Genomic DNA, 115343 nt, shown 5'->3' on the forward strand with positions numbered 1-115343 from the left:
GCGCGAGCGTGTTCGACGGCGGCAACAACAACACCGTCGTCGCCATCGACGGCAGCGCCAGCGTGTTCGACGGCGGCAACAACAACACCGTCGTCGCCATCGACGGCGGCGCGAGCGTGTTCGACGGCGGCAACAACAACACCGTCGTCGCCAACAACGGCGGCGCGAGCGTGTTCGACGGCGGCAACAACAACACCGTCGTCGCCATCGACGGCAGCGCCAGCGTGTTCGACGGCGGCAGGGGCAACACCGTCGTCGCGATCGACGGCGGCGCCAGCGTGTTCGACGGCGACGACAACACCGCCATCGCCATCTCCAACAGCAGCGCGACCGCAACAGGTGACGCCAACACCGCCACGGCGCTCTTCGACAGCGACGCCACAGCAACCGGAGAGGGCGCAACAGCCATCGCACGCTGGGCGTGCTCCGCTTCGGCGCTGGCCGACTTCAGCTTCGACCTGTGCGGTCTCTTCCAGCCGTAGCCATCCCGGGGGACCCGACGTAAGCATTCATCAGGGTCCCAGGCCGCAGACCAGGCGCATCTAGCCGGGCCGTCGGAGCCGGGCGGCGGGATCCTGACGGTAGAAGTCGACCAACAGCCCGTACAGGTCAGCCGAGTCCGTCGCCATCTCCACGGGACGGCAGAAGAACGTCTCCGTCGCCACCGCGAACAGTTCCCCGGCGTTGTGCCCCGCGTAGGACCGCAGCGCGGACGTTCCCTCCCGGGCGGCGTCGAGCTCAGCGGCCACCACCGACTCCCACCGTGCACGGTCCGCGTCGGGCACCGGTGGCGTGCCGTCGAGCACCGAGTCGATCAGGTCGATCTTGTGGGCGAACTCGTGGATGACCACGTTGCGGCCCGCCTCGGGGCGCGCCGCGTTGGCCCGGGCCTGGTTCCAGGCGACCACGACGGGACCGTGGGTCCGGGTGTGACCGGCGACCGGACGCCCGGCGGCCGAGACCACCCCCGGGGCCGGACCGGTCTGGGGGCCCGTCGACCGCATCGGCCGGGGATGCACGAGGATCGTGTCCACCAGGCGGAACGCGCCCGGGTCGATCTCGAGGATCATCAGCGCTGCCTGGGTCGCCACGACGGTGCAGACCTCGTCGCTCAACGCGAAGCCGCGCGCCGCCTCCCAGCGCTTCTCGGAGAGCAGAAGGTCCGCCCGCTCACCGAGGCGTTCGCGCTCGTCGTCCTCGAGCCATCCCCACCACCCCACCCCGGCAGCTGCGATCTCCCGCCAGTCATCAGGCAGACCCAGCCGGGGCCGGGACCAGGGCCAGCGCACTCAGGCGTTCTTCCCGAGGGTCGTCGCCGGGCTCGGCGTGGCGCCGGGCAGGTTGCGGCGCCGCTCGAACAGTTCCTCCGCCGCGGCCTGCGCGTTCGCGGCGACCTCGGCGACGTCCACCGAGACGACCTCGCCGTCCGCTACGAGGCGGCGCCCCTTGACCCAGACGTCGCTCACGTCGCGGCTCGACGCGGAGAAGACGAGGTGCGCGGGGATGTTGAAGTCGGCACCGTGGAACACCGGCACGAAGTGGATGGCACCGAGATCCACCGCGACGACATCCGCGTCCTTGCCGACCTCGAGCGAACCGGTCACGTCGTCGAGCCCGAGGGCCTTCGCCCCGGACAGGGTGGCCATGTCCAGGATGTCCCACGGATCCCCGACGGTCGGGTCCAGCGTCGAGACCTTCTGGAGCAGCGACGCGAACTTCATCTCCTCCAACATGTCGAGGTTGTTGTTCTCCTTCTCGCCGTCGGTGCCGAGCCCGACGGTCATCCCCTGCTCGCGGTAGAAGCCGATCCGCGCCGGACCCGACGACAGCTTCATGTTCGAACACGGACAGTGGCTCACCGCCGTACCGGTCTGCACCATCAGCTGGACCTCACGGTCGTCGAACCACACGCCGTGGGCGACCACGGTCTGGTCGCCGAGGATGCCCCGGTTGTAGAACTCCTCGATCGGGCGCCGACCGAACTGGCGCAGACACTCCTGCACCTCCCAGATGGACTCCGAGGAGTGCGTGTGGATGCCGGTGCCGAACTCCTCCGCGAGCGCGGCCGCCTCGCGGAACATGTCGGCCGAGCAGTACATGATGTGCTCGAGCCCCACCCAGGTGCGGACCCGACCGTCCGCGGCGCTGAGATGGGTCTCGAGAAGCCGGCGGTTGGTCTCCATCGTCTCGAAGTAATCGTAGAGGTCCGCTGTGTAGGGGGCCAGTGTCGCCCTGATGCCGATCTGTTCGGCGGCACGGGCCGAGCCCTCCATGAACCGCCACATGTCGAGAACCGACGTCGTGCCTCCCCGCAGACCCTCCGTGTAGGCCATCCACGACGCCGCCTCGGCGATCTCGGGCGTCAAGGCGCGGTGGGCGGGGTCCACGTGGTTCTCCAACCACTCCCACAGGGCCAGTGACTCGGCGGTGCCCCTCAAGAGCCCGGAGTGGAGGTGGCAGTTGTGGAAGCCGGGCAGGAGGACATGACCGGTCATGTCGATCGTGTCCGCGTGCGGAGCCGCCTCGTGACGGTCGACGTCGTCGACGGCCCCCACCGCGGTGATCGTGCCGTCGACGATCAGCACCGAACCGGGGTCGAAGACGGCCTTCGAGCCCTCCATCGGCAGCACGGTGGCGTTGCGCAGCAGCGTGGTCGTCATCGGTTCTCTCATCTCTGGTCGGTCTGCACCGTCGGCGGAAGCGACCCTAGTCAGGGTCGGTGACCCCCACGACGGGCACGAGTTGCATGGTCGGCGTGTCCACCACGCCCTTGTCGGTCATCCCGACAAGGGGGATGTTCGGCAGGCACAGGAAGTTCAGCGCATACACCGGCCGGTAGGTGACCGAGCACCCGAGTCGCTCCACCAGCGCCTTCTCCACCGCGACGAGGTCGGACGCGACCGCCGCGAGGGGACGGTCCGACAGAAGTCCCGCGATCGGCAGCGCCAACAGGGCGACCACCTCACCCCCTGAGACGACGACGTAGCCGCCGCCGACAGCGGCGACGGTGTCCGCGGCGAGGGCCATGTCGGCGGGAGAGTCGCCCACGACGACGATGTTGTGGCTGTCGTGGTTGACGGTCGACGCGAACGCGCCACCCGAGATGCCGAGCCCGCCGACGAATCCGACCGCGGTACCGGCCCCTCCCGAGTGCCTCTCGACGACGGCGATGCGGGCCACGTCGCCGTCTGGTTGGACGACACCGTCGACGACGGGCAGCGCCACGGTCCGGCGGGTCTTGGGGCCGCCGAAGTAGACGACCTCGGCGGGCACCTCCGAAGCGCCGTCGAGGGTCGCCGGGAGCCGGGTGACCAGCGTGGCCGGGTCGACCGGCCCCGGCAGACGGATCGACTCCCGGGCGGCGACGGGCTGGTCGAATGGCGGCGGCTCGGCGCACAGCTGACCGTCGCGGGCGACGACCGCACCGTGGCGCACCACCGTCGAGACCGAGAACGAGGCGAGGTCGTCGAGCACCACGAGATCAGCGAGTAGGCCCGGGCTGACCGAACCCCGGTCACGGTCGATGCGCATGAGCTCGGCCGGGTTCAGGCTCGCCATCGCGATCGCGCGCGCCGGTGCCACACCGGCCTCGATCGCCAGACGGACGCGGTGATCCAGATGCCCCTCGGCCGCGAGGATGTTCGGGTGGATGTCGTCGGTGCACAGACACAGGCGCCGGGTGTCGACACCGAGGCGCTCGATCGTCGCGAACAGCTCCGGCCACTCCTCGGCCGGAAGGCGGTCGATCCGCGGCGTGAGCAGGACCCGCAGACCGCGGCGCAACTGCTCGATCACCTCCGCGGGGCTCTCCGCCACATGGGTGTCCTCGAGACCCGCTGCCACGCAGGCATCGAGGACGGCGTCGGTGAACCCGGGCAGCTGCCCCCCGACGGTGCGGCCGAGCGCGACGGCCCCCTCGATACGAGCGAGCGTCGAGGCGTCGGCGTCGAGGATAAGCGCCGGGTTGATGTCACCGCCGAGGGCGACGGCGTCGGGGCGCGTCAACAGGTCGGTGATGACCGCGTCGTCGAGGTCGTGGCCCGACGTCTCGAGGTGCGGAGGCATCGCCGGCACGCGGCCCGGAACCCGCAGCAACAGGCTGAGGGGCAGACCGGCCGCCTCGGCGACGAACGCCTCGATCCCTGCGATGCCGCACACGTTGGCGATCTCGTGGGGGTCCTCACACAGCGTGAGCACCCCCCTCGGGACGATCGCCCTTGCCAGTTCCGTGACCGTGAGGTTCGAGCTCTCGACATGCACGTGGGGGTCGACCAGACCGGGGGCCACGAACAGGCCCGCACAGTCGATCACCTCGGTGTCGGCTGTGATCAGGTGCGAGCCCGCAGGTCCCGTCGCCGCGATCCGGTCACCGGCGACCACGACATCCCCGGCGACGAGCTCGCCGGTGACGACGTTCACGATCGTTCCCCCGGCGAGAACCAGTTCGGCGGGCTCGAGACCCTGGGCCACACGTACGAGTCGGGCTCTGTCGACCATGGCAGGCACGCTACCGCGCCCGGTGTTTCGGACTCGTGAAAACCGGCGCGTCGACGTCGACGGACCCGGCCCGCATCGGTCGGGCGCCTCAGACGTCGGGTCTGTAGTTGACCCCGAGCGACTTCGGCATCCGAGCCCGCCGGGCACCGATGACGAGGATCACCAGGGCGACGAAGAAGGGGATGGCGCTGAGAGCCTCCGTCGGCACGTCGTCGGACACGACGTTGCGCAGGTTCGTGCCGAACGCCTCGAAGAACCCGAAGGCGAACGAACCGAGCGCCGCACCCCAGGCGGACCAGCTCGCCATGATGATCACGATCAGAGCGATGAACCCGCGCCGCGCCGTGATGTTCGGCTCGAAGACGCCGACGAGCCCCACCGAAATCGCGGCGCCGCCGAGACCCGCGAAGAACCCGGAGATCAACGTCGCGATCGACCGGACCCGCACGACATCCACGCCGCGTGCCGCAGACGCGTCCGGATCCTCACCGACGCCGCGGACCTTCAGGCCGAACGTCGTGCGCTGCGCGAGCCACCACACGAACGGTACGCAGGCGATGGCGAGCCACGTGATCCAACTGTTCGTCAACAGGCCGTCGCCGAAGAACCAGATGTCGGAGATCCCGGGGATGTCGATCGTGTCCAGACGGCCGACCTGACGGCGGGCCGCGCCGACATCGTTGGTGAGACGGAAGATGTAGCCGGTCAGGCCGACCCCGAGGATCGTGATGCCGAACCCGACGACCACCTGGTTCGCGTCGAGACGAAGGCTGAGCACGACCATCACCAGAGCCAGGCCGAGTCCGGCGAGACCGCCGACGAGGAACCCGACGAGCACGCTCGTCTCCACCGCGGTGTAGAGAGCGGTGAGCGCCCCGACGATCATGTAGCCCTCGATGCCGATATTGAGGACACCGGCCCGCTGGGAGAGCGTCTCGCCGAGAGACGCGAAGACCAGGGGCGTCGCGAGCCGTAGACCACCCGAGAAGGTCGCCGTCCAGAATGCGAGCGTCATGAGGCGGTCCATCTACCCCTCCCCGCCGGCGGCCACGGGTGGATTCCCCCGGATCAGCGGCATCGTGCGGACCGCGCGCCGCAGCAGGCGGGCGATCTGGGGCGCGTAGCGCACCGAGAAGCCCAACAGGATCAGCGCCTGGATGACATCGGAGAGGGTGGCGGGGATCCCCTCGCTGGACTGCATCGACAGGCCACCGGCCTGAAGTCCGCCGAACAGCAACGCCGCGGCGGCGATGCCCGCCGGTCGGGCACCGCCGAGGAAAGCTACGACGAGCCCGAAGAAGCCGAGGTCCTCGGCGATGTCCACGTAGACCCGGTCCAACAGGCCCGCGGCCTGGATCCAGCCGACGACACCGGCGGCCGCTCCCGATATGAGCAGGGAGTTGACGATCACGCGGTTCGGCGAGACGCCGAGTGAGCCGGCAAGTCGCGGGTTCTCACCGAACAGGTCGTAGCGGAAACCGGGGACCGACCGGATCCAGAGCGCGAACACGATGCCGATCGCGAGGGCCACGATGACGCCGGCGTGGAAACGGGTCCCCTCGACGACCAGACCGAGCCGCGCGCTGTCGGGGAACGCGTCCGACTTGGGCGTGATCGCGGCGTCCTCCTTGAGCGGTCCGTTGAGCAGGTACTCGATCAGCAGGGCGGCGAACTCGGTGAACAGCAGGGTGGAGAGGATCTCGTTCACGCGCAGGTGGGCCCGCAACAGAGCCGGGATCAGCACCCAGATGGCACCGAAGAACGCACCGCCCGCGGCCACGACCGGGATCGCGACGGGCGCCGGCGCGCCCTCGAGAAGTTGTGCCGTGACGAGCGCTCCGATCGCCCCGGCGATGACCTGACCCTGAGCCCCGAGACTGATGAGTCCGGCGCGCAGGGCCACGGCCGCCCCGTAACCGACAATCGCCAGTGGCGCAGCCCGGGCGAGGGTCTCACCGATGGCGAACTTCGAGCCGAGCGAACCGTCGATGATGGCGCCGTAGGCGGCGAACGGGTTCTCCCCCGAGATGACGAGGATGATCCCGCCGATGACCAGGGCGCCGAGGATCGCACCGAGGCTCGCGGTGAGACCGACCGTGACGCGTTCGGCGACGGACTCCGCCTGTACGACCGGTACGACGTCGTCGGTGGCCGTGTCCGCGGGGTCGTTCACGGGACCGTCTCCGTCGCCGGATCCCCGAGCGGCGCGAGGCCCGACATCGCCGCACCCAGGCGAGCAGCCTCCATCTCCTCGACGGCGAACCGGTCAGTGACGGCGCCGGCGTTGAGGACGATCACCCGGTGTGCCAGCTCCCGGACCTCGTCGAGGTCCGCCGAGATGATCACGACGGCACCGCCCTGCTCCGCGACGGCGAAGCAACGGTCCCTCATCGTCTTCGCGGCCTGCGGGTCGAGCCCCTTGGTCGGGCCCGCCGCGACGAGGACGGCGGGGGCCCGCTCGAGCTCGCGAGCGGCCATGAGCTTCTGTTGATTTCCCCCTGAGAGCGAACCGGCGAGGGCGGCGGGCTCGGGAGGCCGGACGTAGAAGCGCTTCGCGAGTTCCACCGCGTGGCGGGCGATGGGACGCGGCAGGCGGATCATCAGCTTCTGGAACTGCGAATCGCGCGAGCGCCGCGCCGTCGCGTTGTCCGCGAGGGTGAAGCCGTGCGCCAACCCGGTGGCCCGGTCCTCGTGGAGATGGGACACCCCCGCCCCGATCGCGCGGCGCGCCGATCCGGTGACGTCGAGCCCGTCGACGGTGACCGTTCCGGTCGTGGGCTTCTCCTGTCCGGTCAGCACGGACGCGAGCGCCTCCTGGCCGTTGCCGGCCACACCGACCACGCCGACGATCTCGCCGCCGCACACCTCGAAGGACACGTCATCGAGACCGACCGCGTGCTCATAGGAGATGGAGAGGCCCTCCGCCCGCATCCGGACGTCGCCGAGGGTCGGTCGGGGTCGCTCGACCTCGAGGAGCCTGATGTCGCCGACCATCAACTCGGCGACCTGATGCAGATCGGCATTCCGCACGTCCTCGCCCGCGACGATCACCTCTCCCTGGCGCAGCACCGTCAGGCGATCGGCGAGCTCGACGAGCTCCGGTAGCCGGTGTGAGATGTAGATGATGGGCGTGCCCTCGTCGCGCAGGCGACGGCAGAGCCGGATGAGCGAGTCGACCTCGCGTGGACCCAGCGCCGAGCTCGGCTCGTCGAGGATCAGCAGCCTGGCACCCCACGCGACACCGATGAGGATCTCGACCTGTTGGCGCACGGCGAGCGGCAGATCGTCGATCAACTTGTCGCCGGTCGCCGACACTCCCAGCGACAGGCCGAGCTCGTCGCTCATCTTCTCGATCTCGGCCCGGGCCGAGCGGGCGTCGAAGACGAAGGCGGCGCCGGGGCGGCCGAGCTGGAGGTTCTCGGCGACGGTGAGACCCCGGACCAACGACAGCTGCTGGCGGACGTGGGCGACACCGGCTGCCGCACCCTCGGATCTGCTCGTCGGTGCGTAGGGCTCGCCGAACAGCGTCATCGTGCCGCTGTCGGGGGGCAGCGAACCGGCGACGATCTTGGCGAGGGTGGACTTCCCGGCCCCGTTCTCGCCCACGAGAGCGTGGATCTCACCATGGCGCAGCGTGAAGTCGACCTCGGTTAGCGCCCGGATCGCGCCGAACCGACGGGAGATCCCCGACGCCTGCAGCGCCACGGAACCCCCGCCGGTCGACGTGTTCACGCTTCTGGTACCGGGTTCGGCGGGACCGGACCCGACATGGACTCGTTCACCGTTGCGTGGCCGGTCAGCCGCCGGCCGGGAACGGGATCTCGAACTCGCCGTTCTGCACCGATGCGACGAAGTCGTCGAGGATCGTCTGGAGCTCCGAGAGTGGCACCGCTGTCTCGACCGTCGCGTTCGGGTTGATCTCGGTGAGCACCACCTGGTCGTTGAACACACCCGACGGGTAGAACTCGTTGCCGAACTCGCCGCTGCGGACCAGGTCGAACCACCCGAGGTAGAGCTGGTCGAGGACCATGACCGTCGCCGACAGGAACGTGTCCGGCGAGGCGTCGATCTGCGAGCCGAATCCGGTCGAGATCGGGATACCAGCGGCGGCGGCGGACTGGGCCGCACCGATGCAGATCCCGTCGCCGGAGCAGTAGATGTAGTCGGCGCCCTGGTCGATCAGGCTCTGGGCCACCTCGGCCGCGGCCTGAACGTCGACGAACGAACCGGAGAAGCCCTCCAGGAACTCGACGTCGGGCCTGACCGACAGCACGGCCTCCTCGAACGCGCGGTGCATGGTCTTCACGAAGTCGAACTCGGGACCACCGACGATCCCGATGGTGTCGCCGACGAGAGCGTTGGCGGCGACGATCCCGTTCGGGTAGGCGATGTCCTGGACGTTGTAGAGCCAGTCCACGAGGTTGTCGGCCGTGACGGCACCCTCGACCAGCACCCCACCGGACATGGCGAACTCGACATCGGGGAACTCGGCGTAGAGCTGCTGGATGGGATCCACGTACTCGATCCCGTGGCCGATGATCAGGTCGTAACCCTGGCTGGCGAAGTTGCGCAACGCCGGCAGCGAGTCGGTCGGCTCGATGATCTCCTCGAGCACCTCGTACTCGATGTTCCCGTCGGCTTCGGCCGCGGCGACCAGACCCTCGTAGCCGGACTGGCTGAAGGAGTTGTCGTTGCGCACGCCCGGCAACAACAGGGCCACCCGCAACGTGTCACCGTCGGATCCACCGTCATCTGCGGAAGCACCGTCGTCCTCCCCGGCACCGTCATCGGACACCGCGCCGTCATCGGACGCCGCGCCGTCATCGGACGCCGCGCCGTCGTCGGCGGCGGTGTCGTCGTCATCGTCTCCACAGGCGGCGGCGACCATCGCCAGCGCCAGCAGAACGGCCAACAACTTCCACAACATGGTTCGCTTCACAGGAACCTCCCTCTCGTGTCCCGGGCGCACGTTAGAGCGGCGACAACTCTCGTGAGCGGGTCCCGGGCGGTGTTCACATTCGCGTAACACTTGCGGTGCGCCGCCGCAGAGTCTGTCAGATGGCGGTCAGACTGCGCATCAGACGACTATCGACACCAGCTTCGGCTCTGTGAACGCGTCCATCCCGTCGTGACCACCCTCGCGGCCGAGCCCGGACTCCTTGAATCCCCCGAAGGGTGCGGTCGGTGAGGCCGGCATCGGGTCGTTGCACCCCACCATCCCGTACTCGAGGCCCTCGGACACCCGCATCGCCGTGCCGAGGTCCTGCGTGTAGAAGTACGCCGCGAGCCCGTAGGGGCTGTTGTTCGCCCGTTCGATCACCTCCGCCTCGTCACGGAAGGTGAGCACAGGCGCGACGGGACCGAACGTCTCCTCGCTCGCCACCAGCATCTCGTCGGTCACACCGGTCAGGACCGTCGGCGGGAAGAACCAGCCGTCGTCGAAGCCCACACCGGTCACCCGCTCGCCGCCGGCGGTCACCGTCGCGCCCTTGGCCACGGCGTCCGCGACGTGTGCGCTCACCTTGTCGTAGCCACGTTCGTCGATGAGCGGTCCGATGTCTACCCCGTCGACCTCCCCGCGCCCCACGGTCAGCGCGCCGACCGCCGACGCGAGCTTCTCGGCGAACGCGTCGGCCACGCCCTCCTGGACGAACACGCGGTTCGCACACAGACAACTCTGACCGTTGACCTGGAACTTGCTCATGAGAAGGCCGGCGACGGCGGCGTCGAGGTCAGCGTCGTCGAACACGATGAACGGGGCCTGGCCACCGAGCTCCAGTGACACCCGCGCGAGGTGGTGGGCCGAACGCTCGACGAGGAACTTGCCGACCTCGGTCGATCCCGTGAAGGTGATCTTGCGGACACGCTCGTCGTCGAGGAGTGCGTCGGTGAGCGTCTCGGGTCGCTCGGAGGTCACGAGGTTCACGACCCCCGCCGGGAGATCCGCCGCGTGGATCGCGTCGAACAGGGCCGCCGGAGACAGCGGCGTCTGCTCGGCCGGCTTGACGACCATCGTGCATCCGGCAGCCAGAGCAGGAGCGAGCTTGCGGGCGATCATCGCGAGCGGGAAGTTCCACGGCGTGATCGCCACCGCCACACCCAGCGGGCGACGGTGGACCATCAGACGCTTGCCCGGAACGTGCGTCGGGACGATCTCCCCGTATGACCGGCGGGCCTCCTCCGCGAACCAGTCCAGCCACTGGGTGGCGTAGCGCACCTCGAAGAGCGCCTGACCGCGCGGCTTCCCCTGTTCGGCGACGATCAGATCGGCGATGCGGTCGATGTCGTCGAGGAGCGCAGCCGTGATGCGGCGCAACGCGCCGGCACGTTCGACAGCGGGCAACGCGGCCCAGCCCCCGAACGCGTCGTGGGCGGCGGCCACCGCCCGGGTGGCGAGACCCGGATCAGCGTCTGCCGCCGTCCCGACGATCGTCCCGTCGGCTGGGTTCGTCACCGCGAAGGTGCGATCGGCCTCCACCCATTCACCGCCGACGTAACAGCGCGCTTCGGCCACGTTTGCCTCCCAGATCGTGTGTGGACGCAGCGACCTTACCGAGACACACCCAACGCGGCGCGGGCCTCGGCCGCGACGGTCTTCTCATCGATGGTCGTGCAGTGACCACCACGGACGACGACGGCACCGTCGACGACGACGAGCTCCGCCCGATCCGACAATCCGGTGAGGACGAGACCCGCAACGGGGTCGTGGACGCCGACGCGGTCGACCGAGTGCATGTCCCAGGCCGAGATGTCGGCGGCCTGGCCCGGTGCGAGACGACCGAGGGCCTCGCGGTTGAGGCACTCGGCCGATCCGCGCGTCGCGATACGCAGCAGCTCCGCAACCCTGGGCCAACGCCAGGACTCTTCGATCCCCATGCGGTGCGCCAGTGCGGCCAGGCGCAGATCGCCGAGCTGGTTGCAGCCGTCGTTGGAGGCCGATCCGGTCGTCCCGAAGCCGACCTTGCACCCGGCGTCGAGATACTCACGTAGCGGCGCGAGGCCCCAACCCATCCGCAGGTCGGGCGCGATGAGATGGACGATGCCGACCCCGGCCGCGGCGAACTCGGGGATCTCCTCGTGGGGAGGATCGACCATGTGAGCCAGCCAGACCCGTTCGTGGTGCCACCCGTTGTCGAGGAGGATCCGCCACGGTGTCGTGTCGTAGCGGTCCCGACAGAACTCGGTGTCGACGTGCTCGTAGAGGTGGGTGTGCAGCCCGACGCCGGGGTTGACCGCGGCGAGCTTCGCGAGCTCCCGGAACAGCTCCGGCTTGTCGACGTGGACACCGCAGGGAGCGAGGTCGATGCGGATACGGGCGAGCGGATCGGAGTCGTGATACCCGTCGATCAACTCGACGCTGTGGCGCAGGACCTCGTCCATCGTCTGGCAGGCGTCGTCGGGCGCCGCTCCGCCGTCGCGACGACCGAGCGTCATCGTCCCTCTCCCGGCGTGGAGGCGGATTCCCACCTCGCGAGCTGCCTCGATCATCGCCTCGATGTAGGGAAGAGTCACCCCTCCGGGGAAGACGTAGTGCTGGTCGGCAACCGTCGTCACGCCGCCGAGCAGGGACTCGACCATGCCCGCGCGCGCCAGGGCCGCCACCGTCTCGGGGGTGTAGCGCCCGTTGCGCCACCAGCTCAGGGTGCGCTCGTGCAGTCCCCGCAGCCACGGGATGATCTCGGCACGTTCGAACTCGCGCATCGAGCGCATCCCCACCTGGTACAGGTGCTGGTGGGCGTTCACGAGTCCCGGGGTCACGATGAGGCCGGTCGCGTCGACCACCTCCGCTCCGGGCGGCGCGGCGATGTCACGCCCGATGGCGGCGACGGTGCGGCCCTCGACGAGAAGGTCCACGTCCCGGAGTTCCCCGTAGTGGTCGTCGAAGGTGACCAAGTGGCTGATGTTGCGCAAGAGCAGCACGACACAAGTGTGGCAGCGGCCCGGCGTGACCACCAGCGCCGAGTTGCGGGCGCGCGTCGGCCGACACCCGGAGGCCGGATGGCGTGGTTGGTCGCGCCGACGCGCTCGGCGATAGGTTCGGCATCCGATGAAGCCGCCCGCCTTCGACTACCACGACCCGGCGACGCTCGACGAGGTGCTCGCGCTGCTCGCCGAGGCCGGCGACGAGGCGGCCATCATCGCCGGGGGTCAGAGCCTCGTACCGCTCATGAACCTGCGCCTCGCCCGCCCCGAGGTCGTCATCGACCCCCGGCGGGTGGGCGACCTCCGCAGCGTCGAGAGCGACGCCACGGGAATGTCGATCGGCGCGATGGTCACGGCCGCGACGCTCGAACGGGCCAGCGGGACAGTGCCAGGCACGGCGGCCGCGCTCGCTCACCTTGCCCACCCCCAGATCCGCAACCGGACGACCGTCGGAGGATCCATCGCCCACGCCGATCCGGCCGCTGAACTCCCCGCACTACTCGCCGCCACGGACGGAACCGTCACCGTCGCCTCGGCCGGGCGCGGCACGCGCGTGGTCGACGCGGCGGACTTCCTCCAGGGCCCGTTCTGGACCGCACGAGAGCCCGACGAGATGGTCACGTCGGTGCGGTTCGGCCGCTTCGACGGAGAGATCACGGTCGCGGAACTCGCACCCAGACCCGGCGATTTCGCCACCGTCGGCGTCGTCGTGGGACTGCGCGTCGACAACGGCCAGGTCGGCGCGGCGCGGATCGTCGCCTTCGGTGTCGGCGGGACGCCGGTGCGAATGAGCGAGGTCGAGGCCTCCCTCGTCGGCTCCGCCGCTGACGCTGCAGGCTTCGCCGCCGCCGGTGACGCGGTGAGGGCCGGACTCGACCCCACCGGCGACGCGCACGCGAGCGCCGACTACCGCCGCCACGTCGCCGGGACGCTCGTCACACGTGCACTGCTCGAACTCGCCGGAGTGGCCCGATGACCCGACGCGCTGTCACCTTCGAGGTCAACGGGGAGGCCGTGACGGTCGACGTCGAGCCTCGCATGCTGTTGTCCGACGTGTTGCGCCACGAGGTCGCGATCACCGGCACCCACGTCGGTTGCGAACAGGGATCGTGCGGCGCCTGCACCGTGATCGTCGACGGGAACCCCGTCAGGTCGTGCCTGATGCTCGCCCCCCAGGCCGAGGGCACCGTGATCGAGACCATCGAGAGCGTCGCCGACGGCGACGAGATGGACCCGGTACAGCAGGCGCTGCACGCCGAGCACGGCCTCCAGTGTGGGTTCTGCACGCCGGGGATCGTGATGTCGCTGGTCGCAGCCCGCCGCGCCGGGAGCGACGCTGCGGCCGCGTGCGACGAGGTGCTCGGTGGCCACCTGTGCCGCTGCACCGGCTACGTGAACATCCGCCGCGCCGTCCACCGGGCGTGGGAGGACCTGCCCCGCGAACACGACCCCACGGTGGGGCGATCTGCCCAAGGCGGCGGGAGCCTGCCCGTCGAAGGCGGCGAGGCATCATGAGCCCACTGGTCGGTCAGCGGGTCGGGCGGGTCAACGACGCGAAGGCCCTGCGCGGGCGGGGCCGGTACATCGACGACCTCCACCTCGCCGAGGCCCACGCCGCCATCGTCCGCAGCCCCGTGGCGCACGGGGTGATCCGCGGAATCGACGTCCCCGACGACCTCCCCACCGGCGTCGCAGTGCTCGGCCCGCAGGAACTGAACGCCGCCGCTCCGGGGCGGTTCCCGGTCCTGTGGTGGCTCGGCGACCAGACCCAGCACCACACCGAGCTCATCGGCGACCGTGTCCGCTACGTCGGACAGCCAGTCGGGATCGTGGTCGCCGCGAGCCGCTATGAGGCCGAGGACGTCGTCGACCGGATCGAGGTGACCGTCGACGAACTCGACGTCGTCATCGACCCGGTCGCCGCACTCGAGCCGGGCGCGCCGCTGCTCTATCCCGACCTCGGCACCAACGTGTTGTGCACCGTCGAGACCGGCGACGACGCGGCCCACACCGACGCAGTGTTCGCCACAGCCGACAGGACCCTGTCGACGACGCTGCGCATCGGCCGAGTCAACGGGCTGCCGATGGAAACCCGCGGCATCGTGGCCGAACCGCTGCCCGACGGCCGCCTCGTCGTCCACGTCTCCACCCAGGCCGCCCACGCCGTGCGCGACGGGATCTGCGAGGTGTTCGAGATCCCCCAGCACATGGTGCGCGTGGTCACACCCGACGTCGGCGGCGGATTCGGCCTGAAGGACCACCTCTACGAGGACGAGGCGATGGTCATAGCCGCGGCCCGCAGCCTCGGGCGTTCGGTCAGCTGGACCGAGGACCGCCTCGAGTCACTGACGGTGACCACCCACGCCCGCGACGAGATCCACGACATCGACGTCGCCTTCGACGACGACGGCACGCTACGTGGCCTGCGGGTCTCGTCGGTGCGCAACGCCGGCGGCCGCTTCGCCGTCTTCGGCGGCGGACCGCTGTTCACCGCCCTCGGTGTTCTGCCGGGCCCGTACCGCTGGGAGGCGGTGCGCGGCGTCGGGCGGGTCGTCGCGACCAACACGATGTCCACCGGCGCGTACCGCGGGTTCGGCCAGACCCAGGCGGTGGCCATCCGCGAACGCGCCGTCGAACTCGTCGCCCGCGAGCTCGGAGTCCATCCGGCAGATCTTCGGGCGCAGAACATGATCACCGCCGGCCAGCTTCCCTACGAGGTCCGCACCCACCTCGTCTACGACAACGGCGACTACCCCGAGGCGCTCCGCCGGGCACGCGCCATGATCGAAGACGCCCCGACACCTCCCGACGACGGCCGTAGGCGCGGGACCGGTTGGGCGAGCTACGTCCAGCTGGCCGGCGTCGGGCCGTCCGTCATCAACGAGATGATCGGGGTCCGCATCGGTGGGTTCGAATCCGCCGAGATCCGCATGGACCCCGACGGTTCCGTTCGGATCTTCAGCGGCGTGTCGCCCCACGGCCAGGGGCACGAGACCACCTTCGCCCAGCTCGTGGCCGACGAGCTCGGCGTGGAGATGGACGCCGTGACCCTCGTCACCGGCGATACCGACTCGGCGCCCTACTCCGCATACGGAACGGCGGCTTCCCGCTCGATCGCCGTCGGTGGCGGTGCCGCGGTGTCGGCGAGCCGCGAGCTCGCCGACAAGCTCCGGCGGATCGCAGCCGAACACCTCGAAGCGAACCCGGCCGACATCGAACTGGGCGGCGGTACGGCCACCGTCGTCGGGTCGCAGGTCTCGGTACCCATCGCGGAACTCGCCAGACTCGCGTGGCGTGGTCTGGGCCTGCCCGACGGCGACGTCCCCGGCCTGACCGCGGCGCACTCCTACGACCCGGCGAGCGCCACGTTCTCCTACGCCACCCACGCCTGTCGGGTCGCCGTCGACCCCGACACCGGGGCCGTGGAGGTCGAGGACTACGTCGTCGTTCAGGACTGCGGCACGATGGTCAACCCGACGATCGTCGAGGGCCAGATCGTCGGCGGTATCGCCCAGGGCCTCGGCGCCGCGCTGATGGAGAGAGTCTCCTACGACGAACACGGCCAGCCGACGGCCGCGACGCTGCTCGACTATCACACCCCCGTGTCGGCCTCGATGCCCGACGTGCGTATTGACCACCTGGAGATCCCGTCGCCGTACACCCCGGGCGGCATGAAGGGCATGGGCGAAGGCGGCACGAACGGCGCCTACTCGTGCGTCCTCAACGCCGTGTACGACGCGGTGCCCGAGCTCGGCGCCCGCCGCATCGAATCGCCGCTGACGGCACCGGTGATCTGGGAGGCGCTGCAGGGCGCCTACGCCCACAGGCGCGACGAACCCTCCTAGCGACGGTTCGTCCAGCGCGGCGGACGCTTCTCGGCGTAGGCGCGGTGGAACTCGCCGAAATCCTCGCCGCCCATGACCAGCGCCTGCAGGGTCGCCTCGTGTTCGAGCGCCGCGGTCAGGTCCATGTCCAGCTCGCTGGTGATCGCCCGCTTCGTCGCCGCATACGCGAAGGTGGGACCCTCGACCAGACGCTTCGCGAGCTCGGCGGTCGCCGCAGTCAGAGCATCCGGCTCGACGACACTGTTGGCGAGACCGAGACGGTCCAGGTCCGCCGGTGACAGCGGCTCACCCAGCATCAGGATCTCGGTGGTGCGGGCGAGCCCGACCATCCGGGACAGCAGGTAGATCGCACCCATGTCAGCGCCGGCTATCCCGAGTTTCGTGAACGGGAAGTGCAACGAGCCCTCGGTGGAGACGATCCGGAAGTCCGCCGCGAGGGCGAGCATCGCGCCGCCCCCGACGGCCAGGCCGTTGACGGCTGCGATGATCGGCAACTCGCACCGACGCATGTTGCCGACGACGTCGCTGGACATCCGCGTGAAATCGAGCACCTTGCGGGGATCGGCTTCGAGCAACTCCGCGATGATGTCGCGCACGTCGCCGCCGCTGCAGAACGCCCGGCCTTCGCCAGTGAGAACGATCACGTCGGCGACCCCGGCGTGGGGAAGCTCGGCGAAGATGTCCCGCAGGTCCGCATAGCTGTCGAGGGTGAGGGCGTTGAGCGCCTCGGTCCTGTCGAGTCGGATCGTCGCGACCCGGTCGGTGACCTCGAAGTCGAAGTGCCGCCACTCGTCGGTGAAACCCGGTGATCCCCTGAAGCCCACGCCCACCCTCCCCTTCCGGTCGGAACCCGATGGTGGCACCACGTCCCCGGGTGGTGCGATTCGACCCGTCCCGACGGCCCGTCGGTCAGGCGTCGAGATCGAGGGTTGCGGCGAAAGCCTCGAGTGCGCTTCTCGAGGCCTGTTCTCCACGATCCGCCATCGACGCGACCGCATCGAAGTCCAGGAGTCCGCAGTCCTCGAGGGGAAGGTGGACGTAGAGATCGGCGTGGCCTTCTCTGACGAGCCGGTCCCGGTTCTGAACAGACGCCATGAGCGTCGAACGCACGAGGATCCCCGGCAGTGTCGGCGGCGCATCGTGGCCACGTCGCCTGTCGAGGCGATCCCACAGTGCCCGCCACCCTGACAACGACAGCCCGAAGCCGACGTCCAGCGACGGTGCGTCGGTGGGTGACACGTCGATCGCGAGGACGGTCCCGGACGGATTCCGTCGACGCATCTCGTCGAGAGGGAGGTTGTTGAGCAGGCCGCCGTCCACGAGGAGTTCGTCGCCGAAGGGAACCGGCGGCAGGACGCCGGGGATGGCGGTGGATGCCCGCACGGCCACGGCGAGGTTCCCCGAATCGTGGATCACCTCGGTCGCGTGGGTGAGGCTCGACGAGACACAGAAGTACGGGATCCACAGGTCCTCGATCCCCGTGTCGCCCAGCGCGGACTCGAACGCCTCGGCAACCCGCCGTCCGCGCAGCACAGCGACGAGCGGCAACGTGTAGTCGAAGAGGTTCTCGAACCTCTGCACCGCGACGGCCTCCCAGCCGCGCGCGTCGTAGCCGAGCGCGGGCCCGGTACCCATCACCGCACCCATCGACGTCCCCGCGACCATGTCCACCGGGATAGCCATTTCCTCGCAGAGCCTCAGCACACCCAGGTGAGCGAAGCCCCTCGCTCCGCCGCCCGACAGCACGAGGCTGACGCCGCGGCCCGTCACGAGCCGGGCGACCCGCGCGATGTCACCGGAGTGGTCACGCCGCATGTGGAGGTGGGCGACGCCGGGTCGCCGATCCAGCCACCTCGTCGTACCGCGCGGCAAGGCGGTGCTCGGGTCGTGGACCAGCACGAGAGTCGTCGGAACGTGATGGTGATCCGCGAGGAACTCGAGCACCGACCTCTCCACCCCGTCCGGTGTCGGGTCCGCCGCCGCATCGGCGACCACCAGGACGTGGTCCGCCGCGCGGACGGCCCGGCGCGTCCACGGCGACCAGGTGCGGTCGGCGACGAGCACGATGAACCGACGCGTCTCCTCGAGTTCCCCCAGCCAGTAGTCCAGGCGCAGCGCCCCCACGCCGTGGTCTGGCGACTGGGAGATCGCGTCGCGGCCGAGGTGCCTGTCGACCTCCGCCGAATCGAGGATTGCGCTTCGATCGGGCCCCAGGGCCTCGAAGAGTTGCCGCGCCGCGCCATCGACGTCGACGTCGGGACCCGCCCCGACCACGACGATGGCCTGACGTGTCGCCGCCGGCTCACCGCCGGAGCGCACACGCCGCAGGACGGTCCTGGCCACCTCCATGACGACCTTGGGCGAGCGTTCCATCACCAGCGCGAAAGCCGCCCGGTCGAGTCGCACGAGGTGGCTGTCGCGGACCGCGTACACGCTGGCCGACCGCGGCGTGTCGTCGAGAAGGCCCATCTCACCGACCATCTCGCCCCGACCGATCTCGCCGAGTACGACCTCGTCCCCACCTGTGCCGACCGCGGCGTGGAGTCTGCCCGACACGACGAACCAGGCGGCATCGGATTCGTCGCCCTCGGCGAACAGCGTCTGCCCGGCGGGGATGTTCACCCACTCCATGAGCGACTCGGCGAGCTCGAGCGTGTCGGGATCGGCGCTACCGAACAGGCGACTCACGTGATGTCGCAACTGGGTGTGGCGGAGTCGCTCTGTGGCGATCTCGGCCAGCCGACCGATGAGAACCCCGTCATCGGCCGCCGTCCCGTCGAGCGCGGATGCGGGGATCGCCACCACGGTCACGGACCCGAGGGCGCGCACCGTCGTGGCGCGTGTGTCCCCCGTGAGGACACCGATCTCACCGAGGAGACCGGGGGCGGAGACCTCTGCGAGCTTCTGGTCAGCGAGGCCGTCGAAGCCGAGGAGCACCTCCACCGTCCCGGACGTCAAGACGAGGAGTTCATCGGAGACCGCCCCCTGGGCGAGCACCGTCGCGCCCGCTGGCAGACGCCGTACCCGGGAGGCGGCTGCGAGCGCTTCGAGCGCGTCCTCATCCAGGTCGTCGAAGGGCTCGACAGCCCGCAGGTCCCCGACGTCCACATCCCCCATCTCCCACTGATCGTGCCACAGCCGGGTGCCTCCGGCCGGTCCGGCGTGGCCCCGCCCCATCGGCGACGATGGGGACATGGAGCCCGACCCGACCGACAGCGGTCCCGCCCACACGCCCGCGCGGACGACGGCGCCGGGCTTCCGTGTCCCGATGCTGGCGACTCTCGCGGAGCCCGGTGACGTCGGCGACGGATGGGTCGTCGAGCGCAAGTTCGACGGCATCCGCCTCGTCGTGGTGCGCGACGGCGACGACGTCGCACTGTGGACCCGCAACCACAACCGCCGCGACGGGTCGTTCCCGGACCTGGTCGCCGCGCTGCGTGAGCAGCCGGTCGACCGCTTCGTCGCCGACGGCGAGGTGGTCGCGTTCGAAGACGGGCGCGACAGCTTCGCCGCGCTGCACGGCGGTGGCGCCGTGTTGTTCCTTTTCGATCTGATGCACCTCGACGGTCACGACCTGGACGACGTGCCGCTGGTCGACCGCCGGCGCCTGCTCGAACAGGCGGTCGTCTTCGATGCGAAGATCCGGTTCAGCCCGAGCCTCGACGGCGATGCGACGGCGCTGTTGACCGAGGCGTGCGCGCAGGGCTGGGAGGGCCTCGTCGCGAAGCGGGCAGGGGGCCGCTACGTGCACGGCCGCAGCCGCGACTGGCTGAAGCTGAAGTGCGTACGGCGCCAGGAGATGGTCATCGGCGGCTTCACCGACCCGAAGGGTTCACGAACCGGCCTGGGGGCGCTCCTCGTCGGCCACCACGACGGTGGAGACCTCGTCTATGCGGGGAGGGTCGGGACGGGTTTCGACGAGTCCACGCTCGTCTCGCTCATCGAACTTCTCGAAGCGCGGCGGCGGGAGAACCCGCCCTTCACGCGGGGCATGGACAAGGGTGGTCCGCCGAAAAAGGCAAGCCACTGGGTCAACCCTGATCTCGTGTGCGAAATCGGATTCGCGGAGTGGACGCCCGACGGAAAGCTGCGCCACCCGCGGTTCCTGGGTCTTCGGGACGACAAGGACGCATCCGCCGTCGTCCGTGAGGACGACGTCGTAGCTCAGGCGGCGGACGTCTTCCCCGACGAACCGGAGACCGCCCGGTAGATCAACAGGACGATCACGGCGCCGATCACCGAGCCGATGAAGCCCGATGCCTGGACCGCGCCGTCGTCGATGTCGGCACCGAAGACGGCGTAGCCGACGAAACCGCCGGTGAAGCTCCCGACGATCCCCAACAACCAGGTGCCGAGAAGCCCCATGGGGTCCGGGCCGGGGACCAGGAGACGGGCGAGGCCGCCGACGACGAGGCCGGCGAGTGCGAGGACGATGATGAAGACGATCACTGGGAACTCCTTTTCGTTCTGCGGTCATCGTTCCCATCGGTGCCGTGGGACAAACAGCCCGGACGCGACGGCGCCCCGGCCGGAATCCCGACCGGGGCGCCGTCTGACCTCCGGGGAGGAACGGTCCTTGATGCCGCCTCAGGCGACCGTGGCGGTCCAGGAGAACTGGTTCGCCTCCTGGCCCTGCTCGTAGTAGACGCCCTCGATGGTCGTGTCGGAGGTGATGACCCCCTCGTAGGTACCCCGGCGGAATCCGAGACGCTCGGGAGCGTCGTCGACGAAGACCACGGTGCCGTCCGAGTTGACCTGGCCGACGAGGGTGAACTGGCCGGTCTCGGGCCACTCGCTGACGCCCTCGATCGTGCCGTCCGGGTTGATCTGGAAGGCGAAGCTGTGGGAGGCGACCGGGTCGTTGACCGAGCCGGCCAACACGATCGCCTCTGCGGCACCACCGGTCATCGGATCGCCCCCGCTGGAACCACCGGCCGGCGGCGCAGCCACAACCGGGAGCTCGAAGCCCTGGATCGCGTTGTCGTCGAAGAGCGACATCAGGCCGTGGACGTGACGGACGTGGACACCGAAGTTGTTCGCCGCCTGAGCCTGCCGGTCGACGATCTGCTCGCCGGTCTGCTGGTCGATCGCGAACACCAGCCGCACGGTCCCCGCGTTGTTCACGGCCACCACCGAGTCACACAGGACGATCGCGGAACCCGAGGTGCCCGGCGTCGTCGGTGCCTGATGCTGGATGACGTCGACGTTCGTCACGTCGACGACCTCGTCCTGTCCGTGGGCCCGGAGAGCCGAGATGCGTCCGGTCAGCGACGTCGCCTGAGGGATGGTCAGCCCCGGGACGGAGGTGATGAAGTCGTCGACGTCACCGGGGAACCCGGACAGGAGGATCTCGTCGCCTGCCGCGATCGCCACGTTCTCGGGGGCCAGCGTCAGGACGCTCGGAAGTACTTCCTTCGTGGTGATCAGTGCGACGTCGGGACTTCCGAACGGATCGCCGGTGTAATCGGGATGCACGATCGCCCGCAGGAGCTCGACGACGTCGCCGGTTCCCGCCTGAACGGCGACTGCCCGGCTGTACTGGATTCCACTCTGCGCAGCTCCCTCGAAGCCTTCGGCGACGTGGGCATTGGTGACGAGGACGCGGTCGTCGACCGCCCATGCGGTGCCGATGAAGGTGTAGGAGGGCTCGGCCTGGTTGGCGACGACGGCCTCACCGAAGACCTGATAGGTGGCCCGGTTCATGAGCTCGAACATGGCCTGGGGGGAAGGGCACTCCAGCGCGGTCGGGACCGAGCTCGTGGTCGAACCGGCCGTGGATCCCCCGTCGGATGCGGCGCCGTCGTCGCCGCCATTTCCTGCGCTCAGGTCGTCGCCTCCGCCGCCGCAGGCGGCGGCGAACACTGCGATGGCGATCAGAGCGGCAAGCAGTCGGGCCAGGCTGGCCCCTCTGCGTGCGGTGCCGATCCCGGCGCCCGTCTGGTGGTTCTCTGCGGTGGTGTGCGTGTTCGATCGGTTCTTCATGATGTCCTCCTCGGTGCTTGGTCACCCCGGTTGTACGACGAAGGCGACACGGCGACCATCGGGGGAACCCCCCACATTCTGGCCCAGTCGACGGATGCGCATGACCAGAGGTCCGTACGTCTCTAACATCGTGCGGGTGCATGAAGACCAGTCAGCCGACCTCGAGGTGACGTTCATCGACGAGCTCCACCCGGTCGCGGAGTCGGGCCAGCTCACATTCGGCCGCGACGGCGACATCACCGTCGACGACGCCAACGCGTACATGCACCGGCGGGTTGGGTCGTTCGTCAACCACGACGGCACCTGGTGGATCCGCAACGACGGCCGGACGATCGAGATCGTGGTCGTCACCGACACCGGCGCCCGGATCTCCCTCGATCCCGGTGCCTCCCAGGCCCTCACCGGGACTTCGGGCCTCGTCCGGTTCGAGGCCGGCGGGCTCACCTACGAGCTCGAGTACTCGCTGCACAGCCCGGCCGGCCCCCCGAGCACCGAGACCGCGGAACTCACGCGGGGAGAGACCCTCGAGTTCGGGACACTGCGGCTCAACGACGAACAACGCCAGATGCTCGTCGCCCTCGCCGAGCCCCAACTGCGCGATCCCGCCGCGGAGAGCCACGAGATGCCCACCAACGCCGAGGTCGCCCACCGGCTCGGATGGTCGCTGCGTAAGTTCGACCGCAAGCTGGACTACATCTGCCGCCGCCTCGACGAGCAGGGGGTCCGGGGGGTACGCGGCCGGCAGGGGGTTCAGGCGACCGACAGGCGCCGCGTCGTCATCGACCACGTGCTGCGAACGGGGCTCATCGGCGAGGATGACCTCAGCCACCTCGACGAGACCGACTGAGACCGCCATGAGGGCCACCGCCGAACCCCGACCCCGTGCACCGGGCCCGACCCGCGGGCCAGCCGCCGTGGGGGGTCTGCGCCACGCCGGATGTATGGGGGGTCCCCCCCATTCCGGTCCGGTGCCCGTCCGTCCTACAACGGGGCCATGGACAACGAACGAGGTCAGATCCAGGTACGCCCGGCTGGCGCCGCCTCGGCGACTCCGGCAGTCTTCCAACGGGGGCCACATCTCCACGACCGACCCGTCCCCGCAGGTGGCGTGATGGCGAGCCTTGGAATAGACGGAATCGACGACGAGATCGAGATCGGCCGCGGCGGTTTCGGTGTCGTCTACCGGGGGCACCAGAGCGACCTCGGCCGGACTGTGGCCATCAAGGTCCTCCCGGCGAACCTCGACCAGCGCGCCCGTGACCGCTTCGACCGGGAACGTCGTGCCATGGGGTCGCTGTCGGGACACCCGAACATCGTGACCGTCCACAGCACCGGGTTCACGACCGACGAGCGCCCCTTCATCGTGATGGAGTTTCTCGAGCGCGGGTCGATGGACGACCGCATCCGACGCGACGGCGCGGTTCGCTGGGACGAGGTCGCCGACCTCGGCGCGGCGCTGGCCGACGCCGTTCAGGCCGCACACGACGCGGGCATCCTGCACCGCGACATCAAGCCGGCCAACGTCCTCGTGTCGGACCGGGGCGAGCCGAAACTGGCCGACTTCGGCATCGCCCGCCTCGAAGGGGCGCCCGAGACGGCCAGCAGCGTGATCACCGCGTCGATCGCCCACGCGGCCCCGGAGATCCTCGACGGTCGACGTCCGACCGAGGCGGCGGACATCTACTCCCTGGCTTCGACACTGTACGAACTGCTCATCGGGCGACCGGCGTTCTGGCGCGAGACCGACGAGTCGCTCGTCCCGATGCTCGCACGCATCTCGCGCGAGCCCGTTCCCGACCTGCGTGCGCTGGACGTCCCGGCACCGCTGTGCGCAGCTCTCGAGGCGGCCATGGCCAAAGACCCCGCGGACCGACCCGCATCCGCTCGGGCTTTCGGGGAATCGCTCACCGCGGCGCTCGCCGAGGCCACCGGCGCGGCGCGATCCGACGACGGATCACCAGGTGGCCACACGATCAGTGTGTTCAGTCCGCCACCGCCCCACGACGCTCCGCCGGCGACGTCGGGGAATCCTCCCGTGGGTGCCCCTCCGGGACCGCCTCCCGCAGGCCCGCTCGCCGGTGGCGCGGCGACCAGTCAGCCCGGTGGCACGGCCCACATCTCCCAACCTCCCCCGGGTGCCGCAGCGCCACCGGGAACGCCGAGCACGCCGACCGCCCGGTCGGGCCCCAACTGGAACCTCATCGTCGTCTCCGCGGGCGCGGCGATCGTCCTTCTCGTGGTGATCATCGTCCTCGCCACCCGTGGTGGGGGCGGTGATGACGCCCCACCGAGCGGCGACGACGGAGGGGCCACCACCTCGGGGCAGGCCGTACTGCCCGTCAGCGGCGGCGAGGACTACCCGGCCTACACCACCCTCTTCGACGACACGGGTGCCATCCAGCTGTCGGTGCCGGCCGCATGGTCCGACGTGGACCTCGGCGCCGCCGACCGTTCCGTCGCCGTCATCGGTGTCTCGACGAACGTCGCCCGCGCCCTCGAGGAGTTCGACACGCCCGGTGTCGTCATCCGGGTCGACCCGGGGCCACTCCTCGACGCCGACGCTGCGCTCGACGCCTTCGTCGACCCGACCGGGTGCGAGAGCCGGGGACGGGGGGCGTACGCCGATCCCCTCTACACCGGCCGCTTCGAGCAGCTCGTGAACTGCGGGGACGTGAACTCCACGATCTGGGTCGTCGTCGCAGCGCCGACCGACAACAGCTTCAGCGTCGTGGTGTCCATCCAGGCCGTCGACGAACGCGACGAGGCCGCTGCTCGACGGGCGCTCGACACCTTCATCATCGAGCCACGGGCGGTACCGGGGTCATGAGCGACGAGACGGACATCTCGCCGGGTGGCGACCTCACCGACGACCTGATCGCAACCGACGTGTGGACCGACGAGGCGGTGGCCGCGGCGGGAATCCCCGTCGTCGACGCGCCCTTCGTGACCATCGGCGGGGGGCTCGGCTCGTTCGCCCTCGTCGACACACTGCGCATCGCCGGCGTCGCTCCCGACCAGATCGCCGTCCTCACCACCCTCACCGAGCCGTGGACGACCTACGAGTACCTGGCACGCAACTCCCAGATCCCGGGCCACGAACGGCTCCGATCCGACTCCGCGTCCACCATGGACAACATCTGGGGGTTCCCCAGCTACGCCGTACGCGAGGGCCTGGCAGCGAAGGGGTTCGGGGCGAAGCTGCAACCCCTGTGGAACGTCCTGGTCGAGCCAGTGCTGTCGGACTTCTACACACCCCGGGCCGGCGACGTGTACCGCTCGGTGGAGAAGGAGGCCGCACGGATCGGCTGGGACACGCTGCTGCGCCCCGGCATCGTCCGGATGGTGCGGCGCCGCCACGGCGGCGGCTACTTCAGCGTGCTGACGCCCCCGGAAGGCACCAGCGTGACCCGCCGGGTGGCCTACCGGTCGCGCTGGGCCCACGTCGCCGTCGGCTACCCCGGCGTGAAGTTCCTTCCCGACCTCCAGGAGTACAGGGAACGCCACCGCGACTTCAGCCGTGTCGTCAACGCCTACGAGCCCCACGACCACGTCTACGAGGAACTGAGGGCCCGGGGCGGCACCGTCGTCGTGCGCGGCTCGGGCATCGTCGGCAGCCGGATCCTCCAGCGCCTCATCGACGACCGTGAACAACACGGCGCCGACACGACGATCTACCACCTGTTCCGCAACTACGTCCACGGACCCCAGGGCGACAGCGCCACCTTCCGTCGCGACGGCGGGCGGGGATTCGCCTACCAGGCGTTCAACTTCCCGAAGGCGGCCTGGGGCGGCCAGATCAAGGACCAGTTCGAGGCGCTCGACGGTCCCGAACGGGCGAAGCTGCTCGGTCGCCTCGGCGGGACCAACACCCCCAGGCGCCGCTCTTGGCAGGAGCAGATGGACCGGGGACTCGCCCAGGGCTTCTACCGCCAGACCGTCGGTTCGGTCACCTCCGTCGTCCCCGGACCCAACCAGACCATCGTGACGACCCTCGACGGCGAGGACGGCCAGACGTACTCGGTGGAGGCCAACTTCGTCATCGACGCGACAGGCCTCGAATCCGACATCGCCGAGCACCGTCTCCTGGCGGACCTGTTGGATCACGGCGGCGCCGCACGCAGCGACTACGGCCGCCTCGACGTCGACCCCGACTTCGAGATCAAGGGCACACGGGCCGAACCGGGGCGGATGTACGCATCCGGTTCGGCGACCCTCGGTGGCCACTACGCCGGCGTCGACTCGTTCCTGGGCCTGCAGTACGCGGCGCTGCGGATCGCCGACGACCTCGCGGACCAGGGCTTCGGCAACCGGATCGGCGTCGGGCGGTCGATCTCGCAGTGGTGGCGCTGGGTGCGCAACCGGAAGGTGGACGGATGACCCCCAGCTTCATCGGACGCATCCAGACCCGCCTGTTCCTGCTCGCCACCGTCGGGGTCGTGTGGACCCTGCTCATCACCCCCCTGTTGCCCTCCAACGACGGCCTGCCCGGCGAGAGCCGCATCGGCGACCTGTACTCCACGACCTTCGGCGCCCTCGTGACGATCGCCATCGTCGGGGTGATCGTGTGGGAGCCGATCTACCACGGTCTCCAGCAGCTGCGGTGGGAGAAGGACTGGCCGATCCTCTACGGCCTTCTGACCGGGATCCCCGAGGGCCTCGTCGCCTGGGCGATCGTGCGCGAGATGGTGATGGACTCGACGACGGTGCCCTCCGATGCGACCTTCTGGTGGCACTTCACCACGACGTGGGTGATCGTCTGGCTCGTCGCCAACGGACCGCTGCGGGTCGTGTTCATCCGCTGGCGCTACCGCGGCGGCCGGATCCGTTGAACGGGACGGTGCCCCGCGAAGGTCGACCCCGACCGGCGCTCGACACCCTGGAGGGCGCCTTTCTCGAGGCACAGCAGGCGCGGACCGAGTCCACACGCAGACGGGGCCGCCTCGCCCTGGTGGTGCCTCTGTCGGTCACGGTCGCATGGGCGGCGTACGTCTCCGCGTCAGGCCAGTGGGGTCGGGTCGGCGACAACGTCGCGGCCTCGGTCACGATGGTCTTCGGCAGCTTCGTGGCGGGCTCCACCCCCCAGGGCGGAGGTGCGGTGGCGTTCCCCGTCTTCACGAAGGTGCTCGAGGTCCCCGCCGAGGTCGCCCGTTCGTTCTCCCTGTCGATCCAGACCGTCGGGATGGGGGCCGCCGCGCTGGCGATCGTGGTGACGCGACGCGCCGTCGAATGGCGCGCCGTGGCCGTGGGCATTCCCGTGGCGGCGACGGCGTTCGTGGCGACGCTCGTGCTCGCAGGGGACGCCGGCCAACCGTTCTGGCCATCACGACTTCCCGGCCCGTATGTGAAGGTCACGTTCACCCTCGTCCTCGCTGCGATGGCGTGGCTCGTCTTCCTCGCCCAGCGGGTACCCGTGCGCAAGGTCGACGCCGGATTCACGGCCCGCAACGCCCGCCTCGACGCCGCTCTGGTCCTGGCGGCAGTTGCGGGTGGGGTCGCCTCGGCGTTGGTCGGATCGGGCGCCGATGTGGTCGTCTACCTGATGGTGGTCCTGATCCTGGGCGTCGACGCCCGGGTCGGGGTCCCCACGAGTGTGCTCGTGATGGCCTCGGTGAGCGCGGTGGGATTCGTCGTCCTGGGCCTGTTGGACGGCCAGCTCGCGACGACGGTCGTCGGCGACGCCGTCACCGAACTCGGAGGCGCCGAGGTCGCACTGGTGGACGGCGCGGCGGTGTTCGCATCGCCCGATGCGCCGGGTTCGCTTCCGCTGCCCGCCGACCGGTTCGATCTCTTCGGCATGTGGATCGCCGCTGCGCCGGTGGTCGCCTGGGGTGCCCCGTTGGGGTCATGGGCCGCTGCGCGGGTTACGCGGACCCAGCTCGTGCGGTTCGTTCTCGTGCTCGCGGTCGCTGAGATCGTGTCGACAGCGATCTTCCTCGACGAGTTGCACTCGGACCCGGCCCTCGTCGCCTACGGCGTAGTCGGTCTGGCCGTCGCCGCGACGGGACTCACCTGGGTGGCCGGGCACCGCAACAAGCTCTTCGGTCTGCCGGGCGTCGACGGTCTGGCCACGCTGCGCCGCACGGATCTCGAGGTCGACAGCGACTTCAGTCGGCACCTACGCAACGGTGACGATCCATGACCGGCCACAGGAGGAACCGACCGTGAAGGGCATCGCCGACTACGTGTTCACGGGCACGCTGCGGGAGGGCAACCACGGAACGTTCCATCTCGCGGCGCCGCCCGCACGACTGGGGGTCGACGCCGACACGGTGGTGGTCAAGGTCCTCCACGAGCGTGCCGGCGACGACGAGTTCCGCCGGATGGCGAACGAACTGCGGATCCACGCGTCGGTGGACTCGCCGCTATTGGTGGCAATCCTCGATGCCGGGCACCAGGACGGTCGCCTCTACTACGCGGCTGAGCACTTCCCAGAGGGCAGCCTCGCGGCGCCGACCGGCGAGCGTGACGGTGCCGCCCGGATCGCCGCGGTACGTGACGCCGCCCGGGCCGCGCACGCGCTCCACGAGGCCGGCGTGGCCCACCGCGACATCAAGCCCGACAACGTGATGCTGACGACCGACGGCGGCCGACTCGGAGATCTCGGACTCGCCCAGATCCTGAACCCGGGGATGACCGTCACGGGGGTCGGACCGATCGGCGCACTCGAGTACCTCGCTCCCGAGGTCGCCCATGGCGCCCCCGGCGGCCGGGCGAGTGACATCTGGGCCCTCGGCGCGACCCTGCACCGGGCTCTCACCGACGCCCCGCTGTACCCCGAGATGCCCACCGGCTCTGTGCTGGCGGCCCTGCGCCACCTCCTCGACACCAGACCGACCGTCGCCGGCGATCTCGCACCTGAGGTCGCCGTCGTCGTGACCGCCTGCCTCGAGCCCGAACCCCACGATCGACCCGCCACCGCCGCGGAGCTCGCCGACCGTCTGGAGGCACTCACATGAGAGCCGTCGTCACCGCGGGTGAGGCCCATGTGGCCCGGTGGCCCGACGCCGCCGCCGTCATCGGCCCGCCGGGAAGCGCCGCCGACGCACTGGTCGGCGCACTCGACGCCCTGGGGTCACGCGACGTCGACAGCGTGCGCGCGCTGCTCGGCGCGTCGCCCGACGAGGTGTCGGCCTCGGTCGTTCTGCTGCGCCCGCCTCCGGAGACCTCCCACCCGGTGCTCGTCAGTGGGACGGGGATCGTGACCCACGGCGGCGCCACCATCGCGGCCGACGGCGACGGCGTCGCGGAAGGCGACGCGAGTGGCACGCCGATCGTCCTCGCTGTCGACGCGACCACCGCAGCTGCGGCCGGTGGTATCGGGGACCTGCGCACGGGCATCGTGGCCGGATCCGCACTGACCCTGCTGCCCGATCCCCGCGAGGCCTCGCCCGTCGCCGAGGCCGCCGCTCTCGACACGGACCGCCCCGCCGACGACGCGACGCCAGGCGACACGCTCGTCTTCGAACCGCAGACGACTGGTGAGTTCACCTTCGTCGACGTTCGCAACACGGGCGCGACCGTGCGGCGTGCCCCGCTTCCGGTGGCCGCCGCTCCCGACCCCGAGGCTCCCCTCGAGACGACGGTCTTCTCGCAACCCGCCCAGACCGACGAGGACCGGCCCGCGACGGAGGTCTTCGGGATCCTGTGCGCCCGCCAGCACTTCAACCACCCTCACGCCCGGTACTGCAACCGCTGCGGGCTCTCGATGCTGCAACTGACCCACAACCTGATCGCCGCACCCCGACCGACACTCGGCTTCCTGGTGTTCGACGACGGAGCGACCTGGGCGATCGACCGCTCGTACCTGATCGGACGCGACCCGACGGCGCCGACCAGCACCGCGCTGGACCGACTCGGGGTCAGCGGTGATGCGTCGACCGTGTCGATCGACCACGCCGAGGTCCGGCTCGAGAACTGGGACGTGACTCTCGTCGACCTCGGCTCGACGAACGGCACGTTCGTGTGGGACGCCGCGACACACCGTTGGGAACGACTCGCACCCCGCCGGCCCGTCACCATCGCACCGGGGGCGACGGCCGCCGTGGGCCACCGCACCTTCGTCTACGAATCGGCCCTCCTGCGGTGAGGCTGCACCGTCACCGGGCACACCGGCACCCGAGCCCTACAGTGCGGCGATGACGAAACTGGCCGAGAGACTCCCCGGGTGGTTGGCAGAACACGGCGAGCCGGGCGAACAGCTCACCTCGTGGATCAGCCTCGGGTACGCGAGGGACGCCGGGGCACACGGCAAGACCGCCATGGATGCATACCTGGCCTCCCGGGGTCTCGACCCGGCGGCGGAGTTCACCCCCTACGAACGCCAGGCGTTCGCGGCCCTGACCGATCGGCGGGTGCTCCTCGGGAAACTCCGCGGCTTCCTGGGCAACAAGCCCGCGGAGCTACTGCGTGCGACCAGCCTCGGGGAATGCCGGATCGAGTGGTGGGACGAGCCGGCGCCGGGGCCCGACAAGCGCTACCTGCTCTTCGTCCTGGGCGACTCGTGGTACCGAACCGCGGCGGTGGTCAGGAAGAGCACCAACGCCGACGTCTTCATGGCGGCGATGGGGCCGAACGCGGTCAACGTCCCCCGCCCCAGGGGCTGACCCGGCGGACGGACTCGTGTGCGCCGGGCCTCACGGCTGCGAGACTCTCCGAACACGCAGCCGGGGGGCACCGACATGGACACACTCGAAGCGATGGCGACGTGCCGGGCAATCCGGTACCTGAGGCCCGATCCGCTACCCGACGACATCGTCGAGACGATCCTGCACGCCGCCACCCGGGCCCCGAGCCCGGGGAACACTCAGGAGTGGGACTTCGTCGTGGTGGACGACGCGGATCTCCGCCGACGCATCGGCGAGGCGGTCGCGCCGAACCTCGTCCCCCGCGTGGAGAAGATGCCCCGACCCGACCGCACCGCCCGGCTCATGCTCGACGGGGTGGAGCACATGGCGCGCACGCTGGCCGAGTGCCCGGTGATCGTGTTCGTCTGCGGAGCCGTGAAGTACCCGCCGAGCGCGCCGATGGAGAAGTTCACGTGGTCCGCCGTCTACCCGGCCGCACAGAACCTCATCGTCGCAGCGAGGGCGCTCGGTGTCGGCTCGGTGTTCACCACGATCCAACTCAATGCGGAGCCGCAGATCCGGGAGATACTCGGCATCCCCGACGAGGTCCTGATCGGCGCGACGATCCCCCTCGGCTGGCCCGACGCGGAGTTCGGCCCGGTCAGGCGGCGACCGCTGAGCGACTTCGTGCACCGCAACGGCTGGCAGGGTGAACTGCGGGCTTGAAGCGGGTCCCGAGGCGCGGCTCGCGGGCGAATCCTCGCTCCGGTGGCTCGCAGCCCCCGCGATTCGATAGCCTGCGCGCTGTCATGAACGCAGCGAACCCACGCGACCCCATCTCCCGCCTCAGCCACGCCAAGCCCTTCGAGGTGCGCGCGACCGATTCCCTGAGGGAGGCGGCCACGGTCCTGACCGAGAACCGCGTCGGCCTTCTCGTCGTGCGCGGCTCCGAGGGCATCGTCGGTGTCGTGTCGGAGCGTGACATCGTCGCGTTCATCGCCGACGAAGGCGACTGCGACGAGGGCCGCGTGGGCGACATCATGACGACCGAACTCGTCATCGTCGAGCCCCACGCGACCATCTCCGCCGTGGCGTCCACGATGCTCGACAGCGACGTCCGCCACCTGCTCGTCGGCCTCGGCCACGACGTGGACGGGATCGTGTCGGTACGTGACCTCCTCAAGGTCTTCTTCGACGCCTGAAACCCGACTGGAACGTTGCGGTCCTGCTCAGTCGGCGACCAGGTGACCGCGTAGCTCCGCCAGGTCGCTGAGGCTCCGCAGGACGTCGTTGAGGTGCGTACACGTGGATGGTCCGGTCATCTCAGCGGACACCCACCACCGCAGGTCGCCCAGTCGGCGACCCACGACCCGCTGCGCACTGTCCAACGCCGCCGGACAGTCGACGTGGGGCAGGGTTCCGGGCGTGACATCGATCGCCGTGACGACATCGCCGTCGACGGACGCTGTGAGCGAGTACTCGTGCAGGACGATCTCGCGGCCGTCGTCTTCGATGTGGCCGTCGCGGAAGTAGGCGTCGACCCCCCAGGTGTCACCCCCGCCGGGGGTCACGTCGAGACGACGGGAACGCCGCATCGAGTTGGGCGGTAGCAACCGGAGTTCGTGCCAACCCGCGGGATCATCACCACGACGCAACGGCTCGGCGACCGGGCCCACCGGAACCATCTGCATCCCCCGGCTCTCGAGAGCGATGAACGCTGCGCCGTCGCGGGCCCAGCCGGCACACAGGTCGGCACGCATCTCGACCTGATCGGGCTGATGGAAGTGCAGTTGACCGCCCCTGCGGGCCAGCGCGTAGCTCGAGATGAAGCGGGCGGCGGGCAGGTCATCGAGCAACAGGACGAGGGGGTGTCCGTCCCACGGTCCGTGGACGAGGAGGTCGTGGGCGTCCGCGCGGAACCGCGAGCCGAGCGTCAACCCGACGAGCGAGTCGACACCGTCGAGGGTCGGCTCCACGCTGATCTCGAGGATCCGACGGGTCGTCTCGTTCGCGCGGTGGCGCACCTCGGCGGATGCGAGCATCTCGATGCCGCCGTCGGCCGTGGTGCGCACGTCGCGGGCCCGTCCGAGGCCGATCGCCTCACCGTCGCGCCGGACGATGTCGATCGACGACGTGCGCCGCAACGAACCCGGGACCCGCGCAGGAGTGACCACGGGGCGACTGTAGGCCGTCGGAGACGTTCACCCGCAGGTCTCCGCGACCCCCTCGACCGTGGACCTGCAGATGCCACCGCAGACCGCAACGTCGACGTCTAGGATTCGCGCCATGAACGGCGGAGTAGCGGTATCGAACGCGGCGGATGTGGCAGAACGGATGCTGGAAGGCTTCCCTGACCTCGACCGCTACATCGCGGACCACCCCATCTCCCACTGGGAGCAGGCGAAGCTGCGGGCGGCGCTGGCCGGGATCGCCGCGTACCGGGCCTTCCTGCAGCGCACCGGAAGAATGGACACCGCCCTCGCGCATCGCGACGCTGCGCTCGCCGCCGCCACCGGGTTCGAGCTGAAGACCCGCCCGGTGACGAAACCACGGCCCAACGGCCACTACCTGTCACCCGCAGAGATCACGACCTTCGAACGTGACGGCATCATCGGACCGTTCCCGCTGCTGTCTCCCGCCGACGCCGCCGACGTCGGCGCGCTCTGCCGCGAGCTCCACGTGAACGACTTCCGCGAGAACTGCTTCCTCGGACCCGACGTCGTGAAGGCACTCGTCGACGGAGGTGACTGGCTGCTCAACTACGGCGCTCAGTGGCAGGCCCAACGGATCCCCGAGCTCTGGGACATCGTGACCATGCCAGAGCTCGCGGACCGCATGGCGAGCCTTCTCGGTGACGACGTGATCTGTTGGCGCTCACAGCTGTTCGAGAAGCGCCCGGGTGACCCCGGGACCTTCTGGCACCAGACCGCGGCCTTCCGCGAGTCGAGCCCCTCGGACAAGCTCGCTGCACCCGAGGGCACCGACCCCGGGATGATCCAGCTCAGTGTCTGGGTGGCCCTCACCGACGTCACCGTCGCGAACGGCGCTCTGCGGATGGTGCCCGGGACCTTCGCCGACGGTCGACTCGAACAGCTCTACAACTGGGGCCTCGACAATCTCCCGGCGATGCTCGCGAGCCTGGACCCGGCCCGGGCGGAGCAGCTGCTGAGGCTGCGCTCTTTCTCCACCGGCAGCTTCTTCAAGGCGCAGTCGGTCTTCGAGGCCATGATCGACGTCGTGGCCGACATGTTCGCCGGTCGCGAGGTGCGGGACCTCGAGATGCGTGCGGGCGAGTGCATCATCTTCACGTCCCTCAACGTGCACGGAAGCCACGCCAACAGCACCCGAAGCGATTCGCGCCTCGCGTTCGTCGGCCGGTTCACGACCAACGACGTGCGCGTCTGGCCCGACATGACCACCGACGTCTTCTCCACGCCGGCGGGCCAGCTCCCCTTCCCCACCGAGCCGCTGAAGGTCATCCAGGTCCACGGAACCGACACGTTCGGCCACAACCGCATCGCCACCGCACCCACCGAGCCCCGCCGCCTTGCGCGGCCCGTCGTCGGTGTCTGACCGGGACGCTCCGGCGCCCGTGCCAACCACTCCCGGTCGTCTGCGACGCCGATGAGCCCGGGGCCGGAACCCGTGACCGTCCCCGGCGGGCGCACACTCAAAAGCCTCGTCGGGACGGAGTTCCCGCCCGGGCACTTCCGCATCGAACCCGACGCACACAGCGCGGCCGTCGCCGCCCTGCACCTCGACCGGTGGGACTCGCCGGTCGCCCATCCCGTCTACGGCCACATCGCGCTCAACTCGGGCATGGGGATCGCCCGTGAGGACTTCTTCGCCCTGTGCGGGAGCACGCTGCGCACCGGCGCCCTGTTCGGTCGTGGCGTCATCACGTGGCACCAGCCGATGCTCATCGGCTCCCGCTACACCGTGCACTCCCGGATCGTCGCCGCCGAACGCAAGACCGGCCGACGCTCCGGCACCTTCGACCTCGTGACCGTCCACATCGACGCCGACGACGAGGACGCCGAGGCGACGGTGTCGATGGACGAGACGTACGTGTTCCTGCGGAGCGCAGCCGGTGGCTGAGAGCCCGGACAGCCACCTCGTCGAGTTCGTACCGGTCACCGTTGAGGTGGCCGAGGCGGACGTCATCGCGATGATGGACGTCATGGGCGACATCAACCCGGTGCACTCCGACCACGACCTCGTCGCCGAACTCGGACTGCGTGGTCTGGTGAACCAGGGCCCGGCGAATCTCGCGTACGCACTGAACATGATCGTCGCATGGGCCGGCGACCCCGCTTCGATCCGCCGCGTCGACGTTCGTTTCGACGCGATCACGTGCCCCGGCGACCGCCTCGTCGCGACCGGTGGCGTGACCTCCACCACCCGCACCGGCAACGAGACGATTGCGACGTGCGCCTTCCGCCTGGACCGTGACCTCGGCAACGGCACGACCGAACAGATCCTCTCGGGGACCGCCGACGTGCTCGCGCCGCAGGAGACGAAGTGATGCTCGACCCCGAACTGGTCCTCCCGACGCTGTTGGCCCGCCGCGCCGATGCGGAACCCGATCGCACCTGGATCCACCACGTCGACGGCCGATCGATGACGTTCGCGGCGGCCGAGGAACGGATCGTGCGTTGGGCCACGGCGCTGCGAACGCTAGGGGTCGACGCCGGCGACACCGTCATCGTCATGACGCCGAACTCCTTCGACGCGGCACTGCTCTGGCCGGCGGTGGCCCGACGCGGCGCCATCGAGGTGCCCGTCAACAACGCCTACCGTGGGACGATCCTGACGCACGTGGTGAACGACTCCGCCGCGAGGATCGCCGTCGTGCACGCCTCGTTCGTGGACCGCTTCGAGGCGGTGCGCAAGGACCTGACGACCCTGGACACGATCGTCGTGGTCGATGCCGACGACGGTCGCTCCCCCTGGTCGGGCACCAGCGTCGACGCTGCGGAGATCCTCGTCGACGCCGACCTCGCCGCGGCCGGGCACCTCCCGGCCCACCACGAGACCGCGTGCATCCTCTACACGTCGGGGACGACCGGACCCTCGAAGGGCGTCGTGATCCCCTGGGCGCACGCGCACGCGACCGCGGTGGGACTGATTCCGCTCGACGATCTCGGTGAGGGCGACGCGTGGTACTCCCCGTTCCCGCTGTTCCACATGAGCGGGAAACTCGCTCTGTACGCGACGGCGATCTACGGCGGCCCCTTCGTCGTGCGCGAGTACTTCAAGACCGATGTGTTCTGGGACGAGATCGACCGCTTCGGGTGCACCGTGTGCCTCGTGATCGGGGCGACCCCGGCCTTCATCTGGAACCTGCCGCGCTCCGACGACGACAGGAACCATGCCCTGCGCAACGTGCTCATGGCGCCGATGCCCGACGACCCCCGGGCCTTCATGGATCGCTACGGCTGGAGGATCTGCACCACCTTCAACATGACCGAGATCTCGGGCCCCGTCGCGTCCGGCTGGACACTCGGGCCCAAGGGCAGCGCCGGGAAGGTCCGGGACGGCTACCAGGTCCGGATCGTCGATGAGTTCGACGAGGAGGTCCCACCCGGGGTGCTCGGCGAGATCGTCGTCCGCTCCGATGAACCCTGGGTGCTGATGGCGGGCTACTGGAAGAATCCCGAGGCCACGGTGCGGGCATGGCGGAACTACTGGTTCCACACCGGCGACGCCGGACGCTACGACGCCGACGGCTGGTACTACTACGTGGACCGCCTCAAAGACGCCATGAGGGTCAGTGGCGAGAACGTGTCCTCGATGGAGGTCGAGGCAGTGGTGCTCGAGTCCCCCGACGTCGTCGAGGCCGCCGCCGTGGGGGTCCGCAGCGATCGGGGCGAGGAGGACATCAAGCTCTATGTCGTGCCTGCGGGCACCGACTTCGACGCCGTGCGGCTCATGGACTTCCTCAAGCCCCGGCTACCGCGTTTCATGATGCCGCGCTACGTGGTGGCCGTGAGCGAGGTCCCCAAGACGCCGACGGAGAAGGTCCGCAAGCACATCCTGCGGGACCGACCACTCGAGCCCGACGCATGGGACCGGATCGCCGAGGGCTACGTCATTCCCCGCTGAACCCCGGGACCACCACGGAGCCGAGGCACGCGGGAGCGGCCCGACGCCATCTCGGCGTCGGGCCGCTCTCCTCGACGGTCCGGCCGAGTCAGGCCCCGAAGGCCTCTTCGAAGATCGCGAGGAGCTCGGGAGACGCCTCGCCGCTGAAGCCGCATGCGTTGACGACGCCGTCGGTCGCTGTGATCAGGTAGGCCCCACCCTCGACGAACTGGACGCCACCGATGAGCGCCATCGAGGTCTCAGAGGCCTGGGTCACGACCACCGCGTCGGCGGCACCGGCGGTGTACCACCGGTCCACCGTGAGGGTCACCGACTCGCCCTCCACCGCGGTCGCGGTCGCTGCGAAGGCGACGGGCATCTGTGCCATCACGTCGGCAGAAACGGGAAGACACGATGCCATCGCATCGCCGGGAGCGGCGGCGAGTGCCAGCTGTTCGCCGGGGTCGTCGCCTCCGTCGAGCGAGACGGCCAGTCCCACTGCGAGCGCCGCGCACGCGGCCACGCCGGCCACCGCCAAGGCGAGGCGGCGCCCGGGGCGAGAGCGGGGCCCGGCCTGGCGATCGCGGTCTTCCGGTCCGTCGGGAGCGGGGATGTCGGTGATCTGTGTCGTCATGATGTCCTCCAGGAGGTCGTCCAGCATCGGGCTGGAGCCGTCGAGGACAGGAATGTCACGGACCGGGTCGATCCGTGCGAGACGGTCACGCAACTCGTCACTCATCGACCGTCTCCTTTCGTGCCCTCATGGAGTTGATGTCCAGCACGGTCGGGATCCTTTCGTCGACCCACGTCCCCGAGAGCGGCCTCGAGGCGGCGTCGGGCGCGGTGCAGACGGATACTCGCCGCGTTCGGCGTGACACCCATGACGATCGCGATCTCACGCGGCGCCAGACCCTCCCATGCCCACAGACGCAGTAGCTCGCGGTCGGGAGCATCGAGCGCGTCGAGGGCGGCCTCGAGATCGGGGTCGCCGTCGGCAGCGGTTGACGGCTCCCGGTACACCCGCTCGTGCCGGATCTCGTCCACCAGTCGCAGGCGGCGGGCGTCCCCGCGGCGCTGGTTCGCGAGGCAACGACGGGCCACCCCGTAGCACCATGGCAACTCCGCACCCCGAGGGATCTCGTCGAAACGTCGCCACGCCACGAGAAGCGTCTCGGCGACGACGTCGTCAGCCGCGTCGCCGGCACGGCGGCGCACGTACCGGGTGACGGGTCCGTGAACCGCCCGGGCGAGCGCCTCGAAGTCCGCGCGCCGCCCGGACCCGTCGTCCGGCGCGTCACGACGTCCCGATCGCGACCGGTCGACGACGTGTGGTGTCGGTGACGCTTCAGATGGTTCCATCCACGCTCTGACGTCGATCAGAGCGTGGCGGTTCCCGGACCGTCGGATCTAGAGAATCGTGATGGTGGCAGGGTCACCGAGGAACTCGGCGTTGTCAGAGGGGACGTAGACCCGCGAGCCGGTCACGCCGGTCACCGTGAACACCGAACTCGACGCGCCGATCCCGACGAACACATTCACGGTGCAGCGACCCGAACCGTCGGTCACGCATGACGTCGTCCCGCTCCCGCCGGGGAACGAACCGCGTGTGAACGACATCGCGACGGTCGCGCCCGCAACCGGGGCGTCCGTGCCGTCGGCGATCTGCACGGTCACCTGCGCGGTCCGGAAGAACAGGCCGGACGCGCTACCCGACATCGCCCGGACGTGCATCGTCTCGGTCGCCGGGTTCACCACCGCGACCGGTACCGATCTCGTGTCGTTCGCAGGAAGCTCGTCGGTCCCCGTCGACAGTCCCGAGACGAGCGCAACGAGGACCGCGGTCCCCGCGGCGCCCGGCGTCCACGAGAAGGTCACCTCGGTGTCGTCTCCGGCTGCGAGGCCGGTGACCGTCATCGTGGAATCCACCTGCGTCCCGCTCATCGACCCCTCGAAGAGCTCCACGTCGAAGTCGGCTGCCGCGTCGCCGTTGTTGGCGACGGTGACCGTCACCGTCTGGGGCACTCCGGAATCGGCCGGCGCGTCGGTGACCACCGAGACGACCGCGGCGTCGAACTCAGGATCGGACGCGAGGACGGTGAAGGACCGCGATCCCGAGTTGTCGGTCGGATTGTCGCCCGGAACAAAGGGGATGGCCGCGGTGATCTCCGCACTGCCCGGCGCCGCCGGGATCCACGTGAACGGCACGACGACCGGGGCGGAGAACCCGGGAACGGCGGTCAGCGACGCGAAGGGACCGGCCGGTGGGTTGTAGGACGTGGCGCCGATGGCGACCGTCCCTCCGAGGCTGTCCGAGAGTGAGAGGCCGAACGACGCCGGGACGTTGCCCCCGTTGACGACCTCGACCTGCATGTCGATCGGGACCCCGACCGTCGGGTCGTCCGTCTCTCCGGCCGCCTTCGAGATGCAGACGCCGCCGCATGCGAATCCGGAGTTGCGCACCGCGGGGCCGACGAACGGCGGCTGGAGCGTGACGGTGAACTCGTTCACCGTCGTGAATCCCAGGCTGTCGACCGCGGTCAGTCCGATCTCGACGGCGAGGGTGCAACCGAGCGGGCTGCGGGTCAGACCAGAGCACTGGTCGCCCAACTCGAAGGCTGAACCGTTCAGATCGACGGTGACCGTCTGTCCGCCCGGCGCGATGGCCAGAGTCTCGGACCCGTCGAAGAGAACAGGCGAGGGCGAGACCCCCTGGCCCGCCCACTCCGAGGTCCAGGTGCAGGTCAACGGCGTCAGACTCTCCGGATCGACGCACTGCGCGGTGATGTCGAAGGATCCGATGTCGTCAGCCTCGGGGTCGACGGCGATCTGCGAGCAGCCGAAGATGCTGCACGCCTCACCGGCGAGGGTCGACCCCGTGACCTCGGCCGACGGGGGCAGGTTTGTGGATGCCCGCACGACGTGGTCGCGGCAGGCCTCGGCTCCGGACTCGCCCTTCGCCCTGATCGAGTAGACCACATCGGTGAACGAGGATCCGGTGGACACGTCGGCGTCCAGGTACACGGCGTCGTCGGGGACAGTATCGGCCGTCGAGTTGACTCCGAGCAGTGAGCTGCCGGTGCAGTTCGCACCGCTGTAGATCTCGATCTCGACGAGATCGTCGCACGGTGCGCCGAGCGAGGTCGAAGCGTCCACGACCACGTCGACCTGGTCGTCGTCAGCGGCGTCGGAGGTGCCGTCGGCATCCTGGACCACGTCGAAGACGATCTGGTCGAAGTCGGGGCTCGGGTCGCCGCCGGCGTTGGGGAAGGGATCTCCCGGGTGACAGCCCGCAACGTACACGTTGCCCCCGGTGTCGAAGACGCTCGTACCCGTGACCATTCCGAGTGGCTCGGCGTAGACGAGCGTCCTGCCCCCGATGTTGAGTGGGTTGAAGCCCGTGTCGTCGATGAGAGTCAGCGCATCGTCGGTCGGATCGATCCTCCACGTCTGATATCCCCCGCCGAAGGCACCGGGAATCCCCGGGCCACCGCCGGGGCCGCCGCCGGCGGTCGTCATCCAGACCTCGTTCCCGTCGGACTCTGCCCGCCACAGGTAGAAGGGCTCTCCCGGTTCGAGGGCGTCCCAGTCGCTGCTACCGACGGTGCCCTGCTCACCGAAGCTCGCCACCAGCCCCGACGTCGGGATGCACCACTCGCGGTCTGCCACGCAGTCGAAGTTCAAGACGTCGCTCGCGGCGCTCAGTGGACGGGCGTTTCCCATGACGTTGTTGACACTCCACGAGCACGCGTCGGCCCCAACGGCTCCGCCCGCTGCGGCGACGGCGACGCCGGGACATCCGGAGACGACGATGGAGGCGAGTTCGGTGCTCGCGGCACCACCGTCGTTTCCGGGCGAGACCGTCTCGCCGAGAGTCACGTAGACCGTGTCACCGACCTGGGCGATGTCCGATGCGAAGGCGTTCGTACTGCGCTGCTCACCACCGACTGTCGTCAGCGGGAGTCCCGCGCCCTTGTCCATCACCTGTTCCCATTGCGCGACGCACCGTCCCGTCAGGCGGTCGATGGTGCCGAGGATGCCCCCGCGACAGCCCCCCAGAGACACCCAGCCCTGTGCTCCGCTGGCCCGGTTGGAGGCGATGGCGAGCACGGCGTCATCTGTGCCGTTGCCGTTGGTGTCGATGCCGGCCATCGCGAACACGCCGATGTTGTCGGGGTCACCGAACCCGGGCTCGGACGCCACGCGCCAACGCCCGTTGCCGAGCGGGTTGGTGTTGACGAGCATCACGGGATCAGGTGAGAGGTCACTGCGGATCACGACACCGTCGTCAGCTGTCTCGAAGGTGGCGACAGGCGAGATGTAGAGAGCGTCGTCACGGCCGTTCTCGTCGTGGTCGACGGCCGCGATCTCCCGGAATCCGATGTAGGAGAGCGGCAGCCCGCGCGTGGACATGTCCGAGAAGTTGACGCCGTCGGTGGTGTAGATGAGCTTGCCGCGGCCGCCGACGCAGCTGAACACGGCCTTGGGCACGCCGTCGCCGATGTCGGTCACGACGGCGCCCCGCAACCCCACGCACTCGGGCGTCGGGAAGAGCTCCTCGAGGATGACCCCGGAACTCCAGGCCTTCGTCCAGGTCCCGCCGAGCGGATCGGACTCGGAGAAGTCGTAGCGCCAGATCTCCGCGCTCCGCTCGGCGAACGGGATCGAGAAATCGAAGCTGTTCTGGAGCGTGCCCATCAACAGGAAGCCGGGGTCTCCGCCGGGTCCGTCGGGATCGAGATAGGCCCCGGACCACGTGTAGTTGTTGTCGACCGTCCCGGGATACCCGGTCCACCCGTCGACCTCGTTGCCCGGGACTCCGAAGGTGAATCCTCCGCCGGCGATCTGGCGGAAGTCCTCGGGCCCGTCCACCGCGCCGACATCCACCGCGCCCGACGGAGCGGCACTCACCAACGCGGTGGCGGCAACCATCAGACTCACGACGAGCGTGATCAGCTTCTTCGACATCTCGGCTCCCGGTTCGCCCAGCCGCGGCACACGGGCCACGTCTCCAGAAGGGCGACGCTAGTCGCCGGTGTGGGCGATGCCCAGCCCAACACGGACTCAGCGGGGACGCAGTTCCGTACCGGCTCCCGCGGTCACGAACAGAACGGTCGCCGTCTCGGCGACGTCAGCGGTATGCCAGACCCCGGGCTCGTTGACGGCGGCATCGCCGGCGCCGAGGGTGACCGTCGCAGTGGTCCCACCGGTCTCCTGGTGCAGAACGATCGATCCCGAAACGCACACGACGAGCTCCGCGCCGAGTGGATGGACCTCCCAGGTGTCCCAGTCGCCGGTGAAGGTGTGCAGTCCGACGAGGCGACCTTCCACCCCGTCAGCGGCATGTCGGGCTCCGTACGCCTCGTACCACCCCACCTCACCGGTGAAACGCGGCTCCCGCTCCACGGTGGCGCCGAGGCCGAGATGAACCGGGAACTCGTCGAGGCGGAAGGCCCGGCCCGAAGGCGCTGCGTCAGCCGACATCGTCCCAGGCGGAGCCGCCGAAGACGCGCACGCCGAAGAAGTAGACGTTGGCGAGGCGCAGACACTCCGACCGGTTGTCCGGCGCCGTCCACACCGTGTAGCAGGACACCCGCAGGTCGAACAGGAAGCGCAGGTCACAGCCGAGACGGCTGGTCGTCTGGGCGCCGTAGCAGCCGTCATGGTGCTGACAGGCGTGGGTGAACTGGAACAGGCCGGGCACCACGTCGGGAACGACCGAACATCCGTCGTCGTCCCACGGGTGGTCCTGGGCCGGACCGGTCGCCGGAGAATTGTCGGTGTGCGCCGCGGCGGGACCGGCGGCGACGAAGAAGGTCACCGTCGTGATGGACGCGACGGCCACGAGGAGGGCAACGGGGCGTAACACTGCACTGCGGATCATCGGACCCTCCGGGGAGATTGGACACCAGTGTGGGCCATCGCCACGCGTCCGTCCATCACGGGTGGCCGGGGGCCATCACGGGCCGGAGACCATCACGGGTGGCCGGGGACCATCACGCGAGGCGGGGACGGCGTCGCGTCTGCACCTTCAGGCCCCGGCGAGGAGGCCGCGGACCTCGTCGCGCCACATCGACAGGACACGCCCCTTGTCGGGGACGCGCAGCGAGAACCAGAGGTTGCGGGCCCCCGCGGCCTGCGCCCGCCGCACCTCGGCTGCAAATGTCCCGGGGGTGCCACACAACGCGAAACGGCCCCGCAGGTAGTCGGTGAGACCGAGCTCGTCGCTGAGTTCCGCGTTCGGCGAGCCCCGGAAGCGGGCATGGTGCATCGACGAGTATCGACGTCGGAGTTCGTCCATCGCGTCCGCGACCCCGGGATCGAGCCGTGCCCTCAGGGCCGGTGCCTTGACCGCCATGTTGGCGAACGTGGCGAGCGATCCCTTCAGCTCGGCGAGGGCCGTGTCCTCGTCCGGTGCGATGTTCACGAGCGCCAGCCACCACACGTCGATGTCGGCCGGGTCACGTCCCGCGTCACTGGCACCGACTGCGAGCTCACGGCGGGCGTCGGCCACGATCTCGGGCGTCAGGCCCGTCGCGATGACCACGCCGTCGGCGATCCGACCGGCCAGGCGAATCGCCCGCGGCCCGCTCGCTGCGAGGTAGATCGGAACCCTGCGCCGGGCCGGCGTGTGGGTGACGGAACGACCCCGCCATGACGCCGCGCCGTCCCGCTGGAGTCGGTCGACCGTGTCGACGTAGTCAGCGAGCTCCGCCGCGGTGGCCGGACGCTCGCCGATGGTCGCCGCCGCGCTGTCACCGGAGCCGACGCCGAGGAAGGCACGGCCACCACTGACGTCGTCGACGCTCGCGATGGCGCCCGCTGTCACCCCCGGGTGACGCGTCAGCGGGTTCGTGACCCACGGACCGAGCCGGAGCTGAGTGGTCACCATGGCCGCCTGGGTCAGGCGGACATAGACGTCGGGGTAGATCGCCTGGGAATCGCCCACGCCGAGACCCCAGAAGCCGCAGTCGTCGGCGGCGACGACGTGATCGAGCCACCCGGGACCAGCGTCCCCGACGAGGATGAGGCCGTAGCGACACGGGGATTCGTCGGGGTTCGGGACCGCGAGCGTGGGATCCACCACCTAATACTCCCATGCACGGCTCAAAGGCAGCACCGTGCGGGCCGATTGAGATGTGATGGACCGAGCCCTCGACCCCGACGGGATCGAGCGTCGCGTGTTCGCCGCGCCGACGTTGAGCGAGGTCGGCGCGCTCACCGTCGGGGTTGCGCTGGTCGCCACGCTGTTCACGTCGATGTCGAACAGCGGCGTGGACTGGGCCACCTACCTCGGCGCAGTCGACGGCGACTACGTCGTCGGTGACGGGCTCGCCTGGTACTACCCGTACTGGTGGCTGTGGCCGCTGGAGGCCCTCACGTCACTGGGGGACACGGCGGGCTACGTGACGCTCGGGGTCGTGAACCTGCTCGGCATCTTCTTCGCCGCACGGGTGTTCGGCGGACATCCCGCACTCGCACTGATCGCCTACCACACGCTGATGGTCAGCTTCACCGGGACCGTCACAGGTCTCGTAGCGGCGGCGGTCGCCGGGCTCTGGTGGGCGCTGCAACGGCGGCGGATGGTCCTCGCGGGGCTTCTCGCCGCGTTCAGCCTCGCGAAACTCGGCTGGGGTATCCCTCTCGTCGTCGCAATGGTGCTCGTCTCACCCGCGACCTGGTGGGAACGCTCACGTGCGGTGGCTTCGGCCGGTGTCATCGGAGTCGCCTCGCTCGCCGTGTACGGATGGTGGCCGGCCGACGTGATCGAACGCGCGGACACCGTGCCACCGGCGGGAAACGGGTCCCTGTGGCACTTCGTCGGTCCTGTCGTGCTCGTGTTGTGGGTACCGGTACTGGTCACCCGCATGGACGCCCGCACCAGGATCGCCGCGGTCATGGCCACGGCTCTCCTCGCCGCCCCCTACGTCCAGCAGTACGACTTCGCGCTGTTGTTCACCATGGGCCACTCGTGGATCGGTCTGGTCTCGTGGGCGCGACCAGTGCTGGTGAAGGTGGGGGGCACCGAGTTCGCACGCTTCGTGTTGACGGTCATACCGGCCACCTACTACTGCCTCGCTCTGGCATCGACCCGCCGCACACGACGCGATTCAGATAGGCATTTTTCTACAGCCTGATCTGAATTGACATCTTTTGGTAGGTGTGTTGTAATCCATGCGACTCCCTGCGCGCCGTGGCCGCGCTGGAAATGCCCGGCTGGCCCCGGCGGTCCCCCGCCCGACAGGAGCCTCCCGTGAACCTCAACCCCCCGACCGAGCACCAGCTACTGGTCTTCTGGGTCGCGCTCCTGGTCATCGTCGTCGCCGCGCGCCTGCTCGGGATGGTGGCGCAACGGGTGGGGCAACCCGCGGTGGTCGGGGAACTCGCTGCCGGACTCCTCCTCGGGCCCTCGGTGCTGGGCAAGATCGCCCCCGACGTGAGCGACTGGCTCTTCCCCGCGGACGACGTGCAGACCGGGATGCTGTTCACCGTCGGCTGGCTGGGCGTGCTGCTACTCCTCGTCGCCACCGGGTTCGAGACAGACCTGGGACTCATACGTCGTCTCGGGTCCGCCGCGACCGCCGTGTCGACCGGCTCTCTCGTCGTGCCTATCCTCGCCGGTTTCGCCATCGGCTGGATCATGCCCGACGTCTTCATCGGCGAGGGCACCGAGCGCTACATCTTCGCCCTGTTCATCGCCGCGGCGTTGTCGATCTCCTCGCTCCCGGTCATCGCGAAGATCCTGTCGGAAATGGGCCTCCTCCGGCGGAACTTCGGCCAGCTGACACTCGCCGCGGGAATGGCCAACGACGTGATCGGCTGGATCGGACTCGGGTTCATCGCGGGGCTGGCCCAGGCCGGCGGCGTGAAACTCGACAAGCTCGCATTCACCGTCATCGGCGTCGCCGTCTTCTTCGTCCTGGCCTTCACGATCGGCCAACGCCTCGTCGACACAGCGCTGCGCTCCGTGCGTGCCCGTGGCAACGACCCCCTCTCGGGGCTCTCCGTGGTGCTGGTCACGGCTCTCGCCTTCGGCGTGATCACGCAGTGGCTCCACGTCGAGGCTGTACTGGGTGCGTTCGTCGCAGGCGTGATCATCGCCCGGTCCCGGTTCTCCGACCACGAGCTCATCGGCCCGCTCGAGACGATGACCGCCGCGTTCTTCGCTCCTGTCTTCTTCGCCACCGCGGGCCTGCGGGTGGATCTTGGCCTGCTCACCGATCTCGAGACCCTCGGATGGGCGGGCGCCGTTCTTCTCGCAGCCAGCGTCTCCAAGTTCGTCGGCTCCATCCTGGGCGCCCGCGTCTCGCGCCTGTCCGGACGCGAAGGTGCGGCTCTCGGGATCGGCCTCAACGCCCGGGGCGCGCTCGAGATCGTCATCGCGACGGTCGGCCTGTCCCTCGGGGTCCTCAACGACAGCTCCTACACGGTCATCGTGCTGATGGCGATGGCCACCTCGATGGCGGCCCCACCCCTGCTGCGCCGTGTCCTGAGCAGCTGGGAGGGGAGCCCGGCCGAACGCCGCCGACTGGACCTCGAGTCGCAACTTGCCCGCAACACCGTCGTGACCTCCGGCCGGGTGCTGCTGCCGACGCGCGGGGGGCTCTCGTCGCTGCTGGCTGCCCAGGTCGTCGACCTGACGTGGCCCTCGGAGGCCGAGGTCACCCTCCTCACGGTCGGCGACCATTCCGACGTCGACATCCAGACACTGCGCGATGTTCTCGGCGACCGCACCGTGCGCCACGAGACGGTGACCGACCAGATCGACGTGGCCGAGGCGATTCTCGCCGAGGCACGTCTCGGCTACGACACGATCGTGATGGGCGCCGAGCCGACCGACATGCGCGGCGGGCTCGTCTCCCCCCTCGTCGATCGCATCGTCCACGCCTCGCCGACCCCCACCGTGATCGTCCGCCAGGGTCGTCACCACAACGGCCGCCTTCCGTGGGCGTTCTCCCGTGCGGTCGTACCCGTCTCCGGAAGCCGCTCGTCACGTCCGGCCCAGGAGATCGCGTCGTATCTCAGCAGCCGGATCGGCACCCAGATCCAACAGATCCATGTCGCGGGAACCCAGGGTGTGACGACCGGCGCCGCGCGCGGCGGACACAGGGTCGCCCGCGCGGTGATCGACGACGCGGCACGGTTCGCCACCACCGTCGGGGCGAATCACACCGGCGTGGTGGAACACGGCACCGACAAGGGTCGGCGGATTCTCGCAGCCGCCGAGGAACTCGACGCGGACCTGGTCGTCCTGTCCGGCACCGTCCGGGCCGCCGACGACGGACCCTTCCTCGGTAGCACCGTCCAGCAGGTGCTCGACGAGTGCGACGAGACGCTGATCCTGGCAGCCATCCACGAGACGAAGCGGGTGGACACATGACCGCCGTGGATCGCCGCGGGGCCGGCCACACCTCGGAACCTGAACAGACCAATCGCGACACCTATGATCCGATCATGTCGATGACGGAGCCCACGCTCGACCGTCCGGGATGGACCTTCCTCACGAACCACGCGCACGTTCTGCTCGCCATCAGCCGCAACCCCGAGCTGCGCCAGCGCGACATCAGCTACGTCGTGGGCATCACCCCCGGAGCCGTGCAGCGGATACTCGACGACCTGGAGGCCGAGGGCTACCTGCGCCGGCAACGGGTCGGCCGCAGGAACCGCTACGAGATCAGCGCCGACCAGCCGCTCCGGCACCCCCTCGAGAACGACCACACCGTCGACGAACTCCTCGGCCTCCTCGAACCGCGCCGCGAACCCGACACCGACGGCTGACTCGCGTCCACCCCGGCCGACCCACCCGGTCCACAGGTGGACGGTCAGCCCGTGAAGTACCCCGGCCGACTCACCCGGGTGTCGGTCACGAACATCACCCCGGGACGGTTGGCGAGAAACGTCCTGAGCCTGTCGACGAGACGCCCCGAGACCTCCGAGGGCGCGACCGTGATCAACATCACCAGTCCGTCACGGTCGTTGAATGCCAGGCGACCCTCGTGGAAGCCGCCGTGGCCGAGCCCCGACACGTTCCCGAGCATCGTGAAGCCCGTCACGCCGACCTTCTCGAAGATCCCCTGGACGTCGGGCACATCGGCGCCGTTCACGACCACCTCGACCTTGGTCATCTCGTGCAGCGACTGCTCGCCCGGATCGTTCTGACTCATCAGACTCCCTCTTCTCGTGATGCCGTGCCGTGTGTGACGCGGACCGTCCGCGCGGTGACGTCGGCCGCTTCGATGCCAGGTCCGTGCGCAGTCCACCGTTCCCAGCGGGCGTCGCGACCCCGCAGGGCGAACCCGTCGCCGTTCGACGGTCGGGCCACCACGTCGATCCAACCACCATCGGCGAGCTGGCGCAGCACCGGGTTGCGGGCGACCACGTCGCCCACCCGGGCGGCGGACGCGTCGACGACCACGAGCAGACGCAGAGGATCGTGCACCAGGCGTCCGCCGAAACTGACCGACTCGAGCGGGAGACCCACCCGCACATCGGCACCCACGCCCTCGGTGACGCCGACGCGCCCGACGACGTTGTGGAAGGGCTTGCTCCCGGCGCCGAAGCGGAGCGGGTCGACGGCGGAGAAGTAGTACTGGGCGCTGATCCAGTGGGCCACCACCACCGGGCCGGTCATGATCGCCTCGAGGACGGTTCCGTCGGGGTCCGAGGCGGCGTCGTAGTCGTGGAGGAACACACGCCGGTCGAGATCGTGCCCGGCGGTGAGGGCGCGGGGGCCCACCACGATCGCGGCGTTGCGCACAAGCCCCCAGTCGGGCACCACCTGCGCCGGGTCCGAACGACGACGCAGGGAACGTCCCGTCGTCGGCGAGGCGGGTAGCCGTTCCCACCTCTGCGCCCGGTTCGCGTCCCCGGCGCGCTCCAGATCCGCCGCCAGGCGTTCCACGGTCTCGCGCAGATGTGCCGGGGCCGCCTCCGTTTCGAACAAGGTGACATCGTCGTCGGTGGTCTCGTGTTCGGCCGCGAGGAACCAGGTTCGGTCGTCGATCCCGATCCCCGCTGCAGCGAGCCTCGCCCGTACGGTCGGGTCGTTGCACATGGCCGCCAGCAGGCGGGCGTTGACCCCACCCGGGTTCCCTCCGCATGCGCCGCAGTGCAGCGACGAGCGGTACGGGTTGTTGCGGTTGTCGGAGCGGTGGCCGCAGAAGACGACGAGCGGCGCCAGGTCCCGCGTCAGGCCCATGGCGGTCAGGGCACCGTGGGCGACGCGGACCCTGTCGTCGACGCTGAAGCCGGCCGTCGGATCCGAGGGGGTCGGGTCGAGGCTCACCGCCGCCGGGGCATCCCCACCGGTGAGGCGGCGCAGACCACGGACCACCCGCGCGCTGAGGGTCGGGGCGAGCGACGTGATCAGGCTGCGCGGTCCGAGAAACCACCCCGAGGCGTCAGCCAGGACATAGCCCCCGTTCGCCGTCGACTTCGCCGCCGCGAAGCCACGGGCCACCATGTCACGGTCGCCCGGTGGCGTCGCACCGCCGGGCGAGGTCTCGACCGTGGCACGTGTGTCGACGAGCACCGGGCAGTGCGGCACGGCGCGAATCGACCCCTCCTCGCGCACGGCCACAGGAACACCGAAGAAGCCCGCGAAGCCGATGGTGGACCAGGGCCCCAGGGCCTCGAGGTTCCGCCGCATCCCCTCGGAACGCACGTCGATGCAGAACGCGATCTGGGCATCGGCCCCGGTCCGGGAACCGGGGACCTCCCGGGCGACGGAGTCGGATCGGTCGAGGCGTGCCAGTAGTTCGTCGCGGTACGCGATCTCTGCGGCGCGTTGCCACAGGAGTCCGCTCCCGGGCCCACCCGGACCGGCTTCGCGGGCGACGGCCCCCTCGCCCGCCGACGGCACCGATCCCGACGGGTCCGTGGGGTCGGCCGGTCCCGCGAGGATCGCCTCGAGCGCGAGACGTACCGCCACCATCTCGACGAGTTCGCCGCGGTGACCCCGCTCCGCGCGCAGGGCGAACGTCGCCACCCACCCGGGGAGGCGGGCGACCTGTGCCTCGAGATAGTGGAGGGCGTCACCGGCAGCCACCCGACGACGGGAGAGGAGCACGGCGACCGCCTCGGAGGGATGCGTTGGCAGATCGTCGAGGAGCCGGTCGGGCGGCTCGGCCGCCCTCCGTCGAAGATCCGGGTCGCGGGGAGCGAGGGCGAGCCACCGGTCCCACATCGCCCCGCCGGTGCCCCCGCCCAGGTAGGTCCCGTACCAGTGGGCCGCGAAGACGTCCACGGCCGCAGCCACCCGGCCCACGCCGTGTCCGCACATGATGGCCGCGGCGCCGTCGCGCCAACCGGCATCGGCATCGGCATCGGGCGCGTCGAGCCAGCTCACGATGTCGTCGACCGGCGGAGGATCCAAACCCTCGACGGCGGCATCTGCGACGGCCCGGCGGAGGTGGGCGACCGTCACCTGACCTGACGAGATCCGCTCGGCGATCTCCTCCCGTGTCGGATGACACCGCGCACCCACCAGGTCGGCGGCACGCGCCGCGGCAGCCTCGAACGGGAGTTGCTCGAAGCCGGCCAACGGGTTGACGGCGACGAAGGTGTCGAGTCCCCACGTGCGGGGAATCACCCGTCGGGCGAGGCCGACGAGGGTCTCGACATCGTCCGGATGCAGGGTCTGCAGGTCGGCGCTCACGGGTTGTCGTCCGCCACCGTGTCGAGCGCCGGCCGCCGCGCCGCGGCGATGATCCGGGCGCGGATCAGGTCCGACGCGGGTAACGACGTTCCGTGGTCCCCGGTCACCGCGGCGCCGACGACGACGGCCACGATCACGGCGACCACCCAGCCCACGGCACCGTCGGGGGCGGGAAGGGGCAATGCCAACCAGTGCTCGAACCGGGAGATGAGCTCCAGGTAGACGGTGGCGGCGGCGGCCAGACCGACCAGGGCGACGACGGCGCGCAGCGAGAGTCCGCGGGCGACACCGTGCGGGGCGTCGAGAAGGGCGAACACCGTGAGGGCGACGAAGGCGACGAGCAGCCAGGCGGCGCCCCCGTATGCGTCGACGTCGTAGCCGGCCACCCACACGGCCAACCAGGTCACCGCCGCGGTGAGCACGCCGGCAACCACCCGGTGACCCGGTGTGCGCACGGGGGTCGAGCGCACGGGCCGTTCGAGCGTGGATCCGCTGGTGAGGAACAGGTTCGACTTGTAGGCGCCGTGGGCGATCAGGTGCGCCGCCGCGGCGCCACCGAGACCGACGAGGACCTGCACGAGCATGAACCCCATCTGCGCCGTCGTCGACCAGACCAGCGCCGTCTTGACCTCGCTGCGCCCCCGCATGATGGCCACGCCCACCACCATCGACACGGTGGCAGCGACGATCCCGACGGCTGTCGCGACCGTCGAGCGGGCCACCAGCGGGCCGAACCGGATCGCGATGACACCGCCGGCGTTCACCAGTCCCGCGTGCAGCAGCGCCGACACGGGCGTGGGAGCGACGAGGGTGCGCGGTAGCCAGCCGTGGGCCGGGACCTGGCCACAGCGCGCCAGCGCTGCCACGACGGCCAGGCAGGACGCGAGATGCATGACGATCCCGTCGGTCCCGGCGAGCTCCGCGAAGGCGATCCCGTCGCGGTCGGAGACCACGAGGCAAACGGCGGCGACGAGGGCGAGATCGCCCACTCCCAGCACACGCCGCATGCGCCGCGCGACAGGGCGACGCGGCCCCCGCCCGTCCACCAGGGCGGCAGCGGCGACGCTCGAGACCACCGCGGCCAGGGCCAGAGCGACGAGGTTCCCGGCCCAGAACAGGGCCACCGCGCTGAGGGCGGCGAACACGCTCGCACGCCGGAAGTGGCGCCGGGCCGGATCTGCGGCGAGTTGGCGGTGGGCGAACGCCCTGATCGCGACGACGATCACAGCGGCGAAGACGGTCCACGCGGCGGCGACCCGGTCGACCACGAGCCAGTCCCCGGCGATCTCGAGGGGGCCGTCGATGGCCACGATCACCAGGATGGCGATCGCCGCCGCTACCGCAGCCGCCGAGACGACAGCGTCGACGAGAGTCGACCGCTCAGTACGCGGCTCAACGCCCCGGGCCGGCGTCGTGAGCACACCGTCAGCCACGAGCCGGCCCTCTCCGATCGAACGTCACCAGGTGAGTATCTTCCAGAACTCGTCGCGAACTAGCGCTCCGGGGTGGGGCGCGAGTGCAGTTTCGGCGCCTCGGTGATCCCGGCGGCGGCGAGTTCCGCCTCGATGCGCTCGGCGAGGACGAACTTCTTGACCTTCGTTCCCGACATCGGCCAGTCGTCGACGAAACGGACATAGCGCGGGACCTTGTAGGTGGCGATCGATCCGAGGCAGAAGGCGATGATGTCCTCCTCGGTGACCTCGGCGCCGTCGACGAGTTGGACGAAGGCCGTCGGCACCTGGTCATAGCGCGCGTCGGGGGCAGCCACGACCTGCGCCACCGCCACCGCGGCGTGACGGAGGAGGAACCCCTCGACCTCGGCGGCCGCGACGTTCTCCCCGCCGACCTTCATCATGTCCTTGAGTCGTCCGGCGAACACGAAGCGCCCGTTCCCGTCGAGCTTGCCGAGGTCCCCCGAGTGGAAGAAACCCGCCTCGTCGAACACCTCGGCGTTGCGTTCCGGGTCCTTGTAGTACCCGTCGAAGGTCGACCACCCGCGGTAGCAGATCTCCCCGACGACACCGGGCTCGCAGTCCTCGCCGGTCTCGGGGTCCACGATGCGGACCTGTAGGCCCGGTAGTGGGCGACCGATCGTGTTGACCCGGTCCTCGAGGCTGTCGTCGATCTCGCCCAGCGTCATGAACGACGACGCTTCGGTCGCTCCGAATCCTGAGACCTGCACCGCGGTCGGCACCTTCTCCTGGAGCTGTCGCAGCCGTTCGGGGGTACCGACGTTGAACACCAGCCGCAGCCGGGGTACGTCGTCCACGGAGAACTCCGGGTGGTCCACGATCGCCATCCACAGCATCTCGAACGCCGGAATCGCGACCGTCGCTCCCTCGTCGCGCAGTTGGCGCACCGCGACGGCGGGATCGAAGTGTCCGTTGTGGCAGTAGGTGGCGCCGACCGCCCAGCAGGCGAAGGCGAAGGCGATTCCACCGATGTGGTAGAGCGGCAGGGGGGTCCACAAGACGTCGTCGGCGGTCAGCGCGAAGCGCGTCCGACCCACCACGACCCCCTCGCGCACGAGCGCCTCGTGCGACAGCATCGCCCCCTTGGGGGTGTCGGTGGTGCCCGACGTGTACATCAGGACCGCCGTGTCGCGGACGCGCACGCCGAGGCGGCGGGCGGCCAACGTCTCGTCGTCGACGGCAGCTGCCGCGTCCCACAGCGCCGAGTCGCCGACGACCCACGGCCGCGTGGCTTCGCCCACGACGATCACGTGACGGAGCCGGGGTGCCTCCGCGAGCGCAAGCTCCGGACCGGCCGCTTCAGCAAGCGACGGCAGTGCCGCCGAGATCAGGTCGAGGTGGTCGCCGACCTCTCCCCCGTCGGGACTCCCGACTAGCGCGACCATGTCGGAGTTCACGATCACGTGTGCCAGTTCGAACGCCTTGAAGCGCACGTTGACCGGCACGGCGACCGCGCCGATCTTCGCCGCACCGACGAGGGCCGCATAGTAGTCGAGGCGCTGGTCCATGCGGATCCCGATCATCTCGCCCGGCGAGATGCCGAGGCCGATGAAGGCCCGGGCGAACAGGTCGGAGCGGGCCGCCAGGTCGGTGAACGTCGCCCGCTCGTCCGGGAAGACCATCGCCTCGGCCCCGGGCCACCGATGGGCTGCCCGATCGACGCAGTCGCCGACGGTGGTGACGTCGACGAACCCCGCCCGCTCGTCGGCCAACTGGAGAACCGCCACGAAACGCCCCCTCGCACTGCTTCGGTATTGAGGCGCGACCCTAGCGACCCGCGCCTGCGGTCTCCGAGTCGCCCATGACCAGCGGACCGCCGAAGGCGGCGGGCCGACCCACTCAGCCGGCCTCGACCTCCTCCTGAACGGGCGTGTCGGGAGTTCCGTCGGGGCGGATCTCGATGACGAGATCATCACCTTCGACAGCAGCCCCCGCAGCCACCGGGACCCGTACCACCACGCCACCGATGGGCGCGGAGATCATCGACTCCATCTTCATGGCCTCGATCCGGGCGACATCGTCACCCGCCACGACAGCTTCACCGACGTCGACGAGCGGCGTGACCACACCCCGGAACGGCGCAGCGACGTGCCCCGGCCTCGTGTGGTCCGCCTTCTCGACGATCGGAGCGGTGGCCGCCACGGACCTGTCGACCGTGTCGATCGGCCGCAACTGCCCGTTGAGGGTGAAGACGACGGTCCGGTTCCCCGCCTCGTCGACGTCACCGATGGCCTCTATCTCGACGAGGATCGTGACGCCGGGTTCCAGGTCGATGGCGAGCTCGTGGCCCCGGCGCATGCCGCCGAAGAAGGCCGCCGTAGGCACCACGGCGAGATCGCCGTAGCGCGTGACGGCATCGGCATGGGACTGCGCGGCAGCAGGCAGGAGGAGACGGCTGAGCGTCGCGCGGGTGTCGGTCTCCAGGGCGTCGCGGTCGGCCTCGGAGAGTCCGGGGGCCGGTTCCGCCTCGCGACGACCGACGAGGGCGGCTGTGCGGAACGGCTCCGGGAAACCGGCGACGGGCGTCCCCAGCTGGCCGCGTAGGAAGTCGACCACGCTGTCGGGGAGATCCACGCGACCCGGATCCTCGGCGAGGGCCGCGACGGTGGTGCCGGAGGCCACCAGGTGCAGTGCGAGGTCTCCCACGACCTTGGACGTGGGAGTCACCTTGATCGGGCGGCCGAGCAGGTCGTTGCATTCGGCGTAGGTCCGAGCGATGTCTTCGAAGCGGTCGCCGAGCCCCAGGGCCGTCGCCTGCTGACGGAGGTTGGAGAGCTGGCCACCGGGGATCTCGTGGCGGTAGACCGTGCCGGTGGGAGCGGCCAGTCCGGCCTCGAACGGTGCGTACAGGCCGCGCACAGCCTCCCAGAAGGGTTCGAGGTCGCCGATCGCATCGAGGGAGAGTCCGGTCGAGCGGTCGGTGTGGTCGGTTGCGGCGACTATGGCCCCCAGCGACGGCTGCGACGTCATCCCCGACACCGGCGGCATCGCACCGTCGACGGTGTCGACTCCCACGTCGATGGCGGCGAGGTAGGTCGCGAGTTGCCCGCCCGCCGTGTCGTGGGTGTGGAGGTGGACCGGGGCGTCGAAACGCTCGCGCAGAGCTCTGACGAGAATGCGCGCCGCCGGCGGGCGCAGCAGGCCCGCCATGTCCTTCACGCACAGACCGTGGGCACCCGTGTCGACGAGTTCCTCGGCGAGTGCGAGGTAGTAGTCGAGGTCGTAGAGGGACTCGGCGGGGTCGCCGAGGTCGCCGGAGTAGCACATCGTGGCCTGGACGTAGGCGCCGGCCCCGAGAGCGGCATCGATGGCGGGACGCATCTGATCGACGTCGTTGAGGGCATCGAAGACCCGGAAGACGTCGACACCGGTGCGCGCCGCCTCCGTCACGAACCGACGGCACACGTCATCGGGATACGGGCTGTAGCCGACGGTGTTACGACCCCGCAGCAGCATCTGCAGACACAGGTTGGGTGCGGCGTCACGGATCCGTTCGAGGCGCGCCCAGGGATCTTCGGAAAGGAAGCGCAGCGCGGCGTCATAGGTCGCGCCGCCCCAGCACTCGAGGCTCCACAATCCCGGAAGGTGGGCCGCCGCGGCGGCCGCACCGTCGACCAGGTCATAGGTCCGCACCCGGGTGGCGAGGATCGACTGGTGTGCATCGCGTAGCGACGTGTCGGTCACGGCGAGTCCGGGTGCCGCCCGCAGCGACGCGGCGAAGGCCGCGGGCCCCGCCGCCGCGAGCGCCTGGCGCGAACCGTCGATGACGGCGGGACGCTGCGCCGGCAGGCGCTCCCTCGGGACGCGACCGGTCGCCGGAGGTCCATGTGGCCGGTTGACGGTCACGTCCGCGAGGTAACGCAGGAGCCTCGTCGAACGGTCACCGCCGGCAGAGGCGGATGCGAGCTCCGGGCGCCGCTCCAGGAACGAGGTCGTGATCGCACCCCGGCGGAACTCGTCGTCGTCGAGCACCGCCCGCAGGAACGGCAGGTTGGTCGGCACACCCCGCACCCGGAACTCGGCCAGGGCGCGGCTCATCCGCCGTAGGGCCGCGTCCCAGTCACGACCCCGGCAGGTGACCTTCACGATGAGCGAGTCGAACGCCGGCGAGATCTCCGCTCCCACGTGTCCCACGCCTCCGTCGAGGCGGACACCCGCGCCGCCCGGCTGGCGGTACGCGACGATCCGGCCCGCCGCCGGACGGAAGCCGTCGAGGGGGTCCTCGGCCGTCACCCGACACTGCACGGCGACACCTCGCATCACCACGGCGTCCTGGGACAAACCGAGATCGGCGAAGGTGGCGCCGCCCGCGATCCGCAGCTGCGCCTCGACGAGGTCGACGTCGGTGACCTCCTCGGTGACCGTGTGCTCGACCTGGATGCGTGGGTTCATCTCGATGAAGACGTGGCGACCCTGAGGGTCGACCAGGAACTCGACGGTGCCCGCGTTGACGTATCCCACCGACTGGGCGAAGCGGACGGCGTCCGCACACAGACGATCACGGAGGTCCGCGTCGAGCCCCGGGGCCGGGGCGATCTCGAGGACCTTCTGATGACGGCGCTGCAGCGAACAGTCCCGCTCGCCGAGGTGGATCACGGATCCATCGGCGTCACCGAGTACCTGGACCTCGATGTGACGCGGGTCGGTGACCGCCTGTTCGAGGAACACGCGCGCGTCGCCGAAGGCGGCGGCCGCCTCCCGGATGGCCGCCGAGACCGCCGTCGGCAGGTCGGCGGGGTCGTCAACCCGCCGCAGACCGCGGCCCCCTCCCCCGGCGACCGCCTTGACGAACAGCGGGAATCCGATCGTGTCCGCTCCGGCGAGGACCTCCTCGGTGACATCGGACGGGTCGGTCTGGGCCAGCACGGGGAGACCCGCCGCCTCGGCGGCCTTCCTCGCGCGGGACTTGTCGCCGGTGAGGGTCAACACCTCCGCGGACGGTCCGACGAAGATGAGACCGGCGTCGACACAGGCCTCCGCGAGATCCGGGTTCTCCGACAGGAAGCCGTACCCGGGATACACGGCGTCGGCACCACACGACAGGGCGGCCGCGACCACGCCGTCGACATCGAGATAGGCGCCGACGGGGTGGCCGATCTCGCCGATGCGGTACGCCTCATCGGCCTTCGTGCGGTGTGGACTCGACCGGTCCTCTTCGGCGTAGACCGCCACGGTGCGCAGGCCGAGGCCCACCGCCGCCCTGAAGGCCCGAATCGCGATCTCACCGCGATTGGCCACCAACACCTTGCTCACCATGGGAAACCACCTGCTCGGGGGCGCGGCACGCCACGCTGCGTACTTCCCCCTTGCGCTCCGGAAACTATCAGCGCGTCGTGACCGGCGTCACCATGACACCGGTTCGGCCACGTGCGCTCCCGACTGGCTCAGTCCCCGCCCTGGTACTTGAAGGACACGTTCACCTTCGCCCGGTAGGCCGCCACAGCTCCGTCTTCGAGGGTCATGTCGAGCTCAGCGATCTCCGCGACACGTAGGTCCCTCAGATTGCGCCCCGCTTCGTTCACCGCTGCCGCGGCGGCCTTCTCCCAGCTCTCCGTGCTCGTCCCCACCAACTGGATGACCTTGTACACACTCTCCGACATCTTCATTCCCCCTTGTTGACCGGGTCCCACCATCGCCCAACGTGACGATCCCGTCAACGTGTGGCAATAGACGAAGGACCCGGGACCCGCCCGGGAACCGGGGCTACCATCGACGTCATCAGCCCGATCGGTTTCACGCGGCAGGCCGAACGGGCCCCGTGCACGCCACCCACCCGCAATCTGCCGAACGGCGTAGGGTGAGCGGATGAGGAGAGACCGGATGCGTCGGCTCGCCGAAGTCATCTCAGGCCCCGGCGGAGCGACGACCCTCGACCGTGTCCTCGCCGAGGGCCCGGGCTTCTTCACCATGTCAGCTGCCGCTCTGGCGGTGATCACCGACGGATCGAACTACGACACCGTCGCGATTACCGACCCCTCGTTCGCCGCCGCCGACACCCTCCACGCCGAACTGGGCGAGGGGCCCGCGCTCGATGCGTGCGAGCAGATGGTGCCGATCTTCGCCCCGGACCTCGCAGGCGCCAGCGAACGGTGGCCGGCGTTCGCGGACGCCGCCGTCGACTGCGGGATCGAAGCCGCGTTCTCGTTCCCGGCCCGGGTCGGGACGCTCGCACTCGGCGCCCTCACGCTCTACCGCGACACCGCCGGGATGATGGACTCCGACGACTTCGACGACGCGGCAGCGTTCGCGTCGATCGCTTCACGACTCCTCGTCGACGTCACAGCGGGGCTTGCGAACGGAGAACTACCCGGGGCCCTCGACGACCTCCGCTCGGCGCAGGCCCACGTGCACCAGGCCGCAGGCATGGCCAGTGTGCAACTCGGCGTGGACGTGGCGGGGGCGATGGCTGCGATCCGGGCATCGGCGTGGGCCGGGAACCGGTCCCTCGACGAGGTCGCTCGCGACGTCGTCGAACGAAAAGTGAGATTCGATGCGAACTGAGCCGGCAACCGCCCGACCGGTCCGTCACGACCCGATCGGAAGGACGTCCCGATGAGTACCAGAGGAAACAGCGGCCTCGCGCCCACCCGAATCAGCGAGATCTTCGTGAGTCTCGCCGACACCCTGGTCGCCGAGTTCGACGTGGTCGACTTCCTGACCACCCTGGCGCACCACAGCATCGAGGTTCTCGCCGCGGACGAGGCCGGCGTGATGCTCAGTGACGGGAACGGGGGACTACGACCCGTCGCCTCCTCGGCACACACCAACGAGATCCTCGATTTGTTCGAGGTCCAGTCGACAGAGGGACCCGGCGTCGACTGCTACCTGTCGGGCGAGGCGATCCTCAATCGTCCCATCGACGCCTCCGCCCCGTGGGAGAGGTTCAGGTCCCGGGCAGAGCGCTGCGGATTCCAACGCGTCCACGCGCTACCCATGCGCCTGCGGTCAGATCGCCTCGGCACGGTCACCGTGCTGTCGACCAGCGACACGGAGATCGACCAGAGCGCCTCGGCGGTCGGCCAGGCCCTCGCGGACATCGCGACGATCAGCCTCCTGCAGGTCCGCACCATGGGTGAGGCGCAACTCGTCGCCGAGCAACTTCAGATCGCACTGACCAACCGGGTGATCATCGAACAGGCCAAGGGCGTGCTCGCCGAGCGCGAGAACCTCGACATGCACGCCGCGTTCGAGATGTTGCGCAACTACGCCCGCTCTCACCGCCTGAAGCTCGCAGCGGTGGCTCACTCCGTCATCGACGGCTCCCTGGACGCCGCCGAGATCCGCACTCGGGGCTGAGGGCCGACCCGCGTCAACCCGATCGGCGTAGGTCCTCCTCCGCTGCACTGAGGAGTCGGTCGACGCCTCCCGCGTTCATGTCGGTGCCGACACCGATCCTCACGCCCAGCGGGACCACTTCGTCGTCGATCGTCAGCGGCGGTTCGAACGCGGCACGGATCGCATTCACGAGATCAGCGGCCACCACGTCGGACTCGCGGACATCGGGGGCCACCACGAAACGGCCGCAGCCGAGGTGTCCGGCCACGTCACCGGGAACCGCCTGGCGGATACGTTCGGCGGCGGCGGCGATGAAGGCTTCGTAGCGATGCGCACCCAGCACCCGCAGATCCGGGTCCGGCCCGAGCACGTCGACCAGAACCACAACGGGCGTACGACCGGTGCGCCGCGAGGCCCGTCGGGCCGTCTCGATCCGGCGCATCACCGCGGCGCGCCCGGCAAGTCCGGTCGCCGGGTCCTGCAGCGTCTCGGCGAACGTCTCGAGCAGTGCGCGCCGCATCGACTCGGAACGGCTGGCGGTGACGAGGTAGGCCGCGATGAGCGAGGCGATCCCGTCGTAGACGTCGAGATCGAGGGGATTGAGCGCTCCCGGATGGCCGAAGAAGAGATCGAGTGAACCGAAGGCGGAACCCCCGTCGCTCAACGGCACCGACACCGACCCGCTGACCCCCTCGGTCTGGGCGGTCGACGCGAAGGCGCCGAAGCGGCCGTCCGCCATCAGATCGGGGACCACGACGGTGGATCCGGTCGCCCGGGCCAGGATGCCGGGACCGCCCGTGTGCGACCGCTGGGCATCCTCGAGTCGCCATGCCGACGGGTCGGACGCTGCGACGGTCGGTTCGTGGCTCCCCGCCACCGAGGCCAGCACCGCCGAGCCACTGACAGCGAGAGCGTCCGTGCCCCGACGCAGAAGCGCGCCGAGGTCCGTGGACGGACGTGGATCCCGGCACATTGACCGGCCGAATTCAGCGATGAGTTCCGATATGCCCTGATCCACGACGATCAACTCCCGGTTGGGGGGGTGCCGTCCGCGGGGTCAGGGCGAAACTGCCTCGAGCGCTCCTACTCTTGCGCCTAATCCGCAATCATACCAAAGACGAGCCCGGTTCGTAAGTCCGCCCCGTTCGGGGGAACCCGGCCCCAGGTCGCGTCAGTGTCCCAGCCGGCGGACGCGGATGTCGGCCTGCTCACGGTGACCGGCGAAGCCCTCGAGCTCGCACAGGCGCGAGCAGTACTCACCGACGTGAACCGACGCGGCGTCGGTGTCGATGCGCTGATAGGTGTGGGTCTTGATGAACTTCCCGACCCATAGCCCGCCCGTGTAGCGGCCCGCCCTGCCCGTGGGCAAGGTGTGGTTCGTGCCGATCACCTTGTCGCCGTAGCTGACGTTGGTGCGGGCGCCGAGGAAAAGCGCGCCGTAGTTGCGCATCCTGTCGGCGAACCACTGCGGGTCCGCTGTCATGACCTGAACGTGCTCCGAGCAGATGCGCTCGGCCTCGGCGAGCAGTTCGTCGTCGGTGTCACACAGGATGATCTCTCCGTGGTCCCGCCACGCCACCGAGGCCACCTCACGCGTGGACAGCCTGGCGAGGACCTCGTCGATCATGGCCGGGAGTTCCTCGGCGACCGTCTCGCTGGTGGTGAGACACACGGCCGGTGAGGTGGGCCCGTGTTCGGCCTGACCCAGCAGATCCACCGCGACGAGCTCCGCGTCGACGGTGTCGTCGCAGATCACGAGGGTCTCGGTGGGTCCCGCGAGAAGGTCGATGCCGACACGTCCGAACAGCTGCCGCTTGGCCTCGGCGACGTACGCGTTGCCGGGTCCGACCACCATGTCGACGGGTTCGAACCCCTCGGCGCCGATGGCCATCATCGCCATGGCCTGCACACCGCCGAGGACGAAGATCTCGTCGGCACCGGCGAGGTGCATCGCTGTCACGATCGCCGCCGACGGTTCACCCTCGTACGGCGGGGCACACGCAACCACGCGATCCACACCTGCGACCTTGGCCGTCAGCACGCTCATGTGCGACGACGCCACCATCGGGTACTTGCCGCCCGGGACATAGCAGCCCACGGATGCGACGGGGATGTTGCGATGACCGAGGACGACGCCGGGGATGGTCTCGACCTCGACGTCGCGCAGGGCCATCTTCTGGATCTGGGCGAACCGTCGGATCTGTGCCTGCGCGAATTCGATGTCGGCGATGGTCTCGTCGGGCAACGACGCGACGCATGCCGCGACCTCGTCGTCGCTCAGGCGGAAATCGTCAGGGTTCCAGCCGTCGAAGCGCTCTGAGTACTCCCGGATGGCGTCCCAGCCCCGAGCCTCGACGTCGTCGAGGATGGCGCCCACCGTCGCGGTCACCTGGGCCTGCGCGTCTCGACGTTGCCGTGAGCTCTGCCCGGCCTTCAGCGTGCGGATCATCGCGTGAGCCTACGAGGCCAGCAGGCCGGCCTCGCTACCCGACCTGCTCGGGGAACAGTCGCTCAGTTCCGCTCCGGGATCGGGGAGCCGGTCTCGGCGGGGACGACGGAGAACTCCCGGTCGCCCACCAGGTCGTCGATGTCACAGATCTCGGGAGGCTCGTACCCGCGTGATTCAACTGTCGGTCGCGGTTCGGAGGGTGACATCGTCAACTCCCCACCGGGGCGAGCGCGACGACGGCGAACTCGCGGTCCTCGGCGGTCTCCACGTCGCAGATCTCAGGCGGCGTGTAGCCGTCCACGTCCGAAGGGGTCTGATCATCTGACTTCATCGCACCATCTCCATCTCGACGCCTCGAAGGTCCATCCGTGTCGCCCGTCGATCCTCAACTCGCGAGGATGGCCGGATTCACCACGAACTCCTGGTCATCGCGTGAATCGACATCGATGACGCACGGCGGCGAGTAGCTCACGGGGGTTCCCGTCTCGGGACTGTCGTCTTCGATCATTGCCGTTCCTGCGCTGGTGGCCACTGCGAAGCGACAGTTTCGCACGTCCGTTCGACGAGCGCACGCAGGGCACCAGGCAGGTTCCCGAGGCCCTCCGGGAGATGGCCCCGGACAACCGGGATGCGAGCGGCCAACGCCGCCGCCAGCGGGAACTGCACGTCGCGCGTCGCCTCGTCCACGGAGAAGGAGTTCGCGAGGATGGCGGCGACGCGGTAGCGGGTCGCGAGCTCCTCGAACGCCGGCTCACCGCCGCGTGCCCCCAGCACCACGACCGCCCCGACGGGTGTGGGCTCCCGGTGCCGCAGTGTGGCGGGAAGCGGTCTTGTCCGCTTCGGTGGAACCCGCGTCTCATCGGGCGTGACCAGCCGGTCGAAGAGTCGCACGTCGACCGCCCCGGGCCAGGCGACCGGAACGGCTGCGGCGTCAGCGCCGGGGTCGACACGACCGTGGTCTCCCAGCGCCATGAGAACACCGTCCTCGGCGAGCACCGGCCAACCCAGTTCCGCGGCAGTGGCGGCCACCGTCGACTTCCCCCGCCGCGACGGTCCGACGAACAGGACCGCCACACCGTCGACGACGATCGCGGATGCATGGGAGAGGAAGTACCCCTGCGCCGTCAACAGCAACGGGATGGCTGCGTTGAGGAGCCGATGGCGCCAGATGGTGTCCCCGGAGGCGACGGTGACCGTGATGAGCGACGCGTGGGGATCCAGGTCGAAGCTCGTGATCCCGGGCGCGGCGAGGCGCACGATCCCGTCGCGGAGACGTTCGGGCAACGGCGTCGTCAGGTCCACCGTCGCGTCGTCGCCGCGCCGCTCCATGGGTTCGCCGGATGCCACCTCCACCGTGATGGACCCGAGTGGGGCCGGTTCACCCACGCCGAGACGCACGAGCGGCTCGCGAGACAACACCCGGTGGCCGAACGCCGTTCCCCTCTCCACGGGATCGGGGGATGGCTCACCCACAGTCTCGTCAGGGATCTCCATCTCGTCGATCAGGGAGCAGCCGCGACGGGTATCCGGGACCGCGCCGACGCGTCCGGAGCGGACGGCACCGGAACGAGGATGCCCCGTACCCGCAGATCGTCGACCGTGGCGACGACGTCGTCCTCCACCCTCGTCGGATCCGCGCCCACGAGACGGCTGCACAGCGCTGCCGCGGCCTCCCGCACCGTGGCGCCGTCGGCGGCATCCATCACGAGGCTCGCGAACGCGTTCATCGTGGCGCGTGTGCCGTCGCGGAGCCGCACGTACCTGTCACCGTCACGGTCCCCGCTCCAGCGCAGGTCACCGAGACGGTGGCGCCGGGCCAGAACGAGGTTCCGCAGAACGGACCTGGCGGCGGTGACCGTGGCGGGGGTCACAGCCGGGGCGGGACCGACCGGCGCCAGGGCGACCTCGGCTGCAGGGACCTTCTCGCCGCCGGCCGGTGGCGCCGTGCCGGCCAGGAAGACGTCGGGGTCCCGGTACGGCACCACGGCGGAGTCCGATCCCGATGCTGCGTCAGCAGCCCAGTCGATGATGCGGCGGTCGGTCCACAACGAGCCGAGATTCTCCCAGCACGCTCGAACGCCGTCGTCGACCACGTTGCCGAAGGCGAAGGGCTGACCGGATTCCACGAGAACGGCGCCGTCGGGTTTGACCAGGATCGTCCGGGGCGCATCCTTGATCCGTTCGACGATGTCGGGTGGCCCCGACAGCCTGACGTTCACAGGCGAACCGTGGCGGACACAGAACCGTGCGAACGAGGACTCGAGGACCCGGCGGTCCACGCCCCAGTCGCCGCCTCGCGTGGCCGACCCCGTGGGACCGACCGCCGTCACCCGCAGACTCCGCACACCGAGACCCCACATCGCCTCCATGAAGTCCTCCACCCGGTCCAGGTTGTCGGGCGTCACGACGTGGTTCACACGCACGGCGACGCCCCGCTGGATGAGCCGGTCGACGGCCGAAACGGCCCGGAACCAGCTACCGGCCACACCCCGGGCGTGATCATGCTCCTCGGGCGTCACCCCGTCGACGGACACCACGACGATCAGCCCGTCGTTCGCCCCCAGTCGGTCAGCGGTCCGGTCGTCGACGAACCACCCGTTGGTGTTCAGAATGACCGACGTCCCGGCCGAACTGAGGCGCTCGACCACGTCGAGGGTCAGGGACTTGCGGAAGAACGGTTCTCCGCCGCTGACGACCGCCTCGACGATGCCGAGTTCGAGGGTCTGGTCCACCACGGCGAGCCACTGGTCGTCGTCGAGTTCGTGGGGATGGCTGCGCGTCACCACCGGCGAGTCCGTGTAACAGAATCCGCACATGAGATTGCAGCGATGGGTCAGCTCGAACTTGGCACCGACCGGGCGCTCGAGGAAGCGGGTCTCGTAGACCCTCGGCGCCGGCTCCGGACGACCCGCGGCACGTCGGGCGAGGCGCTTCATGGCCTCTGCGACGGGCTCAGGAAGGCGGGCCAGCGCCCTGCGGGCGAGCTCCTCCGTTCGGGTCGCTGTGATCACGCCACTCCAGTCGGGAAGGCCGCAAATGCCTGCGTGACTATAGTCCCGCACGTGAGCGTCCCGAGCCCCGTGAGCTTCGACCCTGCGGATCGGGACGCCCTCGCGGCCACGGTCCTGGAGCGCGTAGAGGGGCGCCACGATGCCCGGATCGACGACGAGACGGTGATCTACGACGTCGCGTCGGGAAGGGTCTCGTCACTCAACCCGACGGGGACCATGCTGTGGGAGATGCTCGCCGAGCCCCGCACGCTCGACGAGCTCAGCGCAGCCCTGAAGGTGCGTTTCGGGATCGATCAGGCCCGCGCCGACAGCGACGTGTGTGCCTATGCGACGGGGCTGCACGACCGCAACCTCATCCGCATCGTGTCGTCGTGACGGCAGCGGCGGGACCGCTGCCGTCCCACGACGCCCACGCCCGGCGTATCGCCGAGGCCCTCGGTGGTACGACGTTCCCGGCGCGGACCCTGGGCCACGACGTCCACCACGGCTCGACCGAACCGCCGGACGCCTTCACCACCCTCTTCGATGCCGGCGGCTTCGCCCGGCTCGTCTCCACGACGCCGCTCCATCCGCCCCGCATCAGGATGTACCACGGGGCCGCCCTCGACCCCGGCCGGTACATGCAGGTCCGCCAGACGAGAACCGAACTCACCTACGTCGCTCCGGACCCCGACAAGGTGCGCTCGCGGCTCGGGGAGGGGGCGACGCTGGTCATCGGGATGATGGACGGCCTCGTCCCGGCGCTCGACGACACCCGTCGGGCGCTGCAGTGGTGGCTGCGGTGTCCCATCGACACCACCGGATACCTCGTCCACGGGGCCACGAGCGGGTTCTCACCCCACGTGGACGACTTCGACGTCGTCGCCGTTCAACTCGAAGGGTCGAAGAACTGGGGCCTGTGGGATCCGACGCGGGCCCACCCGCTCGAGCGCGACGTCGCCCGGCCCCAGCCGCCCGACGGTGACCCCCGCTGGGTCACGTTGAAGGCCGGCGATGTCCTCTATCTGCCCAGGGGGACCTGGCACACAGCCGAGACGACCGACCCCGACGGGGTCAGCACCCACCTCGCCATGGTCCTGCGACGCCGCACCGGGATCGACTGGGTCGGCTTCCTGGCCGACCGGCTGCGCGCCAGTGAACGCTTTCGCGCGGATCTGCCGGTGTTCGCTGATGACACCGGGGCGGCCGACCACGCCCGGGCCCTGGTCGACGAACTGACCGCCGTCGCCGCGGACGCGGACTGGACCGCCTTCGTGAACCACGACCTCGCCACCGCCACAGTCCCCCCGACGGGCGATCTCTCCACCGTGGCTGTCACGTCCGCTCGCCGCGTCCGGTTCGTCACCCCGTTCCGACCCGCCATCAGCGACGACGGCTCCGACACCTACTGCGAAGCGGGGGGCAGACGGCTGCGCTTCGACTCCCGGTGCCGCGCCATGCTCGACGTGCTGGCGGGTGGCGGCTGGTTCGACATCGCCGAGCTCCCATGCGGGAACCTGCCCGACCGCGCCCTTCCCGACACCCTCACGGCCCTCGCCGCCGCCGGGCTGATCCAGCTGCGCTGAGGCGATCTGCGGGCGAAGCGGCCCGGCGCCCGCGACAATGGGTCACGCCCCGAGGAGGCCGCGATGCCCCACACCGATGACGGCGACGGTGCCGATACGCCGTACGAGGATCTCAGCGACCTCGAGAACGGTTTCGGCGACGCACCGGCCGCCGAGCGTCGGCGGCTGAGCCGCAAGGTCTACAACCGCGAACTCGACCGTCTGCACCTGGAACTCGCGAAGCTCCAGGCGTGGATCGTCCATGAGGGGCTGAAGGTCGTCGTGATCTTCGAGGGCCGTGACGCGGCAGGAAAGGGCGGGGCGATCAAGCGGATCAGTGAGCCACTCAACCCGCGCATCTGCCGGGTCGAGGCCCTGGGCAAGCCCGACGACCGCGAGCGGACCCAGTGGTACTTCCAACGCTACGTGCCGTACCTCCCCGCAGCGGGTGAGATGGTCCTGTTCGACCGCAGTTGGTACAACCGCGCGGGTGTCGAACTGGTGATGGGCTACTGCACCCCCGACGAGCACCAGGAGTTCCTGCGGTCCTGCCCGGAGTTCGAACGCATGCTCGTCCGGTCGGGAATCGTCCTGGTGAAGTACTGGTTCTCGGTCAGTGACGTCGAGCAGGAGCGGCGGTTCCAGGCCCGCATGAAGGACCCCCGCAAGCGCTGGAAGCTCAGCCCCATGGACCTCGAGTCCAGAGAGAAGTGGGCCGACTACTCCCGTGCCAAGGACGTGATGTTCAACCACACCGACATCAAGCAGGCTCCGTGGTGGGTGGTGAACGCCGACGACAAGCGCAGGGCGCGACTCAACTGCATCAGCCACCTGCTCAGCCAGATCCCCTACGAGGACGTCACGCGTCCCGAGGTGGAGCTTCCGCCGCGCCACGACGTCAGCTCCTACATCCGTCCGCCGATCACCGACCAGACCTTCGTACCCGAGATCTTCTGAGCGCCGACCACGAAGGCGGACCAGGCCGACTCCTTCGACACGCTGCGGGCCCTCCTCACGAACTCGGCGCTGCTGGACGCGATGGAAGATGCCGGCGTCACCTCCGAGCCCCAGGTGAGCTTCGCCACGGGCGGCTGGGCCGGCTCCTACGAGTGACGCCGGTCACGGTCGACGGCTGAGCGGCAGCGGACGAGCGTCCTGTCGAGGGCCGTCTCCACGGCCACCCCGGCGTGACGCCGCAGCCAGGCCAGATTGCGGCGGTGCAGATCGTCGTCGGGGTCGAAGCGATTCACGAAGACGACAGCGGGCCATTTCTCCAACGCCCCGAGCGTCAGCATCGTCGCGTTGATCGTTCCCAACCGGGCGTCGGTGACGAGCAGAACCCGGTCGGGCGCGACGAGGCCGACGAGAGCGCCACTGTCGCCGTCGTGGGCCACCGGGGAACGGACACCGCCCACGGTTTCGACGAGGCCGAAATCGATCCCCTCCGCCCAGGTGACGGCCAGATCCTGCAGACCGATCCCGGGGAAACCGAGGGCGTCGGCCGCCATGGGCGGCGCCATCGGCAGCGGGTACCAGCGCTCCGCCGGGCACACGTCGAGGGGTTCGAGACCGGCGGCGGCGGCGAGGACCTCCGCATCGGTCGCCCCCACCTCAGCGGCGTGGTAGCTCTGCACGGGCTTGCGCACGGCGACGGCGAGGCCCTGCGCGCGGGCCCGCTCGACCAGATTGGCAGTCACCCAGGTCTTGCCGACACCCGTGTCGGTACCGACCACGGCGACGACACAGCGGGGGCGCTCCGTCACAGAAGTGCCGGCGACGACTCGCCGCCCGCCGGCCCGAGCCCCGTGGCCGCGAGCGCCTCGACCAGCTGATCCACCATCGCCCCGGTGTGCGCCGCCGAAAGGGCGATCCGGAGTCGACTCGTCCCCTCGGGCACGGTCGGTGGGCGGATGGCGGGGACCCACAGGCCCCGTTCGGCAAGCGCCGCAGACGCGGCCACGGCGGCAGCTTCGGATCCGACCACGACGGGAAGGATCGGTGACCGGCACCCCGGCCGGGCGCGCTCCACCGCTGCGGCGAGCCGCCGCTTCAATCCCACACCCTCCGCAGAAACGGTCACGTTGAGCGCCGCGAGTGCCGCGGCCGCTGAGACAGGACCGAGGCCCGTCGTGAAGATGAACGACCGGGCGCGGTTCACCAACAGATCGATGACGGCCTGTCGAGCGGCGACGAACCCCCCCTGGGAGCCCAGAGCCTTGGACAGGGTTCCGATTCTCACGAGCTCGCACCCGACGTCGCCGACGTGCGGGCCGAGAACGGCATGGGCCTCGTCGAGGACCAACACGGCGTCATGGTGGGCGCAGAGCTCCGCGAGCTCCGCGACCGGCGCCTCGTCGCCGTCCATCGAGAACACGGCATCGCTCACGACGACCCGCGGCCCGGCGGCGACGGCCATCGACTCCGCGAGGTGACCGACGTCACGGTGCCGGTACACGACCACGTCGGCGCGGGCGAGCCTGCAGCCGTCGATGATCGAGGCGTGGTTCGCCTCGTCACTGAAGATCGTCACGCCTGCGCCGCCGAGGGTCGTCAACACCCCGAGGTTGGCCTGGTACCCCGACGGGAAGACGAGGGCCGCCTCCGTGCCACGCCACTCTGCCAGGGCGGTCTCGAGCTGGGCGTGGACGGGTCGGGTACCCACGACCAACCGCGACGCCGTCGCGCCCGCACCCCAGCGGTCGAGCGCGCCGTGTGCGGCATCGACGACCGCGGGGTGGGTCGACAGTCCGAGGTAGTCGTTGGACGCGAAGGAGACGACCTCACGTCCATCCACACACCCGACCGGTCCACGGGCGTCGAAGACCGCGTTCGTGCGCCAGCGGCCCTGACCTCGGATCGAGCCCAGATCCGCGTCGATGCGCGCGGCCCAGTCCATCGGCGACTCAGCCGAACCGGTCGACCACGGCGAGCATCGCATCGCAGATCGTCACCACGTCGGCGTCATCGGTCACGTACGGCGGCATCGTGTAGAGCAGCCGCCCGAACGGCCGCAACCACACGCCCCGTTCGACGAACACGTCACGCGCGGCGACCGGAACCGGTTCGGCCATCTCGATGACGCCGATCGCGCCGAGCACCCGCACGTCCGCGACGCCGGGACGGCCCTTCGCCGCGGAGAGGCCGGTGACCAGAGCGTCCTCGATCCGCTTGACCGTGGCACGCCAGTCGGCGCCGACCAGCAGGTCGATCGATGCAACCGAGACAGCGGCCGCGAGCGGGTTGGCCATGAACGTCGGTCCGTGCATGAGCGCGCCTGATTCCGCCGCGCTCACCCCGTCGGCGACCTCAGCCGTGCACAACGTCGCCGCCATCGAGAGGTACCCACCGGTCATCGCCTTGCCGAGGCACATGATGTCGGGGGTGACCCCCGCATGGTCACAGCCGAAGAGCTCCCCGGAACGGCCGAAGCCGGTTGCGATCTCGTCGGCGATCAACAGCACCTCGGCCTCGTCGCACAGCTCGCGCACTGCGGCAAGGTACCCGGGCGAATAGAACCGCATGCCACCGGCGCCCTGCACGACCGGCTCGAGCACCACCGCGGCGATCTCGTCACGATGCTCCGCGAGGAGTCCACCGAGTTCCGCCACGTGCTCGACGGTGAACGTGTCGCCGTAGACGGGCATCGGCACCGGGGCGAAGATCTGCGGGGCCAGCATCCCGTTGAACATCGAGTGCATTCCGGTGACGGGGTCACACACCGACATCGCACCGATCGTGTCCCCGTGGTATCCGCCGCGCACTGTGAGCATGCGGCGGCGCCCGGGCCGTCCCCGCCCGCGCTGGTACTGGACCGCCATCTTGATCGCGACCTCGACCGCCACCGAGCCCGAGTCGGACAGGAACACGCGCTCGAGGGCATCGGGGGTGATCGCGACGAGCCGCTCGGCGAGTTCCACGGCAGACCGATGCGTGAGGCCACCGAACATGACATGGGACATGTCGTCGAGTTGGGCCCGGGCAGCGGCGTCGAGAACGGAATGGCGATATCCGTGGATGGCAGCCCACCACGACGACATGGCGTCGATGAGCTCGCGCCCGTCCGCCAGGCGTAGACGCACCCCCGATGCCGACACGACCGCCAGGGGGGCTTCAGAGGGGTGCTGTGCCGCCGGCGCGTAGGGATGCCACAGGACGGCCCGGTCTCGGCCGACGAGATCGGTGACCGGGTCGCGATGTGGCACGAACGCGTCGGCTTTCACGGCCGCAACCGTATGTCGCGGGGGGACCGACTTCCCAAGGGTCGGGGAAACCGGGGCCCGGTCGGAACCGGTGGGGCCGGTCAGTCGACGAGTTCCGCGACCGACACGCCCGCCGCGGTGCGGTTGCCGGCAGAATCCTCAGCGATCAACCAGATCGAGACGCCCCGGAAGCTGAACGCGGCGCCGACGGGGACCGTCGCGATGTTGTCGAGGTCATCGACAGGGTCGGCGAGCGTGGTCGAGGGCGCGATGTACCACTCGCACGACACGAGGTCGCTGTCCGTGCACTCGCCGACGAGCGGCACGTCCACGAAGTCGTCATCATCGCCGTCGGGTATCCGGACCGTGGGAAGGAAGCCGGCCGCCCCCGCCCCCGGGAACGGGTATGCGGCGGCCGGCGTGGTCGTGATGGTGACCTCGGGCGGAGCGTTCGTCGAGACGTCGATCACGACCTCGTCGCAGGCGGTGGACCCGTTGGTGTCCCTGACGACGAGTGAGTAGGTCTCAGTCGTGTCCGAGCCCTGGCTGACCGTGACATCCGCACTGCCACCGTCGGAGATCGACCCGGTCGTGGCGCCACAGGCACCTTCGGACCATGCGTAGTCGTAGACCTCGTCGCCGCAGGACGTTGCTCCGGATCCGGAACCGCGCAGCAGGACGTCCTCGCCGTCGGCGCCCTCGTCGTGGATGACCCGGTCCACACCGGCGTCGGCCACCGGTTCGGTGACACCACCCAGGCAGCGCCCGAGCCACACCTCGGTTCCGCCCAGCGGGTGGACGGTGTTCGAGTTGGCGGTGCCCACGTAGAGACCGTCGGGGCTCGACGCCATGGTCCGGCCGCCACTGTTGAGCGGGTTACCCAGGCCGTCGTCGAAGACCTGCTCCCATGTCACACCGTTCCTGGTTCGCCACAGGTCGAAGCCGGCCCCGTCCGCGGCGAGCGCCTCGGCCTCGGCGGCCGACATGGCCGGGTTGGGATTGAGTGTTCCGTTCACGAACGTGGTCGCGTACAGGTAGCCCTCGTGCACCTCGAAGTCCCAGACGTACTCGGCGCTTCCCTCGATCCAGTCGGGACCGCCGCCACCCCATCCGGGGCCGTTGCCGCTCTCGGGGACACACAGGCCGCCCTCGGACTCGCACTCGAAGCCGGGATATGCCGACATCGTGGACGGCTCGCGGGGAACGCCCATCACGAGACCGAAGCTTCCGTCGGCCTCGAGCCAGATCATCTCGGCCGACGCATCCCGGGTGAAGCTACGGGTCTCACCGATCGAGATGTACATCCGGTCGCCGAACTGCTCCATGGCGCCGGAGATCGTGCTGCGCTGCACCCCCTCCTCGAGGGGACGACCCGCTGCGTCGGAGACGGCCAGTTCCCACTCGGGATCGCAACCCAGGCCGAGAATCCGCACGACGGCGAGCAGGGGCCGACGACAGGCCGGGGCCATGTGGATCTCGACGCCCGTCTCGCGGTTCAGGCTGCCCGCGACGATCATGTCGTCGCCGGGGATGATGTACCGGGTGTCGAACCCGGCGAGGGTCATGACCGTGGAGGTGTCAGGCCGTCCGAAACCCGGCTCGCTCACTGCACGCCAGCGGCCGTTCGTCGGTGAGGCCGATGCGAGGACGACCGGGTTCTCGGTTCCCTCCGAATCGGTGAATGTCCCCACCGGCGACATGTAGAGCCACCCGCGGGCGCATACGAGGGAGCGGTAGCCGATGTCACGGACGACGTTGAGGCCCCACGTGCTCGCCGGCTGGAAGGACTCGCCGTCCTCGGTGTAGACGACGCGCCCTCCGAGACCGATCGTCGAGACGTAGAGGCGCTCGACGCCGTCTCCGGCGTCGCACACGGTCATGCCGCGGTAGCCGATCTCCCGGCTCACACCGCCGTCGACGCCCTCGAAGAAGACCGGCGACTGGTAGACCCGGTCCCACGTGCCGTCGGTGCCGTCGGTGCCGGGGTCGTACCGCCAGATCTCGCCGCGCCGGTCGCCGAGTGTCGTGTTCTCGGCGTCGAACGCGTTGCGCACGGTGCCGACGTACAGGCGCCCGTCGAAGATCGCAGACGACCAGGCATAGCTGTTCGCAGAGGAGCCCTCCGGGTGGGGGCCGTCGATCCCCTCGGCGAAGCCACCCGCTGCCAGCTGGACGAAGTCCTCACCGCCGTCGGGTCCGCCGTCGCCCACCAACTGGGCCGAGCCCGGAGATGCGACCACGACGACACTGGAAAGCACTGCTGAAAACGCGACACACGCCATCCAACGTGAAAGCATTTCAGTCCCCCTCCGCTTCGCCCTTCGGGTGACTCTAGACCTCAGGCGAGGTAGGGCCAACCGCACAGCCGGACGGGCGCCGCGGCCGCCGTCAGCGAGCGCCCTCGAATCGCCATCCGGCGCCGTCGGCGACGATGTAGCCCGCCGTCGGGTCGGGGAAGTGCGTTCCCATGACGAGAGTGTCCGAACCGGCGAACCGTTCGACCAGGCTCCGCCGGGTCTGCGCGCTCACCTCGGCGTCGGCGTCCGCGTTCAGACTCCACTCGGGACGGGCCAGCTGGACCGGCGTGTGGACGGCGTCCCCGGTGATCAGCCCCGTCGCCCCCCGTGAACGGATCATCACCGAGAAGTGGTCCGGGGTGTGGCCGGGCGTGGCCATGAGCGACACGCTCGCGCTGACCCGGAACTCCTCGGGCTCGACGAGTTCGGCCTGTCCGGCGGCGACAACCGGCTCGACCGACGTCGTGAAGGCCAGAGTCGAATCGTCCGCCACCGGTCCCCCCAGCTCGGTGAAACCCTTCCGCCACACGTCGACGTCACCCCTGGACATGACGTAGCGGGCGTTCCGGAAGGTCGGCTCCCACCCCGCTTCGGTCCGCACCGTGTTGTAGCCGATGTGGTCGGGATGCAGGTGGGTGCAGATCACCGTGTCGACGGTGGTCGGCCCGAACCCCACGGATTCCAGGTCGGCGAGGAAGGACGTGTGGAGTCCGTTGAAGATCGATGCGAAGAGGTCGGACTCGTAGTGGCGGTCGTTCCCGACGCACGTGTCGACGACGATGCGCTGACCGTCGGCCTCGATACAGAACGCGTGGACGTCCATCACCATCTCGTCGTCGGGGCCGAGGAACGGCGCCATCCACGACCGGTACGGACCGAGGTCCGCATCGACGATCGGCAGCATCGAGAAGATGGAGTCGCGAGCGAGGCGAGACTCGTACACCTTCGTGACGACGACGTCGCCGACCTCCCAGCTCTTCGTCCGCACGATTTCCACAGTGCCCCCCGGCGTGTCGAGTGAGCCATCCTCGCACGTTCGCGGGAGGTGGACGCCGTGAGCGCCGTGCGTCACGCTGTAGCGACATCCGCACCGACGAGACCAGGGAGACGTCGCGATGTTCCAGATGACGGAGCCGTTCCACGTCGGGGTGATCGTGGCCGATCTCGAGGCTGCGATGGCCCACTACTCGCGGGCGACGGGCCTCACCTGGCATTCGATCCAGGAGCGTGACGTGACGCTGAGGGTGGGCGACGACCTCGTCGACACACACGTCATCTTCGACTACTCGGTCGAGGGGCCCGTCCAACTCGAGTTGATCCAGGGTCTACCCGGTACGCCGTGGGACGCCGCCGTCCACGGGGGCCTCGACCATTCGGGGCACTGGTCCGACGACCTCGCCGGCGACACCGCCGCAGTTCTCTCCCGGGGTTGGGAGTTCCTGTACTCCGGCACCGACGACGGCGCGATGGCGGGCTTCTGCTTCTTCATGACTCCGACGGGTCAGCGGGTGGAGCTGCTCGACACGAGCATGCGTCCCATGTTCGAACGGTGGTTCGCCGGCGGAGACTTCGACGAGGCCGACTGACGCGGAGCGCCTCGTCTCACTGGGCCGCCCGGCGGTACGCCGCCACGGCGATCGGAACGAACACGACCAGGATCGCACCGATCCACGCGAACGCCAGACCGATGTCGGATGCGGTCGACGTCCCCGCCATGAGCCCCCGCACCGCGTTCACGAGGACCGTGACCGGCTGGTGATCGGTGAAGTGCTGCAGCCACGACGGCATCGACGAAGTGGGGACGAACACGCTGCTGGCGAAGGTCAGCGGGAAGGCGACGAGGAACCCGGCGGCCTGCGCGGCCTCGGGGTTCTTGACCGTGAGCCCCACGGTCGCCATCACCCACGAGAACGCGAAGCCGAACGCGAGGACGAGCGCGACGGCGGCGGCCCCCTCGAGGATCGAACCCCGCAGGTCGAAGCCGAGCACGACGCCCACGGTCAACATCAACATGACCACGAACGCGTTGCGCATGACGTCGGAGACGGTGCGCCCGGCCAGGACCGCAACCCGGGCGATCGGCAGTGACCTGAACCGGTCGATGGTCCCGCTCGCGAGGTCCTCGGTCAGCCCCAGGGTCGTCTGCGTCGCCCCGAACACGGACGTCTGGGCGAGCAGACCCGGGACGAGGAAGTCGATGTAGTCGCCGCCCCTGGCCCCGCCGAGTGTGATCGCTCCACCGAAGACGTAGTTGAACAGCAGCAGGAACATCACCGGCTGGATCGTGGCGAAGACCAGCAACTGCGGGAGCCGGACGTTGCGCAACATGTTCCGCCACGTGATGACGACGATCTGGTCGAACAACATGGCGATACTGGTGCGGGTGTAGGTCGGGTAGCTCATCGTGAACCCCCGGCCTCGCGGGATTCGGGTGACGTAAGTGAGAAGAAGACGTCGTCGAGACTCGGCCGACGCAGGCCGATGGCGCCCGGGGTGACGCCGGCGGCCTCGAGTGCGGCGATCACTGTGTTCAGGTCGTGCATGCCGCCCGGTGCCGGCGTCGAGATGGTCCCGCGCCGCTCGTCGACGGTCAACGCGGGCCCGAGCGGTCCGAGCACGTCCACCGCGGAGGCGACGACCCCCCGGTCGACCGTCATCTCGATGCGGTCACCGCCGAGACGGGCCTTGAGTTCGTCGGCGGTCCCCTCCGCTATGAGGGTCCCGTAGTCGATGACGCCGATCCGGTCGGCGAGGTACTCGGCCTCCTCGAGGTACTGCGACGTCAGCATCAACGTCGTTCCCTCGTCGACCATCTCCGCGATGAGCTCCCAGATGTCGAGGCGACTACGCGGGTCGACACCGGTCGTCGGCTCGTCGAGGAAGAGCACCGGAGGCCGGCCCACCATGCTCGCGGCGAGGTCCAGCCGGCGCCGCATGCCACCCGAGTAGGTCCGCACGAGCTGGCTGGCGGCGTCAGTGAGATGGATCCGCTCGAGGACCTCGTCCGCGCGACGTTTCGCCTCGCGTCGGCCCAGGTTGTAGAGCCGGGCGACCATCACGAGGTTCTCCCGCCCGCTCATGTGACCGTCGACGGCGGCGAACTGCCCGGCCAGGCCGATACGGGACCGCACGACGCGGGGCTCGGTCACGATGTCGGCGCCGGCGACGGTCGCTCCGCCGCTGCTGGGTGACAGGAGAGTGGTGAGGATCCGGATCAGCGTCGTCTTGCCGGCACCGTTGGGGCCCAGGAGCGCGTACACCGTCCCCGCTGCGATCTCGATGGAGACTCCTTCGAGCACCGTCTTGGTCCCGAAGGAGCGGGAGAGTCCTCGGGTCGTGATGGCGACGTCGGAGGCGGCCGAGCCCGCGCTCGCCGCGTTCGTGGATCCGCTCTGGAGGCTCATGAGCCGATTCTGTCCGATTCCCACCCGCTTCGGCCGGGCGTCACCGAACTTCTTCGCCGAACCACGGCTCGTAGTCGGACCAGACGAACAGCTCGGTCTGTCCGGCACCGGACGCCGTCGTGCCGTCCGGCGCGCTCACCGTCACCGAGACCAGGTACTCGAGCCCCGTGCGGTCCTTGAGTTCGCGGCCGTCGTGGGTGGTGAAGTCGAAGGGCTGGGTCGACAGGTCGAACTCGTCGAACTCGAGGACCGGCTCGTCGGTCCCGGCGTAGGTGTACATCGAACCGCCGTCGCGCCAGCTCCCGGCGTCGTAGCCGATGGTCTGGGGGTACCAGGGCGGTTGGGCCGCGCGGTGGTCGATGGTCCAGACGTCACCGTTTACGTCGGTGACGTCCACGCCGACGGTGCGCATCACCCGGCTCCCCGGCTCGAACTCGGCACGGTGCGCGATGTCGGTGAGTTCGATGACCTCGGTTCCGTCGGGGGTGATGTACCCCTCGAAGGGGGTTCCGAAGGTGTCGTTCAGACCGCCCCGTGAACCGTCGGCGGCCTCGTGCACCGAGAAGAAGCCCGCCGTCGTCGGCGTCGCGAAGACCGTCCACAGCCGCAACGAGCGGCGCTGGCCGCGTTCGCGCGGCCGCATCCAGCGGCGGTCGGGGGCGAGGGGGGTCCGCTCGTAGTAGAGGCCCCAGGAGTGGTCCCGGCTCGCGTACCACCGGTCCGGGGTCACCTCGAGACGCCGACCCGCGAACTCGATCCAGCCCGACGCCCGGCCGGGTTGGGTGTAGCGGGTCTGGTCGGTCGTCACCCGTTGCCGGTTGGTCGCGAAGTGGTGTGCCTCGGTGAACGGCGGTCCGGCGCCGAGCCAGTGAAGATCGAAGTTGAGGTCCGAGTCGTTGGCCCCGAGCGCCAGGTGCAGGTCGGTGAAGGCTTCGACGACGTCGAGTGAGTACGGCCCGATCACGGTGTCGTGGCGGGGACTCCACGGGCGCTTCATCCGCACCGTGTACTGGACTCCCTCGTGGATCACTCCCGCGTAGCCGCCGATCATGTCGGCGTTCGGGTTGACCCGCATCCCCGCGAAAAGGAACAGCTTCTCTTCGGGACAGAAGAAGCCGAAGTAGAAGCCGTCGTCGAACGAGTAGTCCGTGATCGGGATCCGGCTGAACGGATACGGCGACTGGTGGACCGGGAACTCGTCGTACTTCGTCAACATCAGCTGATCCCCCCTGGGCGGAGGCCGATCATCGGGGCAGGCGCTGTCCGTGTCAATCGCCGTCGACGCCACCGCAATGGCTGCACCGGGCCGCCGACCGGCTCAGTCGGCCTGCGCGTCCCACACCGATCCGGGATCGAAGTCCCCGACGACGCCCACCCTGTCGACCTTCCCGTTGGCGAGACGGGGCAGCGGATCGGTGCGCAGATCGATGTAGCGGGGTTGCTTCCAACGCACGAGAGTCTCGGCGGTCGAGCTACGCAGCTCAGCCGCGTCCACCTGGGATCCGCTGCGGACGACCACCACTGCGGCCACCTCCTCGGCCCTGACCGGGTCGGCCACGCCGAAGACGACCGACTCGACGACGTCGGCGTGGCGGTCGAGGGCCGTCTCCACCTCCTCCGCGCTGATGTTCTCACCGGAGCGCTTGATGACGTTCTTGAACCTCCCGACGAAGAAAGCCCGGCCCTCCTCGTCGATCACGCCCCGGTCACCGGAGCGGATCCACCCGTCGACGAGGGTGCGCGCGGTCTCGTCGGGCAGGTCGAGGTAGCCGAGCATCACGTTGGGGTGGCGCAGGCAGAGCTCACCCTCCTCGCCCGGGCCGAGCATCTCGAAGTTCTCGTCGAAGATGCCGACCTCCGCGCCGGGCATCGGGGTGCCGATGTAGTTCTCGCCGAGGCGCCCGTCGTAGCCGGGTTCGGACCCCGTGCAGATCGCCCCCGTCTCGGTCATCCCCCAGACGGTCGCGATGTCGACCCCGAAGCGCTCGCGGAAGCGACGGAGGTACGCATGGGTGATGACGAGCCGGAACGGATGCTCGCCGGGGCCGGGCGCACCGTCTCCGGTCTCCAGGAGGAGATTGAGGTGCGTCGGGAACAGGATCGACGTGGTGATCCCACCACCGACGAAGTCTGTCCAGAACGTCGAGGGACTGAAGCGGTCTGCGAGGGTCATGACACACCCCAGGTGGGTCGAGAGCCCGAGGGCCGTCAGCGCACCGACCGCGTGGGCGAACGGCAGCGGGGCGTAGAAGTTGTCCTCCGGGCCGATGCCGAACTGGTCCGCGAAGGCCGGCCCGACCGTGGCGAAGGCGCCGGTGCCGATCATCACGCCCTTCGGGTCACCTGTGCTGCCCGAGGTGTAGAGGATCATCGCGAGCGATCTCGCGTCGAGGCCCGGGAGATCCAGCGGTGCCACGGCGTCCGCGTCGGCGACGCGGTCGTAGACGACATCGGCCACTCCCACCACGGGTTCGACCTCGGCGGTCCTGACGACCGTGCGCAGGTCGGGGTAGTCCGCCACCGCATCCAACAGATCCCGGGTGATCCCGCCGTCGACCACGAGGAACTCCGATGCGGAATGACCCAGACGGAAGCCGAGCTCGTGGGCAGTGAGGTCCGGCAGAAGGGGGACGAGAACCGCCCCGAGCTCCTGGATGGCGAGCTGCACGGCGATCGCCTCGGGACGGTTCGTCATCCCGACGGCGACCCGGGTTCCGACGCCGACGCCGATCGCCGCCAGACCGGCGGCCACCTTCCGCCGGATCTCGTCGAACTCGGCGAAGGACCAGCTCATGCCCTCGAAGCGCATGAACTCACGGTCCGGGGTGGCATCGACCCGCCAGCGCCACTGGTCGCGACCGGTTTCGATGCTGTCGGTCGGTGATCGCACGTCAGCCATGATCTGAAGAGTGGCAGGGCGCGGGGCGAGCCGCCAGCGTGCCCGGCACCGACGTGGAGTCGGCCCGATCCCGGGCCGGACGCGCCGATCCGGCCGGCAGATGCCGGCCGGATCGCACGCGGGGGTCTCAGGGGTGGATCAGGAGGGAACCAGGACGGTGTCGATGACGTGGATCACGCCGTTCGACGCCTCGATGTCGGTCTCGATGACCGTCGCATCGTTCACCATGACCGTGTCACCGTCGACGCTGATCGCAACCGACGCACCCTCGAGGGCGGTGTCGGCGGACTCGCCGTCGAGCGTCACCACGACCGAGGCCGGAACCTCACCCGGCACCACGTGGTACAGCAGAACATCGGTCAACAGGGCCGTGTCGGCCAGAAGCTCCTCAGCGGTCAGGTCCAGAGCCGCGAGAAGATCGGCGAACGCCTCCTCGGTCGGCGCGAACACCGTGAAGGGACCCTCGCCCTGAAGCGTCTCGACCAGATCCGCGGCCTGAAGCGCAGCAACCAGAGTCGGGAACCGCTCAGAAGCCACAGCGACATCGACGATGTCACCCGGTTCGGAGACGTCGGCCTCGGACAGCTCATCATCGGAGCCGCAGGCGGCGGCGACCAGAGCCACTGCCATGAGGAGCGCCATCAGCTTCGTGAATGTGGAACGCATTGTTGGGGGCCTTTCGTTACGGGGGATGTGCATGTCTTCGCCCCGGGTCCCGGTCGCGGATGCGCGCCACCCTCGAGATGACGTGGCGCCGTCCCCCCGGTCAGGTCCCCAGCACCACTCCACGTCGGGGGACTACCGTCGCTGACACAGCACGAGAAGGGGGATCCAGTGCCGGAACTCAACGCGAGGGCCCAGGCCCTGCTCGGGTCCGATGCCGTGGCCCACGTGTGGACCTCGAATGCGGACGGGTCACCTCAGGTCTCGGTGGTGTGGGTGATCGTGCAGGGCGACGAGATCGTCTTCGGCACGAGCGGATCGAGCCACAAGGCGGTCAATCTGCGCCGGGACCCGCGGGTGATCCTGTCGATAGAGGACACCGAACGCAATGAGCGCGGCTTCCAACGACACCTGACGATCAGGGGCACGGCTCGTATCGAAGAAGGCCCCGACCCGGCGCTCATGGACCGTCTGGCGAAGAAGTACCTCGGACTCGATCGCCACCCGCTCGCAGCGCGCGATGCGGCCGATTCGGTCGTCGTGCGCGTGGAGATCGAGCGCATCTCCGGCGTCGGCCCCTGGGTCGACAGCGCCTGAGGCGCGGCTGGTGGGTCCGGGGCCAAAGTCCCTGTGATTGTGTAGTGGTGTAGTCGATGATTGGGAAATACGACGGGTTCCCCGGCACCAGGCAGGGGAACCGCCCCCCGACAAAAGAGACGCCACGATGCCGCAACGACTCCCCCACCGCCGCGCGAACCGTCGCCGAACGCTGCTGTCGTTCGTCGCGATGCTGGTCCTGTTCTCCCTGATCGGCGCCGCGTGTGGCCCCGACGACCTCCCCCCGCCGGGGACCGCCGACAACGTCGTCGGCGCCCCGAGCGACAGCGTCGCAACGGTGTCGACAGGTCGTCCATCCGGTGAGCTCGAGTCCATCCTCCCCGACCTCACCCCGGTAGCGGATCTTCCCGCCGCACCCGCGGACGAGGCTCACACGAGCTACCTGCCGAACGTCCCGCCGCCGATCGCGCGCTCCGACCAGCGGGTCGTGGAGGTGCACCTCGAGGTCACCGAGGCGCTGTGCCCGATCGACCCGGCCAGCGGAACGTCGACTCTGAGTTGGGGCTTCCGCGTGGCCGGTGACACCGACCACGAGTGCGGCGCACCCGGCCCTGTCGTGCGGGCCCGGGTGGGGGACCTCCTCCGCTTCACCCTGACGAACCCTGCCGACTCCCAGCACCCCCACAACATCGACTTCCACGCGGTGACCGGCCAGGGTGGCGGGGCAGCGGCGCTCACGATCCCGCCGGGCGAGTCGGCGTCGATCGAGGCCCGCCTCCTCTACCCCGGGGCGTTCATGTACCACTGCGCCTTCGGCGACGTGCCCGAACACATCGCCCGGGGGATGTACGGGATGATCATCGTCGACCCCGAGGAACCGCTACCCGAGGTCGACCACGAGTGGGCCATCACGCAGTCGGAGTGGTACCTCGGCGAGACCGACGCAACCGGTGAGGCGCCCTTCGATCGTGAGGCGTTGACCCTCGAGGAACCCCGCTTCGTCACGTTCAACGGCCGCACCGACGCCCTCACCGGCGACAACGCCCTCACGATGGCGGTGGGCGAGCGGGCCCGGATCTACATGGTCAACGAGGGCCTCAACCTGAACTCCAACTTCCACCCGATCGGCTCACACTGGGACGCCGTGTACCCCGAAGGTGCGACCCACCCGGTCAACCACGTGATCCGCGGCTCGCAGTCCACGCTCGTCGTCGCCGGCGGCGCCACCGTCGTCGAGGTCCTGGGGCTCGTTCCCTCCACGATCATCCTCGTCGACCACGCGCTGGTCCGGACCTTCTACAAGGGGGCGATCGGCCAGCTCGTCGTCACGGGCGACGAGAACCCCGAGATCTTCGCCGAGGGGGTCAGCGATGCGGGCACGGCTCCCCCACCGTCCGACAGCGGCGCCGACGGCGGCGGGGAATCGGCCACGGCGGGCGACGGCGGGGAGGACGGCGACGTCGAGGCGGTCGCGACCGACACCGTCCGGATTCCGGTCGGAGCATGGGATCCGGCCAACGCAGCCACCGCATACTCCCCGTCCGTGATCACCGTCGAAGCCGGCACGACGGTGACCTGGACCAACAACGACGGTGTCGTCCACACCGTCACATCGGGCACGTCCAACGGCACGACCGCCACACCCGACGGCCTCTTCGACTCCGGAAGCCTCGAGTTGCGCGACACGTTCTCTGTCACCTTCAGCGAACCCGGCGAGTACCCGTACTTCTGCACGCCACACCCGTGGATGGTCGGAAGGGTCATCGTGACCTGAGCCCGGCCGCAGACCCGGGCCATTCGTATAGTCTGTCGATATGCGTCTCGAGATCACTCGACGAGCGGATCTCGCCACCCGAGCCCTGATCGCCCTCGCCGGGTCCGACCGGAGGTTCAAGTCCTCGGATCTGGCCGCGGTGGTCGGCACGACTCGGGGATTCCTCGCCCACGCGATGACTCCGCTCGTCTCCCGCGGCTGGGTGAGCTCGGAACCCGGACCGACGGGGGGATACGCGATCGCGGTCGATCTCGACGACGTCAGTGTCCTGGATGTGATCGAGGCGATCGAAGGCCCGACCGACACGGGACGATGCGTCCTCGAGGACCGCCCCTGCGCGAACGAGGGCCCGTGCGCGTTGCACACGCCGTGGATGCGGGCCCGGGCCCAACTGCTCAACGAACTCGCGGCGACCCGCCTCTCGCAGTTGAACGCCTCCGGTCGAGCCGGTTGAACGGATCCCGGCAGCGGGGTCGGCACCTACTGCGTGCCCGTCCGCTCACGGCGCCGCCGCAGCACCCCCTGGTTCGTCACCGTGAGCCGACAACCAGTCGGTGATCTGCGGGAGGTGCAACCCCATCCGCCTCGAACCGGCGATGAAGGCGATGTGACCGGCTGCGAGGCGCAGCAGCGTCGTGTCCCGGGACCCGACGAGGCCGGGCGCCGGTAATGCGGACGGGGCCGGCACGACGAAGTCGTCGTCCGCGACGACTGCGAGGTACGGACACGTGACCGTGCGCAGGCTCACATGCTCCCCGGCGACCTCCACGGTGTCAGCCACCAGCGCATTGCGATGCACGAACATCTCGACGCACTCGACGAAGAGGGCGCCCGGAAACGGCACCTGATCGGCGAGCCAGCTCTCGACAGCCCTCATCCCCGCAACTCTGTCGTCGTCGTCGAGGTTCTGCCAGAGGTTGGCGAGAGCTGCGACCTCGGCGGTGGGTCGCAGCATCCTGATCCCGCGTGCGACCGTCGCGGCCGGGAGGTTGCCGGTCTCGTCGAGCAGGGTCCGCGGATCCACGCCGTGTCCTCCGAGGAGGTTGGCGATGACGCCGACATGGTCGAAATCCACCGCGGTGGCCATGGTCACGAGGTTCCGCACCGGAGCCTCGGGGTGTCGGGCCGCGAAAACGAGTGCGAGGATGCCGCCGAAGCAGTAGCCCATGAGCGTCACATCCGGGCTGGGGGCGACATTGCACGCGGCTGCGACGGCGTCGGGAATGTCGGCGTCGATGTAGTCGGCCAGCGTCCGCGTGCTCTCGGCGCTGTCCGGCGGCCCCCACTCGAGGACGAACACGTCGAAACCCTCGTCGCACAGACTGCCCACGAAACTGTGTCCCGGACGGAGATCGAGGATGTAGCTACGGCTCACCAGGGAGTGGACGATGACCAGGGGCGGGCCGACTCGGCGGGAGTCGCTCCTGTAGCGCCACAGCGACGCCGTCTCGCGGCTCCACACGAGCTCCCGGGGCGTGACTCCCACCGCGGGAGGGTCGATGCCAGCGGCGTACCGCACGCCGTTCGCTATTCGGCGCCGCACACGCGCGAGCCGGCGGGTGGCGTATCCCGCCAATCCGGCCGCTGCGTCGACGATGGGCCTCAACGGAACACGTCCGCGACCCTCAGGTGCCAGACACGCGCCGGTCCCGGTCCGCCCAGAACGGTTCGCGCAGTGTCTTTCGAGCGAGCTTGCCCACGGTGCTGCGGGGCAGCGGTTCGGTGCGCAGCTCCACCCTCGACGGCTTCTTGTAGGAGCCCAGCCGGTCACGGCAAAGTTCGATGATCTCGCCCGGATCGACCGACGCCGGATCCTCCACGACGCACACGGCTACCGGCGTCTCGCCCCACTCCGGGTGCGGCACGCCGATGACAGCGACCTCGATGACCGCAGGGTGTGAGCTGATGACGTTCTCGAGTTCCGCGGGGTAGATGTTGTAGCCCCCGGAGATGATCATGTCGTTCTTGCGGTCGAGCACGTACACGTAGCCGTTCTCGTCGACGCGTCCGATGTCACCGGTCAGCACCCAACCGTCGACGATCCGCTCAGCCGTCGCATCCGGATCGTTCCAGTAGCCGTCCATCTGTCCGTCGCAGCGCACGGCGATCTCACCCTCCTCGCCGAGTGGGAGCGGCCGGGCGTCGTCGTCGACGATCCGCAGATCGGCGAAGGGAAGTGGCCGACCGGCGGACCGGCGGGGGTTGGAGCCTTCGACGGCGGAGAACCACTCCCGGGGTCCCATCATCGTGGCGGGTACCGCCTCGGTCTGACCGTAACCCTGGTAGAGGACGTCGCCGAACACCTCGCGGCACAGCTCTGCCGTGTCGTCGGAAACGGGCGCGCCGCCGATCTGGAACACCTTGAGGTGCGACCAGTCACGATTCGCCACGCCGGGGTGATGGGCGAGGGCGAGGGCCATCGCCGGCACCGTGAACATGTAGGCGATTCCCTCCCGTTCCATGATGTCGAGCGCCTCGACGACGTCGAAGTGGTCGACCAGAACATTGGATCCCCCCGACAGCCAGATCGGGGTGAAGAGGTACCCGGATCCGTGTGAGATGGGCCCGACGTGCAGGCACCGGTCACCGAGCTCGACCGGCGCGAAGTTGTAGAACCAGTCACGACCCGATGCGAGCCACCGGCGGTGGGTGTAGGCGACGCCCTTCGCCCGGCCCGTCGTCCCACCCGTGTGCCGGATGATGTAGACGTCGTCGGGCGACACGTCCGGGTCCGGATCCACGTCGCTGTGAGAGTGGAGCCAATCCTCGTAGCCGTCGTCGCGGACGACGACATGGTCGAGTCGGCCGAGCTCGTCGATGAGCCCACCGACGGCGTCGGCGTATTTCGCGGAGACGACCAGTGCACGGCAGCCTGTGTGGTCGAGCATCCAGTGGTGGGAGTCACGCGCATCGCGTGCGTAGAGAGGGACGCGCACGAGATTCGCCGCGGCGCACCCGGCGAAGGTGTCGACGGCCTCGAGCGAGTTGTCCTCCAACACGCCCACCCGGTCACCAGGCTCGAGACCGAGCTCCAGCAGGGCATTGGCCATCCGGATTCCCCGTTGCCACGCCTCGCCGAAGGTCACCCGCATGTCACCGAAGACGACGCCCTCACGCTCGGAATGGAACCGGGCCGAGCGGCGCATCAGGCTTCGGACGTCCATGGGTTCCCGTCGCCTCCCGTCGGGCCGTCTGCGGGGCGAATCGCGTTCGCCCGATGGGGCGACGCTAGCGGGCGGCCCCGGTCGGGGTGAATGGTCCTTGGACCCTCCCGGCGCGGTCCGTTCAGTCGAAGGTGCCGCTCAACCACCCCGTGATGGCGGCCACGAGGGCATCCGGGTGATCGAGCTGAGGCGTGTGTCCGGCGCCGCGAAGGACCTCGAAGGCCCAGTCGGGGCGCTCGACAGCGACGGCTCTGGCTGCCTCGGCGGGAACGAGACGGTCGTGCTCCCCCACCACGAGCAAGGTCGGCTGGTCGAAACCCGTGATGAGCCGGCGATGCTGCCGGTGGGATCCGGCGAACCGGATCAGAGACCTCGTCGCCTCGAGGTAGGCGTGGCGGGACCCCGGTGAGCGTTGGACGTGGGTGACGACCTCGACCAGCGACTCGACGACGAAACTCGGGACACGGGACGGATCCGTGCACGAGAGATCGATGGATGCCCGCACCACACCTTCGGGGCCGAGATCGCCCCACTGACGGCCGAGATAGCTCTCCCCGACGACGGGCAGGAGGATCGCGCCGAAGCGACGCAGGACCTCCCGGTCGAGGTGCACACCGCTCGGGCGCCGCAGTCCGGGGTTGACGAGGACCAGTCCGCTCACCTCGTCGGGGTGGCCCCTCGCGGCGAGCATCCCGACGACGCCGCCCATCGAGTTCCCGACCACCACCGCCGGCGACCCGAAGACCGCGTCGATGACCCGCACGAGGTAGCCCGCCGCCGCGTCGACCGAGGCGGACCGGCGCCGCAGCGGTGAATAGCCGAAGCCGGGAAGGTCGACGGCGACCACATGCGCGTGACGACTCAGGGCTGCGCCGACGCCCAGCCAGATCGCATGTGAGCTCCCGAGACCGTGAACGAGCAGGAGCGGCTGTCCCTCGCCACCGAAGTCCGCGATGTGGATCGGGCCGTCCATGAAGATGGTCTCGTGCCGGGGGGAGGGCGCATCCCGCTCGCTGCCCGGATCAGGTTCGCCGTTCACGTCCCCTCCACACAGGAAGCCTCCCGGTTCGGACGCTCGGCCACCGAGCGCCGGTCGGGGGGTCGTCGTATTTCCAGCGAGGACTACGATCGCGTGCGTGGTAGCCGGTGAACCGACATGGCGACAGGTCTTCGATGTCGTCGAGGATCTCACGGCGAGTCAACTCGATCGCGTCATGAGGACCGAGCTGTTCGCCCAGGCCCTCTCCCTCGCCGTGGCGTCCACGGCGCGAACCCGCCGTGGCTTCGAGTCGGTCACCGGCCGGTGCCTCCGCTTCTGGAACCTACCCTCGCGGGCGGACGTGCAGGATCTCGCCGATCTCGTCCTTTCCGTCGAGCGGCGCCTGCGCGACCTCGACGGCGCAGTCCGGGATCGAGCGGAGTCGCCCCCTTCCCGCCAGTGAGCGACCCGGCTCCCACCGCGAGGTGAAGGCGGCGAGGTGAAGGCGGGGTTGCCATGCGGCGCCAGCTGAGTATTCTCATAGTGTGGGAATAGAGGATACCGCTCTCGCCGTGACCCCTCCCACGGCGCCGCACCGTGCGACATGGCGCGCCGTTGCGGTACCCGCAGAGCACGGCGGCTGGAGTCTCACCGCCGAGCCGGCGGTTCTCGGCCTTCTCGTCGCGTTCTCATGGCCCGGCTCGGCGCTGGGTGCAGCGGCGATGGTCGCCTTCCTCGCCCGCACACCACTGAAGGTGGTGCTCGTCGACCGGGGGCGCCACCGTTGGCTCGATCGGACGCGGGTTGCGGCGGGCATCGCCGCGATCGAGCTCGCCTGCCTCGGGGCCCTGGTCGGCTTCGCCGTGACTGCGACCGCCGAGAAATTCTGGCTTCCACTGGCCGTCGCCGCGCCGCTCGTCGCGCTCGAGCTCTGGTACGACATGCGCAGCCGGGGTCGCCGGCTGATCCCCGAGTTGGCCGGGGCGATCGGGATCGGATCGATCGCCACGGCGATCGCACTCGCAGGCGGTGAAGCGCACCGGGTGGCCTGGGGCCTCTGGGTCGTCGTCGCGGTCCGTTCGGCTGCCGCGATCCCCTACGTGCGGGTACAGATCACCCGGACCCGCGTCCGGCCCCTTGCACGCTGGACGAGCGACCTGGCTCAGCTCGGTGCCACCGGTGCCGTCGTCGCAGCGTGGGCGGCCGACCTCGTGCCCGCCGCCGCGGCGGCGGCCATCGTGGCCATCGCCGCGATCAACATGGCCGCCGTGCGACTCCCACCCCGCCCCGCGGTCGTCATCGGCGTCCAGCAGACGGTGTTCGGGATAGGCGTGATCGTGGCGACGGCGGTCGCGCTCACATGACGCATGACGAGGGTGGCGACCCGGCGTGCTGGATCCACCTCTTCGACGACGGCGACGACCCCGACGACGGCTATTGCTCGCGCGGCCTGGGGGCGTTGGCCCGCCTGCGCGCCGCCGCCGACGGTGAGATCGACCGGCTCGCAGGTCGGTGACCGCCCGTGTCGCTCAGGACCCCTTCGTGAGGTGCGGCGACATCGACACCGAAGCCGCCGTCGAAGAGATGGTTCGCTGCTTCTATCGAGCTGTCGCACAGGACGACCTGCTGGGTCCCGTCTTCAACGACGTCGCGCATGTCGACTGGGCCGAACACCTCCCCAGACTCACCGCCTTCTGGTGCCGCGTCCTGTTCGGCACGCCCGGCTACGAGGGCAATGCCATCCTGGCACACGCCCGGATCCATGAACGTCACCGGTTCACAGACGAGCACTTCCGCCGCTGGCTCGACATCTTCGACGAGACGATCGGGCTCGGCTGGGCCGGACCGTACTGCGACAAGGCCATCTCGTTCGCCCACCATGTCGCCCGGTCACATGCCCGACGACTCGGTGCGCTGTGACACGCGGGACACCTGATCGCGCCAGCCGGGAAGCCGACAGCCGACAGTGTCACAGCGAATAGCCGGCTCGCTCTGCGCGTACGGAACAACCGATTCGCTGTAACACCGCTCCGCGCAACACGTCGCCGACCCCATGACCGGCGAGAGAACGTGCGCAGATCGGGTGGATCACCCGCTGCTCTCGCCCTCCGGCTGGACGTAGGTGTAACCGAAGCGTCCCTTGATGCAGAGGTTGCCCCAGGTCACGTCGTGGTCGGCCGGGGAGGTGACGGCGACGATGCGCTCGTCCTGGACGTGGAGGTCGAGGTTGCAGCCGACGCCGCAGTAGGAACACACCGTCCGCGAGACGCTCTGGTCCTCGGGGCGCCACTCGCCGGCCTCGCGCAGGGTGTACTCCGTGTGGAACTGGAGGGCGTTGGTCGGACACACCGCCACGCAGTTCCCGCAGTAGACGCACGCAGAGTCGGGCAGGGCGACGTCGTACTCGGTGGAGATACGGGCCCCGAAGCCCCGGCCGGCGACGGCGATGGCGTACGTGTGCTGGGCGTCGTCGCCGCACGCCTCGACGCACTTGTAGCAGAGGACGCAGCGGTCGTAGTCCCGGATGTAGAGGGTGTCCTGGACGCGGATCGGCTCGTCCACGGCAGCGGCGGCCTCGGGGTACCGGGAGGAGTCGGCGCCGTAGCGGGCCGCCATCTCGGTGATCTCGTCGGCCTGGTCCAGCTCGTTCGCTGTGCCGAGGAACTCGAGGACCATCTTGCGGCTGTGACGGACGCGTTCGCTGTCGGTCGAGACGACCATGCCGTCCTCCACCGGCCGCGAGCACGACGGCACGAGGGCCCGCGAGCCGTCGACCTCGACGACACAGACCCGACACACGTTGACGGGCGTGAGGTTGGGCGCCCAACAGATGGTGGGCGTGTCGACGCCGGCGGCCGTGCACGCGTCGAGGATCGTCGAACCGGCCGCGACGGTCACCTCCGCTCCGTCGACACGGATCGACACCGCCGTCTCGTCGGCTGCGCGTGACGTGTCGGTCATGGTCCGTCTCCGATCAGTCCCAGGTCGAGGGCGGACCGCACAGCTCCGGCGGCGGTGTGGCCGAGTCCGCAGATCGACGCGTCGGCCATGACGGCGCCGATGTCGTCGAGGAGGTGCCGACGCTCGGGGGCGAGCGAGCCCGACGAGTTGAGTTCCACGAGGATCTCGTGTTGTCGCACCGTGCCGACCCGGCACGGCACGCACTGGCCGCACGACTCGTCACGGAAGAACTGGGCGACGCGTTCGACGACGGCCGCCATGTCGTCGCCGTGCCCGAAGGCGACGACCACACCGGAGCCGAGGCTCAGACCGGCGGCGCGGGCCGCATCCAGCGAGAGTTCGAGGTCCAGGTCGCCGGGTCCGACGAACGCCCCTGCTGCTCCGCCGAGGAGCACGGCGCGCAACTCGCCGGTGACGCCTCCGGCCATCTCGAGGAGCTCGGCGAGCGTGACACCGAAGTCCGCTTCGTAGACGCCGGGCACGGCGACCCGCCCCGACAGGCAGAACAGCCGGGTCCCGGGGGAGGTCTCGGTCCCACGCTCCCGGTACGGGTCGGGCCCGTCGGCGACGATGTCGACGACGTTGGCGAATGTCTCGACGTTGTTGATCGCGGTCGGCTCGCCGAACAACCCGTGGGTGGTCGGGTACGGGGGCTTGTTGCGGGGCTCGCCGCGGTATCCCTCGATCGAGTTGAACAGCGCCGTCTCCTCCCCGCAGATGTAGGCGCCGGCGCCGCGGCGGATCTCGATGTCGAAACGGTGGCCGGTACCGGCGACGTCGGCGCCGAGCAGGCCTGCGGCGCGGGCCGCGTCGACGGCCGCGGCGACCCGGGCGGTGGCGCGGGGGTACTCGCCACGCATGTAGACCCAGCCGTGTTCGGCCCCGACCGCGAGTCCGCAGATGGTCATCGCCTCGACGAGGGCGAACGGGTCGTGTTCGAGCAGCGTCCGGTCCTTGAACGTGCCAGGCTCGGACTCGTCGCAGTTGGCCACGACGTGTTTCGTGTCACCCGGCGCGTCCGCGACCGCCCGCCACTTCGCGCCGGTGGGGAAGGCGGCGCCACCTCGACCCGACAGACCCGAAGTGCTCAGCGCGTCGATCACCGCGTCCGGGCCGATCTCGACCGCCCGTGTCAGGGCGCGGTAGCCGCCGTGGGCCCGGTAGCTGTCGAGGCTCGTCGGATTCACGACGCCGACCCGGGCGAGGACCCGCAGGCCCGGGTCGCCATGCTGGGGTGACCGGAACGGCGCCGACTCGGCGTCGTCGGCGGGGACCCGGTCTGGGCGACCCCGTCCCTGGACGAACACCGCGGGGGCTCGCTCGCACTGCCCGAGGCACGGGCTGGGGTGCACCCGGGCGCCTTCGCCGCGGAGTCGCTCGGCCTGCCCGGCTGCGCCGGCGATCTGACACGGGCCGTCGACGCACACATGGGTGACATCGTCGGTGTGGCCGGGATCCTCGGTGCGGAACATCTCGTAGAACGTCGCCACCCCGTACGCCTCGGCGGGGGGAACGCCGAGGCGTTCGCACACCAGGTTGAGCCCGCCCGGGGAGATCCAACCGACCTCGGCCTGCAGGGCGTGCAGCGCGGGCAACAACCGGTGGCGAAGGGATCTGCGACGCGCCGCTCCCCCGCGCACGAGTCGCTCCGTCTCGAACGTGACGGCGGACTCCGACACGGCGACGACGGCGTCCACCGCCGCACGTTCCGCCGCGTCGGCCCGGGCGTCGCCGAGATGCAGATCGGTCACGGCGACCCCGCGGCCACGTCGGCGTCGAGCCTGTCGATCCGTACAGCGGCGGCCTTGAACTCGGCGGTCCCCGAGCGCTCGTCGTAGGCGTCGTTGGTCAACAGGTTGGCGTCGACGAGGTCGGGGAAGTGGAACGTCGTGAAAACCAGACCCCGGGGGATGTCGGGCTGGAACCTGACGGCCATCTCGACGGACCCACGCGGCGACGACACCCTCACCCGTTCGCCGTCGGCGATGTCGAGGTCCGCCGCGTCGGCCGGGTTGATGTCGAGCGCGTCGCCGTAGCGGATCGGCGACGCGTAGTCGCCGGACTGCACGCCCGTGTTGTAGGAGTCCAACGCCCGCCCCGTGGTCAGCCGCAGCGGAAAACGTTCGCTCAGTTCCTCCACCGGTCCGGCATGGGCGACCACCGAGAACGGCGCGGGGTCGCGCCCGTCACGCTCCGGTTCCCACAGCCACCCGTGCAGGAACGGACTGCCCGGATGCGTCTCGTCGGGGCAGGGCCACTGCAGCCCTCCCTCGTCGGCGAGACGCTCCCACGACATCCCTGCGTGCAGTGGCGACAGCGACCGCAGCTCGTCCCACGCCGCCTCCGGGTCCCGGGGGCCGAGGTCGACGCCCATCGTGGCGGCGAGATCGCAGAGGATGTCGATGTCGTGGCGTGCCTCACCGGGCGGTGGAACCGCAGCGCGCACGCGTTGAACCCGCCGCTCCGACGACGTGACCGTGCCGTCGGACTCCGCCCACGCGACCGACGCCGGGAACACGACGTCCGCGAGCTCCGCTGTGCGGGTGAGGAAGATGTCCTGGACGATCAGCGTGTCGAGCCCGCCGAGGACCGCACGGGCGTGGCCGATGTCGGCCTCCGAATCAGCCGGGTTCTCACCGATGACATAGAGCGCGCGCATGTCACCGCGCTCCATCGCCTCGAACATCTCGGTCAGGTGCCATCCCCGTTCCGGGTTCACCGCGACACCCCACTCGACCTCGAATCTGGACCGGGCGGCATCGTCGGTGACGTCGGCGAACCCCGGCAACTTGTCGGGCAACGCCCCCATGTCACCACCGCCCTGGACGTTGTTCTGCCCCCGCAGGGGGACCAACCCCGACCCCCACCGCCCGACGTGGCCGGTGAGAAGCGCCAGGTTGCACAGCGACAGGACGTTGTCGACACCGTTGTGGTGCTCGGTGATCCCCAGCGTCCACAGGATCTGGGCCTTGTCGGCACTTGCATAGGCGTGGGCGAGCTCGACGACGGCGTCGGCCGGAATACCGCAGATCCCGGCGACGACCTCCGGCGTGTAGGGCTCCACGGACGCAGCGAACTCCTCGTAACCCTTCGTCGCGTGGTCGATGAAGTCCGTGTTCGCCAAGCCCGCGTGGATGATCTCGCGGGCGAGTCCGTTGGCGAGGGCGATGTCGGTGCCGACATCGATTCCCAGCCAGACATCCGCGAACTTCGCCGAGGACGTGCGGCGCGGATCCACGCAGTACATCGTGGCGCCCGCGTCGATCCCCTTCATGAGGTGGTGGAAGAAGATGGGGTGCGCCTCACGGGCGTTGGAGCCCCACAGGACGATCACGTCGGCCTCTTCTATCTCCGCGTAGGAGCTCGTGCCCCCACCCGCTCCGAACACTGTCGCCAGACCGACGACGGAAGGAGCGTGTCAAGTTCGATTACACGAGTCGATGTTGTTCGATCCGAGCACCACCCGCGAGAACTTCTGAGCCATGTAGTTCATCTCGTTGGTGGCCTTCGAACACGAGAACATCCCCACGGCGCTGGGTCCACGGTCGTCGAGTGCCCTTCGCAGACCCGACGACGCCCGCTCGAGCGCCTCGGCCCAGGAGGCTTCCCGCAGATCACCGCCGTCACGCACCAGCGGGGTGGTCAGTCGCGCGCGCGGTCTCCTCGACGGCCGTCCCATGATCGATCCTCTCGCTGTCAGTGTCCTACGAGTCAGATTAGTGGTAGCCGAAATGCAGGTCGGGTGTCCCGTCAGCCGGCGGACGGCCCCGAGGTGCCGAGGATGGCAGCCAGGCGATCGAACCGGGGGTCTTCGTCGCCTGCGATCCGTCCGACCCAACGGAGCGCCTCGGCGGTGTCGATGTGGGTGCCGATGGCGAGCATCGCCTCGATGTCGACCCAGTCCTTCGGTCGGTCATACACGGCCTTGCAGATCGTGAGGTGGGTGGCCGACAGCACGCGGATCGTCTGACCCGCGAACGGCACGACGACTGAAGCCTCATCGGCGGCGGCGTGAAACGGGTCGTAGGAGAAGAAGAGGTCGACCGGCGTCGTGTCCCACATGATCCGGACCTGATCGTCGCGGACGGCGGTCTCACGTGCACCGGCGATCTCGGCACCGAGGTCACCCAGCGGCCCGAGAACCTCGGCGGCCCGATCCACGGACACGAAGACGTTCACGTCGATGTCGATCGTGGCTCGCGGTTCGGCGTGATAGCCGAGGGAGATCGCGCCGCCGAACGCGTGCGGAATCGCACTCAGGGCCCGGTCGATCGCGAGGACCTTGTCGGGGAGCGACAACCGGGTCACGACGAGTCGATCCGCGGCCAGGTGAGCGGACCGCGGTCGCGGTGTCCGATCGCGTCTGCGAGAAGGAGGACGTCGACGAGTCGCTCACCGTGCTCTTCGGGCCCCGACGGCGGCGGAATGTCCGGCGGTTCGGGTGCGAGTCTGAGCTCGAGATGCTCGCCCGCGGCCGACAGGAGTCGCCGGAGGGTGCGGGTCGTGGGATCGCGGCGGCCGTGTTCGTAGGCGGAGATCACCGGTTGGCTGGTGCCTGCGCGTGCGGCCAACGCGGCCTGGCTCAGACCCCTGCGTCGGCGGGCTACCCGTAGCAGCTCAGCCGGTTCCATCCGGCGAGTATATCGGATCGTCTATATCGTTGGCGCAGCAGCCGTCAGACCACCTCCGCTTCGCGGCCGCGCGGGTGCGACACTGCCCCCATGGATGAACACGGCCATTCCCCCGACGATGACAGCGGCCACGGGCACGACGCCTCGCCACACCACGGGCATCACGCAGATCGCGGACTGCGGGGGACCATGCGATACCTGCGGCGCCTGCCGAGGATGTGGCGGTCGCAGACCAACGACGCCGTGGTCGACGCCATCGCGCCCTCGGCGGGCGAGACGGTCGTCGACATCGGCGCGGGCATGGGGGCCGCGGCCATTCGGGCTGCCGGCCGGGGTGCCGTCGTCGTCGCCGTGGAGCCAACGCCGTTCATGCGGCGGGTCCTGACCGTCCGTCGGTTGGCATCCACAGCCAGACCGCGGGTCGACATCCGCGACGGTTCCGCCGAATCCCTACCCGTGGCCGACGGCATCGCCGACGCCGTGTGGGCCGTGAACGTGATGCACCACTGGACCGACTGGCACCTCGCCGTCGACCAGATCGCACGGGTCGTGGCGCCCGGCGGACGGATCCTGCTCGTCGACGAGGACTTCGACGACCCCGCTCACCCCGAACACGACGCGGTCAGACCCGGCCACCGACACGACTTCGACGACGTGGACGTGGAGGCGGTGGGCGGACGCCTCGGTGACGCCGGTTTCGTCGACGTCGACGCGGCCGTGACGCACTTCGCCGGGCGTCCGTCGAAGTTGATCACCGCCCGCAGGGGAGCGTGATCGGAAGAATCACCGCCCCTGCAGGGCCACCCGGAGGTTGTCGACGTACGCCTCCTGGGTGTCGTACCGGAGGTACTCGTCGAGGTCAGCACCCGGTGGGCGCGTGAGGACCGCCATCCTCTGCAGAGCCGCCGACTTCATCGCGTACCGGTAGCGACTCTCGAACTGGGCCTCCATGTCGTCGGCGTCGGTGCATTCGAAGTCCACGAGACGCCGGATCTGGGTGAGGAAGATCTCCCGCAGTTCACGCACCGCTGTTCCGGCGTCGACGGTGGGACCCTGCAGCGGCCGCGTCGCAGGCGGAAGCGAGCGGTAGTACTGCAGGAGAAGGCACCGGGTCGGGATGTTCGACCAGTTGGCCGGCTCGACGAGGAAGCGCGCCAGCCGCTCACGTTCGCGGTCCCCGCTCTTCGAGTTGAAGAACTGGTGGTCGACGATCCTGGTCATCACGTCGAGGTGACCGCGGGACACGAAGTGCAGGACCACCGGGTGGTCGGCGTCGGGCGACGCCGACAGCAGGTGCGGGTGGCGGGGGCGGGCGCCGATTTCGACTCCGCTGCTCAGGACGCTTCTCGTCTTCCCCGCGTCGTGGGCGTGGATCCCCAGCCACGTGGTGGCGTCGCGGCGGACGATGCTCTTCACGTGGTCCGAGACGCGGCCCGCGTACTCGTCGAGGCCACCGAGGACACTGGCCCGGCTGTAGTCCGACGAGATCATCAACTGCCACGGGAACTGCACCTGTCCCACATCGGCCGCCATCGTCGAGAGGTAGTCACCGATGTCCGCGAACGGGTGCAGGTACAGGAATTCGTCGACGTCGAGCACCAGGATCCAGTCCTCACGCACGAGGGGAAGGTGCGCGTTGTAACAGCGGATCTGCCAGCCCGGCTGGAAGTCGTCGAAGTGCAGCACCTCGACGCGGGACCCGAGCCCGATCCGTTCGATCGTGCGGACGGCGGGACCCGGATCGGCCTCGGTGCTGATGAGGTAGATGCGGTCGAATCCCAGTTGGAGGTGGTACCGGGCCCACTCCTCCACGAACGGTGACTCGTTGCGGGCGATGCACACGATCGCAGCGGTTGTCATCGCCGGCCGAGGCCCCCCACACCCGTGTCCACTGCGCTGGAACGCTCCGGCGGTATACCCAGCCGGGCCGACTCGCTGATGGTGCGACCCGGCCAGCGGATCCCCGAGTAGTCCCAGTACTCGTCGAGGGTCCGTTCGGCACCGAGGGAGAACGGGTCGAGGATGCCCTCGGGATCCCCGGCCAGCAGCACCCGTAGACGGCGGCAGGCGCGCTCGTGGCGCCGCTCGCGGAGACCGTCGGGGTCATCGTTGACGTACTTCGGGTTCGCCTCCGGGTGCATCCGGTGCCAGATGATGCGCCGCGGCGGATTCCACAGGTCGTAGCCCGAGGTGAAGGAGCGGAGCGTGAGAGCGAATTCCTCGCCGCTGTAGAGATGCTCGGGATCCTGGCGCACCTCGACGTTCCAGGCGCCCACCGTGAAGACGAAGGCCCCCGAGATCACCCGCGTCGGCCGGGGACCCGGCGGCGTGCCGGGCGGAGCGGGCACCGTCGGATGGTGGATCCAGCCGTCGGGTGACCACTGCACTATCTGTGTGACCGGCACAGGGTCGTCGACGTCGTCGATGGGGACCATGCGACCGTCCTGTAGCCGGTACAGCGGAGGAAACCCGGTGATCAGGGGCTTCGCGCCCGGCAGACCCCGCACGAGATCGACGAGCGCGTCGTCCCACCCGTCCGCCATCCGGGAATGCGCGTCGACCTGGAGGGTGAAGTCCTCACCGTCGTAGAGCCCCTGGGCCTCGAAGCGGGCCCAGCAGCCACCCCGGCTCAGCCCGGCCGGGTAGCGCAGAACGCGCAGCTCGGCGCGCTCGCCGAGGCGATCCAGGCAGTCGGACCCGGCATCGGCGATCGCTTCGTCGAACTGCAGACAGATGCCGAACCGCAGCCGTTCGGGGTGGACAGCACCGTCGATACAGCTGGAGATGGTGGCGGCGAGCTCGGGCTCGCGATAGGCGGCCAGCTGGACGAAGATCGTCGGCGCCTCCATCCGTGGCGGACCGCCCGCAGCTGTCACGGGCGCACCCCGGTCCGCGCATCTTCCCGCCGGGTCCGACGTGGCCGGTAGCGTCGGCACGCGATGACCGGCCCGGGCACCTCCACGGAATCAGAACCCGCCGAGCTCGGCGGCCGTGTCCACCCCGACGCGACGAAGCTGCGCTCGCATCGCGATGCGGCTCGGCGGCCCGGGAATCCCCTCATCGACAGGATCGTGGCGGGAAAGATCCGGTTCAAGGTGTCACCGCCGGACTCGCTCGTCGACCGGGCCGAACGGTTCCATCGCCTCACGCTGAGCTGTCAGGACGAGCGGCGGGGGGAGCTGGCCGAGGCCTACCGCTCCCTCGGTGGACCCGAGACCCTGGTCACGATGCTGTGTAACCAGCGCTATCTGCCACTGTTGAACCGGTGGGTGGAGTCGTGCGAGCGGCGCGGGATCGAGCCGCGCGGGCGCACCGTCGTGTCCACCCTCGACGACGAGACCCTCGTGGCTGCCCGGAAGCTCGGACTCCGGTCCGTGCCGGCCGACCCGAGTCGCTCCGACGACATCCCCGAGTCCGAGAAATACGGCGACGGGGGCTTCGCCTCCGTCATGCTCTACAAGACGCTCGCAGTGGTCGACGCGCTCACGGTTGCGCCCAGGGTGCTCTTCCAGGACGTGGACGTGATCTGGCTGCGCGACCCGGTGACGGACCTGGACCGACGGCCGGCGGCGGACCTGCACTTCATGTTCGACGGCTGGAACGCAGGGCACGAGCCACTGTTCGTGAACTCCGGTTTCTTTCTCGCAGCCTCGACCGATGTGACCCGGGCCGTGTTCGACACACTTCTCCACAACAGTGCGTACGTGCTGGCGCACCGTTCCCAACAGGCGCCGCTGAACCAGATCCTCGGGCACTTCCTGCTTCACAACGTGCTCGACGTGGCGATTCTCCCCGAGTCGGTGTATCTCAACGGTCACCTCTTCAACATGAAGTCGGGGCTCGCCCCCGCAGCACGCGAATGGGCACGTGACGGCGTCGTCGTGCACTACTCGTGGACGGGAACGTTGCCCGAGAAGCTGGACAAGCTCGAACGGTTCGAACTGCGCTGAGGTAACCGCGGACGCCGGAGCCCCGACCGTCACACCGGATCCGCGTCGGTCGGCGTCCCGTCGTCGACCTGGGTCCGGACCCACTCGTCGAGCAGGTGCAGCAGGTCCCTGCAGTAGTCGAGCTTCGCGTCGTTGGGATCGAGCGTGAGGCGCTCGTAGGGCCGCGTGTCGATCACCGGATCGTGTGGCCGCCGATCGACATTCGCCGACGGCCGCCAGTCCTGCTTGAACCAGAGCCGCGCACCGTCGCGCGCCTCGATCGGCAGGCAGTAGTGCAGGATCGGCGCACCCGCCACGAACTCCTCGGGCCAGTTCGTCCACGCTCCGAGCGTCTCGTACCGGACGGTCAGGTCGCTCTCGGCCACCGCCACGACGAGTGCGAGCATGTCGCTCTCCCACTTGCCGGTGTGACGGCGGTACTGCGCGGTGAGGTCGAGCCAGCGCGGCATCAGCTCGGCCAGGTCCTCCGCGTCGATCACGAACGGCCAGGTCATCGGCTCGAACGCCACGGAGCCCTTACCGGCGAGCGGGCTGTCGAGAAACTCGAGCGCCGGAGGCGCACCGAAACGGAACCACTCCTGGGCCACGATCGTGCCGCGTTCGACGGTGGTTCGGATCGGAGCGCGGAACGCGAAGTCCGCATCGAGAATCAACACAGAGCCCTTCGGCCGCTCGTCGGCCAGCCATTCACTGAGCGACCAGAGGCGGTTGAAGCCGGGGTACTCCTCGGGCGCGTCGGGATGGGTGTTCGTGGCCGAGGTGGTGACCACCCGGACGTGCTCATGGCCCGGGGGCTCCTCGGAGCCATCGGTGGCGACGAGCCGTACGAGCTCGCCGGGTGAACCCGCACGCCGCCACGTGTGCTCCTGGAAACGGCACTGCCAGTCCCCCAGCGGATTCATGTCTGTGCAGACCACGGCGTGGATGGCCGGATCGGTCCCGCCACGGCGGTCGGCCCCGGCGGGAGCGTCGTCGGGCGCGTCGTCAGGTGACCGGACGGCCTCGGGCCATTCCCGCAGCCAGCTCAACACGGCCGGGTGTGTCGTGTAGCCGACCCGGTTCCACGTGTAGCGACCGGGGCCGGTATCGAGGTACTCGCCGGAATCGAAGGCGGGCCCCGGCGGGGTGTGATCGGCTGTGAACAGGAAGGGCAGGTCGGGATCCCGCTGGGCCCGGAAGCGTTGGATCAGCCCGGTGAAGGTGCTGCCCATCGTCCCGATGAACTCACGCCCCCGGGCGGCGACGACCTGGGTCACCGCTCCCAGGGCGTTGTCCTCGGTCACCGGCAGGGACCGGAACTGCGGGCCGAAGTCGCCGAGGATCGTCTCGGTCAGGAACGTCACGTCCCGGTAGCGCTCCCGGATCGGGTCGAACAGCGCGGAATCGGGATCCGCCTCGGTGGCGATGACCAGCGGCTCGTCGGTTGGAAGTCGACGCTCGACGGTCTCGGCGATCCGCATGGGTGAGATACCCGCGTAGGAGCGGATCCCGATGACGAGGTCGGTGCGGCGGATGTGCGCCACGTTGTAGGTCCCGAGGTCGTCGGCGATCCGGGAACCCAGGTCCTCGAAGGGCGCCCTCAGCCGGACCTGCGCGATCGCTTCGAGAAGTCGACGCCTCGTCTCCCCGGTTGCGTGGAAGAAGTACGAGTACCACGAGAGCGGACGTCCGCTGATGGAAACCACACGGGCGTCGGAGTCAGGCACGCGCACGAAGCGCGTGCGGCCGTTGGCGAACTGGCGGACGCCCGGATCCGGGACGGCCCGGTCGTCGGCCAGGTAGACGCACCGGGTGAAGTCCCAGGAGAGATCGATCCGTGACGGATCGGCCGACATCTCGTCCCATTCGTCGTCGGCGACGATGTCGGCCGGGAGTTCCCACAACTCCCCCACGGTCGGGCGTTCGTCGCTGTGGGCGGGCTGAGGGCCGGGGGCCGGGCCGATCCGGTCGGCCCACGGCATGGACAGCCGCCGGCCGGTGAGCGCAGCGATCCCGACGGCGATCTCGACGGACATCCGACGGTTCGTGAGCAGTCCCGGGTCGGCCTCGAGGCGCAGAACACCGCTCATGGCGCTGCGAACGGGACGGTCGGTCGACCGGCCGCGTCGATGAGGCCCTCGTCGAGACCGCGGCGGACGAGACTCGTGGCCGTCTGGTCCCAGGCGGTGGGGCGGTAGTGCAACTGCAGGATCACATAAGCCCGACCCCGGAGCGGGGTGGCACGGAGATGAGGGATCGCCGCGCTCTCGAAGGTGACCATCTGGCCCTCGTGAAGCACCACGTCGTGGCTGCGGGAGCCGATCTCGAGGGTGAGCGGCCACGGCTCGTCCACGTCCTGGTGCACCGAGATCACCGACGTGATGACGTGTGACTCACAGCGGTCGGCGTGGCGGGCCAGGGTCTGGCCGTCGCGGTAGACCCTCAGCCCGTAGGCGGCACTGGCCTCCAGGTCCACACCGCTCCACGTCTCGTGGAGTGGGCGCAGCTGCTCGAGCACCTCCCGGCCGATCTCGCCGAGATCACAGAAGTCCGGCGTCCCATTCGGTAGGTACACCGCGTCGACCGACTCGGGCGAAGCCTCACCTCTGCGGAGTTCCCACATGCCCTCGAGCAGGTCACGCGTCGAGTCCGGGACGGGTCGCAGCGCGAAGTCGGGCATGTCGTGTCGCGGGAGGAGCCGTTGCTGGAGCATCGTCACCGTGGCCGGTAACGGAGTCGGCAACGCCAAGACGCCGGTCTCGGCGTGACGGAACCAGCCGTTCACGGTGAACCGGAGGCTCGTGAGTTCGTCGGAGTCGCTCGAGACGGGCATCACCTCGTGGCTGGCGGACGCCCCGAAGAAGACGATGCTGTTCGCCTTCGGTTCGATCTCGGTATAGGTATCCAGCGGATGCAGGACGCCGTCGCGTTCCTCGACGTCGTAGAGACGCAACTCGCCCCCGGTGAAGCCACGCGGCTCGAAATGGAAGTAGTAGACGAAGGTGACCGCCCTCGACCGGTTCGTTCCGGGGTGGTTCTCGTCGACGTGCTTCGCGAAGAAGTCCCCGTCGCCGTGGGCCGTCAGTTGACGCTCGACGGATCCGAGCTCGAAGTACGGAACGCCGAGTTCCCGGCGCACGTGGGGAAGCAGCGCGAGCAGGCGTTCCTCGAACAGCGGCCAGATGTCGTCGAGATCCATGTCCACCCGCGAGCGCCGGTGCGATTCGTCGCGGCCGTACTCCCCCTCCGGATGGGTGACCGTGCTCGGCGCCATGCGGGACAGGCGCTCACGCACCGACTTCAGCAGGGTCTCGTACTCGTCCGCGTCGAGAAAACCCTCCATCTGGAGGAAGGCCGGTGACTCCGTCACGCCGGCACCCCCTCCGCTGCCTCCATCGCGCGTACTCTGAGCGCTGCGACCGTCTCGCCCGCCTCGCCGCGGGGCCCGACGAGGGTGGTGACACGGGATGCGACCCTGCTCGTGATCCGGAGCATCCGGCGGGGGTCCGATCTGGCCATCACCGTGTTGTCGATGAGCGGGAGTGCCGCCGACGAGCCTTCCACCACTCTCGGATCCCACCTCCGGCCCGGCTCGTACCGGGTGGAGACCACGAGGACCGGCCGCGCCGGTTCGGTCGCCACCGTGCCGCCGAGCTCGGCTGCCGTCGCGAACCGACGGGGCCCTTCGCGACCACGCAGGCTCAGAGGCCGGGCGTAGGGGTGGAGGAGCCCGTCGTCGTCGAACACCGCGAACTCGTCCGAGAAGTACCGGGCACCCGAGGCGAGCGCCTCCGCCACGAGGCTCGACTTTCCGCTGTGCGAGCGCCCGGGGACGACCACGACCGCTCTACCCCAAGCGAAGGCGGCGGCGTGCACGAACATCGCCGTCCTGGCGTTCCGGGCCACGAGCGGATGCACCCGGTCCACGAACCCGACGATCACCTCGTCTTCGGTCCCCACCATCTCGGTGTGCCCGTCGCGCCGGCAGAGCCGGAAGCGGTCCACTCCGTCGGGGACGACGACGAATGCGGCATCGACCGGACCTTCGCCGCCGACCTGTGCGTAGTCCGACACCTGACCGCACAGGCGCGTGGCGATGCTGTGGGGCGCGCGGAGCCGGATGCGGGCACCGTGGGAGTCGAGGGTCAACGTCTTCATCGGAAACAGAGCGGAGCGTAGTTGCCCACCCCGACGGCAGGGGACCTCACGGCCCCATTGGTACTCTCCGGCCGTGGTGACCGGGCCCGACGAGCCGAAGAGACAGTTCAGCGACACGCGGATCTTCATCTCGATCGCGTCGTACCGGGACCGCGACCTGCCGTTGACCATCCGCAGTGCTCTCGAGGCCGCCGCGGAACCGGCCCGGCTGCGCTTCGGCATCTGCCACCAGTTCGACGATGCCTCCAAGGAAGACCTGGAGCCCTGGAGCGAGGACCCCCGCGTGCTCGTCGATGCCGTCCACCACAGCGAGAGCCACGGGGTCTGCTGGGCGAGGTCCCGGATCCAGGACCTCTACGACGACGAGCCCTATCTGCTCCAGGTGGATGCGCACATGCGGTTCGCGGACGGCTGGGACGAGCGCTGCATCCGCATGCTCGGTTCCGTCGACAGCGAGCGACCCGTGCTCACGAACTACCCACTCGGGTTCACGCGCACCGCGGACGGGACCGAGACCCTCGCCCCCGACACCGGACCCCGCAGGCTCGGCCTCGAACCCGACGTGCCACTGGGACGGCTGCGCCAGCGCTCCGAACCCGCCCCGGGTCACACGCGTCCCGGACGTCACCACTTCGTCGCCGCAGGGTTCCTGTTCACCGTCGGACGGTTCTGCCGGGACATCCCCTATGACCCCGACCTCTACTACCACGGGGAAGAGATCACGCTGGCGCTACGTGCGTACACCCACGGCTACGACTTCTACTTCCCGAACGAGAACGTCATCTGGCACTGGTACGACCACCCGAATCGGCTGCACTGGGAGGACCACGACCGCCACTTCACCCTCGACGACCGGGCCCGACGACGAGTCGCCCGCCTGATTCGGGGGAACCGCAACCTGGGCCCGCACGGCCTCGGGACCCGCAGGACCGTCCGCGACTACGAGCACCTCGCAGGTCTGCGGCTGCCGGGCCGCAGGTTCGGTGACGACCTGTGGAGCCGATGAAGGAACCGGAGATCCGTGATAGCTTCGTTGGTTCAGGTGCGTTCCCCGGAGGAGAGAGTCACATGCGGCCACGGCGCGTGGATGGTCTGTTCGTCGAAGAAGTCGGTGTCGAGTACCTCGTGTACCGCACCGAGTCCGACGAGGCAGCCGCCCTCAATCCTGCTGCGGCAGCTGTGTTCGACCTCTGTGACGGCAGCCACGACGTCGACGAGATCGTCGCGGCTCTGGCCGGGTCCGAACGGCCACTCGACCGGGACTCGGTCTCGCTGGCTCTGAAGGAACTCGCCGACGCCGGCCTGATCGACGGCTCCCCGGAAGATCCGGGCGTCTCACGACGTGACCTTCTGATGAAGCTCGGGGCGGGCACCGCGGCAGCGGCTGCCATTCCCGTGGTCGAGTTGATCATCGCCCCGTCCATGGCAGCAGCGCAGTCTCCGACTCCGACCCCCGCACCGGTGGCTCCTTCACCCACCCCGCAGCCGACTCCGAGGCCGACCCCGGAGCCGACACCGGGCGAACCGCAGCCGTCACCGACGCCCGCACCCACACCGGCGCCAACCCCCGCACCCACACCGGCTCCGACCCCCGCACCGACGCCTTCGCCGACCCCCGAACCCACTCCTTCGCCCACCCCGGTGTAACCCTGCGGCCGGGCCGCGCCACCGCCGGCCGGACCGATGCGTAGTCCTCTCGTGTCCGCCACCTCCCCGGCGCTCTCGACGCCGCACCTCGTATTGAGCGACGTCCTCGACCCGTCAGCGCGCTCACGCCTCGCGACAACCATCTCAGCCCGCTTCGCCGAATCGGGAGCGGAGGCCGCGTCCCGGTTCCTCGATGGCGTCAGCGTCCACCGTGCGATGGACCTCGACGTCGACCTCGGTGACGCTGTCGGGCCCCTCGAGGACGTGCTGACCGAGGTCACCGCCGCGGCCAGGCGCGAGTTCGATCTTTTGCACTTCCGGCTCGCGGCGATTCCCCACCAGGTGACGGTCCACACCGTCGCCGGGGACGTGCACTCGCACGTCGTCGGTGACACCGTCCCTGCGGGGAGACGGATCGAGTTCGTGTACACGATCGTCCCGGACCCCACCGGGTTCGAGGGCGGCTCGGTCAGGCTCTTCCACACCCTCGAACGCGACGGTGTCTCGTGTGCGGGCGACGAGTTCACGGAGGTTCCGCTTTCCGACAACTCGCTGCTCATGTTCCCCAGCGGCCACCACCACGAGGTCACGAGGCTCCGGCGGGTAGAGGGAGCCTCGGATGGAACGCCGCACCCCGTCTACTTCGCCATCCGCGGGTGGCTCGCAGGTGATCCGCTGCACCCGCCGACACGGCCGTTGCGACCGGAGGCGGCCAACGCGGTGCAGGCCGACTATCTCCCGCGGCTGTCCGAGGCCGGCTTCGAGGTCCGGCCCACACCCCACTGGGTGCAACAGCTCCTGGAGGGTCTCCTCGACCTGCGGGGGCCCCGACGGACCCCCGAGGGGGCCGACACCGCCTACCACCGCGGACAGGACCCCGACCTCGTCCCGATCGACGACCTCGCCGACGACCTGTTGCGCGCGCTCATGCCCCTGCACGAGGAGTGGTGCGGAACAGAGCTGGTGCCGAGCGCCGCCTTCGGCATGCGCTGCTACCGCGAGGGCGCCAGCCTGATCATGCACGTGGACCGCGCCGCCACCCACGTGGTCAGCTCGATCCTCCAGATCGCCCAGGACGTGGACGAGCCGTGGCCTCTGGTGCTCGAACACGACGGCCGGGAGCACTCCGTCATCCTGAACCCCGGACAGATGCTCCTGTACGAAGGAGCGTCGACGCCACACGGACGACCGGGCCCGCTACGGGGCCGCTCGTTCGTCAACCTCTTCCTGCACTACCGACCGCGCGACTGGCCCTGGAACAGCGATGTCCTGGCGCAGCGGGCGTTCGAGAACGGGGTCGTCGACGTGGACGGCCGGCTGTTGTGAAGCGGATCGCGGTACTCGTCCTGGCCTGCGCAACGGAACCCTACGCCGAGATGGTGCGCACGATCCGGCGGACCTGGGGCAGCCGCCGGGTCCAAGGTGTGGACACTTTCTACGTCTACGGGAACGTGCGGGGCCGCAGCGAGACACGGGAGATCGCCCGCTACACCCACCGCTCGCCACCGCCGGTCGAAGAAGGAGACATCGAGCAGTTCGGCGACGTCCTGATCGCGGGCTGCGCCGACCTCGTCCGGGAACAGGAGGACTGCCTGTTGTGGAAGCGGCTCCTCGCGTTCGACCACCTCACCCGTGACGACGACTACGACCTGGTCTACACCGTGTGCGCAGCGAGCTACATCGACCTTCCCCAACTCGTGCGGAACGCCGCCCGCATGCCCCGGACCCGGGCCGTGTCGGGTCCCGTGAGCATCGACCCCGCACACTCGGCGCCGTTCGTGAGCGGAGCGTCGATGTTGTTGACCGCCGACGTGGCCCGGGCACTCGGCCGTCGGCGCCGGGAGATCATCGCGGGCAACGTCTACGGATTCCGTGACGACCTGACGATCGGGCGGTGGATCGCCTCGCACATCAGCACGGTCCCCCTGGCCGAGTTCATCGATGACGTGGTCGAGTGTCGCCCCCTCCGCCCCGAACACGTCTTCGTCGTGACCTCGAGGCAATCCGTCGACTACGTGAACAAGCCCCGGGACCGACACCGTCCGGTCCCGGGTGCCCACCAGTACCACTTCGGCAGCCGCAAGCCCGACGACATGGCCCGCTTCCACCGGCGCCACTTCGATCCGCGGCGCCACACCATCGGCGGCGCAACCGGGTCCATCTCGCGGGTCCAGATCTTCGGAGAGAGATGTTCGGGGACGAATTACCTCGCCGCGCTCGTTTCGAAGAACTTCGCAGGCGTGGAGCTGACGACGGAGTTCGGGTGGAAGCACTGGTTCATCAGGGGCCACGAGCCGCGCGGCCGACCGAACCGTTCGACTGATCGGGAGTGCGTCCGCTCCCTCGCCGACAGCGACGACACCCTCTTCGTCGTCATCCACCGGGACCCGTTCGACTGGCTGCGGTCGCTGCACCGTAGGCCGTACCACGCGCCCGGGCACTGGAACATCCCGTTCTCGGAGTTCATCCGCAAGCCCTGGTTCTGCGCGGAGCCGACGAGAGCCAACCCGCTGTGGCCCGAGAGCGAGACGGGCGAGTACTTCATCGAGGAGGCCGACAACGTCGTGCGCCTCCGGACGCAGAAGGCGGAACACTTCCTGGGACTCGGCTCCGTCGTGAAGAACGTCGTCCACCTCCGCTACGAGGACCTCGCCGCCGATCCGACGCTGCTCGCCGGCGTGGCTGAACGCTTCGGCATCACACTGAAGCACGCGGAGGTGGCCGATGAGACTGTCCACTTCGGCGGAACCGACGGGGAGGCGTTCGAGGGTCCGAGGCCGTACCCGCCGATCGCCGACGACGACCTCGAGTTCATCCGCGCCACCCTGGACTGGGGGGTGGAGGCGAAGCTCGGTTACACGGACAGGAGCGAGGTGACCTCCCGGGGCGCGGGGTCCGGGACGCGGCAACCGGCGACGGATACCGCTGGCGACCGCCTCCTGCTGATCCTCGAGCGAGACGTCGGCCTGTTCTCGATGGTCGAGCAGGTACTGAACACGCTGCACCTCCTCGAGCGTCATCGAATCGACCGCATCCCGGTCGCGCTCCTGGGTCGCGACATCGCCTACTTCGATCCCGACGGATGCGACGGACGAACGACGGTATGGGAGTACTACTTCGAGCCGCTGATCGAAGAGTGGCCCGCCGAGCGTGTGCTCGACATCCTGGGCGACAGGGCCCTGGACCTCGTCGCGAGCCGACGGCTCCTTCAGGAACGGCTCCGGGGGCTGCGGGACTTCCCCGATCGGATCCACCGCGTGCCGTCACCGAGCACCCTGGACCTTGCGAATCTGAGAGAGCTGTCGACGATCCCGGCGGCCGCCGACTGGCAATGGACCGAGGACTTCACCCCCACGGTGGACGGGCAACGCTTCGAGGAGCTACCGAGCCGGGCCGACCGGGTCAGACTCCTGAAGAAGTGGGTCCGGCCCCGGCCCCGACTCGCCGGGCACATCGAGGCCTTCCACGGGGCGCAACTTGCGGGTCACCACGTGATCGGCGTCCACGTGCGGGGCACAGACCTGCTCCCCCGCGCGGACGGACCAGCCGACCTCGACCTCCGGCCCTTCTTCGCGGAGGTGGACGCCCGACTCGACGCGCTGGGCCAGGAGTCCTGTCGCGTGCTGGTGGCCAGCGACGACCATTCCTACGTCGCCGGCTTCGGTGAGCGGTATGGAGATCTCTGCGTGGCCTACGACGCGGTGCGTTCCGGCGGCGGTGATCCATCCGCCGGTTCCGGCCCGACCGGCCAACAGATGCCCGGATTCCTGACGAGAGGGGACGGGCGTGCCGTCCAGAACGGCGCAGACGTCGTCGTGGAGTTCGGCCTCCTGTGCCGCAGCGACAGTCTCGTGCACAACGGCTCGAGCATCGCGAGGCTCGCGTCGAGCATCGTCGACGACAGCGTCCGCATCTAGGGCGCCGACGTCGACCGTCACCCGCCTACCGCGACGGGACAGCCCCCGGGACGCGGATCAGCTACGCGTGTTCAGCCACGTCCGAGCAGAAGTCGATGACACGGTCCCAGAACAGCTCGGCGTTGTCCCTGTCGTACTCCTCGGGGAGGGACTCGTCCGTGAAGAGGTGCCCGGCTCCGGGGTAGTCGAACATCTCGACCCTGCTGCCCGAGTCTCGAACCGCCCCGAGGACGCTGTCGATCCACTGTTGGTTCCGGAACGGATCATCGACGGTGTAGTGGATCTGGGCGGGCAGGCCGCGAGGCCATGAATCGACGCCCAGTTCGTCGAGCCCGAGCGCTCCCGACGCCATGACGACACCTGCCAGGTCTCGTCGGGACGCAACGTACTCGGCCATCCCGCCACCGTTCGAGAATCCGACCGCGATGAACCCATCGGGCAGATCGGCGACGGCCTCTACCGCGGCGTTCATCAGGACCGGGTAACCGATACCGGTGGCGAAGTCACCGGCCGTCTCGTAGTCGTCGAACACCCGCCCGTCGTACTGGTCGACGATGGTCACGTCGTGACCGGCCGCGGTGAGACGCCGGCCGGCCTCGGTGATGCCCGGCCGGACGCCGAGTACTGAATGGAACAGTGCGACAGCGCTCATCGTGGTTCTCCTCATCTGTACCTCTCCCGGTCGTCCCACCACTCCGCCACGGCACCGATCTGGTGACTACCCCGTTACCGGGGTCACGTGCGAGCGATCTCGAGTGGCCACGCGGCGGGGATCGAGCGGTACAACGCTGCGTCGTCTGGATAGACCTCGCTCACGAGGTCGTACAGGGCGCGATCGTAGAACCGTCTGGGTCGCGGTGCGATGCGTCCGGAATGGGCAGCGGCCGGAAGGTCGGCGACGAGCTGACCCCCGTCGTTCGGGTCGTCCACGTAGCGGGTCCTGCCCCGCCAGCCGAGCTGGCTGTGGTCGATGCCGAGCTCGGTCGACAGGGCGGCGAGCTCCTCCTCGAGCCGCTCGGTCAGGATGTGGCGATCCACCCGTCCCGCTGGAACGTTGACCACCTGGGGCTGGAGGTGGTGTTGGAGCATGACGCCTTCGCTGTGGAGACGGGCGACGGTCTCGATGAAGGTCCTGAACGAGACGCCGTCGAGTCTGACGTTGCCTGCACCGTCGGCCTGACCCCACTCCTCGGGGCGACCGACGACGACATCGAGGTAGGCGCTGACCATGCGGCGATGCGGATCCCGCACGGCGAAGATGACGAGGAAATCGGAGAACTCCGGATCAGCGAGCCGCTTCGCCTCAACGGTGTGGTCGCGAATCCGCTCACCCAGGCGACGCTGGTCCCATTGCGGGGTGCGCTCGGCTTCTACGATCGTGCTCTCGAACCAGCGGTTCAGGGTTCTCGTCCCGCACTTCGGTGACATCAGCAGCGCGAACTGTCGGGCCCGGTTGACCCCGGCGTGGATGGCCATTGACGAAGACACTACGGCCTGGACGCGGCGCGGCCGGAGAGGTCTTTGTCGTACCGTCTCCCCGGGACCAACATCGATCGACGACACATGACCTCCGGGGAGGCCACACCGCCATGACCGACACCGCGTACCTGCTCGACCGCCTCGCCATCCACGACCTCCAGGTCGAGTACACGCGCGCGCTCGACGCGAACGAGTTCGACCGACTCGCGAACGTGTTCACTCCCGACGCCGTGGTCGACATCGAAGGAAGAGGGCAGTTCCAGGGTCTCGACGCCATCAGCGGCGTCTGCTCGAGGTCGCTGTCGCCCCTCACCGCCAGCCAGCACTTCGTGGGCAACCACTGGGCCGAGATCGACGGCGACACGGCGGTCGCCGGCTGCTACTTCCAGGCCCAACATCGCGTCGAGGGAGCCGAGGGCGGACCCAACCACATCGTCGCAGGCGCCTACTCGGACCGGCTCGTCCGCACCGATGCCGGGTGGCGGATCACCCACCGCACTCTGAAGAGAATGTGGACGGACGGGAACGCTGCGGTGCTCCCACGGATCCAGACGGACTGAGCACGAGCCGATCCCGACGGCCTGGGACGGCGGCAGCGCCGTTGACAGCAGGCCTTGGTAGTGGAGCTTGCGGGACGCTATTCGAACCCCGAGCAGATCAGTGGAGAACTGCTGGCGCTGGTCGAAACACCCCTCGCGTCAGAACGCACCCGTCCCATCAGCAGTCGGCGGCGACAGACGCGGCTCACCGAAGGCGAGGTCGACGCGCTGCGTGCCCAGTACGAGTCAGGCAAGCCGATCGCGGAGCTTGCGGCGTGGTTCGACATCCACCGCTCAGCGGTTCTAGGTCACGTCGCCCCGCCTCGGTCTCGAACGCCGCACCGGCCGGATCGACCGACACCTCGACGAGGCCGCTGAGCCCTCGTCCGCTGCGCCGGCGTCTCCGCCGAGTTGGCTCGCCGGGGCTCGGCGGTCGAGGCCACCTCCGGGAGTCTTCGTCGCCGCTTCGGCGTTCTAGCCGAAACGCTCGGTGCGAATGGTTCGGGCATCGATGCCGGCGGCGACCAACCCACCCGTGGCGGTCTCGACGAACGCGGTCGGCCCGCAGACGAAGGTCTGCTCGGGCCGGCGCCGGTCCACGATCGACTGCAGTCGGTCGGCGTCGATGCGGCCGCGATGGGCGCCCGCCACCTGCTCTCGGCTTACGAAGAGTTCGACGTCGAACCCGTCGTCGGCCAGCTCGTCGGCGTAGATGATGCGATCGCTCGTGCGCGCCGAGTACACAACCGTCATCGCGGCGTCGTCCGGCCTCGCCCGCCACATCGAGCGCAGGGGGGCGATGCCCGACCCACCTCCGACCAGCAGCACCGGACGGTTGGTCGGATCCCAGACGAAGTAGCCGCCCACCGGCCCCCGCAGCTCGACCTTCGTGCCCGGTGCTGCGACGTCAACCAGGAACGGCGACACCTCGCCGTCGTCGACCCGCTCGACGGTGATCTGTGGCTCCTCGTCGGGTCCTGATGACAACGAGTAGCTTCGCGTTGCCTGGTAGCCGTCGTCGGCGGTGAGCCGGACGTCGACGTGCTGACCGGGCCGATGCCCAGGCCAGTCGTCGACGGCGACTCGGAGAGTTCGCGCCGTCGGCGTCTCCCGTTCGGTCTCCGCGACAGTGACGACACGCCATTCCAGCCGCTGTTCGACCCGAGGGCTCGCCATGTCAGTCGCCGTGGTAGCGCTGCTCGGTCCAGGGGTCGCCGTGGTCGTGGTAGCCCGCAGCTTCCCAGAACCCCTGCTCTTCGTGGTCGGACACGCGGATCTCGCGCAACCACTTGGCGCTCTTCCAGAAGTACAGGTGCGGCACCACCAACCGCACGGGCCCGCCGTGGACCCTCTCGATCGGAGCACCGTCGAAGGCGACGGCCACCATCGCGTCGTGGTGGACGAGATCCGACACCGGCAGGTTCGTCGTGTAGTCGCCGTAGCTGCTGACGAGCGCGAAGTCGTGGTCACCGACACCAGCGTCGTCGAACAACGCCCCGACCGGAACGCCGCTCCAGCGTGTGCCGAGCTTGGTCCAGTGAGTGACGCAGTGGATGTCGGTCACCAGGTCCTCGACCCCGACCCCGTGCAGCCCGTCCCAGTCGTAGTCCTTCGACACCACACCGTCGCTGACGCTGAGGCGCCACTCGTCCCGATCGACGTCGATCGTCGGTCCTGCCGTCAGAACCGGGAAGTCGTCGGTCACGTACTGTCCGGGCGGGACGGACGGATCTGCCCGCCGTGCCCGTCGTTGGAATCCCTGCGTGGTCATGTCATGGCCTTTCCGGCTCCTGCGGACAGCACCGACGCGCGCAGGAAGCCCTCGCTGATCTCTCGGATGAACCAGGCAGCTCGCCCGGTTGGTCGGGACCGCCGGTGGTTGCAGTCGGCGGCGCCGGGCGGGCCGACCCGGGCAGCGGTGCACCCAGGAGGCGCACCGCTGCCGCGGTGGTCAGTGGTGGGCCGGGCTGATACGGAGGTCGGCTGCATCGACGGGGATGTCGTTGGCGCTCATGTCCCGGCGCTTCATGAGCCCGGTGGCATCGAACTCCCAGTGTTCGTTGCCGTGGGTCCGAAACCATTGACCGGTGTGGTCGTGCCACTCGTACTCGAACCGCACCGAGATGCGGTCGTCGGTGAACGCCCACAGCTCTTTGTTCAGGCGGTAGTCGAGCTCCCGGTTCCACTTGTCGGCGAGGAACGTTCGGATCTCGTCATGGCCGGTGAGGAACCGGTGCCGGTCCCGCCAGCGCGAGTCGGGGCTGTATGCCTGCACGACATGGTCCGGGTCGCGGGTGTTCCAGGCGTCCTCGGCTGCTTGGACTTTGGCCAGTGCGGTCTCGCAATCGAACGGCGGTGCGATCATCGAGCCGCCTCGCTGTACGCCATCTGGTCGGGCAGCGCCACCGGTGCGAGATTCACGACGAAGATGCAGTTGAAGTCGATCCGTCCTTCGCTGTCGAACCGGGAAAGGTTCACGGCTCCGGACAGGCGCACCGGCCCTGCGGCGCCGTCGTAGGCGCCGGTCCCGGACAGGACGTCGTTCTCCCCGTCGGCGGGCATGCCACTGGTCATGTGGGTGTAGCCCGGTGACCCGTGCGTCATCGGCGCAACCGAGGTGAGGCCTCGCACGGTGAGCTCGCCATCACCGAGACGGAAGGTCTGTGTGCCCACGAGGGCCAGGCCGCCGTTCATGGGCGTGATGTCGGCGAGGGTCTCGAGGACCGTGCCGACCTGGTCGCCGCTGGCGAGGTCGAACACGGGCAGATCGAAACCGACCGCCTCTTCGGTGCCGGTCGCTTCGATCCGTGGGATCGGCGTCGGCGTGCCGGTGGCGGAGCCTCGCATGTTGAGTACCAGTGTGCGTCGGGTGTTCGTGTCCATCGTTCCTCCTGTGGGTCTGTCGTAGTGGACACCCATATATCGAGACAGACCTGTCTGTCTATTCCACCTCGTCGGAAGATTTCTCCTTGTCGTGGCCTGCCCGGAGCGCGGCCCGCGCGCGCGCCAGGCGACTCATCACGGTGCCAACGGCGACGCCGAGATGGGCGGCAGCCTCTCGATAGCTGTGGCCGTCGACGTCGACCAGCACCACGATGTCGCGGTGCGCCTGGGACAGATTGCGGAACGCCACTTCGACGGCGGGGGACAGTGTGCGGGCGTCGAACAGATCGTCGGTGCCCGACTCGGCCGGGTGCGCGACGTCGTCAATAGAAGTGCAGGCATGCCGTTGCCGCCTGCGGTGATGGTCGTACGCAGCATTCTGCACGATCCGCGCCAGCCACGCCTTCGGATAGCGGCCGTCGAAGCGATGCAGGGAGCGGTAGGCCCGCAACAGCGCGTCCTGGACGACGTCGTCCGCGGCATCGGGTGCGCTGCGCCGGGCGACGGTGTGCGCGAGCGGCAGGTGTGGTTGCACCCATCGGGCGAATGCGGCGTCGCGTTCGGTCTGTCGGGCTTCTGGCAAGGAGGTCGGTGTCATGGCCAGAGACTGTACAGACCGGTCTGGCTTGGATCAAGACAGACCGGTCTGTTAATCTCCGGAGAGGAGGTGCATCCCATGCCCGATCCCCGAGACCGCATCCTCGATGCCGCCGCTGAGCTCTTCTACCGGGAGGGCGTCTCAGCGGTCGGCGTCGACACCATCGTCCGCCACGCAGGCGTCGCGAAGGCGACGCTGTACAACCACTTCCGCTCCAAGAACGAGCTCGTCGCAGCCTGGCTCGAGCGACGAGACCTGCAGTGGTTCGAGATGCTCTATTCGCGCCTGGAACTGGCCGTGGCCGCCGACCCGCAGGCCGGCCGCATCGTCTGCGTCTTCGACGCCCTCCACGACTGGTTCTCCATGGAGGACTTCCGGGGCTGCGCGTTCATCAACACCGCCGCCGAGCTGCCTGACCCGGCACACCCCGCGCAGCAGATCATCGCCAAGCACAAGCAACAGCTTCGGAGCGACCTCGAGCGCTGGGCGAACGAACACCCGGTCGACGACCCCACGGCCCTCGCCGAGGAGGTGTTCCTGGTCATCGAGGGATCCATCGTCGCAGCAGTCATGCGCCGATCCGCCGAACCTGCCCGCGTCGGACGTCTCGCCACCCTGCACCTACTCCACGCGCATCAGCACGGATGAGGCGCCCCCGGCCAGATTGACAGCGAAGGCAACTACGTCACACGTGTGGAGCTGATGGGAATCGAACCCACGACCTCTTCGTTGCGAACGAAGCGCTCTAGCCAACTGAGCTACAGCCCCGAGACCCCGCAATGCTAGCGGCGCGTGGACGCCGCGATGCAGGCCGGGTACGGGTCGCTTCGACCCGCTGTGGAGTGCTGTTCGGCTAGTTCGCCGAACGCAGCTGCGGACGGTACGCCGGGACAGGTTCGCCGATGGGCTCACCGGCCGGACGGATCGGACGGACCTTGGCCCGCTTCTCCTCCGCCTGGCGCTGGTGCTGCACGAGCAGGGTGACGTACCCGATCAGGGCGAGGTCGGCGAAGAGGTGCAGAACGAGGAAGATCCCCTGCGCGGCGACCGCCGCGAGGAACGTGACACCCGCGAGCGCCATCAGCACGAAGAGGATGTTGCGACGCCGGCGCCGGGCCTGCGCCCGGGACAGCACCAGATGGCGCGGTGACTGCCCGTCGGACATCGAGACCTGCACCATCGCCTGGCGCGACCGCTCGACATCGGCCCGGGCCACGAGCGAATGGCCCGGAGGCGCGCCGCCGAACTGCGACGGAGTGGGCCGGGCGGCCGGGCGGATCGGCAACACCTGAGCGTTCGGGGCCTGGCCGCGGCGCATGGCAGGCCCGCCCAGCTTCGACAGCTGGTTCTGGAATCCCGCTCTCGAATCCGAGCGCGACGAAGGACGCGAATCACGCCGGCGCAGCCACGGTGGAACCAGAACGGCCGCCCACAGAACGACGATGATGATCAGGATCAAGAGCGTCAACAACTGTCGCGTCTACTTTCGAATGACAACGATGACATTTGTACGGGCTGGATACGCGGATACAAGGGGGTGACGGGGGTGGAACCGGTCCTCCCTCGCTCGCATCGCCCGGTCGCGGGCGTTCAGAACATTACGTTTCTACTACGAACGTAACAGAACACCAAGCGCGGGACCCCGCGACGGAGACTTTCGGCCCGCGGTGACGAGACCCGTTCATTCCTCGAACCCCCGCAGCGGTGCGTCCTCGTCCCGCCGGTAGGTCCCCGACCGTCCGCCTGTCTTCTCCCACAGGGTGAGATCGCCGATCACCATCGACCGGTCCTTCGACTTGCACATGTCGTAGATCGTCAGCGCGGCCACCCCACAGGCGGTCAGTGCCTCCATCTCGACGCCGGTGCGGTCCACCGTCTCGACCTCGGCCTCGATCTCGACGTAGTCGTGTTCGATACGGAAGTTGACCAGGACGGCGCCGACCAGCAGCGGATGACACAGCGGGATGAGGTCGGGTGCACGCTTGGCCGCCTGGATCCCCGCCACACGTGCCACGGCGAGGACATCGCCCTTGCCGATTCCACCACGGGCCACCAGCGACGCCGTCTCAGGGGTCATCCAGACCTTCGCCCGGGCGATAGCTCGGCGATGGGTGGGCTCCTTCGGAGTGACGTCGACCATCCGGGCCCGGCCGAGTGGATCGAGATGGGTGAGCCCGTGGTCGGTCATGGGCGGCGAGTGTAGTTGGCTCGTTGCTTGGGCAGACCAAGCAGGCGCCGAACGGGGCTCAGCCGCCGATCTGCGACATCGAGCGGGCCGGGCGGATGAAATGGACCTTGTTGATCGAGTGGCCGGCCCATTTCTCCCCCACACCGTGGCGGATGATCTCGGCGACCTCGTCGTCG

At 69.4% G+C, this 115343-nt stretch carries 109 protein-coding genes and 1 tRNA gene (1 of these 110 running past the window's edge); 43 read left to right on the forward strand and 67 right to left on the reverse strand.

Annotation, left to right across the window (positions count from 1 at the left end):
* Positions 1-482 (forward strand): hypothetical protein (locus RIE08_01535; protein ID MEQ8716268.1); only part of this gene is annotated, 482 nt, incomplete at its 5' end.
* A 60-nt stretch (positions 483-542) separates the two neighbouring features.
* On the opposite strand, the gene RIE08_01540 is transcribed toward RIE08_01535, so the two are convergent.
* From RIE08_01540 to RIE08_01580, 9 genes are all read right to left on the reverse strand, one after another.
* On the reverse strand, positions 543-1289 hold the full coding sequence (locus tag RIE08_01540; GenBank protein ID MEQ8716269.1) for a M90 family metallopeptidase: 747 nt from the start codon (positions 1287-1289) through the stop codon (positions 543-545).
* Positions 1290-2660 (reverse strand): amidohydrolase, encoded by a 1371-nt coding sequence (locus RIE08_01545; GenBank protein ID MEQ8716270.1) that lies wholly within the window; start codon positions 2658-2660, stop codon positions 1290-1292. It abuts the gene before it with no gap.
* Positions 2661-2706: 46 nt separating this feature from the next.
* Entirely contained in the window at positions 2707-4497 is a 1791-nt protein-coding gene (locus RIE08_01550; GenBank protein MEQ8716271.1) for an adenine deaminase C-terminal domain-containing protein, read from the reverse strand.
* Positions 4498-4585: 88 nt separating this feature from the next.
* Positions 4586-5524 (reverse strand): ABC transporter permease, encoded by a 939-nt coding sequence (locus RIE08_01555; GenBank protein MEQ8716272.1) that lies wholly within the window; start codon positions 5522-5524, stop codon positions 4586-4588.
* Entirely contained in the window at positions 5525-6670 is a 1146-nt protein-coding gene (locus RIE08_01560) for an ABC transporter permease (protein MEQ8716273.1), read from the reverse strand. It abuts the gene before it with no gap.
* Positions 6667-8229 (reverse strand): ATP-binding cassette domain-containing protein, encoded by a 1563-nt coding sequence (locus RIE08_01565; GenBank protein MEQ8716274.1) that lies wholly within the window; start codon positions 8227-8229, stop codon positions 6667-6669. Before RIE08_01565 ends, RIE08_01560 begins: the two co-directional genes overlap by 4 nt.
* A 64-nt stretch (positions 8230-8293) precedes the next feature.
* Positions 8294-9436 carry a BMP family protein gene (locus tag RIE08_01570; GenBank protein MEQ8716275.1) on the reverse strand — a complete coding sequence of 381 codons (1143 nt, stop codon included), beginning with the start codon at positions 9434-9436 and terminating at the stop codon, positions 8294-8296.
* Positions 9437-9574: 138 nt separating this feature from the next.
* Positions 9575-11011, reverse strand: a complete 1437-nt coding sequence (locus RIE08_01575) for an NAD-dependent succinate-semialdehyde dehydrogenase (protein MEQ8716276.1) — start codon at positions 11009-11011, stop codon at positions 9575-9577.
* Positions 11012-11046: 35 nt separating this feature from the next.
* Complete coding sequence (locus RIE08_01580; GenBank protein MEQ8716277.1) at positions 11047-12417, reverse strand: amidohydrolase family protein; 1371 nt, start codon at positions 12415-12417, stop codon at positions 11047-11049.
* Between the two features lie 127 nt (positions 12418-12544).
* Between RIE08_01580 and RIE08_01585 the strand changes: the two genes are divergently transcribed.
* Genes RIE08_01585 through RIE08_01595 form a run of 3 tightly spaced genes read left to right on the forward strand, consistent with a single transcriptional unit; the run spans position 12545 to position 16265 of the window.
* Complete coding sequence (locus tag RIE08_01585) at positions 12545-13396, forward strand: FAD binding domain-containing protein (GenBank protein ID MEQ8716278.1); 852 nt, start codon at positions 12545-12547, stop codon at positions 13394-13396.
* Entirely contained in the window at positions 13393-13935 is a 543-nt protein-coding gene (locus RIE08_01590) for a (2Fe-2S)-binding protein (GenBank protein MEQ8716279.1), read from the forward strand. Before RIE08_01585 ends, RIE08_01590 begins: the two co-directional genes overlap by 4 nt.
* On the forward strand, positions 13932-16265 hold the full coding sequence (locus RIE08_01595) for a xanthine dehydrogenase family protein molybdopterin-binding subunit (protein MEQ8716280.1): 2334 nt from the start codon (positions 13932-13934) through the stop codon (positions 16263-16265). Before RIE08_01590 ends, RIE08_01595 begins: the two co-directional genes overlap by 4 nt.
* Here the strand turns inward: RIE08_01595 and RIE08_01600 are convergent.
* Both RIE08_01600 and RIE08_01605 read right to left on the reverse strand, forming a co-directional pair.
* Positions 16262-17089 carry an enoyl-CoA hydratase-related protein gene (locus tag RIE08_01600; protein MEQ8716281.1) on the reverse strand — a complete coding sequence of 276 codons (828 nt, stop codon included), beginning with the start codon at positions 17087-17089 and terminating at the stop codon, positions 16262-16264. The genes RIE08_01595 and RIE08_01600 overlap by 4 nt on opposite strands.
* Before the next feature lie 85 nt (positions 17090-17174).
* Positions 17175-19382 (reverse strand): cyclic nucleotide-binding domain-containing protein, encoded by a 2208-nt coding sequence (locus RIE08_01605; GenBank protein MEQ8716282.1) that lies wholly within the window; start codon positions 19380-19382, stop codon positions 17175-17177.
* Positions 19383-19458: 76 nt separating this feature from the next.
* On the opposite strand from RIE08_01605, the gene ligD reads away from it, so the two are divergent.
* Positions 19459-20475: a non-homologous end-joining DNA ligase gene (gene ligD, locus RIE08_01610; GenBank protein ID MEQ8716283.1), complete on the forward strand. Its 1017-nt coding sequence runs from the start codon at positions 19459-19461 to the stop codon at positions 20473-20475.
* Here the strand turns inward: ligD and RIE08_01615 are convergent.
* Both RIE08_01615 and RIE08_01620 read right to left on the reverse strand, forming a co-directional pair.
* The gene (locus RIE08_01615) at positions 20430-20714 is read right to left on the reverse strand and encodes a GlsB/YeaQ/YmgE family stress response membrane protein (GenBank protein ID MEQ8716284.1); all 285 of its coding nucleotides are present in this window, start codon (positions 20712-20714) and stop codon (positions 20430-20432) included. The genes ligD and RIE08_01615 overlap by 46 nt on opposite strands.
* 138 nt (positions 20715-20852) lie before the next feature.
* Positions 20853-22247: a serine protease gene (locus RIE08_01620; GenBank protein MEQ8716285.1), complete on the reverse strand. Its 1395-nt coding sequence runs from the start codon at positions 22245-22247 to the stop codon at positions 20853-20855.
* 136 nt (positions 22248-22383) lie between these two features.
* On the opposite strand from RIE08_01620, the gene RIE08_01625 reads away from it, so the two are divergent.
* The 10 genes from RIE08_01625 to RIE08_01670 all read left to right on the forward strand — a co-directional run bounded on the left by RIE08_01625 (position 22384) and on the right by RIE08_01670 (position 32013).
* The gene (locus RIE08_01625; GenBank protein ID MEQ8716286.1) at positions 22384-23094 is read left to right on the forward strand and encodes a hypothetical protein; all 711 of its coding nucleotides are present in this window, start codon (positions 22384-22386) and stop codon (positions 23092-23094) included.
* Positions 23095-23241: 147 nt separating this feature from the next.
* Positions 23242-25074 carry a serine/threonine-protein kinase gene (locus tag RIE08_01630; GenBank protein MEQ8716287.1) on the forward strand — a complete coding sequence of 611 codons (1833 nt, stop codon included), beginning with the start codon at positions 23242-23244 and terminating at the stop codon, positions 25072-25074.
* Positions 25071-26624, forward strand: a complete 1554-nt coding sequence (locus tag RIE08_01635; GenBank protein MEQ8716288.1) for a hypothetical protein — start codon at positions 25071-25073, stop codon at positions 26622-26624. The genes RIE08_01630 and RIE08_01635 overlap by 4 nt, the downstream gene beginning before the upstream one ends.
* Positions 26621-27076, forward strand: coding sequence for a hypothetical protein (locus RIE08_01640; protein ID MEQ8716289.1), 456 nt, complete (start codon positions 26621-26623; stop codon positions 27074-27076). The genes RIE08_01635 and RIE08_01640 overlap by 4 nt, the downstream gene beginning before the upstream one ends.
* Positions 27077-27084: 8 nt before the next feature.
* The gene (locus tag RIE08_01645; protein MEQ8716290.1) at positions 27085-28386 is read left to right on the forward strand and encodes a TSUP family transporter; all 1302 of its coding nucleotides are present in this window, start codon (positions 27085-27087) and stop codon (positions 28384-28386) included.
* 22 nt (positions 28387-28408) lie between these two features.
* Positions 28409-29203 carry a serine/threonine-protein kinase gene (locus RIE08_01650; protein ID MEQ8716291.1) on the forward strand — a complete coding sequence of 265 codons (795 nt, stop codon included), beginning with the start codon at positions 28409-28411 and terminating at the stop codon, positions 29201-29203.
* Complete coding sequence (locus tag RIE08_01655; protein MEQ8716292.1) at positions 29200-30333, forward strand: FHA domain-containing protein; 1134 nt, start codon at positions 29200-29202, stop codon at positions 30331-30333. The genes RIE08_01650 and RIE08_01655 overlap by 4 nt, the downstream gene beginning before the upstream one ends.
* A 49-nt stretch (positions 30334-30382) precedes the next feature.
* Entirely contained in the window at positions 30383-30850 is a 468-nt protein-coding gene (locus tag RIE08_01660) for a hypothetical protein (GenBank protein MEQ8716293.1), read from the forward strand.
* A 75-nt stretch (positions 30851-30925) separates the two neighbouring features.
* Positions 30926-31537: a nitroreductase family protein gene (locus RIE08_01665; protein ID MEQ8716294.1), complete on the forward strand. Its 612-nt coding sequence runs from the start codon at positions 30926-30928 to the stop codon at positions 31535-31537.
* Between the two features lie 83 nt (positions 31538-31620).
* Positions 31621-32013, forward strand: coding sequence for a CBS domain-containing protein (locus RIE08_01670; protein MEQ8716295.1), 393 nt, complete (start codon positions 31621-31623; stop codon positions 32011-32013).
* A gap of 27 nt (positions 32014-32040) precedes the next feature.
* Here RIE08_01670 and RIE08_01675 read toward each other — a convergent pair whose 3' ends face one another.
* Positions 32041-32985 (reverse strand): DUF2889 domain-containing protein, encoded by a 945-nt coding sequence (locus RIE08_01675; GenBank protein ID MEQ8716296.1) that lies wholly within the window; start codon positions 32983-32985, stop codon positions 32041-32043.
* Positions 32986-33097: 112 nt separating this feature from the next.
* On the opposite strand from RIE08_01675, the gene RIE08_01680 reads away from it, so the two are divergent.
* Genes RIE08_01680 through RIE08_01695 form a run of 4 tightly spaced genes read left to right on the forward strand, consistent with a single transcriptional unit; the run spans position 33098 to position 36916 of the window.
* Complete coding sequence (locus RIE08_01680) at positions 33098-34384, forward strand: phytanoyl-CoA dioxygenase family protein (GenBank protein ID MEQ8716297.1); 1287 nt, start codon at positions 33098-33100, stop codon at positions 34382-34384.
* Between the two features lie 51 nt (positions 34385-34435).
* Entirely contained in the window at positions 34436-34909 is a 474-nt protein-coding gene (locus tag RIE08_01685; GenBank protein ID MEQ8716298.1) for a hypothetical protein, read from the forward strand.
* Positions 34902-35336, forward strand: a complete 435-nt coding sequence (locus RIE08_01690) for a MaoC/PaaZ C-terminal domain-containing protein (protein ID MEQ8716299.1) — start codon at positions 34902-34904, stop codon at positions 35334-35336. Before RIE08_01685 ends, RIE08_01690 begins: the two co-directional genes overlap by 8 nt.
* Positions 35336-36916: an AMP-binding protein gene (locus RIE08_01695; protein ID MEQ8716300.1), complete on the forward strand. Its 1581-nt coding sequence runs from the start codon at positions 35336-35338 to the stop codon at positions 36914-36916. Before RIE08_01690 ends, RIE08_01695 begins: the two co-directional genes overlap by 1 nt.
* Before the next feature lie 88 nt (positions 36917-37004).
* On the opposite strand, the gene RIE08_01700 is transcribed toward RIE08_01695, so the two are convergent.
* The 6 genes from RIE08_01700 to RIE08_01725 all read right to left on the reverse strand — a co-directional run bounded on the left by RIE08_01700 (position 37005) and on the right by RIE08_01725 (position 43976).
* On the reverse strand, positions 37005-37634 hold the full coding sequence (locus RIE08_01700) for a hypothetical protein (protein ID MEQ8716301.1): 630 nt from the start codon (positions 37632-37634) through the stop codon (positions 37005-37007).
* A complete protein-coding gene (locus RIE08_01705; GenBank protein MEQ8716302.1) occupies positions 37631-38254 on the reverse strand; it encodes an RNA polymerase sigma factor in 624 nt (207 codons plus the stop codon). Before RIE08_01705 ends, RIE08_01700 begins: the two co-directional genes overlap by 4 nt.
* Positions 38255-38302: 48 nt before the next feature.
* Positions 38303-41860 carry a CARDB domain-containing protein gene (locus tag RIE08_01710; protein MEQ8716303.1) on the reverse strand — a complete coding sequence of 1186 codons (3558 nt, stop codon included), beginning with the start codon at positions 41858-41860 and terminating at the stop codon, positions 38303-38305.
* Between the two features lie 96 nt (positions 41861-41956).
* Positions 41957-42376, reverse strand: coding sequence for a cupin domain-containing protein (locus RIE08_01715; GenBank protein MEQ8716304.1), 420 nt, complete (start codon positions 42374-42376; stop codon positions 41957-41959).
* Positions 42366-42776 carry a phospholipase A2 gene (locus RIE08_01720; protein ID MEQ8716305.1) on the reverse strand — a complete coding sequence of 137 codons (411 nt, stop codon included), beginning with the start codon at positions 42774-42776 and terminating at the stop codon, positions 42366-42368. The genes RIE08_01715 and RIE08_01720 overlap by 11 nt, the downstream gene beginning before the upstream one ends.
* Before the next feature lie 147 nt (positions 42777-42923).
* Positions 42924-43976 carry an LLM class flavin-dependent oxidoreductase gene (locus tag RIE08_01725; protein ID MEQ8716306.1) on the reverse strand — a complete coding sequence of 351 codons (1053 nt, stop codon included), beginning with the start codon at positions 43974-43976 and terminating at the stop codon, positions 42924-42926.
* A gap of 58 nt (positions 43977-44034) precedes the next feature.
* Between RIE08_01725 and RIE08_01730 the strand changes: the two genes are divergently transcribed.
* The 3 genes from RIE08_01730 (at position 44035) to RIE08_01740 (ending at position 47671) form a co-directional block, all read left to right on the forward strand.
* Complete coding sequence (locus tag RIE08_01730; protein ID MEQ8716307.1) at positions 44035-45030, forward strand: hypothetical protein; 996 nt, start codon at positions 44035-44037, stop codon at positions 45028-45030.
* A 116-nt stretch (positions 45031-45146) separates the two neighbouring features.
* Positions 45147-47273, forward strand: coding sequence for a cation:proton antiporter (locus RIE08_01735; GenBank protein ID MEQ8716308.1), 2127 nt, complete (start codon positions 45147-45149; stop codon positions 47271-47273).
* 74 nt (positions 47274-47347) lie between these two features.
* Entirely contained in the window at positions 47348-47671 is a 324-nt protein-coding gene (locus tag RIE08_01740) for a helix-turn-helix domain-containing protein (GenBank protein MEQ8716309.1), read from the forward strand.
* Between the two features lie 44 nt (positions 47672-47715).
* On the opposite strand, the gene RIE08_01745 is transcribed toward RIE08_01740, so the two are convergent.
* The 6 genes from RIE08_01745 to RIE08_01770 all read right to left on the reverse strand — a co-directional run bounded on the left by RIE08_01745 (position 47716) and on the right by RIE08_01770 (position 57621).
* Positions 47716-48057: a hypothetical protein gene (locus tag RIE08_01745; protein MEQ8716310.1), complete on the reverse strand. Its 342-nt coding sequence runs from the start codon at positions 48055-48057 to the stop codon at positions 47716-47718.
* On the reverse strand, positions 48057-50549 hold the full coding sequence (locus RIE08_01750) for a Na-translocating system protein MpsB (GenBank protein ID MEQ8716311.1): 2493 nt from the start codon (positions 50547-50549) through the stop codon (positions 48057-48059). Before RIE08_01750 ends, RIE08_01745 begins: the two co-directional genes overlap by 1 nt.
* Complete coding sequence (locus RIE08_01755; GenBank protein MEQ8716312.1) at positions 50546-51982, reverse strand: proton-conducting transporter membrane subunit; 1437 nt, start codon at positions 51980-51982, stop codon at positions 50546-50548. Before RIE08_01755 ends, RIE08_01750 begins: the two co-directional genes overlap by 4 nt.
* 59 nt (positions 51983-52041) lie before the next feature.
* Complete coding sequence (locus RIE08_01760; protein ID MEQ8716313.1) at positions 52042-53748, reverse strand: AMP-binding protein; 1707 nt, start codon at positions 53746-53748, stop codon at positions 52042-52044.
* 112 nt (positions 53749-53860) lie between these two features.
* Positions 53861-57277: a pyruvate carboxylase gene (locus RIE08_01765; GenBank protein ID MEQ8716314.1), complete on the reverse strand. Its 3417-nt coding sequence runs from the start codon at positions 57275-57277 to the stop codon at positions 53861-53863.
* Between the two features lie 128 nt (positions 57278-57405).
* Positions 57406-57621, reverse strand: a complete 216-nt coding sequence (locus RIE08_01770; GenBank protein ID MEQ8716315.1) for a dodecin family protein — start codon at positions 57619-57621, stop codon at positions 57406-57408.
* Between the two features lie 205 nt (positions 57622-57826).
* On the opposite strand from RIE08_01770, the gene RIE08_01775 reads away from it, so the two are divergent.
* Together RIE08_01775 and RIE08_01780 are read left to right on the forward strand one after the other, a co-directional pair.
* Positions 57827-58522: a hypothetical protein gene (locus RIE08_01775; GenBank protein ID MEQ8716316.1), complete on the forward strand. Its 696-nt coding sequence runs from the start codon at positions 57827-57829 to the stop codon at positions 58520-58522.
* Between the two features lie 51 nt (positions 58523-58573).
* Positions 58574-59317 (forward strand): GAF and ANTAR domain-containing protein, encoded by a 744-nt coding sequence (locus RIE08_01780; GenBank protein ID MEQ8716317.1) that lies wholly within the window; start codon positions 58574-58576, stop codon positions 59315-59317.
* 13 nt (positions 59318-59330) lie between these two features.
* On the opposite strand, the gene RIE08_01785 is transcribed toward RIE08_01780, so the two are convergent.
* The 7 genes from RIE08_01785 to RIE08_01815 form a co-directional block, all read right to left on the reverse strand.
* Positions 59331-60314 (reverse strand): hypothetical protein, encoded by a 984-nt coding sequence (locus RIE08_01785; protein MEQ8716318.1) that lies wholly within the window; start codon positions 60312-60314, stop codon positions 59331-59333.
* 153 nt (positions 60315-60467) lie between these two features.
* Positions 60468-61745 (reverse strand): histidinol dehydrogenase, encoded by a 1278-nt coding sequence (gene hisD, locus RIE08_01790; protein ID MEQ8716319.1) that lies wholly within the window; start codon positions 61743-61745, stop codon positions 60468-60470.
* 62 nt (positions 61746-61807) lie between these two features.
* Positions 61808-61951: a hypothetical protein gene (locus RIE08_01795; GenBank protein MEQ8716320.1), complete on the reverse strand. Its 144-nt coding sequence runs from the start codon at positions 61949-61951 to the stop codon at positions 61808-61810.
* Positions 61952-61953: 2 nt separating this feature from the next.
* Complete coding sequence (locus RIE08_01800; GenBank protein ID MEQ8716321.1) at positions 61954-62076, reverse strand: hypothetical protein; 123 nt, start codon at positions 62074-62076, stop codon at positions 61954-61956.
* A 54-nt stretch (positions 62077-62130) separates the two neighbouring features.
* Positions 62131-62253 carry a hypothetical protein gene (locus RIE08_01805; GenBank protein MEQ8716322.1) on the reverse strand — a complete coding sequence of 41 codons (123 nt, stop codon included), beginning with the start codon at positions 62251-62253 and terminating at the stop codon, positions 62131-62133.
* Positions 62250-63239 (reverse strand): hypothetical protein, encoded by a 990-nt coding sequence (locus tag RIE08_01810; GenBank protein ID MEQ8716323.1) that lies wholly within the window; start codon positions 63237-63239, stop codon positions 62250-62252. The genes RIE08_01805 and RIE08_01810 overlap by 4 nt, the downstream gene beginning before the upstream one ends.
* 8 nt (positions 63240-63247) lie before the next feature.
* Positions 63248-64756: a PqqD family peptide modification chaperone gene (locus tag RIE08_01815; protein ID MEQ8716324.1), complete on the reverse strand. Its 1509-nt coding sequence runs from the start codon at positions 64754-64756 to the stop codon at positions 63248-63250.
* A gap of 51 nt (positions 64757-64807) precedes the next feature.
* Between RIE08_01815 and RIE08_01820 the strand changes: the two genes are divergently transcribed.
* From RIE08_01820 to ppk2, 3 genes are all read left to right on the forward strand, one after another.
* Positions 64808-65131, forward strand: a complete 324-nt coding sequence (locus RIE08_01820; protein ID MEQ8716325.1) for a PqqD family protein — start codon at positions 64808-64810, stop codon at positions 65129-65131.
* Entirely contained in the window at positions 65128-66321 is a 1194-nt protein-coding gene (locus tag RIE08_01825; protein ID MEQ8716326.1) for a cupin domain-containing protein, read from the forward strand. Before RIE08_01820 ends, RIE08_01825 begins: the two co-directional genes overlap by 4 nt.
* A 63-nt stretch (positions 66322-66384) precedes the next feature.
* Positions 66385-67257, forward strand: coding sequence for a polyphosphate kinase 2 (gene ppk2 / locus RIE08_01830; protein ID MEQ8716327.1), 873 nt, complete (start codon positions 66385-66387; stop codon positions 67255-67257).
* 146 nt (positions 67258-67403) lie between these two features.
* Here the strand turns inward: ppk2 and RIE08_01835 are convergent, their stop codons facing one another.
* The 5 genes from RIE08_01835 to RIE08_01855 all read right to left on the reverse strand — a co-directional run bounded on the left by RIE08_01835 (position 67404) and on the right by RIE08_01855 (position 73784).
* A complete protein-coding gene (locus RIE08_01835; GenBank protein ID MEQ8716328.1) occupies positions 67404-68063 on the reverse strand; it encodes a dethiobiotin synthase in 660 nt (219 codons plus the stop codon).
* Positions 68060-69196, reverse strand: a complete 1137-nt coding sequence (locus tag RIE08_01840) for an 8-amino-7-oxononanoate synthase (protein MEQ8716329.1) — start codon at positions 69194-69196, stop codon at positions 68060-68062. Before RIE08_01840 ends, RIE08_01835 begins: the two co-directional genes overlap by 4 nt.
* Before the next feature lie 7 nt (positions 69197-69203).
* On the reverse strand, positions 69204-70520 hold the full coding sequence (locus RIE08_01845) for an adenosylmethionine--8-amino-7-oxononanoate transaminase (GenBank protein ID MEQ8716330.1): 1317 nt from the start codon (positions 70518-70520) through the stop codon (positions 69204-69206).
* 80 nt (positions 70521-70600) lie between these two features.
* Entirely contained in the window at positions 70601-72739 is a 2139-nt protein-coding gene (locus RIE08_01850) for a hypothetical protein (GenBank protein MEQ8716331.1), read from the reverse strand.
* A gap of 148 nt (positions 72740-72887) precedes the next feature.
* Complete coding sequence (locus RIE08_01855; protein ID MEQ8716332.1) at positions 72888-73784, reverse strand: MBL fold metallo-hydrolase; 897 nt, start codon at positions 73782-73784, stop codon at positions 72888-72890.
* A 127-nt stretch (positions 73785-73911) separates the two neighbouring features.
* On the opposite strand from RIE08_01855, the gene RIE08_01860 reads away from it, so the two are divergent.
* Positions 73912-74382, forward strand: coding sequence for a VOC family protein (locus RIE08_01860; protein ID MEQ8716333.1), 471 nt, complete (start codon positions 73912-73914; stop codon positions 74380-74382).
* 16 nt (positions 74383-74398) lie between these two features.
* On the opposite strand, the gene RIE08_01865 is transcribed toward RIE08_01860, so the two are convergent.
* The 5 genes from RIE08_01865 to RIE08_01885 form a co-directional block, all read right to left on the reverse strand.
* The gene (locus tag RIE08_01865; protein MEQ8716334.1) at positions 74399-75199 is read right to left on the reverse strand and encodes an ABC transporter permease; all 801 of its coding nucleotides are present in this window, start codon (positions 75197-75199) and stop codon (positions 74399-74401) included.
* Positions 75196-76200, reverse strand: coding sequence for an ATP-binding cassette domain-containing protein (locus RIE08_01870; GenBank protein MEQ8716335.1), 1005 nt, complete (start codon positions 76198-76200; stop codon positions 75196-75198). The genes RIE08_01865 and RIE08_01870 overlap by 4 nt, the downstream gene beginning before the upstream one ends.
* Positions 76201-76240: 40 nt before the next feature.
* On the reverse strand, positions 76241-77416 hold the full coding sequence (locus RIE08_01875; GenBank protein ID MEQ8716336.1) for a hypothetical protein: 1176 nt from the start codon (positions 77414-77416) through the stop codon (positions 76241-76243).
* Between the two features lie 102 nt (positions 77417-77518).
* Positions 77519-79099, reverse strand: a complete 1581-nt coding sequence (locus tag RIE08_01880; protein MEQ8716337.1) for a class I adenylate-forming enzyme family protein — start codon at positions 79097-79099, stop codon at positions 77519-77521.
* Positions 79100-79237: 138 nt separating this feature from the next.
* Positions 79238-79765, reverse strand: coding sequence for a fasciclin domain-containing protein (locus RIE08_01885; GenBank protein ID MEQ8716338.1), 528 nt, complete (start codon positions 79763-79765; stop codon positions 79238-79240).
* 168 nt (positions 79766-79933) lie between these two features.
* Here RIE08_01885 and RIE08_01890 point away from each other — a divergent pair, with 168 nt between their 5' ends.
* From RIE08_01890 to RIE08_01900, 3 genes are all read left to right on the forward strand, one after another.
* On the forward strand, positions 79934-80359 hold the full coding sequence (locus RIE08_01890) for a PPOX class F420-dependent oxidoreductase (GenBank protein ID MEQ8716339.1): 426 nt from the start codon (positions 79934-79936) through the stop codon (positions 80357-80359).
* 127 nt (positions 80360-80486) lie between these two features.
* A complete protein-coding gene (locus RIE08_01895) occupies positions 80487-82094 on the forward strand; it encodes a plastocyanin/azurin family copper-binding protein (GenBank protein MEQ8716340.1) in 1608 nt (535 codons plus the stop codon).
* A gap of 40 nt (positions 82095-82134) precedes the next feature.
* Positions 82135-82548 (forward strand): Rrf2 family transcriptional regulator, encoded by a 414-nt coding sequence (locus RIE08_01900; GenBank protein MEQ8716341.1) that lies wholly within the window; start codon positions 82135-82137, stop codon positions 82546-82548.
* 45 nt (positions 82549-82593) lie between these two features.
* Here the strand turns inward: RIE08_01900 and RIE08_01905 are convergent, their stop codons facing one another.
* The 3 genes from RIE08_01905 to RIE08_01915 form a co-directional block, all read right to left on the reverse strand.
* Entirely contained in the window at positions 82594-83580 is a 987-nt protein-coding gene (locus RIE08_01905; protein ID MEQ8716342.1) for an alpha/beta fold hydrolase, read from the reverse strand.
* Positions 83581-83719: 139 nt separating this feature from the next.
* Complete coding sequence (locus tag RIE08_01910) at positions 83720-85258, reverse strand: AMP-binding protein (GenBank protein ID MEQ8716343.1); 1539 nt, start codon at positions 85256-85258, stop codon at positions 83720-83722.
* 121 nt (positions 85259-85379) lie between these two features.
* On the reverse strand, positions 85380-86297 hold the full coding sequence (locus RIE08_01915; protein MEQ8716344.1) for an alpha/beta hydrolase: 918 nt from the start codon (positions 86295-86297) through the stop codon (positions 85380-85382).
* A gap of 97 nt (positions 86298-86394) precedes the next feature.
* Between RIE08_01915 and RIE08_01920 the strand changes: the two genes are divergently transcribed.
* The 4 genes from RIE08_01920 (at position 86395) to RIE08_01935 (ending at position 88157) form a co-directional block, all read left to right on the forward strand.
* Positions 86395-86700 (forward strand): hypothetical protein, encoded by a 306-nt coding sequence (locus RIE08_01920; GenBank protein MEQ8716345.1) that lies wholly within the window; start codon positions 86395-86397, stop codon positions 86698-86700.
* An 82-nt stretch (positions 86701-86782) separates the two neighbouring features.
* The gene (locus tag RIE08_01925) at positions 86783-87601 is read left to right on the forward strand and encodes a YwiC-like family protein (GenBank protein MEQ8716346.1); all 819 of its coding nucleotides are present in this window, start codon (positions 86783-86785) and stop codon (positions 87599-87601) included.
* The gene (locus RIE08_01930; GenBank protein MEQ8716347.1) at positions 87598-87753 is read left to right on the forward strand and encodes a hypothetical protein; all 156 of its coding nucleotides are present in this window, start codon (positions 87598-87600) and stop codon (positions 87751-87753) included. Before RIE08_01925 ends, RIE08_01930 begins: the two co-directional genes overlap by 4 nt.
* Entirely contained in the window at positions 87750-88157 is a 408-nt protein-coding gene (locus RIE08_01935; protein ID MEQ8716348.1) for a group III truncated hemoglobin, read from the forward strand. The genes RIE08_01930 and RIE08_01935 overlap by 4 nt, the downstream gene beginning before the upstream one ends.
* A 168-nt stretch (positions 88158-88325) precedes the next feature.
* Here RIE08_01935 and RIE08_01940 read toward each other — a convergent pair whose 3' ends face one another.
* The 5 genes from RIE08_01940 to RIE08_01960 form a co-directional block, all read right to left on the reverse strand.
* Complete coding sequence (locus RIE08_01940) at positions 88326-89198, reverse strand: 2Fe-2S iron-sulfur cluster-binding protein (protein MEQ8716349.1); 873 nt, start codon at positions 89196-89198, stop codon at positions 88326-88328.
* Positions 89195-90949 carry an NAD(P)H-dependent oxidoreductase subunit E gene (locus tag RIE08_01945; protein MEQ8716350.1) on the reverse strand — a complete coding sequence of 585 codons (1755 nt, stop codon included), beginning with the start codon at positions 90947-90949 and terminating at the stop codon, positions 89195-89197. The genes RIE08_01940 and RIE08_01945 overlap by 4 nt, the downstream gene beginning before the upstream one ends.
* Positions 90946-92877 (reverse strand): molybdopterin-dependent oxidoreductase, encoded by a 1932-nt coding sequence (locus RIE08_01950; protein ID MEQ8716351.1) that lies wholly within the window; start codon positions 92875-92877, stop codon positions 90946-90948. The genes RIE08_01945 and RIE08_01950 overlap by 4 nt, the downstream gene beginning before the upstream one ends.
* Before the next feature lie 71 nt (positions 92878-92948).
* Positions 92949-93506, reverse strand: coding sequence for a hypothetical protein (locus RIE08_01955; protein ID MEQ8716352.1), 558 nt, complete (start codon positions 93504-93506; stop codon positions 92949-92951).
* On the reverse strand, positions 93503-93829 hold the full coding sequence (locus RIE08_01960; protein ID MEQ8716353.1) for a helix-turn-helix transcriptional regulator: 327 nt from the start codon (positions 93827-93829) through the stop codon (positions 93503-93505). Before RIE08_01960 ends, RIE08_01955 begins: the two co-directional genes overlap by 4 nt.
* A 90-nt stretch (positions 93830-93919) precedes the next feature.
* Between RIE08_01960 and RIE08_01965 the strand changes: the two genes are divergently transcribed.
* Complete coding sequence (locus RIE08_01965) at positions 93920-94603, forward strand: class I SAM-dependent methyltransferase (GenBank protein MEQ8716354.1); 684 nt, start codon at positions 93920-93922, stop codon at positions 94601-94603.
* A 9-nt stretch (positions 94604-94612) separates the two neighbouring features.
* Here RIE08_01965 and RIE08_01970 read toward each other — a convergent pair whose 3' ends face one another.
* Complete coding sequence (locus RIE08_01970; GenBank protein ID MEQ8716355.1) at positions 94613-95689, reverse strand: glycosyltransferase family 2 protein; 1077 nt, start codon at positions 95687-95689, stop codon at positions 94613-94615.
* On the reverse strand, positions 95686-96705 hold the full coding sequence (locus tag RIE08_01975) for a GlcNAc-transferase family protein (GenBank protein MEQ8716356.1): 1020 nt from the start codon (positions 96703-96705) through the stop codon (positions 95686-95688). Before RIE08_01975 ends, RIE08_01970 begins: the two co-directional genes overlap by 4 nt.
* Before the next feature lie 63 nt (positions 96706-96768).
* Between RIE08_01975 and RIE08_01980 the strand changes: the two genes are divergently transcribed.
* Positions 96769-97779, forward strand: coding sequence for a putative nucleotide-diphospho-sugar transferase (locus tag RIE08_01980; protein MEQ8716357.1), 1011 nt, complete (start codon positions 96769-96771; stop codon positions 97777-97779).
* A gap of 29 nt (positions 97780-97808) precedes the next feature.
* Here RIE08_01980 and RIE08_01985 read toward each other — a convergent pair whose 3' ends face one another.
* The 3 genes from RIE08_01985 to RIE08_01995 are packed head-to-tail and all read right to left on the reverse strand — an operon-like array spanning position 97809 to position 101916.
* Positions 97809-99848: a hypothetical protein gene (locus RIE08_01985; protein ID MEQ8716358.1), complete on the reverse strand. Its 2040-nt coding sequence runs from the start codon at positions 99846-99848 to the stop codon at positions 97809-97811.
* The gene (locus RIE08_01990) at positions 99845-101128 is read right to left on the reverse strand and encodes a 2OG-Fe(II) oxygenase (protein ID MEQ8716359.1); all 1284 of its coding nucleotides are present in this window, start codon (positions 101126-101128) and stop codon (positions 99845-99847) included. Before RIE08_01990 ends, RIE08_01985 begins: the two co-directional genes overlap by 4 nt.
* On the reverse strand, positions 101125-101916 hold the full coding sequence (locus tag RIE08_01995; protein ID MEQ8716360.1) for a hypothetical protein: 792 nt from the start codon (positions 101914-101916) through the stop codon (positions 101125-101127). The genes RIE08_01990 and RIE08_01995 overlap by 4 nt, the downstream gene beginning before the upstream one ends.
* Positions 101917-101989: 73 nt before the next feature.
* Between RIE08_01995 and RIE08_02000 the strand changes: the two genes are divergently transcribed.
* From RIE08_02000 to RIE08_02015, 4 genes are all read left to right on the forward strand, one after another.
* Positions 101990-102922 (forward strand): GlcNAc-transferase family protein, encoded by a 933-nt coding sequence (locus RIE08_02000; GenBank protein MEQ8716361.1) that lies wholly within the window; start codon positions 101990-101992, stop codon positions 102920-102922.
* 62 nt (positions 102923-102984) lie between these two features.
* Complete coding sequence (locus RIE08_02005; protein ID MEQ8716362.1) at positions 102985-103563, forward strand: PqqD family peptide modification chaperone; 579 nt, start codon at positions 102985-102987, stop codon at positions 103561-103563.
* A gap of 51 nt (positions 103564-103614) precedes the next feature.
* Positions 103615-104889, forward strand: coding sequence for a hypothetical protein (locus RIE08_02010; GenBank protein ID MEQ8716363.1), 1275 nt, complete (start codon positions 103615-103617; stop codon positions 104887-104889).
* Positions 104890-104939: 50 nt separating this feature from the next.
* Positions 104940-107480, forward strand: coding sequence for a hypothetical protein (locus tag RIE08_02015; GenBank protein ID MEQ8716364.1), 2541 nt, complete (start codon positions 104940-104942; stop codon positions 107478-107480).
* A gap of 61 nt (positions 107481-107541) precedes the next feature.
* On the opposite strand, the gene RIE08_02020 is transcribed toward RIE08_02015, so the two are convergent.
* Together RIE08_02020 and RIE08_02025 are read right to left on the reverse strand one after the other, a co-directional pair.
* A complete protein-coding gene (locus tag RIE08_02020; protein ID MEQ8716365.1) occupies positions 107542-108132 on the reverse strand; it encodes a dienelactone hydrolase family protein in 591 nt (196 codons plus the stop codon).
* A gap of 83 nt (positions 108133-108215) precedes the next feature.
* Positions 108216-108956 carry a sulfotransferase family 2 domain-containing protein gene (locus RIE08_02025; GenBank protein ID MEQ8716366.1) on the reverse strand — a complete coding sequence of 247 codons (741 nt, stop codon included), beginning with the start codon at positions 108954-108956 and terminating at the stop codon, positions 108216-108218.
* 113 nt (positions 108957-109069) lie between these two features.
* On the opposite strand from RIE08_02025, the gene RIE08_02030 reads away from it, so the two are divergent.
* Entirely contained in the window at positions 109070-109519 is a 450-nt protein-coding gene (locus RIE08_02030) for a nuclear transport factor 2 family protein (GenBank protein MEQ8716367.1), read from the forward strand.
* 453 nt (positions 109520-109972) lie between these two features.
* Here the strand turns inward: RIE08_02030 and RIE08_02035 are convergent, their stop codons facing one another.
* From RIE08_02035 to RIE08_02055, 5 genes are all read right to left on the reverse strand, one after another.
* Entirely contained in the window at positions 109973-110674 is a 702-nt protein-coding gene (locus tag RIE08_02035; GenBank protein ID MEQ8716368.1) for an FAD-binding oxidoreductase, read from the reverse strand.
* A gap of 1 nt (position 110675) precedes the next feature.
* Positions 110676-111203, reverse strand: coding sequence for a molybdopterin-dependent oxidoreductase (locus tag RIE08_02040; GenBank protein MEQ8716369.1), 528 nt, complete (start codon positions 111201-111203; stop codon positions 110676-110678).
* Between the two features lie 246 nt (positions 111204-111449).
* On the reverse strand, positions 111450-111863 hold the full coding sequence (locus RIE08_02045) for a nuclear transport factor 2 family protein (protein ID MEQ8716370.1): 414 nt from the start codon (positions 111861-111863) through the stop codon (positions 111450-111452).
* Positions 111860-112381, reverse strand: a complete 522-nt coding sequence (locus RIE08_02050; protein MEQ8716371.1) for a hypothetical protein — start codon at positions 112379-112381, stop codon at positions 111860-111862. The genes RIE08_02045 and RIE08_02050 overlap by 4 nt, the downstream gene beginning before the upstream one ends.
* A 58-nt stretch (positions 112382-112439) precedes the next feature.
* On the reverse strand, positions 112440-112979 hold the full coding sequence (locus tag RIE08_02055; GenBank protein MEQ8716372.1) for an RNA polymerase sigma factor: 540 nt from the start codon (positions 112977-112979) through the stop codon (positions 112440-112442).
* A gap of 78 nt (positions 112980-113057) precedes the next feature.
* Between RIE08_02055 and RIE08_02060 the strand changes: the two genes are divergently transcribed.
* Entirely contained in the window at positions 113058-113627 is a 570-nt protein-coding gene (locus RIE08_02060; GenBank protein MEQ8716373.1) for a helix-turn-helix domain-containing protein, read from the forward strand.
* A 46-nt stretch (positions 113628-113673) separates the two neighbouring features.
* Here RIE08_02060 and RIE08_02065 read toward each other — a convergent pair.
* The 4 genes from RIE08_02065 to moaA form a co-directional block, all read right to left on the reverse strand.
* Positions 113674-113747 (reverse strand) — tRNA-Ala (locus tag RIE08_02065).
* Positions 113748-113832: 85 nt separating this feature from the next.
* Positions 113833-114450: a hypothetical protein gene (locus RIE08_02070; protein MEQ8716374.1), complete on the reverse strand. Its 618-nt coding sequence runs from the start codon at positions 114448-114450 to the stop codon at positions 113833-113835.
* A 210-nt stretch (positions 114451-114660) separates the two neighbouring features.
* On the reverse strand, positions 114661-115167 hold the full coding sequence (gene moaC, locus RIE08_02075) for a cyclic pyranopterin monophosphate synthase MoaC (GenBank protein MEQ8716375.1): 507 nt from the start codon (positions 115165-115167) through the stop codon (positions 114661-114663).
* Positions 115168-115225: 58 nt separating this feature from the next.
* Positions 115226-115343, reverse strand: the 3' portion of a protein-coding gene (gene moaA / locus RIE08_02080) for a GTP 3',8-cyclase MoaA (protein ID MEQ8716376.1). The gene runs 866 nt beyond the window's last position; 118 of the gene's 984 nt are visible here — the last part of the coding sequence; its start codon lies beyond the right edge, outside the window — the gene reads right to left on this strand; it ends in the stop codon at positions 115226-115228.

Source organism: Acidimicrobiales bacterium (assembly GCA_040219085.1).
Taxonomy (GTDB): domain Bacteria; phylum Actinomycetota; class Acidimicrobiia; order Acidimicrobiales; family JAVJTC01; genus JAVJTC01.

Excerpts from the sequence above, each read along its gene's own strand:
- RIE08_02045 (MEQ8716370.1), bottom strand. The coding sequence starts at position 111,863 with ATGATCGCACCGCCGTTCGATTGCGAGACCGCACTGGCCAAAGTCCAA.
- RIE08_01665 (MEQ8716294.1), top strand. The coding sequence starts at position 30,926 with ATGGACACACTCGAAGCGATGGCGACGTGCCGGGCAATCCGGTACCTG.
- RIE08_01705 (MEQ8716302.1), bottom strand. The coding sequence starts at position 38,254 with ATGGAACCATCTGAAGCGTCACCGACACCACACGTCGTCGACCGGTCG.
- RIE08_01585 (MEQ8716278.1), top strand. The coding sequence starts at position 12,545 with ATGAAGCCGCCCGCCTTCGACTACCACGACCCGGCGACGCTCGACGAG.
- RIE08_01780 (MEQ8716317.1), top strand. The coding sequence starts at position 58,574 with ATGAGTACCAGAGGAAACAGCGGCCTCGCGCCCACCCGAATCAGCGAG.
- RIE08_01875 (MEQ8716336.1), bottom strand. The coding sequence starts at position 77,416 with ATGTTGACGAAGTACGACGAGTTCCCGGTCCACCAGTCGCCGTATCCG.
- RIE08_01745 (MEQ8716310.1), bottom strand. The coding sequence starts at position 48,057 with ATGAGTCAGAACGATCCGGGCGAGCAGTCGCTGCACGAGATGACCAAG.
- RIE08_01970 (MEQ8716355.1), bottom strand. The coding sequence starts at position 95,689 with ATGACAACCGCTGCGATCGTGTGCATCGCCCGCAACGAGTCACCGTTC.
- RIE08_01770 (MEQ8716315.1), bottom strand. The coding sequence starts at position 57,621 with ATGTCGGAGAGTGTGTACAAGGTCATCCAGTTGGTGGGGACGAGCACG.
- RIE08_01555 (MEQ8716272.1), bottom strand. The coding sequence starts at position 5,524 with ATGGACCGCCTCATGACGCTCGCATTCTGGACGGCGACCTTCTCGGGT.
- RIE08_01630 (MEQ8716287.1), top strand. The coding sequence starts at position 23,242 with ATGGACAACGAACGAGGTCAGATCCAGGTACGCCCGGCTGGCGCCGCC.
- RIE08_01740 (MEQ8716309.1), top strand. The coding sequence starts at position 47,348 with ATGTCGATGACGGAGCCCACGCTCGACCGTCCGGGATGGACCTTCCTC.
- RIE08_01805 (MEQ8716322.1), bottom strand. The coding sequence starts at position 62,253 with ATGATCGAAGACGACAGTCCCGAGACGGGAACCCCCGTGAGCTACTCG.
- RIE08_02060 (MEQ8716373.1), top strand. The coding sequence starts at position 113,058 with ATGCCCGATCCCCGAGACCGCATCCTCGATGCCGCCGCTGAGCTCTTC.
- RIE08_01895 (MEQ8716340.1), top strand. The coding sequence starts at position 80,487 with ATGCCGCAACGACTCCCCCACCGCCGCGCGAACCGTCGCCGAACGCTG.
- RIE08_01940 (MEQ8716349.1), bottom strand. The coding sequence starts at position 89,198 with ATGACCGACACGTCACGCGCAGCCGACGAGACGGCGGTGTCGATCCGT.
- RIE08_01965 (MEQ8716354.1), top strand. The coding sequence starts at position 93,920 with ATGGATGAACACGGCCATTCCCCCGACGATGACAGCGGCCACGGGCAC.
- RIE08_01795 (MEQ8716320.1), bottom strand. The coding sequence starts at position 61,951 with ATGTCACCCTCCGAACCGCGACCGACAGTTGAATCACGCGGGTACGAG.
- RIE08_01865 (MEQ8716334.1), bottom strand. The coding sequence starts at position 75,199 with ATGAGCTACCCGACCTACACCCGCACCAGTATCGCCATGTTGTTCGAC.
- RIE08_01985 (MEQ8716358.1), bottom strand. The coding sequence starts at position 99,848 with ATGAGCGGTGTTCTGCGCCTCGAGGCCGACCCGGGACTGCTCACGAAC.
- RIE08_02050 (MEQ8716371.1), bottom strand. The coding sequence starts at position 112,381 with ATGGACACGAACACCCGACGCACACTGGTACTCAACATGCGAGGCTCC.
- RIE08_01655 (MEQ8716292.1), top strand. The coding sequence starts at position 29,200 with ATGAGAGCCGTCGTCACCGCGGGTGAGGCCCATGTGGCCCGGTGGCCC.
- RIE08_01765 (MEQ8716314.1), bottom strand. The coding sequence starts at position 57,277 with ATGGTGAGCAAGGTGTTGGTGGCCAATCGCGGTGAGATCGCGATTCGG.
- RIE08_01545 (MEQ8716270.1), bottom strand. The coding sequence starts at position 2,660 with ATGACGACCACGCTGCTGCGCAACGCCACCGTGCTGCCGATGGAGGGC.
- RIE08_01680 (MEQ8716297.1), top strand. The coding sequence starts at position 33,098 with ATGAACGGCGGAGTAGCGGTATCGAACGCGGCGGATGTGGCAGAACGG.
- RIE08_01810 (MEQ8716323.1), bottom strand. The coding sequence starts at position 63,239 with ATGGAGATCCCTGACGAGACTGTGGGTGAGCCATCCCCCGATCCCGTG.
- RIE08_02015 (MEQ8716364.1), top strand. The coding sequence starts at position 104,940 with ATGGTGCGCACGATCCGGCGGACCTGGGGCAGCCGCCGGGTCCAAGGT.
- RIE08_02055 (MEQ8716372.1), bottom strand. The coding sequence starts at position 112,979 with ATGACACCGACCTCCTTGCCAGAAGCCCGACAGACCGAACGCGACGCC.
- RIE08_01775 (MEQ8716316.1), top strand. The coding sequence starts at position 57,827 with ATGAGGAGAGACCGGATGCGTCGGCTCGCCGAAGTCATCTCAGGCCCC.
- RIE08_01880 (MEQ8716337.1), bottom strand. The coding sequence starts at position 79,099 with ATGGCTGACGTGCGATCACCGACCGACAGCATCGAAACCGGTCGCGAC.
- RIE08_02030 (MEQ8716367.1), top strand. The coding sequence starts at position 109,070 with ATGACCGACACCGCGTACCTGCTCGACCGCCTCGCCATCCACGACCTC.
- RIE08_01710 (MEQ8716303.1), bottom strand. The coding sequence starts at position 41,860 with ATGTCGAAGAAGCTGATCACGCTCGTCGTGAGTCTGATGGTTGCCGCC.
- RIE08_01900 (MEQ8716341.1), top strand. The coding sequence starts at position 82,135 with ATGCGTCTCGAGATCACTCGACGAGCGGATCTCGCCACCCGAGCCCTG.
- RIE08_01595 (MEQ8716280.1), top strand. The coding sequence starts at position 13,932 with ATGAGCCCACTGGTCGGTCAGCGGGTCGGGCGGGTCAACGACGCGAAG.
- RIE08_01860 (MEQ8716333.1), top strand. The coding sequence starts at position 73,912 with ATGTTCCAGATGACGGAGCCGTTCCACGTCGGGGTGATCGTGGCCGAT.
- RIE08_02035 (MEQ8716368.1), bottom strand. The coding sequence starts at position 110,674 with ATGGCGAGCCCTCGGGTCGAACAGCGGCTGGAATGGCGTGTCGTCACT.
- moaC (MEQ8716375.1), bottom strand. The coding sequence starts at position 115,167 with ATGACCGACCACGGGCTCACCCATCTCGATCCACTCGGCCGGGCCCGG.
- RIE08_01550 (MEQ8716271.1), bottom strand. The coding sequence starts at position 4,497 with ATGGTCGACAGAGCCCGACTCGTACGTGTGGCCCAGGGTCTCGAGCCC.
- RIE08_01685 (MEQ8716298.1), top strand. The coding sequence starts at position 34,436 with ATGAGCCCGGGGCCGGAACCCGTGACCGTCCCCGGCGGGCGCACACTC.
- RIE08_01800 (MEQ8716321.1), bottom strand. The coding sequence starts at position 62,076 with ATGAAGTCAGATGATCAGACCCCTTCGGACGTGGACGGCTACACGCCG.
- RIE08_01620 (MEQ8716285.1), bottom strand. The coding sequence starts at position 22,247 with ATGAAGAACCGATCGAACACGCACACCACCGCAGAGAACCACCAGACG.
- RIE08_01870 (MEQ8716335.1), bottom strand. The coding sequence starts at position 76,200 with ATGAGCCTCCAGAGCGGATCCACGAACGCGGCGAGCGCGGGCTCGGCC.
- ligD (MEQ8716283.1), top strand. The coding sequence starts at position 19,459 with ATGGAGCCCGACCCGACCGACAGCGGTCCCGCCCACACGCCCGCGCGG.
- RIE08_01995 (MEQ8716360.1), bottom strand. The coding sequence starts at position 101,916 with ATGAAGACGTTGACCCTCGACTCCCACGGTGCCCGCATCCGGCTCCGC.
- RIE08_01840 (MEQ8716329.1), bottom strand. The coding sequence starts at position 69,196 with ATGGACTGGGCCGCGCGCATCGACGCGGATCTGGGCTCGATCCGAGGT.
- RIE08_01635 (MEQ8716288.1), top strand. The coding sequence starts at position 25,071 with ATGAGCGACGAGACGGACATCTCGCCGGGTGGCGACCTCACCGACGAC.
- RIE08_01660 (MEQ8716293.1), top strand. The coding sequence starts at position 30,383 with ATGACGAAACTGGCCGAGAGACTCCCCGGGTGGTTGGCAGAACACGGC.
- RIE08_01695 (MEQ8716300.1), top strand. The coding sequence starts at position 35,336 with ATGCTCGACCCCGAACTGGTCCTCCCGACGCTGTTGGCCCGCCGCGCC.
- RIE08_01960 (MEQ8716353.1), bottom strand. The coding sequence starts at position 93,829 with ATGGAACCGGCTGAGCTGCTACGGGTAGCCCGCCGACGCAGGGGTCTG.
- RIE08_02020 (MEQ8716365.1), bottom strand. The coding sequence starts at position 108,132 with ATGAGCGCTGTCGCACTGTTCCATTCAGTACTCGGCGTCCGGCCGGGC.
- RIE08_01730 (MEQ8716307.1), top strand. The coding sequence starts at position 44,035 with ATGGACCGAGCCCTCGACCCCGACGGGATCGAGCGTCGCGTGTTCGCC.
- RIE08_01670 (MEQ8716295.1), top strand. The coding sequence starts at position 31,621 with ATGAACGCAGCGAACCCACGCGACCCCATCTCCCGCCTCAGCCACGCC.
- ppk2 (MEQ8716327.1), top strand. The coding sequence starts at position 66,385 with ATGCCCCACACCGATGACGGCGACGGTGCCGATACGCCGTACGAGGAT.
- RIE08_01590 (MEQ8716279.1), top strand. The coding sequence starts at position 13,393 with ATGACCCGACGCGCTGTCACCTTCGAGGTCAACGGGGAGGCCGTGACG.
- RIE08_02005 (MEQ8716362.1), top strand. The coding sequence starts at position 102,985 with ATGCGGCCACGGCGCGTGGATGGTCTGTTCGTCGAAGAAGTCGGTGTC.
- hisD (MEQ8716319.1), bottom strand. The coding sequence starts at position 61,745 with ATGATCCGCACGCTGAAGGCCGGGCAGAGCTCACGGCAACGTCGAGAC.
- RIE08_01715 (MEQ8716304.1), bottom strand. The coding sequence starts at position 42,376 with ATGTCGGCTGACGCAGCGCCTTCGGGCCGGGCCTTCCGCCTCGACGAG.
- RIE08_01640 (MEQ8716289.1), top strand. The coding sequence starts at position 26,621 with ATGACCCCCAGCTTCATCGGACGCATCCAGACCCGCCTGTTCCTGCTC.
- RIE08_01720 (MEQ8716305.1), bottom strand. The coding sequence starts at position 42,776 with ATGATCCGCAGTGCAGTGTTACGCCCCGTTGCCCTCCTCGTGGCCGTC.
- RIE08_02025 (MEQ8716366.1), bottom strand. The coding sequence starts at position 108,956 with ATGGCCATCCACGCCGGGGTCAACCGGGCCCGACAGTTCGCGCTGCTG.
- RIE08_01980 (MEQ8716357.1), top strand. The coding sequence starts at position 96,769 with ATGACCGGCCCGGGCACCTCCACGGAATCAGAACCCGCCGAGCTCGGC.
- RIE08_01885 (MEQ8716338.1), bottom strand. The coding sequence starts at position 79,765 with ATGCGTTCCACATTCACGAAGCTGATGGCGCTCCTCATGGCAGTGGCT.
- RIE08_01700 (MEQ8716301.1), bottom strand. The coding sequence starts at position 37,634 with ATGAGTGACGAGTTGCGTGACCGTCTCGCACGGATCGACCCGGTCCGT.
- RIE08_01605 (MEQ8716282.1), bottom strand. The coding sequence starts at position 19,382 with ATGGGGGATGTGGACGTCGGGGACCTGCGGGCTGTCGAGCCCTTCGAC.
- RIE08_01910 (MEQ8716343.1), bottom strand. The coding sequence starts at position 85,258 with ATGGACGTCCGAAGCCTGATGCGCCGCTCGGCCCGGTTCCATTCCGAG.
- RIE08_01930 (MEQ8716347.1), top strand. The coding sequence starts at position 87,598 with ATGACGCATGACGAGGGTGGCGACCCGGCGTGCTGGATCCACCTCTTC.